The sequence below is a fragment of the Levilactobacillus fuyuanensis genome (assembly GCF_003946395.1).
GTDB lineage: Bacteria > Bacillota > Bacilli > Lactobacillales > Lactobacillaceae > Levilactobacillus > Levilactobacillus fuyuanensis.
In genome coordinates this window covers 1-98,396 of the sequence record NZ_RHNZ01000010.1, presented here as the reverse complement: position 1 = coordinate 98,396, position 98,396 = coordinate 1, and the positions used below count along the sequence as shown (strand labels likewise).

Sequence of the window (98,396 nt, the reverse complement as noted above, 5' to 3'; positions counted from 1 at the left end):
ACTCAAAAAAATTGCCTAATCTCAATGGATTAGACAACTTTATAAATAGAATTACCAACAACAGTTGACATAGAACCAAAATTTACAATTCTTGTAGGGTCGACAGTTCGCTGTTGACCCTATTTATGTTGAATTTATATGCATGCAACAGGATAACGAACAATCCAGTATACCAACGACCCCAGATGTTGGTCACGCCTTGGCACGGGCTAAATCCACCCCACCCGGTAAGGCGCTGCCAAAACACTATTTACTCCCTGCCAAACGCGTGGGGCAAACATTGGGGGAAAGTTTGGTATACTGGAACAAACTTGAAACGAAAGAGGGACCCTTTCCCGTGACCCGACTCAAACAAAGTGGCATCGATTTTTCCGTAGGCACGCTGAACTTTCTGGCAAACATCGGTATCATCCTACCCTACGTCCTCATCCTGGCCAAGTGGCAACAGACCCAGAGTGAGACCTATCTGATCGCCCTCGTAGCCTTCTACATCTCCCGGGCGGCCAGTATCTTCTACACCAAGCGCCTGAACCTGCGCGCGAGCACCTACCTGATTCTCAGCCTGACCCTTGGCGCGGCCGGCAGCCTGATCTTCGCCATCACCGCCCATCTCGGCTGGTTGATTATCGGTAGCTTATTGTGGGGCTACAGCGCCGCCACCATCTGGCCGTATTTTCTAACCGTCAAGCTCCACCTGACCCACACCGCTGACTTTAAAATGAAACACCTCTACTGGTTGATTTTTGCTATTCTAGCCCTGATCGTTGGTGCCGATGTGCTGGCTAAATTCAACTACACACTGACCTTTGTCCTGCTGGGTCTGCTTTACCTGATAGCGTTACCCGGCGGCCTCCTGTTAAATAACTTCACCAGCGACTTCTATCAAGAATCGCCGCACCACGTTCACGGTCTCTCGCAGACTTGGCGCTGGGTGCTCTCCGTGATCTTCTTCGGCGTCATCGCCGTCCTGACCACGCTACGTAAGGCATCCGTCAACATTTCCAGCTGGCTGATTCTGACCATCATCGGCATCGCACTGGTGATTCTAATCATCGAGCTGATTGCCGACTGGCACGTCCTGCCGAGCTACAAGATGCGGCTCCTCAACCGGGGCTTTCTCGTCAGTATGGTCCTGCTGTTCAACAGTTTCTTCGCTTATTTCTACCTGGGAAAGGCCGGGATGTACGCCGTCTTTGCCGTGTACCTGCTGGGATTCGAAACGGGCTTCACCCTCTTCAACCTGCTCGGCCACCACGATGCTCGCCGCGCCCGCCACGACAGCCTGATCAGCCTGATGGTCGGCCAAATTCTCCTGTTGATTCCATGGGTCGGCAGCTACCTGCTGGGCCTGCTGCTGATCACCCTCTACGTGGGCTACGACAACCCCACGCTCAACGAAACGCTCTACGGCCTCGACAGCATCGACACCGACAGCGCCATCATCCACAAGTACCGTTTCTCCACGTACGGCGGTCTACTCTGCCAATTGGCCATGTTTGGCCTGCTCGTGGCTATCAGTACCGTAGCCGGGCTATCGATCCTCGACTTCTTTAAACCGAGCGACACCGGCAATTTTGCCCTGTATTTCTACGGTCTGAGTTGGCCGCTCGTCATCGTTTCCCTCATCATCTCCGTGGGTAGTCTGCGGTCAAAATCACCCGTCACAGTGGAAACCCAGTCTGAATAAGGCTGGGCTTTTTTACTGGCCACTATTGCCCCCCCTATTACTACTAATGTAAAAATATCGGATTCTGTCTCACAATTTTGCTAAATCCCCAAGACTTTCGTTTTAGCTGCTCATGGATGAACTCTCAAAACTGTGATGATCGCTCATCAGTCTACTAAAAAAGTCAGGCCCCTCATCATAACGAGAAACCTGACGATTGTCTTCTATTTCGCTGATCATGCTAAATTAGTTGGGTGTCGTTTCGACCCATTTTTTCAGAATAAAGATGTTCAGGACGGCTTCAATCGCGGCCACCACCAGGACACCCAGAATGTTAATCAGGAAGTGGGTGGTCCCACCGCCGTCGATCAGCTGGCCAAAGTTATTGAATTCATAGAACAGGAAGCCAATGACCCGTACGACCAGGTAGATCACGATGATGTAGAGAACCACGTTGATCAACCGCCGACTCGCATTTGGCAGGAAGTTATTGGTCGCACTGATGACCAGGTGAACCAACGAAATAGTCGTCCATCCCAGGATCACCAGCGACAAGCCCATAATCAACATCCCCACACAGATCTTAGCAGCCTCCATCGTGGTGTAACTGGGGCCACTCATAATCCGCAACATACCTGTCAGATAGGTGTTATCCACGGCCTCCGTGATCAGGTAGATAATCAGTTGGATAATCCCAAAGTAGATGAACATCACGAACGATGAGAACAGGTTCGTCAGATAAAGCTTGGTGTCGCCCAGCGGCAAAAGCCGGTATGTATCCCGCGTGTAGACTCGTTCGATCCGGACGGACAACAGGACAAAGGCGATGGCGAAGGCCACCATGGACCAGGCCAGAGCCACGCCGAAGGTTTCCCCCGGTTGGATTCCCTGCCGCACAAAGCTCCATAGTAGGGTGGCGGCCACCACAGCAATGTCTGCCACGAGTAGCCAGTTAATCAGGCGGAAACGGTCGCGGCTCATCACCTTCAATAATGCTGTAAATTTAGTCACGGTCGGCACCTCCTTCTGTTTCTGTATACAAGCTCTCGTAGTAGTCCTCGATGCTCAGGCCAAACTCCTCACGGATTGCGTCGCTTTCCTTGTGGGCGTAGACGGTCTGGTCCTTCACGATAACGACCTCGTCTAAAATCGGTGCGATCTCGGAAACGTAGTGGTCGCTGATGACCATCGTGGCATCGGCCGGTTTCCATTTCAAAATACTACTGATGATCCGCTTACGACTCATACTATCGATGCCGCTGAACGGTTCGTCCAACAGATACAGGTTGACCTGCCGGGCGAGGGTCAAGGCGATGATCACCTTTTCCTTCATCCCCTTGGACAGGGCGGCCAGCTTCAGGCTGGTATCGATCTGAAGGAAAGTTACCATCTCTTCAAAACGGGCGCCGTCGAAGTCCGGGTAGACCGTGCGGTAGAAGTCCGCCACGCGATCCACCCGCGTGCTAGCCGCAAAGCCTCGGAGCTGTTCGGTGAAGCTAACGTGGCTCTTGTGATGGGCGGTGGACGTGTCACCACAAACGGCGATGGTTCCGGAGCCCTTGGCACTCCCCGTGATCAACCGCATCAGCGTCGTCTTACCGGCGCCATTTTCACCCAGTAGACCGATGATCTTACCGGTTTCAAGGGTCAGGTCAACGTCGTGTAGAATCGTCTTAAAATTGTGCTTGTAACCGACTTGATTGATTGCTAAAACATTAGTCATCCTGTTGCCCCCTTTGTGCAATGTATTGTTTCAGACTCGCAATGATTTCTTCATCCGATAAATTCAAAGCGTGTAACTGCTCATAGGCCCGTTCCAATTGCTCCATGATTAAGTGCTCCTTTAACTGTGTAATGCGTGGCGTCTCCGTCGTGACGAAGTTGCCTTTCCCCCGCTGGGACGTGATAATCCCCTCCGTGATCATTTCCCCGAGTGCGCGCTGAACGGTGTTGACGTTGACCGTCAAGTCCACTGCTAGTTGGCGAACGGCTGGCAATTTCTCCCCTGGCGCCAGCTGACCGGTCATCATTTCGTGGTACAGGTGATTCTTGATTTGATAGTAAATGGGGACCTTATCGTCAAATTTCACGTTCGGTCGCCTCCCTAGTGTTATATTTTACTAGTACACTGTAACATTAAAACTAGAACTTGGCAAGTCTTGGTGGCGGCAAGTGGCTGGCTGTGATCGTGAGGCTACCCGCTAAACACCACCAAAGCACGGTTAGTCCACCATTCCCCGTCAAAAAAAGTCGTCAGAATCCGGTGGGGATTTCTGACGACACAACACGTTATTCTTGAATTAAGGTAATCTGGCGACCGTCGATCTGTAACAGACCGTCCGCCACTAACTGCTTGAGTTGCCGGCTCAAGGTTTCCGGCGTGATACCTAAGAAGCTGGCGAGTTCTTTCTTCTTTTCCGGTAACGTGAATTGGGTGGCCCGCTGTTCCTGACCGACTTGCTGGAGATACGCCAACACGCGGTTCTTGGCCTTTAGATTACCGGTGAGCGCACTGACGGACTCCAATGCCGTCAGCCGGTCCCCCAGAATATTCAGGAGATTGAAGGCCACGGTCGGCACCCGGTGAAGTAACGCCTGGAAGTCCGCGCGGCCAATCGAACAGATCTTAGTATCCGCAACGGCTTCAGCGTAGTTGAAATGTGGACGTTGGGTAAACAGCGCGGCTTCGCTGTCAATTGCCCCGTCGCGTAGCATATAAAGGACCTTTTCCTTACCGTTCTCGTTAAGCTGGTAGACCTTAACGCGGCCTTCATCAATAATCAGCATGCGGTCTAACGGCTGGGTCGGATCGTAGAGGACACTCCCCCGCTTGAAGACCTGTTGGTGAACGGAGATCTTGGCGAGCTCGGCAATGTCGGCATCGGCCAGCCCCTTGAAGATGGGCGCGTTCTGAACGCATTTAAACGGATCATGAGTCATCTTTTTCTCCTTTCTTGACAATTATCAATTTTTTTATTTTGCCTTTTATTATACACTAGACTCATCACTTCGAGGAGGTCATTACATCATGAAAATCTATCAAGCAAACATCGTGCCACTTAACGAACAGGCCATTGGCACGGCGGCTCACGGGTCAGCGCTCTTCACCATCAACGGTGATCAGTTGACTATCAATATTGAAATGTTCGATACGCCCGCCAATCTCCAACACTGGGAACATTTCCACGGCTTCCCAGATGGCAAGGACGCCGCCATCGCCACGAGTGCCCAGGACGTCAACCACGATGGTTTCGTTGACCTCCCCGAGACTGGCGCCGTTTCTGGGACGACCATGGTGCCCTTCGATGCGGCACCCCACGAGATGAACATTCCCAACGATAACTACCCCGTTTCGGACGCGAATGGCTACTTCGCCTACACGAAGGTCGTGCCGTTAGCCGCCCTCGATGCCCAATTCAAGGCAACCTTTGACGATAGCGAGTTGGCCCTGGACAAGCGGGTCATCTACATTCACGGCGTAACCGACGACGTTGCCCTGCCAGATACGGTGGCTGGTGCGGTCGGCCACTACTCCACCCACGTGACCTTACCAATCGCTGTAGGAAAGATTGTCGCCCTGTAATGCAGCATAAATATTGGCGCATGCTTGCCGTCATCTTCTACCTAATCGTATTGTTGCTAGTCGTCTTTCATCAAGATATGTTGGCCATGTACGGCATGGCAGTGGGGATGTTATTAGAAGCCATTATGGCTCTGCTATCCAAGGCCTAAGTCTCACTTCAAAAGACCGATACCTTGCTTAGCTTACTATAGGAATACACAAACGGGACTACCTGCGGGCGGCCCCGTTTTTTCAGGTTCATTCGACAAAAAACGGCGTCGCCCGCAGACAACACCGTTATGGTCAAAAATCAATTTTATTTGTTCTCACGGAGCAACCGTGCTTGCCACCGAACGACGGCCAACAAGGTGATTGCAATCAACAGGAACAAGCCAAAGACGCTGGCTAAGAACACCTGTGATTCACCAGTTTGTGGCAACCGTCCCGCAACGAGATCAGCTGTACCGGAGTGAACGACACTTGCAACGGCCCCAGCCGGTTTATTGGCTGCGCTATGGCCGCTGGTGACACTGGTCGTGGGATTGTGACCGCTGGGGATATCTTCATTGACTGTATCTCCGTCGCCACCATTGGTAACTGCTGGCTGCTTGCCAGGACTATTTGGATCCACAGCATCACCATTACCGCCACTGTCCGTGCCAGTGCTGGTGTTCCCACCAGATCCATTGTCATGGGGATTGTTATTCACAATCGTAATCCCCATGCTGGTACTACCCATGTTCCCACTGTCTGTAGACTCGGCAAACGCCGTGGTTCCAAAACCAAGACCTAGTGCTACCGCAACCACTGCCACAAGTCGCCTAATGATCTTCTTCATGACCGCCGCCTCCCTTCGAGACTGCCTCTGTTACTTCTCTTCCTCTTCTTCATCCTTACGTCGCTTACGCCGAATCAGGTAAATAATCAACAGAATCAGGAGTACCAAGATTAACATTGCTAATGCACCGAGTCCGACTAGTAACCAGATATTAGGGCCCTGATTATCTACTGAATTCTTGTTATACTTGTTGGCTTGGGCCTTAGTAATTGTAAAGTCACGATCGAATACCCACTCATGATCCGTATTCTTCACAACCATGTGGAGATGGTAATGCCCTGCTTCCAGCGCCGTCTTCCCGTAAAGCATTGGGTAAGCGTACGTTGTGTTAGGCGCCATCTGAACATTTTCTTGTTTAGCCTTTTGCACAACCTTACCACCGTCACGATTGGTAATTGTTGTAGTCGTCTTGAGGTTAGGAATCATCACTGCAGTTGTATTACGAACATCTGCAATAACCCCTCGGTGATAGTTACTTAACCCCGCGCCAACCTTACCCAAACTCATTGATGGGTTGGGAACTTTACCCAACGTATACTTCATCCCAATAACATAGGAGTATTGACTCTTCATATTGCCTGCACCCTTAACGGTACCGGTAACCTTGCTGTCGGTCCGTTGGAAATACCAACCACCGAGAATTACGCCATTAAAGTTAGTCTTGGGAATCTTAACGTTAGCCGTAACTGTCTTGGAACTCTTAGCAGGAACAGTGATTGTGCTCTTCCCTTGGATCTTTGTAATGTCACTCATTTTATAGCGTAATGAGGGATCAAAAGTCTTGGTCGATGTCACATAGTTGATTGTACCAGCTGAACTGGTCCAAGCTGTATGAATTGCCGTCTTAACAGTGATATCCTCATTTGTAACGTTATAAACCTTAACCTGAAGCTTTTCCGTCTGATTAGAATTCATTCTCAAATCGAAGAAAGAATTCTGTTTATTGATTTGATTACTTGGTAACTTTGCGGAAACACTGTAACCAACATTATTCGAAGCTGCTTTTACGTTATCCCCTAATGAAAATAACCCGCCACAAATAAGTCCCACTACTGCCAGCAAAATTAACCGAATCCGCTTAAGTCCTAACATCCCTACACCTCTGCCTTACCCTAGTTAATGCAACGCCTATAATATCCTTATAATACTACATTCATAAGCAAAAAGGTGTTCATTCGCACAGAATGGACACCTTTCATCGCATTTTGATAATTAAGCACCTGGGGTGTCGCTCAAGGTCCAGTTTAATTTACCAGTGTAAGTACCAGTTGCTACGTTGGTAGGAACGCTCAAAGTAACTTTAGAAGGATCCAATTGCATAGTAGTCACACCAGCACCGTTACCGGTCTTAGCAGAGTAAATAGTACCTGGCGTACCATCGAGTGCCAACGCACCTGTATCGGCCTTGTCAATCGTTGAACCGTCTGCAACAGCCGAGTTCCTAACATCAGCTCCGACACCGTTTAAATCAAGCGTAGCGCCTTTAAGGTCACCAACTTTGGAATCAGTTAATGGTGAACTGTTCACTTGAACCGTCCAACCAGCGTTATTACCACGCGTATCAGAAACTTCAGAAATCAGGTTTTTGTTAGTAGCAAAGGCTTCATTAGATACTGTCACAACGTTAGTAGAACCATCGGCGTTCTTGCTGCCATCGTTGATAGTTTGAGTTGTACCGTCAGTTTGTGCCTTCAGTGGTGTTGCAGCTGAACCGAAGTCAATGCTGTTAGATACATACAGGAAAGTTAAATCCCCTGATACGGTAGCACCACCGTTACCACCAGGATTGCTTGGATCAACTGGCGTACCAGGATTGTCTGGGTCAACTGGCTTAGTGTTGGGATCTGGCTTGTCGAAGTGGACGGTACTCGTCGTTACACCTGAACCTGTAGTTGCCGCGTTGGCCGTAACTGGTGCAATGGCCCCCAATAATAATGCACTTGCTAATAAAATACTGCTTACTGTCTTCTTCATAATTAAGCACCCCTCATTTTGTGTTTAAATCCCTCAAAGTCCCAACAACAGATATATTTAATAATTTCCGATGCCCCTTAACCACTAGTCACCGCAAAGACTGGCTTCACTTAGTTAATGGGGAATCATTTCGTAACCGCCTCCTAGTCGGTAGTTACGCTTTACTAAATATGTAACAAGTTCATTATAGCGTGGGAAGGTCTGCCTGTAAATAGTTTTTTTGATAAAAAGTGAAACTTTTTTAAAAAAAATGCAATTTTGCTATAAAAACCGTTATATCAGGGCATGTAACCGCTAACTAGTTAGTTAGGGAAACTTATTTTACCGCTAATTTGTCAGCATTTTGACAGATGTGGCTAAAAATTAGTCAGGTGATAAGGCATGTCGCCCCATCGTCATTGACCTGGCTAATATTTTAGCAAAAATCCACAAAAAAACGGCCCTATCACTGGGACCGTTATCAGTTAATCTTGTGATTTTAAAAGCTCGTCAACTAGCCGTTGCGTCACGGTAGACCGGCCCTTCTGCTGATCCTGAACGCGTAGATAATACTGGTGGAGGGCTGATAACGTCACCGCCTCCGTCGCCGCGGGTAAGGCATACAGTCGATGATAAGCGGTTGTAACCGTTATCAGGTCGTCACCCCCGTGAACGAGTTGCCGTAATTGCCGCGGGGTCACGTGATTCTTCCGCGCTGGTACCCACCCGGTCGCCGGCTGCTGGGCGAGACGTTGCTGGAAAGCCTGCGTCAGCGTAGCCGGCCAAGTCGCCGGCAAAGCATGTCCGGCCGTCAGTTGTGCCCTGAGCGTTGCCAACTGGGGATAGACTGCATCCGGTACCTGCCGCCCCTCCCACGTCTGTTGCAGGCGAGCCAACCGTTCCTGTCGCTGCGCCGTGGTCAAGTCAAACCCCACCGCTGCGTTGAAGACATCATCATCCCAATCGCGTTGACGTTGCGCCGCCAGCCGGCGCGTAATCCGGTTCAGGTCCGCCACCAAATACCGGGGAACAATCTGTAGCCGGGCGGCCTTGATCTGACCGGTCCGGGCAAATTCCGTGGCCATCACACCCAACTGATAGGAATTGACCAGTTTGCGCAGCGCGACTGGCATCTTAATTGCTGCCAGTTCCTGCTTGAAAACAGCCAAGGTCAGGTGTTGCGTCAGAAGTCCCGCGACCGCCGTCAAATACTGACGATAATCTGCGGAATCTCGCAGTTGACGTTCCGCCGTGGACTGCGCGGTGTTGGCCGCCTCCCACGCCGCCTGTTCTTCCTTAGCCGCGAGGTCCTGTTCCTGTCGTCGCTTAGCTTGAACCTGTACAGCCACAGCCGTCGCGGCATCTCGATCCGCCGTTTGAAGCTGATCGTACTCCGTCAAATACGGTGCTAACTGCTCGTCTGGCAGCGTCTGCGACCGGTGGCGTAAGTAACCTGTAACCGTGGATTTCGTCCCGTTATGGACCCACCGTTGCCGTCTACGGTGCTGCTGTGGCAGATTAGGCAGGGCGTCTTTGGTCCACAGAATCTCCGGTACCACTGGATAGTGGTCCGTGAGTGCATCGTACTGAGCCACCGCGTGGAAGTTATCCTCGGTGGTAATGGCCATCAGATATTGCATTTCATCACTCATAAACTTCTTCACGCACTCCGAGCCAACCAGAATTTCATGGTCGGTCGCCCGCAACACCACGTGGTATTCGTAGCGGACCGGCTTGTGGCACAGCGCACAGTGGTGCCAGTCGGTGCGATTCTCGCTGGGATTGATGGCGTAAGGTAACCGCGCCAAGAGTTTCCACGCCAGGCTCCCGGTTACCAGCCAGTCCACCCGCTGTTCGGTGATGACCTCGCGCGCCGACCGCGTCAAAAAGTCACTAGTATCCTTGACTGTTGGATGCTCGCGTAATAACGGCAGAACGCGGGTCAGTTCTGGTAAGGCCAACGCGGGCTGGGTCAATTGGAGGAACCGGTTCTGCGCCGGTGTAAGGAGCGTGGTTGCCATGAAAAACATTTCCCTTCTACGTTAAAAGTCGTTCCATAATCATAGCATATTTCGTTGAAATGGGGAACGTACGTTTTGAAAATAAAGTATTTTTACCACCTGGGACTATACTTTTATCAAAAAGATAGTCTCAGGTGGTAAATTTTGTCGCCAAAAAAGGATGAGCACCAGCCCACCCTTTACTAAAATTCAAGACAAACTGTTCTATTAGATGTGGACCATCATCACGGCTCCACCAATCAGAATTGCCAGACCAATCGCCTTAGGCACCAATTGCTTCAGGTTAGCTTCCTTCAGGACGATCACGCCGAGCAGGGTGGCAACCACCACGTTCAGTTGGGTCAAAACAAAACCGTTGACCAGCCCATTTAAACTCAACGACATCAGGTAAGTCCCCGCCGCCACGGCGAAGATGAACCCCGAGGTGATGTTGCGCAGGCCCCAGGGATCTTGCCCCGGAATCCGTTTGCGACCGATAACGTAGATCGTCAAGGCGCCGGCCATCATCCCCAGTGTCTGTGGAAGGAAACCGTTGAGCCCCTTGGCTACCGTGTAGTGCGGAAACCCAGAATACCCCCAATAACCGACACAGGTGACCACCAGCATGGCGTAGGCGCCAAGGTCCTTGCGTGACACGTGAATCACACCGTTACTGATCATGACCCCTGCCAGAATAATCAGGAGGGCAATCACGCCCAGCACGCTGTCGTGCCAACCGACCCATTCGCCGAAGACCCAGCCACCAATCAGGGAGTTCCCGATGATCTGAAGCGCCGTAGAAAATGGCACCGCATTATTGACGCCCAGTGCGCCGTAACCCCAGTACTGACCGCCTTGCCCGATACTCCAGCAGATTCCGGAAACAAAGTACAGCAGGAAGTCCGTGAGGCTATAATCGTAGTGAAAAATGAGCTGTAAAACAATGGCGCTGATCACGCCCCCCACGCTGGTTCCCAACAGTTGTTCCGTCCAATTGCCGCCGGTTTTACCCTGCATCCAAATGGGGAGAATCCCCCAAAATAACGCGGGCATCAGACCAATGACGATGTTCATCCCGATCACCTGATTTCTAACTTCAATAAGGTTAATCGTACGCCATTTATGAAAGCGCTGTCAATGATGATTCGATAAGTTTTCTCGTGAATCTTCATTTTGACTCATCAACTAGTCGAAACTCCGGATAACCTTTAGGCTCAGTAGTCATGGCGCTTGCTTTGATTCTTTACAGCCTACTCTCACCAATATCTTCCATTAAAAAAACTTACATTATTAAACAACGCATCACCTATCCCATCAATAGCTGATGCGTTGTTTCGAATTATTGTATCTATCTGCTACTTCACTGGATTGACAATATCCCAGTGCTCGGCGATTAGATTGTCTTCTACTCTGAAGAGATCGTAGTAGGTCTTGTCAATGCCCTCCGCATGGCCCTCGGAGATTGCTAGCGCGAAGTTACCATCGGCGATAACGTGATCGATTGCCGTGTAGATAGATTCTTTGCCGACCGACTTCAACATCTGGACCCCCTTCTTGACGGTTTCCAATCCATCGGGAATCCCAACGTGATGCTGGATATAGTCCGCACTCATGTATGCATCAGCGTGTTCGAGATGGGGACCATTCATGAGCGTGGCATTAATCGTGTCCGTAACCAATTGCCGAGTCTCCTCAGCCTTAAAGTTGGCATCAATCATCACGGGACCATCTAATTGTGTGTGACCTGAGGGCGTTGGTGTTTCCAAGTAAGGTGTTGCAGTATGCAGCTGTTTTTGCACCGTATCACCCGCGAATTGAAAAACGTCAAAGGTCACACTCTGGACACCGTCCGTCGTGGTCAGCGTATGCAATGCTAACCAGTCACCGTCCAGCAAGGTCCGAACGACTTTGACCTGCGTGTTAGCCTTTTGGAGTTCCTGCAATGCTAAATCGATTTTTTTCATAAGGGGTCCCTTCTTGGCATTAGCCTGCGCGAGTATCTGAGCAATCATGTCGGCAAGGGTCGTCTGACCCAATTGTTGTTTTACTTTTTCAGTCAGTTCTTGGTAGTAGTCCCCAAGAACAGATTGGATATTGCCACCGACGATACAGTTTAAATTCGTATTAATATCAACATTCAGTAGCTGATGATCGTCAACTGCCTGATAAATTGCGAGTAGCGAAATATCCTCCGGTGCCTTCAATAAAGTGATCTTGGAAACACCACGCTGCGTGCTTACCAATCCAGCTTGTTTGAGGTCACCCACCAGCTGGCGGATCAAAACGGGATTCGTATTCACGCTCTGAGCGATTTGCGTACTACTTAGATTTTCCTTTTCTCTAATAGAGAGCAATGCCAAGGTGTGAATGGCATCACTCATTCGGGTATTGAGCCGCAAAACGAGGCCCCCTTCGTGTATTCATTGTTATTACATGATTAACTATATCTCGTCTGACGTGTAATGTCAATAAATACATCTCTGATTTTAAAAAAAGCGGAGGCTCTATCTGAAATAATATATTAAATTTTATAAAAGCCCCCGATTCATCTAGTTCTCACCCAACCAAGCCTTCAGCGCCACCCCAGTCCGAGAATCCGCATGCGTAATGGCTTCCCGTGGTGTACCGCTGTACTGGATATGCCCGCCGTAACGCCCGGCGTCTGGACCCACGTCAATCAGCCAATCTGCCTGACTGATCACTGCCAGGTTGTGCTCAATGATAATCAGGGAGTTGCCCGCCGCGACCAAGTCGTTGAATAACTTCATCAGGCGCGCCGTATCCTTCAGGTGCAAGCCGGCCGTGGGTTCGTCTAACAGGTAGACGGTTCCTTGCTTGCCCAATTCAACGGCTAGTTTCAACCGTTGGAGCTCACCACCCGACAACGTCGTCAGGGGTTGGGCCAACGTCAAATAACCCAGACCGACGCGGTCCAAGTTCCCCAACTGACGCGCCAGCTTCGGTGTGTCCTGGAAGAAGTCCGCAGCCGCCGTCACCGACATCTGAAGTACTTCGGCAATCGTCTTGTCTTGGTAGTGATACTGCAGGGCTTCCTCGCTATAACGTTTGCCATGGCAGAGCTCACAGGTCTGAACGACCGGGTCCATGAACGCCATGTTGGTGATGGTAACGCCCTTCCCCTTACACCGGGGGCAGGCGCCCTTGCCGTTATAGCTGAACATACTGGTGCCGACGCGGCCGTTCGCCTGGCTAAAGAGCTTTCGAATCTCGTCCAGAATTCCCAGGTAGGTGGCCGGCGTCGAGCGAATGTTGATACCGACCGGCGTCTGGGCCAAATCGATATAGTCTTCCTTTAATTGCCGTTTGAGTGCCGTGACCAATGATGATTTCCCGGAACCCGCAACGCCGGAGATGACCGTCATCACGCCTAATGGCACGTCCACGCTCACGTCCTGCAAATTGTTCTCGTTGACGTGTCGCAGTGCCAGCACGTGTTCGACCGGTCGTTCGGGGCCCCATTCGTGCGGCCGCCGCAACCAGTTGCCCGTCAGTGTATCCGAGTCCAGCAATTCCTGATAGGTCCCGGTAAACGTGACCGTTCCGCCGCCTTGACCGGCCTGTGGACCCATTTCGACCACGTAATCGGCAAACGAGATCATCGCCGGATTGTGTTCGACGACTAGCACGGTGTTGCCCTTCTCCTTTAATTTCGTCAGTGCCTGCTTGATCAGCTGAATGTCGTGCGGATGTAGGCCCACACTGGGTTCATCCAGAATGTAGACCATGTCGACCAGCGCACTCGTCAAGTACTTGGCAATCTTGATACGTTGCGCTTCCCCGCCGGACAGCGTGCTAGTGCCCCGATCGAGCGTCAAATATCCTAGACCAATATCGACCAGCGACTGAATCTTGGTGGTCAACTCCCGCACCACGTCGGTCGCCAGCGGTGCGGTAATCGCCCGCAAAAAGGCCAATACGTGGCGCAAATCCATCGCGGATACCTCGGCAATATTCTGGCCGTTGATATGGTTCGTCAAGACTTCCGGCTTCAACCGCGTGCCGTGACAGACGGGGCACGGCTTACGCGTGACGATGGCCGCAATGGCATCGCGATGGTGTTCAGCTTCCTTTTTGCCGATAACCGACCGCCGAATTCGCGGCACGACCCCCTCGTACAGCGCCGTGCGGGGAAAGCCTTCGCCCGGATGCTTCAACGTCTGTTGCGGTGCGTGCATCAATAACTCGTATTCTTCGGCCGTGTAATCCTTGATGGGCTTGTCATCATCAAACAGCCCACTCGTCGCATAACGCCGCCAGCGCCAGGTGTCTGGTCCGAAGCTGACGAAGGTAATCGCCCCTTGATTGAGCGACTTCTCCGGGTCGATCAGCTTGCTTTCATCGATGTCGTCGACGTAACCGAGCCCCTGACAGGCCGGACACATCCCCTGCGGTAGGTTAAAGGAAAAGCTGTCGGAATACCCGATGAACGGCTTGCCGATTCGCGAGAATAGCAACCGCAACAACGAGTAGATCCCGGTATAGGTCGCCAACGTAGACCGTGCATTCTTGCCCAGTCGCTGCTGGGCAATGACGATGGCCACCGGCAGATGATCGATGTGCCCCACGTGTGGCTGTCCGTACTTTGGTAAATACTGTTGGGTGAAGCTGGGAAAAGTCTCGTTAAGTTCCCGTCGCGATGCCGCCGCAATCGTGTCGAATACTAGGGAAGACTTGCCGGACCCCGATAGCCCGACAAACACCGTTGTCTGATACTTGGGCACCCGGAGACTCACGTGGTGCAGATTGTTTTGGGTGGCGTCTTGAATATCGATATAGCCTTGTTTAAATGTTGGTTGCATACCCGAACTCCTTTCGTCTTATGCCGTTTCCTTTTGGTCGTTAGTGCCTGTTCCCTGTAAGTACTATCCGTTCTATAATGAAATACCTAAATTTTGATGCGTCCAAATTCATAAAAATTTGCTTATCAGCACAACATCATTTAGATACGTAGCATTCGCAAAAGCCTGTTAAATTATGTTTCAAGAAATCACTAATGCTATGATAAAATTAAACAGCTATTGGCGTTGCATCCAAAACCTAAAGTGGGGGTGGAGATAATGAATAATAAACCGGTGTTTGATGGGGATCAGTTCGGTTGTGTTGCGTTAATTGTTTTAATCCCACTATGTTACTTCTTAATTAAGTTGTGGCTTAGTTTCTTCGCGTATCTGTAAGAGTGTTGGCCAGGGCTAACGCTTTTATATTTTAATCTCTCACCTGCGCCACGCTTTAGACAACAGCCGCCATGAATCCAAGAAACATCCCCACTTACGACCCTACCCAACTACCTTACCACACTCTAAAATTGCACCAAAGTTCAGCGACTCGCAAGCAAATTTGCCCAAACTCTGGCGCAAAACGCTTATACTCAAACTTGTGATTATAACTACCAAGGAGGAATTTTAATGTCCTTATTTAAGAAACATCCACTCGATTTACCCGCCGCTGTGATTGCCGGCGGCGCTGCTGGCATTGTGTCCGGTCTGGTCAAGCTTGGCTGGGAAAACGTCCTGCCACCTCGGACTGAGGAACGCGACGCGACGAATCCCCCACAGACGTTGTTGGAACAATTCGGCATACCGGCCAAAGTGACCCACACCACCTACACGTACTCCGGCCACAAGTTGCCGTGGGTCAGCTACGTGATTCACTTCGGATTCTCGACAACCTTCGCCGTGCTCTACCAAATCGTCGGTGAAAAGTTACCGCTCATCAAGAAGGATGCCGGCACCTGGTTTGGTCTGACCATTTGGATTGCCTTTCACGTCGGCCTGATGCCAGCGATGGGTACCGTTCCCGCCGCCAAGGACCAACCAACGGAAGAACACGTCTCGGAAGCCCTCGGCCATATTGCGTGGATGGTCACCAACGACCTTGTCGGCGCGGAGGTCTACCGGCGGCTGGTGGCTGAGAAGCATAACTAGCAACTATTGAAACGCCAGACTTACTGAGCTTATTTTACTGACAATCCTCTGGTTAGCTCCAGAAATCAGCAACACTGATTTCCCCATATACTTATTACTAATGTAAAAATCGGGAAATTTGTCTCATTATTTTTGAAATCAATTTAAAAGTCCACCCATCACTTAGCGGAAAACGTTGCTAGTGGTGGATGGACTCGATTGTAAGGATGACTTACTAACTGAATGGGACACTTAAAATTTTGAAACGTATACTTGGGCAATGCTGACCCAATTGGATTGATGACTCATCCATACTAAACTATCTGCCTTTGATTGAAAATTTGTGGCCTGCGAAACGCGTTCCATAACTCAAATATCAGCCTGGTATAGATTGTTCATGGTTACTCTGTCCTAGTTCGTCAAATTGACTCTCACCAAGATGTTCGGAAATATGCGGCCTCCGAAACGTGTTCCACAAACCAGACTCCTGCGCTTAGAAAGCTAAGTGACTCCTGTCCGGCATAGCCGTTAACGGGTACTCTGGCTTAGAGCTCCAAACTTTCTCTCGCCAGAACACTTGGGAAACTTGCAGCCTCCGAAACGAGTTACGCAAGCCAGATTCTTCCGCTTAGCAAAATAAGGAACTCCTGTCCGGCATAGCCGAACAGAAGCTCCTTATTTCCCTAATGCTCAGAATCTAAACGGCTTGCTTCACTCTCTTTTACTAAAAAAGACAGCACGACCCAGGCCACCTAGCCTGAAATCGTACTGCCTATTCGTTTGCATTAAAATTAGTCACTCGTCCGGCCGCCGTGTGTCCGGCCGCGATTTGAGTTGCGACGCTTATCATGTAAGCTGTCAAAGCCTACGAAACCTGCAGCGACAGCGCGGTCGTTTGCTTGGTGTAAGACCTTGATGAAGTGTTCAGCTTCGTCCTTACCGAAGAAGCCTAACCAGCGGTGGAACCGTTCGTCAGTGGCTTGGGCCAAGTTCCGTTGAACCCGGCTCCCAGCCGCCGTTAACGTGATGTATTTTACCCGACGGTCGTTAGGATCTACTTTTTGCATGACGTAGTTTTCCTTAAGTAATACGTTGACCTGGCGAGCGATAGCGCTCTTGGAAACGCCCTCTAATTTGGCAAGTTCAACCAACGTTTGTCCATTCTTACTCCGGGCAACGTTTTCCATCACCATGAAGGCTTCAAAGGTCAGATTGTACTTTTGCGTCGGAATTGAAACGAAATCCCCGATATACTTGAAGATGTGCATGTATAGATCGTCAAACTCTTTCTTCAATTCTGCTTCCGTTACGTTGTCATTCGTCGTCTCTGTCATTATAAATCCATTACTCCTTCTAGTTTCAGCGCCGGGCGCTGCCTATTAACGTCCTAATTTGCGTACAGCCCACGGGTGTTAATTTTAGTCGAAAATCACGACCGCGTCACCGGTCAATATGAAAAAAGTGGATAACCCTACTTATATTTCACTATCAAACCATCTTATCCAATAAAATTATTTTTAGAGGTTCCCAAAAACGAACACACGTTCTATAATAGAACTAATCATTTAATCAAGGACGTGATGACCATGCTCAGCCAGGCGCACCAACAAATTAAGCAACTACTCCAAACTGCTTACCAAAGAAATCAAATTACTACAATCAATGTTCATGACATTACCTATACGGGAACCGTCGACTTCATTTCACCGGCGACCGTCTACTTGGGATTGGCTGCTGGCCATTCCCGTGAGATTCCCCTAACTCAGATCAGTCAGGTCAAACTGCACCAATTTCAATCTTGGTGGTATCTCTATGATTCTACCGCACAGTAACTCCCTCTAGTATCGCCTCTCTTGGTCAAAAAATAAACCTTTTTTCAACAAATTGTTGGGATTTTATTTACAATTTGTGGAAAACGCTGTCTTTTCCGCTTTTAACCAACTTTTCTGCGATTTTTAAGAACCCAAATTACGGCAAAATTTACCGCATAACCCCCTTGATTATACCGCGCAATCGCCATTTAATTGTGCACCACTTTAATCTGACTGGCCACATTTTTAATTTTGCATAGTTTGATTCGTTGATAGGGTTCAAGCGACGCATCACAAAAATATCACCCTAAAATATAAAGTCCCCCTATACCATTAGCAGTCGCCGATGGTATAGGGGGATTATTTTCGTTATTCTAGTTGCGGACAATCGTCACAGTCTGGTCCGTTAGCACCGTCATCGTCGGGTACAATTGGCAAAATGATACGCTATTCCACGCGAACACTGCCATGGACCGTATCAATTTTAACCGTGGCCACCGGCGTCTCACCAACTGCACCAATCTTATGGTGACTGTCGTCCAACGTCAGTTGCGCCACGCGGGGAACCCGCACCGTACCGTCATCGTTGCGCACGTCAAAGCTATAAGCCTCATTAGCAACTTCAACCTCGGCACTAGCATTGCCGGCAATTTCCAGATTGCTGGTTAGGTCGCTGACCTGCACGCTGACCCGTCCGTTACCGGAACTCAGTCGCCCACCGCCGGCTAGATTCTGAACGCGAATGGCCCCATTACGACTCTTACTGGCTAACTGTCCAGTGAAGCCGTTAACCTTAATCGCCCCATTGCGAGAGTTCAACACAGCATCCCCCGTATGGTTTGCTAAACGAATTGCGCCGTTCGTCGACTCAATCTTCCCAGTCCCCTGAGCATCGTCCACCGTGACCGACCCATTCGTGCTGACCACGCGGTAGTTGAGTGCTGTCAGCTGGTTGAGGCGGACCGAGCCGTTGGTTGACTGCACCTCAAAATTCATGGTTTGGTTGTTAAATGCCCGCACAGAACCATTGGTCGCGCGAATATCGAAGTCGGCGTTCGACCGCAGATCACTGACCTCCAGGCTCCCATTGCCAGCGTGAACCCGGACGTTCCCCTTCAGCACACTGGGAATAAAGATCTCTGTCCGCACGTGCAGTGGCCATAGCCGGGGCCGGTCGCCCTGACGCAATTCCAACTGGGAGCCGTACTGCTTACTACGCAGGTAGAAACGTTCGCTGTCTCGGCTCATGTATTCATTGACCACGATTTCGGAAGCGCTGGCCTGACCAATCTTGACCGCAGCATCGGGATAGTCAATGACAACATCCGTCACATCGGTTACCGCGAAGGATTGCGTGTTGACGAGCCTGAGTGACCCCACGTAAGCCCGTTGTGGCCGTTCACCATTGATTTTAACATCGTCGCCATCCACGTCGATAAAGCCGTTACCCACTGAAACGTGATCGCCGTCGACCTGGACCAATTTGCCCAAATCAACCTTGTCCCCGCCATCAACAACCACGTGATCACCCCAGGTGACCTGATCGTCAGTGATGTGGAGCTTGCCAATCTGCACCCGGGAGTGACTAGGCTCACCTGTATCTGCGTTGGCCTGCGCGTCTGCATCGCCCGACGTCGCATCAGCTTGCTGAAAATCATCCGTCTGATTATCCGCTTGCGCGGTATTCTCAGCTGCGACTTCCTTGAGCAGCGTGTCGATATCCCCAAGTTGGCTCATGGCCTCGTCAATGGCCTTGGTTGCCGTCACGCCTTGATTGATTTTATCGGTCACGGCTTCGGTCAGGTCACCGACCAGTTCCTCTTTTAATTCCGTTAATGCGCGAGATGGCTGGTATTGGCTAAAAAGTTGGTCCAACCGCGTGCGAATCTCCATTGTAATATCGTCCATGCTTAGTCCTCCTCGGTAATCTGACCCGTAATCAATTCATCAATAATCGGCTTGGCAAACTGCCAGGCGGTCTTCTTCTCTGCCAGCATCTCTTGGCCGGTCGCCGTGACGTGGTAGTATTTTCGTCGTGAGCCCTGCGTCTCATCGCCCCAGTAATCGGTCAACGCGCCATTCTTCTCTAATCGGCGGAACACCGTATAGAGTGTGGCCTCGTTCAACTCGTAATGGCCCTGACTGAGCTCCCGCACCCGCTTAGCTACCTGATACCCGTAGCTATCACCCTGCTGTAGAATATTCAAAACAATGGTATCCGTATGGCCCCGGATTAAATCTTTGGAGATCACCTCAGCCATGTTGCCACTTCCCTTCGTCTTTTCTTGATTAGGTCTAATGTATCACACACTACTATGTGTGTCAAAGTAATTTATCTGAAATAGTACTGTGGCGCTATTTTTGCACGGCGGCCATCCTCAGGAACACGACATGTGGGCTTATGGGAATTATCTTTCCCCAATAATCCCTGCAACACAAAAAGGACCGGGATTTTCATCCCAGCCCGTATGTAACAAAACGTTTTACTACTTCAACTCTAGAAAGGCCCCTGGTAAGAGTCCCGCTACCGTCGTTTCGGCTAACGCACCCTTCTGGTTAGTCAAGTAGATGACCGCATCCTGGTCAAAGAACTCACTGATCACCTGCCGGCACGAGCCACATGGCGCAATGGCACCCTCGGTATTGCCAGTAACCAATAGCGCGGTGAACCGCTTCTCTCCGGCTGCAATCCCTGAGAAGATGGCCGTCCGTTCGGCACAATTCGTTGCACCGTACGCCGCATTTTCAATATTGCAACCACCGTAAACCTTGCCGCTGGCACCAACCGCTGCAGCCCCTACGTGGAATTTCGAATATGGAGCGTAAGAACGGTCTAACATGTCGGTAGCAACTTGCAATAATTCTTCTAGCTCTGCCATGATATTTCCTCCTTAGCGTGTGTCTATTAATGCCTCTTAATTGTTGCATAGTTTCATAGAAAGCGCTACCATTTGAACGAAATTTCTAGGGAATTATTTAACTTTTGACTAAACGGGCAACAGATGGGGTGACTCATGGTAAACTGGAAACATCAAACTTACTTAGGGAGCCGTCTGTTAAATGAAAATATTGCGTAATATCTTAAGCTGGGTCGTGCCCATCGTGGTCGCCGTAGCGTTGGTCCTGCTCGTGCGGACCTATGGTGTCGAAGTGGTCAAGGTCTCCGGCGGTTCCATGGAACCCAACCTGGCCGATACGGAACGAATGATTGTGGTCAAGCCACTCAGCGTCAAACGCCTGAGCGTCATCGTTTTTGATGCCTACGGGGAAGATCCCAATGCCGCCAAGAACACGAACTACGTCAAACGGGTCATCGGGATGCCGGGTGACAAGGTCGCCAGCAAGAACGGCTACATCTACGTAAACAATCGGAAAATCAACCAGTCCTTCATCAGCAAGTCTGAGCGAACGACTGGAACTGGTAACTGGACGTTAAGCAGCCTGGCCAAGGAACACAACTGGGCCTACAAGGGCAACGCGGTGCCTAAGGGCCACTACTTCGTGTTGGGTGACCACCGAAGCATCTCCGAAGACGGCCGGGCCTGGGGATACGTCGACGCCGATAAAATCATGGGTGTCGTAAAGGTACCCTTCTGGCAAGGAACTAAGGAACATCGGGTGAATGTGAATGGGATGGCGAGTTAGTTACCTCCTGTAAGCTGTAAAGTCTATAATTAATATGCGGTGCCACCAAGAAAAATTGGTAGCACCTTTTTTCGTTCACAAATACTACCATAGCAGCATTACAAAAGCTTTTTTAGCAAAACTCATGTAACCGTTTTCTTGTTTTTGATTGCAATTTTAATTTTTATGGATTATTATGGGAACGTTCCCACGGAAACGTTCCCATAATAATTAAGAGGTGTTTATCGTGACAAAAGCTAACTGGTGGCAACACGGTGTCGGCTATCAAATCTATCCCAAAAGTTTCTTCGATTCGAATGGTGATGGCATTGGTGACTTAGCCGGTATTAAAGAAAAAATTGACTACTTAGATTCCCTGAACATTGACTTTGTCTGGCTCTGTCCTATCTACAAATCTCCCGGAATCGACAATGGCTATGACATAGCCGACTACCGCGATGTTGATCCGCAGTACGGCTCGATGGCTGACTTGGATATCCTCATTCGAGAATTACATAATCACAATATCAAAATCGTCATGGACATGGTTCTTAACCATTCTTCCGATCAAAACCAATGGTTCTTAGATGCTAAACGTGACATTAACAGTAAGTATCATGACTATTATATTTGGAAAAAAGGGAAAGATGGTGGCACCCCCAACAACTGGACCTCACTCTTCGGCGGCTCAGCCTGGCAATACAACGAAGCTACTGATGAGTACTACTATCACCTGTATGCCAAACAGCAACCTGATTTGAACTGGGAAAACCCACAATTACGCCACGAGATGCATGATATCATCAAGTTTTGGATTAAAAAGGGGATTGATGGCTTCCGTCTAGATGCCATCACCCACCTCAAAAAGCTCCAAACCTTTGAAGATGTCGATAACCCCGATCAAGCCTCACGAAATATCCCCGGTATTGAGGTTTTCCTGCGCGAGCTTAAGAACATTTACGATGACTATGGCGTCATGACTGTCGGTGAGGTCGGCGCCGTCCCACCAGAATCAGCCATTAAGTGGGTCGACCCCGATACGGGCTATATGGACCTTCTCTTCCAGTTCGACCACGTTAACTTTGGTGATGAACATAAGTTTGACTTCGCCACGAAATCCATCCCCACCGTTAAAGAAAAACTAACTGCCTGGCAAAACGCTGCGGCTGGCCAAGGCAATCTAGGCCTATTCATTGAGAATCATGATTTACCCCGTGCCGTTTCCTACTTTGGTAGCGAGGAAAAAGCTTACCGCAACCGCTCGGCCAAGGCTGTAGGTCTCATGTACTTTATGATGAAAGGCACTCCCTTTATCTATCAAGGACAAGAGCTGGGAATGATCAACGACCACATTGAGAGCATCAACGATGTTACCGACATCGACAGCCTACGGCACTACCGAGAAAGAATCCAAGCCGGATACAATACGCAAATGGCACTGCATGAAGTTGCCTTCAAAGGCAGGGACAATGCCAGAACGCCAATGCAATGGTCGGCCAAACCACTAGCTGGTTTCTCTCAGAATACTTCCTGGATCAAGGTCGCCGATTCTTCCAAAACAATTAACGTCGCTGAAGAAGAATTAGATTCGCAGTCGGTTCTCAATTTTTATCGTCAATTAATTCACTTGAAGAAAACAGATGAAACACTACAAGATGGCCAGTATACACTCGATTCCACCACAGCTAAGAACGTCATTGCTTACCGGCGTTTTGATACCCACGCAACTTGGGTAGTCGTTGCCAACCTATCAAATAAAGTTGAGACTTATCAACTTCCACAAGACTTAGCCAATCATACCTACCAAGCTGTCTTAGGTAATAATGGCTGTAACATCCAGCAACAGGATCAATTAGAACTAGCCGCCTGGGGCGCTATCCTGTTAAAATTTGAGAAATAGGAGTGAACAAAATGGAAAAAAGTAGTCTTCCTAAACTTCCCGTCAGCAAAATTTGGCTGATCAACTTTGGCTTCTTAGGGGTTCAAATGGCCTTCTCCTTGCAAAGTTCCAACATGAGCCGTATCTTCCAAACACTGGGTGCGAACCCCAACAATCTAGGTTTCTTCTTCCTGGTACCCCCTCTAGCTGGATTAATCATCCAACCACTGATCGGGAAATTCTCTGACAGAACCTGGGTTCCACACCTTGGCCGGCGGATTCCTTATTTAATCGCCGGAATTCTCGTTGCGTTTACCGTGCTATTATTACTCCCCAATGCAGGCAGCTTTGGCTTCACCTTCATTCAAGCTCTCTGGTTTGGAGCATTAGCCATTACCTTCTTGGATCTTTCCAACAACGTCTCCATGCAACCCTACAAAATGATGATTGCCGACATGGTCGAAGAAGACCAACGGGGTTTAGCTTACTCCATCCAAGGGTTCTTCTCTAACTCTGGTTCAATCTTGGCCAGTGTCATTCCATTTATCTTAACTGCGTTAGGTATCGCCAACGTTGCACCTAAAGGAGAGGTTCCAGCCTCCGTTAAGATTGCCTTCTATATTGGCGCAACCGTTCTGATTCTCTCCTCACTAGTCACCATTCTTCGTGTTCGTGAATATGCTCCCGAAGAGTACAATGCCTACCACCACATTACCAAGGAAGACCTCAAGGAACACAAGAGTTTCTTCACGCTTCTAAAAGAAGCACCTAAGATTTTCTGGGTCGTCTGCGTCATTCAATTCTTCTCTTGGTTCGGTTTCCAATATCTGTGGACCTATGCCAACGGTGCACTTGCCCAAAACATTTGGCACACCAGCAACGCCGCTTCCAGTGGATTTCAAGCTGCCGGTAACTGGTATGGTATCATGTCCGCCGTTCAAGCCATTTCCGCAGTTATTTGGTCCTTAGTTCTGACGCGAGTTACCAATAAATCCAGCAAGCGGGTCTACTCCACTAGCCTGGTTGCCGGTGCAATTGGTTTAATTTTAATCGCAACTATTCATAATAAGTACGCCCTTGTGTTATCATTTATCTTAATTGGAATAGCCTGGGCTTCAATGCATACGTTCCCATTCACGTTAGTTTCTAACTCAATTGATGGTAGCAACATGGGAGCTTATCTGGGACTCTTTAACGGGAGTATCTGTGTTCCCCAAATTGCCGCGTCATTGTTGAGTTTTGCCTTATTCCCACTCGTGGGGTCCTCATTCACCGCAATGATTATTGTTGCTGGGATTGGAATGGCAATCGGAGCGGCAACCGTCTTCTTTGTCAACTCAGACTATTTTGGTAAATAACGTTTGAAGGGACGCCGTTGCCATGACTGCAACTATCAAAGATATCGCCGCAAAAGCCGGTGTATCAACTTCTACCGTATCACGTGCATTGAATGATGACCCCCACATTCTGCAAGAAACTAAAACACGAATTATGCAGGTCGCTCATGACTTAGATTACAAAACCAACTTCAATGCCAAGACCTTAGCCACCGGCGGATCACGTTCCGTGGGAATTATTTTTCCATCCAAAGAACGGTACCAAACCAACCCATTCTATCTGGAAATTATTTCAGGGATCGGGTCCGAATTGAACCGTCGTGGCTTTGTCTCTACGGTAGCCCTTGCCGACTCCACGGATCAGATTATGGAGATTGTTGGCACCATGGCACATCAGGCCCACATTACCAAATACATTTTTCTTTATTTCGAACAGGATGATGCCATCCGCGATTACCTCGATCAACATCACCTAGACTATGTCATTATCGGGAACGACCCGCAAACAAACCGAGTCTTCATCGATAATGACAATCAACTTTTTGGTGAACTAGCTGGTGAAAAGCTATTGACAATGTCAGCAGCTAAACATGTGTTGTTCTTAGAAACCCAACGTAATCTTAAGTTTGAGGAAGAACGTTTGGCCGGACTTAAATCGGTGCTGACCAGTCCTCGAAAAGTGACTGCACTCTCAGTAGACCTCAAGGAGCCTCGTCAGGCATTGACTGACATCCAAAAGAGCCTTGCCGGTGTAGATGGTATTGTTGCCTCACAAGATGAGATAGGCGAATTCGCCTATCAAGCCTTTCTGCACGAGGAGCAGCCGCTCTCAATCGTAACCTTCAACAATCTGTTGCACGGCTTTCCCGATCGTAAGAATATTTATTCGTTCGATCTGAAGCCACGCAAGATCGGTGAGATTGCAGCGCAAAAGGTTTTCGAACTAGAGAATTTTTCCAAGCGGCAATTGTTCTTAATTAAATAGACTGGATTGAATTAAGGAGCTACTAGTCTTGCCATTTGGGCAGATTAGTAGCTCTTATTTATTTGGTCAAAAACTAGCTTAGCCGGAAGCCCACCCTTTGGCTGCAGGCGGTCCCCACAGCGGCAGAATCTCTGGCAGCCGTAGACGACAATTTTTAGACCAAAAGAAAAGCGAGCCCACAGCTCGCTTTTCTCAACTAATTCATTTTAAAATCTTAGCTAAACATCCGCTTAGTTGCCTTCAACAAGGTCTTCGGATCCTTGTCATAGCGTGGTGTATCAACCAAGTTATCCATTGGCACACCAGCGAAGTGGAAGGCCGCAATTTCACCGGAACGGGTAGCACTCTGTTCCGTGAAGATCATCTGGTAAGGTTGTTCGACAAATTCACCAGTGAAGGCTAAGTTCGTGGAATGTGCCGGAATGACTTCAGGCCGGTCGCTCTTAGCCCGGTTGTTGAACAAAGCTGAGGCGTATGGCATGTAGACTGGAATGTTGTTGATGATGCTATCCAGAATTTCGGCTTCATGATTCTTGATGTTGTTGGGACCAGGATCAACCTTGGACAATTGCCCAATCAATTCCTGAGCCATTTCCTTACCGGTCATCTTGATGTATTGCTTGTGGACAAATTCACCTTGACGCCGTGGGTACAGGAAGTAGCCCCAGATAACGGATTCGTTTGGCTTCTGGGTCGTAAAGTGCGGTTGATGGTGAACCACGATCGACATGTTAACGTCCTTTTGACCGAGTGGTGTGATCGGCGTCGTCGACAGGAAGGAGTTCAGTGCGTTCCCAGGAACTTGCGTGGTGATCCGGGTAATTTCGTTCAACAACAGGTGGTTCTTCGTGGTCAACGTGAAGCTGACCCACTCGGAGTTCTTCCGGTCGTCGAAGAATTTATCTGGGGTCCCCAAGTTGTAGAAGCGGTTCGTGGCCTTCTTCCACAGTGCGGCACTGATTCCGTATTCCATGTTTTCACGAGCCGGCGTGTTGTAGTCCCCCATCGTTGCGGAGTCGGTGATCGACCCGTTGGTGAAGATGACTGCGGTATCGTCGTCAATCGTAACCAGTTCTTCGGAGTCGTCTTCCACGTTCTTCACGTGCAAGCCAGTGACCGTGATCTCATCTTGCATCGCACTGTCGGCGAATTCCCAGTCAGTGACGATCCGGTTGGAAATGAAGGTGACACCCTCATCCTTTAAGTAATTGATCAGAGGAAGCATCATACTTTCAAATTGGTTGTAACGGGTCCGGTTGACCCCAACCAAATGTTCAATTTGCGTAAATTCGTAGATCATTTGGTGCATGTAACGCCGGAGTTCTTGAACGGAGCTCTGAATCCGGAATGCGAACGTGGTTTCCCACATGAACCAGAAGTTCGTCTGGAACATGTGTGGATCATCCTTGAAGAATTCAGCAATGGTCATGTTATCCAGCTTCGTTTCTTCTTCGTCCGGCATCAAAACTAATTTCGATAACAGCACGCGGTCCTTGTTGTTCAGACCCAGCTTGCCACCATCGATAATGCCCTTGCCGCCTTCCATCAAACGTGCGATATCGTACGTTCTGTGGTGTGCGTCAAAGTCGCGGGTATCTTCGGCCGCGGTCATGCCCTCTTCGGTCGCCGATGGAATCCGGTCCAGTAAGTCCATTAAATCAACGTACGTCCGGTAATTCAACATCCGACCACCACGAGCAACGTACCCCGTATGGTTGTCTAACGGGTGTTCCTTGTTCCAATATTCATCACTGAAATCGGTCGTTTCGCCACCATCGTTAGCCCCATGCATATCAGCGCCATAAAAAGTAATATTCTCACCACGCCAATGGCCTTCTTGAATCAGGTAAACCGCTGCGGCCATATTAGATAAACCGGCACCGATCATTACTGCTTTTGTCTTAATCATCAAAAACACCTCCGTAGATTCTTTGAGCCCTTTACGCCTTCATTATGCTTGCTTTGTCATGTATTGTAAAGCGTTTACATGAACTAATTAGCAACTTCTAAGAAACGCAAGGAAACCTTAATCTACCGGCCATTGTAACAGGGCGTGTTGTAATTGTAATTATGTGGATGACAATATCAAAAGTTAAAACCTGTAGTGAATCTTACATCGGTAATCGTGGTAGAAAGTGACTTGTTTTCAGTAAATATTCTCACTCTCTGCTGGTTATGCTGTCTCAGCATAACACGTAGGTGGCGGACGACCTAGAACTATCGTTTTAATGTGGCAATGGTCATGATGCAAAACTGGTTAATAGTATATTTATCATCCCCGAATCGCCGGTGCACTCCCCCGCAGATAGGCCAGTGGTGTCATCCCGGTATAGCGTTTGAACATCCGGTTAAAGTAGGTCACGTTGTTAAAGCCGACATGAAAGGCCACGTCGGTCACGGATTCCGGCCGATGGCGGAGGTACTGCTGCGCCATCTGCACACGATAACGATTGATGAATTCAAAGATGGTCTCACTGGTCTCCTCTTTGAAACGCCGTGACAAATAGGTCGGCGCCGCTCCGGCCGCAGCGGCCACATTGGCCAAGCTCAGGTCTTCTTGATAGTGGCGATAAATGAACTGTAGCGCCTGATTGACCTTGCTGCTGTAGTGGTTGTCCCGCCGGGCGGCCACGATTTCACAATATTGGGTCGCCATCTCCGTGGTCAACTGTTGGTAATTCTTCAATGACGGCAACTGTTCGATGACTATAGCGTAATGACTCGACACGCGATCCAGCGTGACCGGACTGACATTGCCACGTTCGGCGGCCAGCCGGCACATCGTATTAAAGACATACAGAATGTTTTTAGCCGAGCGAAGACGCCGATTGGGCACCCGGGAGAAAAATATTTCAATATCACGTACCGACACGGCCGCCGTAATCGCCGTTGGGAGTTGTTCGGCGTCCCCCTGCGTGATCAGTCGCATCAGCCAATTCTGATTCGCATAGCGTTCAGCGATTGCCGCATCATCATCGCTATCCGTCGCTGCCAAATCCACCGTCAATGGCGGGACCTTGATATGATCGTCGTGAACCGTGGCCGTCCACTGCGCACCGGCTAGACTGGCAACCAGGACCTGGGCCAGGCTACGACTTTCCGATTCACAAGGACCGGCAATCAGATAACCGGTGAGGGCGGCCGCCTCAAAAATGCCCACGGCCAAGAAGTCGCCCTGCGTCGTAATCGCCCTTTCGACCTGTGTCGGCTGGGTCGGCAATGTCCGAAAAACCGGTAATGGCGCATCATCTCCGCTCAGCGAGACTGTCATTAACTGCGCATCGCACACCCGCATGCTGACCCCACTGATGCGGGCCAGATTGACACTTAATTGACTGATTTCGGTAAAGGCCACTATAATCACTGCTCCCCTCAAAAATTAAAATAATTTCGATTGAAGTTAAGATAGTTTTCAAAACCACAATATTGTTCAAGCATACACTCTGATTATAGTTTATTCTTCTTGTAAGCGATTGCAAGAATGATCGAAAATAAATTTAGGAGTGATTTGAATGTTATACCCTTTGATGACTGAAACCCGTTCCGTCCTGAGCTTAAATGGTATCTGGTCCTTTAAGATGCAAGCCGATGGTGAGCACCACGACCCAGTTGCCCCTCTACAAACAACCGACGTTATGGCCGTACCCGCTTCCTTCAACGACCAGACGGCGAACCCAGAACTCCGTCAACACAGCGGTTACTTCTGGTACGAACGTGACTTTACCGTCCCCGCCGCGTTAACGGACCAACGGCTGAGCCTGCGCTTTGGTTCAGCGACTCACGAAGCCTGGGTCTTCGTCAACGGTATCGCCGTCGGTCATCACAAGGGCGGCTTCACACCCTTTGAATTGCCGATCAACGACGCTGTTCAGGCTGGCGCCAACCGCTTGACCGTCAAGATCAGTAACCTACTGGACCACTCAACTCTGCCCGTCGGCAACTACACGGAAACCAAGGACGCCAACGGCAACACCGTGTCGCACGTCGATGAAAACTTTGACTTCTTCAACTATGCCGGCCTTCACCGCAACGTAAACCTGCTGGCAACGCCGTGGAACCGAGTGGAAGACATCACGGTAACGCCACACATCGACCTGGATACGACCAGTGCCGACATCGATATCGCCGTGAAGACCACTGCGGCCGCTACGGTTAAGGTGACGCTTCTGGACGAAGAAGGCACAATCGTTGCTACAGCCAACGGCGCCGACAACACGCTTCATCTGGACAACATTCACCTCTGGCAACCATTGAACGCTTACCTCTACCAAGCCCGCGTCGAAATTCTGGATGGCGACACCGTGGTCGACAGTTACACGGAACCATTTGGCCTACGGACCATCGAGATTAAGTCCGGGAAGTTTCTAATCAACGGCGAGCCCTTCTACTTCAAAGGTTTTGGGAAGCATGAAGATTCCTATGTCAACGGCCGTGGGATGAACGAAGCCGTCAACGTGCTCGACCTGAACCTCTTGAAGAAGATTGGAGCCAACTCGTTCCGGACCTCCCACTACCCCTACTCCGAAGAAATGATGCGGCTCTGTGACCGCGAAGGGATCGTGGTCATCGACGAAGTCCCAGCAGTTGGCCTGATGCCTGATTTCAACTTCGACATTTCCAGCGCGTTCAAGAATACCGAAAATCCCTTCTGGTCCACGGTTAAAACGCAAGCTGCCCACGAACAGGCGCTGAAAGAAATGATTGGTCGGGATAAGAACCACGCGTCCGTTGTCATCTGGTCCATTGCTAACGAACCGGCAACCTTCCTGCCTGGCGCTCACGACTACTTCGAACCGTTATTCAAGCTGGCGCGTAGCCTGGACACCCAGAATCGGCCATGCACCTACATTAACATCATGATGTCCACGCCGGACCGCGACAACTGTTCCGACCTCGCGGACCTGTTGACGCTGAATCGTTACTACGGCTGGTACCTGCAAACGGGAGACCTCAAGGCCGCAGCGGCTGCCGAAGAAGCCGAACTGCGCACTTGGCAGGAAAAGTGGCCGGATAAGCCGATCATGTTCACGGAATTTGGAGCCGACACTGTAGCCGGCGTGCACAGTTCCTACAACGAGCCGTTCTCCGAAGAGTATCAGGTCAACTACTACGACATGAACGCGAAGATCTTCGACAAGATCGACAACTTCGTCGGTGAACAACTCTGGAATTTTGCCGACTTCCAGACCAAGTTCGGTATCAATCGGGTCCAAGGAAATAAGAAGGGCATCTTCACCCGTTCTCGCGAACCTAAGGCAGCCGCTATTTGGCTGAGTCATCGTTGGAACAGTATTCCTAACTTTAACTACAAGAAATAGTTCACGGGAAAAGGAGGTCTATTCATGGAAAAATCGCTTGAAAATGCAGTTAAGCAAGACACGCAACTTCTGACGGACAAACCGTTCGGTGGCCGAGATAAATTTGGTTATATGTTCGGGGACTTAGGGAACACGCTCACCTTTTCAACTGTAACCACGTTCTTGATGATTTTCTACACCAATGCTCTCGGTATTTCCGCAGCCATTGTTGGGATTCTATTCTTAGTTGCCCGAATCATTGACGCTTTCGCCGACTTAGGCGTTGGCCGACTAGTCGACAACAGTGATCTCAAGGCAGATGGCCGTTTCCATCCCTGGATTCGACACATGAAGTATCCCTTATTCTTCGTTTCGATTCTGCTGTTTCTGCCATGGGTCAGCAACCTTTCAATGGGAATCAAGATCGTTTACATCTTCATCACCTACATTGCCTGGGGTATTTTGTATTCTACCGTCAATATCCCTTATGGCTCCATGGCATCTGCAATTTCAAGCAATCCAACTGATAAAACCTCGCTTTCTACTTTCCGAAGCATCGGATCAGCCATTGGAACCATTGTTGTCAGCTACTTTGTTCCGGTATTCATGTACGCTAAGGGGTCACAACAAATTTCACCTATGCGGCTCTTCATCATCGTCACCATCTGTGCCGCTGGTGGGGTCATCGCCTACACCTTGCTGGGACATTTTACGACAGAGCGTGTTCGAACCGAAAAGTCCGAAAACATTCCGCTGAAGGTTGTCGGTAAGAAATTGCTAGCAGACCGTGCTCTAATTATCTTGGTCACTATCGATATCTTAGTCTGCGTGGGACTATTCTCCTATATGGCTATGGTTTCTTACCTCTTCAACGACTACTTCAAGGATAAAGGTGCCATGGCTATTGCGATGGTTTCTATGTCACTAGCAACTTTCGTTCTCGCACCGTTTGCCAACAAGCTGTACAAACGGTTTGGGCGCAAGGAAATCACTGAAAGTTTTCTGGCTTTTGGTGCCCTAATGTTTGCACTATTATGGGTTCTGCACACCCATAGCGTCATGACTTATCTGATTATTTCCTTTGTCGCCGCACTGGGGATGGGGATGTTCAATTTGATGGTCTGGGCGTTCATCACCGATGTCATCGACAACGAACAGGTTGAGACCGGGATGCGTGAAGACGGGGTTGTTTATGGCGTGAATTCCTTCGCCAGAAAGGTTGCCCAAGCCTTAGCTGGTGGGGTAGCCGGACTCCTGTTATCCTTTATCGGTTACAAGACGTCGACTAGCGGCGGTGCCCTACAAACGGAAGCTGTTAATAATAGCATTTACCAATTAGCCGTTGGGATTCCGGCAGTTTGCTTTGGGCTTGGCGCGTTGATCATGTTCCTGTGGTATCCTCTGAACAAAAAACGGGTCGATGAAAATGCTAAGGTTTTAGCAGAACTAAACGCAAAGTAGCGCGACTTAATTTCAAAACATGATTAATTTCAAAGCGGATGACCATTACTGGCCATCCGTTTTTTTCTATGCACCTATTTATTTCGTAAATACTACGTGGGCAATACCGTAGGCCACACCTTATTATCTAACCATTCACTGTCGGCTCACTGCTCCGCATGTAAGCCACCGGTGTCATCCCCACGTAACGCTTAAACACGCGATTGAAATACGTCACGTCGTTAAATCCCACACCAAACGCTACGTCCATCATCGACTTCGGTTGATAGCGCAAGTAGACGCGCGACATCCGGATGCGGTAACGGTTAATGAACTCAAAAATAGTTTCCCCAGTCTCCTGTTTAAATCGCCGCGACAAGTACCCGGGCGAGGATTCGGCAATCTGCGCAATTCCGGTGAGATTCAGCGGTTCTCGATAATGACGGTAGATAAACTGAAGGGCGCGGTTGACCTTCACACTATATTGATTGTTTCGCCGTGCAGCAACGACATCACAGTATTGGGTAGCCATTTCCAGAACCAACTGTTCCTCACTCTTCAACGAGAAGAGTTGCTCGATAGCCTGCGAATAGTGGCTGGAAATGCGGTCCAAGACCACCGGACTAATATTGCCCCGCTCGGCTGCAATCCGAAAAGCCGTGTTCGCGACAAACAGGATATTCTTGGTGGACCGCAGTCGTCGATTAGGAATCCGCGATAGGAAGCGTTCCTTTTCGCCCAAGATTCCTGTCAAAGCATGCTTCACACCATCTCGATCGCCCCGCGTAATGGCATCCATGATTTGATTCTGATATCTATAGGCTTTAACAATCTGGGCATCATTGTCGCTATCACGCTTGGCCAGATCAACGTCAAGATTGGCAACCTTCACGTGATCCTCAATCAACGCCAAGGGCTGATCACTCGCACCAATCGCAGAGATGATGACGCGTGCGAGGCTCCAACTATGCGTGGTAACGGGCCCCGCCACCAGATAGCCAGCGACCGCCGATGCATTAAAGATACCGGCCACCAAAAAGTCTCCTTGACCCGTAATTGCCCGGATACACTCACCGCTATCGGCCGGTAGCTTATTAAATTCGGGAAGGTCACCATCATCTCCCGCGATAAATACCGTGTTTAAGTCCGTATCACACCGCCGAACCGTCACCCCACTGATTCGGGAGAGCGCGACAACCAACTCTTGTTCCTGCTCACTTTTCACCGCAAAGACCTCCACAATTGTCCAAATCTTTTGTAATTTTCGCAAAATATCAATATTGTCTGTCTTTCGTCAAAATAGTCCAAGACGCTACTCACTTCTTATATTATCTTAGTTGTAAGCGATTGCAATAGAGCAATCAAACAAAATTGGAGTGATTCATCGTGTTATACCCATTAAACACTGAAACGAGAACCGTCTTAAGCCTTAACGGTATTTGGCAATTTCAAATGCAGGTACCTGACGAACCTAGAGATCCTAAACAGCCATTGACTGACCCGGACAATATTGCTGTCCCAGCTTCCTTCAACGATCAAACGACTAATTTAAAACTGCGGCACCATGACGGCTATGTCTGGTACGAACGCCAGTTGACCATTCCCCATGTTCTCAGCGAACAACGGCTCAGCCTGCGATTTGGTTCCGCCACCCACGAAGCTTGGGTCTACGTGAACGGTATCGCCGTTGGCCATCATAAGGGTGGCTTTACCCCCTTCGAGCTACCAATCAACGACGCCGCCCACGTTGGTGAAAACCGAATCACCGTGAAAATCAGTAACCTACTAGACGATACAACCTTACCCGTTGGTAACTACTCTGAAACGACTGACGACGCCGGCCACCGTATTCCTCATGTAGACGAAAACTTTGATTTCTTCAACTATGCCGGCCTTAACCGCAACGTTGACCTGCTGGCAACGCCGTGGAATCGATTGGAAGACATCACGATTACACCACAGATTGACCTCAAAGCTAACACCGCGGATGTCACTGTACACAGTGAGACTACCCAGGCTAGTGGCCGCATTCAAGTCATCCTACGCGATGCCAGCGATACGGTTGTCGCCACCGGTACCGGCCGAGACAGTGCCATTCATCTCGACCAGATTCACCTCTGGCAACCCCTGAACGCCTACCTGTATCACGCCCAAGTTACACTTTTAGCCGAAGATGGCAGCGTCCTCGATAGCTATACCGAACCCTTTGGTTTGCGAACCGTCGCCGTCAAGGCTGGACAGTTTCTCATCAACGACCGTCCTTTCTACTTCAAGGGCTTCGGTAAACACGAAGACACTTACATCAACGGTCGTGGCCTCAACGAAGCGGCTAACGTACTCGATCTAAACCTACTGAAGCACATGGGTGCCAACTCATTTCGGACCTCGCACTACCCTTACTCCGAAGAAATGATGCGCCTCTGCGACCGTGAGGGCATCGTCGTTATCGACGAAGTTCCCGCCGTTGGCTTGATGCCGGGCTTCGACTTCAACGTTTCCAGCAAGGCCAACAGCCCTAAAAACAATCCCTACTGGCATCAAGTTAAGACACAGGCCGCGCACCAACAAGCGATTCAGGAAATGATCGGTCGCGATAAGAACCACGCCAGCGTCGTTATCTGGTCACTGGCCAACGAACCAGCAACCCACATTGAAGGGGCCCACGACTACTTCGCGCCACTCTTCAAATTGGCCAAACAGCTCGATCCCCAACAGCGCCCCTGCACCTACATCAATATCATGATGGCCACGCCGAAACGCGACACCTGTTCCGACCTCGCTGATATTCTCTGCCTGAACCGCTACTACGGTTGGTATATTCAGACGGGTGACCTTGATGCTGCGGCTGTTGCTGAGACCCAAGAATTACAGGCATGGCAAGCCAAATATCCCACCAAACCGATCATGTTCACCGAATTCGGTGCTGACACGCTACCCGGGTTACACAGCGCCTACAACGAGCCCTTCTCTGAAGAGTATCAGGTCAACTACTACGCCATGAACGCGAAGGTCTTTGACGGTATCACGAACTTCGTCGGTGAGCAGCTGTGGAACTTCGCCGACTTTCAGACCAAGGTCGGTATTGGTCGGGTTCAAGGTAATCGCAAGGGGATCTTCAACCGGGCCCGCGAACCTAAAGCGGCTGCAACCTGGCTAGCCCACCGTTGGCAAGCAATTCCTAATTTCAACTATAAAAACTAATAAAGGAGCAATTCACATGGAAGGTACAGTGAAGAATTTGAATAATCAGAATACAACTGTTGTTACGAAACAACCATTCGGGATTCAAGATAAGATTGGCTACATGTTCGGTGATATCGGGAACATGTTGACCTTTACCACCGTCACGACGTTTCTTATGATTTTTTACACCAACGTTCTCGGTGTCTCCGCCGCTGTCGTCGGGATTCTCTTCCTGATTGCGCGCTTCATCGATGCTTTCGCTGACCTCGGCGTGGGTCGGCTGGTCGACAACAGTGACTTGAAACACGATGGCCGGTTCCATCCCTGGATTCGTAAGATGAAGTACCCGCTGCTTCTGCTCTCCATGTTGCTCTTTTTACCCTGGGTCAGTCACCTTTCCATGACGACGAAGATTGTCTACATCTTCATTACCTACATTGCCTGGGGGATTCTGTACTCGACCGTCAACATTCCCTACGGTTCGATGGCTTCTTCCATGTCCAGCAACCCCGCCGATAAGACGTCTCTGTCGACTTTCCGGAGCATCGGTTCAGCTATCGGGACGGTTCTGGTCAGCTACTTCGTGCCCATGTTCATGTATGCCAAAGGGTCACAACAAATTTCTTCAACACGATTATTTACAGTCGTTAGTCTCTGTGCAATTGGGGGGTTCCTGGCCTACTCCATTCTGGGTCATTTCACCCACGAACGGGTGCGGACCCACAAGAGTGAAAACGTGCCATTAAGTACTCTGTTCAAAAAACTATTGACCGATCGGGCATTGATTGTCCTCGTAATCGTCGATATTTTGATTTGTATTGCCCTCTACAGCTACACGTCAATGGCATCATACTTATTTAATGACTACTTCAAAAACAAAGGAGCCATGGCTCTGGCAATGCTGACCATTTCCGTTGCCGTCTTCCTGTTGGCGCCATTCACCAAACACCTTTACCAACGGTTCGGCCGGAAAGAAGCCACCGCAAGTTTCCTGATCTTAGGCTTCATCTTCTTTACCCTACTCTTTATCATTCACACGCACAGCGTCGTGGTCTACCTAATTTTCGCCTTCATTGGTTCAATGGGAATTGGGATGTTTAACCTGATGGTCTGGGCCTTCATCACCGACGTCATTGATAACGAACAGGTTGAAAATGGCATTCGTGAAGACGGTGTGGTCTACGGGGTTAACTCCTTCTCCAGAAAGGTTGCGCAAGCCCTAGCCGGTGGGGTCTCTGGTCTCCTGTTGTCCTTTATTGGCTACAAGGCGTCCACGACCGGTGGTGCCGTTCAGACCGAAGCCGTTGCCAACCACATTTATCAACTGTCGGTTGGCTTACCAGCCGTCTGCATGGGTGTTGGCGCCCTGATCTTGATTCTCTGGTACCCACTGAACAAGAAGAAAGTTACCGCCAACGCTGAATACTTAAAACAGCTCAATCAAGACTAAATTGTAAGCGGTTAATATTGTCTGAATGTGCAAATCGTTTAATTTACTTGCATCATGTCTATTCAACTAGTATTAGCTGATACGCAGACGTTATACTGTTTGGGTAAACAGTTGTCTTAGCTGGAGGCCAGGGGTAGAACCGGCCGTGACGATAGCGTTAGAACGAGTGCTTGCTTCTTCCCGTGCTTACGCCATGGGACGAACTTGGAACCTCGTGCTTCTCCGCGAGGTTTCAAGTCGAGGTAAAAGACCGCTTCTCAGGCTTTTACCGACCGGTCCCCACAGCAGGTGGAACCCCTGGCAGCCGCAAGCGACACACAACAATTGACGTTTAAACCGCAAAAAAAACGGATGGCCCGTAAGCCATCCGTTTTTTAAATATACTGGAGTATTTAACTAATCGGCTGCCATGAATTTGCCGGCAGTCAGTTGAGATGCTAAGACCCAGCCCTTGGTCTTGCCGCTGGTCACGTAGTCGTACTTCACGTTCTTCTTAGCTTTCTTGATGGTAATTGTCTTGGTAGCGTAGAAGGTCTTGCTGTTTGGCAATACGCCCTTCTTGGTTAACGTTACCTTAGCTTGGTCAGCGGCGAATTTGCCGGCGTAGAGTGCAGGTTGGTTGGCCTTGAAGTGGAACGCGCTCTTCTTGATGCTCTTGGCGCTAACCAACGTGTAGGTCTTCCCTGCAATCTTGTCGGCGGCTTTCTTGGCGTCGGCGTTGCCGTCAGCAGCCATGAACTTGCCGGCCGTTAACTTAGAAAGTGCGACCCAGCCCTCAACCTTGCCGTTGGATGACTTGATGTAGGCGTAGGTGACTTTCTTAGCCTTAGTTGTCTTGGTAGCCTTGACTTTAACGACAATCTTCTTGGTTGCGTAGTAGGTCATGCCGCCCGCTAAAGTCCCTTTCTTGGTCATGCCGACCTTGGCTTGATCAGCTGCAAACGCTGCGCTATACAGCGCTGGCTTGCCACTCTTAACGTGGAACGCTGCTTTCTTGATAGCTTTTGCACTGACTAACGTGTGAGTCACTTTTTTGGCTGCTGGTTTAGCGGCCGCAAAAGCAGTAACCTCACCGGTTGCGGGAGCAATAGCACCAATCCCCAATGGTAATACCATAGCCGCAGCTGCTGCGATCATTGCAACTTTTTTCATCATAACAATTACCCCCCAGTAAATTTTCGAATTCATCCCTGAACTCAATTGGTATCATAACACGGTCCTTTTTTTCGGGCAGAAATCATCTCCCAATTTCGCTAAAAAATCGCTAAAAATCCCGGTCCTCCGGTAAATTAATGGAACTAACATTACGGGGCGTTAGCGGTGTTCCCAGCGAAAAGTCGCGAACGGCAAATCAGTAGCGTTCACGACTTTTTGACGGGTAATGGACCTCACCCCAGATGATCGCCCTACTCTTATAACTACCATTGATTTCGTAAAAAACTGCGTTGCCCTCAGCTTCAATTAGCTTGGGACAACGCAGTTTACATTTTATTCTGAAGATATAAGACACAGGTAACCGGCAAACTAGCAGTTCAACCGTTACTGATTAGCCTGCGCAATTGCCTTAGCAATCAACGAAGTGTAGTGCCGGTTCCCGTAATTATTCGGGTGAACGTGGTCACTGACAAACCACTTAGGCTGGTTCTTAGCCGTCGTGTACCAGTCAATCACGTGGACATTGTGGTACTTATCCGCAGTCTTGGCAATTCGATTGTTCACGGAATTCTGCCATTCACGCGTTGGCACGTGGGCCGTGACCCAGAAGATCTGGTGATCTGGTCCGATAGCGTGGACAATGTCATCGGCCTGTTCCGGCGTCACGTAGCCGTTAGTTCCGATATTGATCAAGACATTCTTCGCCAGCTGACCTTGTTGGGCCATACCCACGATAACATCGTGCATGTCGGCCGCTTGCCGGCCAACCTTACCATTAACGATGGCACCTGGGAAGACGTCTTGCAAATCACCGGAATCATCCAGCAAGACGGAATCTCCGATTGCGGTTAACGGCGTTTGCTTACTATTTAAGACTTCATCTGGCGTTAAGTAGTAGTACTTCGCCAACTTTTGATTAGCCTTTGACAGCTTGGAGAAAGCTACCGCCGTGTCGTGCTTTTTCTTGGATGAAGCCGCCGCCAAGGCTTTCTGCTTTTTCACGGCCGCCGCATTCTTTTTCTTTGCCGCAGCCTGCCGAGCAGTGATGGTCTGTTGCAGCGCCGTTGGCTTGGCCGCCGCGGGCTGCTGTACGAAACCAACTGCCGTCAATCCAAAGAGTAAGGCCGCGACCACACCTAATGTATTGGCCAGACGATGTGCCTTGGGTTGCTGGAAGTACCGCACAACGTCCCCCGTCAACTGCCCATAGTGGTAATGCCGCATCGGATTTTCAATCCACCGATAGCTGAGCTCGGTGACCAGTAAGATCAGCGCCACCTCAATCAACGCATGAAATAGCGGATGATTCCCGATATTGACCTTAGATTCGTAGAAAATCATCACGGGAAATTGGTAAAGATAGATCCCGTAGCTCCGTTTACCCACATAGCTAAACAACCGGTTCGTCAGGATACGGTTCATATCGCTCCCGGGATGAGCCACCGTGCCAACCAGAATACCGGACAACACCGTGAACCAGAACATCCCGCCGCGATACGTGCTGGCCGCCTGCCCGTTCATGGTAAAGAATAGGTAGATCAGCGCCAGTAACGAGAGTCCGCCGACAACGTCCAAAGTCAGTCGCTGTTGCCTACCGACATCCGCATTCAGCTTGTGTGCCGGCCAAACAAAGGCCATCCCCGCACCAATTAGAATCGCAAACATCCGCGTGTCGGTTCCGTAGTAGACCCGGTTGGGGTTATTAGGACTGTACAGCACAGCCATTGCAATCGCCGAAACCACGGCGACCGCCATGAGAATGCCCAGCCGTTGGGACTTCTTGTGCACAAACAGCAAGAGTCCCAGCACCACCAGCGGCCAGATCAGGTAAAACTGACCTTCAATCGACAACGACCACAGATGGGTAAACGGCGATTCCCCGCTGAATCGATCAAAATACGATTGGCCGTGATTGATTTCAAACCAGTTATACCCGTAGATCAGATTGGTCATGACCGTTCCCCGGATATTGACCAACAGACTCCGCTGGAACAGCGTAATGTAGGCCGTTGTTCCAAGAATCATAGTCACCAGCGCCGGGTACAGTCGTTTTAACCGTCGTCCGTAAAAGCCAATAATATCAATGTGATTCTGCGTATCGAACTCCTGAATCAATAAGTATGTAATTAAATAACCTGAAACGACGAAGAAAATCGGCACCCCTAAGTACCCACCCTGCAAGGTAGATGGCGCCAAATGGTAAATAATAACCCCCAAAACGGCCAACGTCCGGATACCATCGAAACCGGTGATATACCGCCGTTTGCCCGACTGACGCGCGCGCATCCCCATTCGCGTCAGTTCCGTGTTAAAATGATTCATCGCAATTGCTCCTTCTCTTTAACGCTGCCATTACTCCCCCACGTTAAACGCGTGTCGTGCGCCTCTGGTTCAAAGCGTCCTCACAGCGCCTTACCGGACAGTGAAAATGAATCGTGACGCTGTGGGCGGACGTCCAGAGCCAAAGAGCGGTCTCTGGACTTGCTTGAAGCCTCTGCGAACCGAGTCTTCAAGACACCAATTCTCTAAATGGTAAAACCCACCATTAAGAGAATTCTCACGGCTGGATTCATTTTCACCGTCCTCACGGCTAACACACGTTCAACCCAACACACACCCATTTTAACTGGCGGTTGCCACACCCACACAGACAAGCCAAGATTCTGGCACACAGACTTAACTTGCGGTCGACTGGACTCTCGGCTGCTTTTAGATAGTTCACGTAACAATGACTACCTATCCTATTAATATTAATTTTTTAAATTTATTTATCGTGCTAATACTCCGGCACACGGGGGATTTGTTAACCCCCTGACGATTACATCAATTCTATAATGTTTGGCCCCCAGACACAACGTTTTTTAATGAAATTTCACATTTGTAAAATTTGCAATCCAACCGTCACGCATTAATGGCGATAAACCGCAAGATATCGCGGTTTTAGCCAATCGGTTTGTTCGCTAACTTTCCCTTTTAAATGCGATAAAATGGAAAAAATTTTGTTAATCGACAGAACAGTCCTTAAATCTAATGAGTTTTTTCGAATAATTTCATTTCATTTTAAAACCAATTCCCCAAATTAGCAGAATTCAGTACCAAATGACAGTCGCTATTACTACGCGATTACGGGCTAAATTCGTGTGAGCCGTAAGGGCGGTGAAAATGGGCTCAGCCGTGGGACACCTCTTGGCGGCCGAACCTTGGTGCTTAGAGATGTAGTGGTTTTAAGACGTGGTTCTCAGCGGCTTAAAGCCAAGTCTAAAGACCGCCCTTGGGCTTTAGACGACTGCCACCGCAGCGTAGTTTACTCTCATCACGTAGCGAGGAAAATGGGAAGCAAATTCTATAGCGATTACGGGCTAAATCTACCTAAGCCGTGAGGGTGGTGCAAATAAGCTCAGCCGTGGGAATGTTCTTAGCGGCGGTTTAAGCCGCTTAGAACATTGGTGTCTTTGAAACTCGGTTCTCAGAGGTTCAAAGGCAAGTCCGGAGACCGCTCTTTGGCTCCGGGCACCCGCCCACAGCGTCCCGGTTTATTTGCACCACCCGGCAAGGCGACCGAAAGGCAAATTTTCCCCGTAAGGTCGCGTTGTTAAGCGCTATCATGGTATACTGGAAGGAAGTTACATATTCCAAAGGAGGACCTTGCCATGTCTCAAGTTAACCCTTTTACCGCAGACGCCGTTCGTCAGTATCCGAAAGTTGAGTTGCACTGCCACCTCGATGGATCGATCTCACTACCCGCGCTACGGAAGATGGCAGCCATTACCGGTGCCGAGTTGCCAGCCAGCGACGCTGCACTCCGGACATTGGTATCGGCACCCATTGATACCGTCAGTTTGATTGATTACTTGAAACGATTCCAGGTTGTGACCGATCTGATGCAAACGCCGGAACAGCTCCGGATTGCTGGTTACGATATGGTTCAGACTGCCTCCGAAGACGGTCTGATTTACTTAGAAACGCGGTTCGCCCCCGCCATTTTCACCGAAAAGGGTCTCTCCATTCGCGAAGCTATCGCCGCGACACTGGAGGGCCTGCACGCCGGTTCTGCCGACTTTGGGATTCCAGTCAACGCCATCGTCTGTGCGATGCGTGACCGTCCCTTAGACGAATGCATCGACGTCTTCCAAACCGCTGCCGACTTCAAGAACGAGGGGGTCGTTGGCCTGGACTTCGCTGGGGACGAGTACAATCATCCAACGATCGACCTGGTTGATGCCATCCGCGCGGGTCAGGCAACCGGCCTGCCATTTACGATCCATGCCGGTGAGGCCGGGCCCGTCGATAACGTTGTGGTTGCGCTGACCCTGGGTGCTAAACGGATTGGCCACGGCGTTCACATGAGTGGCTTCCCGGCCGCAATCGCACAAACTAAAGAAGCCGGGGCCACCATTGAAATTTGCCCAACAAGTAACATCCAGACCAAGGCTGTCGACAGTTGGAGCGACTTCCCGTTATCGGAATTTCTCAGTGCCGGCCTGAAGGTCACGGTCAACACCGATGACCGGACCGTCTCTAACGTCACTTTAACCGATGAATTCGTCACGCTTCGCAAGCAGTTTGGTCTGAACTGGTCTCTGCTGGAACGCCTGACACTTAACGCCATCGACGCCGCTTTTATCGATGACGATCAAAAAGAACAATTACGCGAAAGGGTCTTGGCTGCCCGCACCTCAACCACGGCCTAGCTCCCATCACCGCCACGACTTCACGGTCGTGGTCGCCACTCTAAGTTAATGTAATTTTTAGCAAAGGAAGTGTTTTGCCATGTCCCAAACCTATCCGTATCAAGACGCCTTCAATCGCACGCTCCAGCAGCGGGCCATGGCGCAGGCCACTGAAGACGAGTACAACGCGACCCTGACGGACTTTTTCAAATACCTAGAAAATTTCAATCCCACCTATCAGCGAGACCACCGCGTCAATCAACTCCAGACGCCCGATGTGGAGCAGTATCTGGCCATGTTGGTCGACGCCCGCAAGATTCAGAATCAGACCTACAACAAGGTCTTGTCGCACCTCAACGTCTACTTTAAATTTCTCTTCTCACACAGTTGGACGCCCTACCTGCCGACTCTGGATCTGAAGAGTAAACCCAAGCAAGCCGCCCAACCGCTGAACTACCGCTGGGTCGATGACCTCAACAGCCTGCTGGCCGACCCGCGCCTCCACGTGTATACCCGGCTAACACTCCTACTCGTAGCTCACGGCTACCCGGTTCAGGCCTTTCTTCAACCCAATTTCACAGCTAATTTGAAGACACAGAGCTGGTCAGCACCGGCCCAGCAATTTTTAAATGAACTCCAGGCTTTTCTGGCCCCCCTGCAGCAACGGTTCCAGTCCAATGATTGGTTCCTAAAGCAACGGGCCGCGGCCGATCCCCACTTAACGTTGCCCGGCCTGCATAAATATTTGAAGCCGGATGAAACTGTCGTGGGCTTTGCCCTGAGCCCCACCGTGCTGTACCAAGGTTACTTAGTTAACTATCTGCGGCGGCACCCCCAGCTTTCCGACCGTGACGCCATTTCTGCCCTCCATTTAGAACCGGATTCCATCGACTATTATCGTCGATTGGCCCAGCGCGCAGACTAAATGCGTGCCACCGTTCATTGAACCCCCTATACTAAATAGTAAACGAACAAACTGGGGGAATAGGCGATGAAAAGAAACTGGTGGTTCTTGGGGGGCTGTCTGGCATTGATTGCGCTATTAGGCGGCGGGTTCGCCTGGAGTCAATCGCGGCCGAACACTATTAGTCATCCGGCTCGTCACAATCGGATTCAAAGTCAGGACGCAGAATCTACGGCTGTTAAGCCCGTCAAGGCCAAACCCTGGATCAAGTTAAAGCAGCCGCTCAAGCTGCCCATTTTGATGTATCACAGTATTTCCAGTGGGAATCAGTTGCGCGTGCCCAAGGCCCAGTTCGCCAGTGAGATGGCCTACCTTAAGCAGCATCACTACCGGACACTGACCACGGCCGAGGCGATTCATGCGCTCTCGACCAATAGCATTCCGCAGAAGAAGGTCGTCTGGATCACACTGGACGATGCCTACAAAGATAATCTGACTAATGGCCTGCCGGCGCTGAAAAAATACAACCTACACGCGACCATCAACGTCATCACGGGCTTCACGCATAAGGGCAATCACCTGACACTAGCCGAGATGAAACGAATGAAGGCGACCGGCCACGTGGACTTTGCCAGCCACACCGTCCAGCACTTGAATCTCGATGAACTGACGGCGGCTCAGCAGAAGCAGGAGTTGGTTAAGTCTAAGCAGTGGTTAGACACCCATCTTGATCAGGAAACGCGGATGCTGTGTTACCCGGCTGGCCGCGCCAATGCCACGACACGGCGGTTGGCTAAACAGAGTGGCTACACGCTGGCGCTGACCACGCAGGAGGGCGTGGCCACTCTGAAGCAGGGGCGCTACAATTTGTCACGGCTGCGGGTCGTTCCCGGCATGAGCACTGCCACCTTTGCCAGCCTCGTCGATGTCACCAACCAGTAGTCAGATAGGAGTTGTATTTTCGCCTGCGGCTGCCAGCGCTCCCGATCATTTGGAACTTACCAAAACTGACAAAACACTGCACGCATAAGAATAAATCCATCACAGAACAGGTCCCAAAGTAGATCTATTCAGTGATGGATTTTTCTGAAAATGTAAGCGGTTCCTATTGTGTCGCTCCAGTGTTCGGCGTACAATAAAAGTAATTAGAAATTGGGCAGAATCGAGGAGGTCTTTAAAATGGGAAGCGTCGCAACTCTTGTTACTTGGTCATTCATGGTGGTTTTAATTGGTGCCGAAATTGTGCGGGGCATTTTCATGTTTAAGCATTAATGACCCCTATTCGGAAATAAATGTGTTGGGTGGACCGGCTGATTTGGCTGGTCTTTTTTTGCGTATAACACTATCTCAAAAAGCACCCCCACCAAACTAGATTGGCGAAGGCACTTCTTCGATAACACTAATTATTAATTGGTAACCCGCCGCGCTAGTCCCTACGTCTTGGACCTGGCCACCTTATCCTCTTGCTGTTTAAGCCGACCGATTACGTGACCTAACCAAAGCAGTAACAACGTCAGCCAACCCACCAGGGTGATACTGACCAGACTACTGGCAACCGCCGCGGAGACTGACCACCAGTTGGTTGCAATCAAGGCGCCCGTTGCCGCTAGACTTCCCAGTAATCCCGGTAACCGCCCCCGTCGCCACCGCTGTTCCCATACGGGCAGGTCACTGAGCTGCTCCTCAAATTTTTGGAGATAGGCCAAGCCGACCAAGTTAGCCAGCACCGCGACAATTAAGATGCCACCACCTAGCCGACTTGGCAAAAAGAAGACTAAGAGCACCACGAATAAACTATTCAAGATGAGCATCGCCTGACGGATTGGTCGTAACCTCACCGCAACCTCCGACTTCCGCAAATAATCCAGCATCCCCGTATCTTCCTTGATCAGGCTGTCCAATGTCAGCCCGTACAGATTGCTCAGCGTCACCAGACTGTCGATATCCGGATAGCTCTTCCCCGTTTCCCAACTTGAAATGGTCTGTCGCGAGACGACCACCTGCTGGGCCACGGCCTGTTGGGTCAGCTCGTGATCCGCCCGTGCCTGCTTTAATTTTTCCCCGAGTGTCATCGTGTTTCCTCCCTGCATCTATCTGACCTAACCCTAGCAAATGCCTGCCACTTTGTCACGCTAAGTTTGCTTGCACTGCTGATTTGGCGGGCTTTTACTAGGACCATCTTTCCTCAAGTCATCCGTACATGTTACCCAGCTGAGAATCACTAATTCCGTTCATCTTGAGTAGGTCCATCCCTATTGCCATCATAACTATCTGGACAAATCCCATCACACCAGCCACAAAAGCGCTACCATTATTTCTACTGATTACGGTGTTCCCCTTTAGTCACATCGCTAAATAGGGTAAACTAGAGAAAGTAGTTATTTTTTACATAATTGGATTTTCGCTGACATTATTTGGAAAGGGTTTTTATATGTTACTAGTCGCTTTCTTCTGTACCCTATCCGCCTTCATCATGGCAATCATGGGAATCGTTCAACGTCCCCAACACTTGCAAATGCTGGCGGGTATCTACATCGTTTACTACGTCATTGCCATTGGCGTGGTCTTCGTCATTTTACCCAGCAAGGCGCTCTTTAGCCTGATCATCATGAACGTCATCAGTGGGGTGCTGTACCTGCCATTCCTGGCGCTCAGCAGTCCCAACGTGGCGGTCGAGACCGGCAGTGGTGACAAACGCCCCCACGTTCGTAGCCAAAATAAAGGCTTAAACGTGGCAGCCGGCCTACTGGCATTGCTCTTTGTCGTCAGCCTCTTTGGGGCCGCTCAGACCAAGTTCGGTGTGAAGCCAGTCTACAACTCCTTAAAGATCAAGACGATGAAGACCGCGCCCCTGCTGGACAAGGACGCGACGCCAATCGCCATCGCACCCAAGACCGTCCGCAACAAGATGAACAAGGCCATGAGTGCCGTGCCTAATACGTCTTACTACAAGCTAGGCGCCCTGCAAACGCAGGTCGTTAAGGGCAAGACCGTCTACATCGCCCCCGTTGAATTCGACGGCTTCTGGCGGTGGCAACGGGCCAAGAAGTCACCCGGTTACTTCATGATCGACGCCACCAACGTGAACGCCGAGCCCCACTTCATTAAGCAATCCATGAAGTACACGCCGAGTGCTTACCTCTTCGAAGACGCACAACGGGTCATCTACAACCGTTTCCCTGGCTGGGTTCAGGAAGGGCAACCGCAACTCGAAATCAAGGATAGCGGCGAACCCTACTTCATCCAGACCGTCTACAAGGCCCGTGGTGTTTCCAGCCGGATCAACTATAAGAGTCTGCACGTCGTCGTCTTGAACGCCAAGACCGGTGACACCAAGCTCTACTCAGCTGCCGGCGCACCGAAATTTATCAACGAATCCATCGCGTCCTCCACGGCTGCGGAAATGAACGAAATCTTCGGCTGGTACGGCAACGGTTACTTCAACGCCCACTTTAACAAGACCGGCGTGAAGGACCCGAACAGTAACGGGACCGAAGATGGCGTTACGCCCGTCGTGGACAAGCACGGCGACATCTCCTACTTCAACGATTTCACCTCACCTAAGACCAGTGCGGATTCAACCATGGGTTACTCCATGATTAACGCGCGGACTGGGACACTGACCTACTACACCGGGAAAAACATCGGGGTCATGGACAGTGACGGGGCCAAGAAGATCGCCGAAAAGGAATACGTCGCCCAGAAGTGGTCCGCTACGATGCCGATCATGTACAACATCGACGGCACACCTACTTGGGTCGTTTCACTGCTAGACTCCACCGGGGCCTTCCGGAGTTACGCCTACATCAAGGCGGCCGATCAAAGTGTGAAAGCTTACGCTACAACGGCGACCCAAGCGCTCGACCAATACCGGGTACAACTCGCCACGGTCGGGTCAACGGCTAGCTCAACCACGAACTCCAAGACCATCAAGCTCAAGGGCACGGTGGAACGGGTCGTCGTCATTCCAAATGGCGATAACCAAAACGTGCTGTTCGCGGTCAAAGGTAACGATACCCTCTGGACGGTCGGTACCGCCGACTATCCTAAGGCCGTATTGATGAAGGCCGGCGACCAAGTCAAACTGACGGGTCGAGTCAACGAGTCCGCTAAGACCGGGACCGTTGAGTCTTACGTGAACCAGTCGTTTAAGTAACCTTGCTAGTGGTTTTGGATGCCACAACGCATTCATCTCAATAGCTTTCAAAAAGCAGGTGCTTCTCCTTATTAGGAGGGGCACCTGCTTTTGCGTCTCACTGTATTATAAAGTAACGATTACCTTTTTGCACCGCGACGGTCGATAAATATGTCATGCACAATCGCGGCAAAGCCCATCACAATCCCACAGCATAGTACGCTTGCCACCCACCAAGCCCAGTACAGCCAACCGGTTAGGGGCGTTGACACTGACACAAATAAGAGCAGCGTACTCCAACCAATGACCCCCAGCACCACACCCGCGTAGACACCATATTCCCCCGTCCACATTCTTTTAGGGTGCCTGATGGCATAAGCAACCACTACTACTGACATTATCAGTAGTACCACGGTAATTAAGAGCTTAATCTCCAATGATTTCCGTAAATTCAGTCCAAAGACTATGGGTAAAAAGAGGCTGAGAAAAATGAGAAAGTAATTTTTTATTAAAAACTAAGCAGAAAACCTGCGATTTTAATCGCAGGATGAATGCCAAAATTTAATAATCTTTTCCAAAACATACGTTCCCCTAAAAGAGACTAAACATGGTATACTTAACCCAACTTACAGGGGAGGTATCCGTTGGTTAAATTAGGGCGAACAATCAAGATGAGACTCTATCCGGACACAGATCAGGCAGAACAATTTCTAGCGATGAGCAAGGAATACCAACGATTAGCTAACATTGTTAGTCAATGGATCTTTGACCATGAGTTTCAGTTAAGCTGGTTAAAAATCAATCATCATCTGTACAAAATATTTAGACAGGGATCAGAACTCAATAGTCAAATGATTCAATCTGTTTTTCGGACGGTTGTGGCTCGCTATAAAACCGTTCGAGAACAAATGAAACAACATCCTTACCGCTGCAAGAACGAAGAAAACAAATGGGTTCAAATTCCTAGAGACTTGACCTGGTTAGTGAAGCCCATTCAATTTCGGCGACCACAAGCAGACTTGGTTCGTCAGAGTAACTATTCTTTTGTAGACAGAATGCGACAGATTTCTATGACTACTCTCGGTAAGCGGACTAAGCTAGGCTTTACCAAAAAGGGATTCGAGAAATACTTTACTGACGATTGGAAACTAGGTACCGCTAAGTTGGTCCGTAACCGGGACAAGTGGTTTCTGCATATTGGCATCACGAAAGAAGTTAGGAATTTCGATGCTAACGATAATCCTCAAATTGTAGGTATTGACCGCGGGTTACGCTTCCTAGCAACTGCCTTTGATAGTAAGGGGAAGACGCTATTCTTTAACGGTCAAAAGATCTTACGTAGGCGGAAAAAATTCCTAGAAATCCGGCGACAACTACAAAGTAAGGGCACCAGGTCTGCCAATAAGAAGCTGAAACAGCTGGCTCAACGAGAGAACCGCTGGATGACCGATGTGAATCATCGGCTAGCTAAGACACTCGTTACGGCATATGGTTCGCATACGCTCTTCATTCTGGAAGACTTAACCAATGTGACATTCAACACCGATGACCTGCCTAAGTCTTTACGAAGCAGTCATCGTTCCTGGTCTTTCTTCCAGCTAGAATCTTTCCTAACGTATAAAGCTCAGGCTATTCAAAGTGCTGTTGTGAAAGTCAGTCCGGCTTTTACCTCACAGCGCTGTCCCAAGTGTGGCTTAATAGAGAAAACTAATCGGCATCACGATGCGCATGAATATTGGTGTCAACAATGTCAGTATCGTTGTAACGATGACCGGTTAGGGGCCATGAATATTAAGATGCTTGGACAAGATTGGTTGAATGGTGTTAAGCACCCAAAAATTAAGAAGCTAACAACCGCTGGGTAAACCTGGCAGTTAAACGGGTAGCCGTCAATTACCCGATGATGTTGCCATTACGAGTAGGAGTGTCAAATAGACATGTTGGACTACTGTGTCGTAAGACGCGTGAGCGACAAGCCTCTGAATTCATTCAGGGGCAATTGACTGATAGGACCATGACTTGTATTGACCACCTTTAACGTGAAAGATTCATCTGTATTTAAGCATTTCTCTCTAAAATTATACGCTTCTTGAGTGGAATTATTTAGTTGCTTTTACGACCTCACGTACAACATTGATAATCTTGCAAGCATTGCCACCATTAAAATGCGAGGCTCCGCACCCGATCAGATAATAAGCTTCCAAATAGTTTTTAATGTCATTCGTTCCATGCATTAACAGTCCATCTCCACCCTTATAGAATTAACAATGTATTCTACAAGGAGGAGTTCCATGCGTAAAACAAAAGTATTCATCGCCGGCCTATTTGCCATATTGGGCTTAACCGTTGGCATTACTGCCATCGCTACGCCTACCCAGATGGCCACCGCTAGCGCCAAAACCACGAAGACGGCGAAGACCCCGTCTTGGAAACAGCCTTCTGAAAAGAAAGCCTATCCTAATCTGAAGAAGCACAAGAAGGCCTTCATCAAGGTGTCCATCGCCAAGCAGCGTGTGTACATCATGGCCAGCAAGAAGAAAGTGCTCTACACCATGATCTGCTCGACCGGGAAGAAATCATCCCCGACCCCTACCGGAACGTTCCACATTCAAAACCGCGGCACGCACTTCTATAACGCCAGTTCCAAGGAAGGCGCCAACTATTGGACGTCCTTCAAATACTGGGGAACCTACCTCTTCCACTCCGTTCCGGTCAACGCCCACGGCAAGTACGTTGTCAGCGAAGCCAAGAAGTTAGGCAAACGGGCCAGTCACGGTTGTGTGCGGTTACGGGTTGCCGACGCCCACTGGATTTACAGCCACGTGCCTTACAACATGAAAGTTGTTATTCACTAATCTAATTGCCAAAAGAACCGGTAGCACTCGTTAATTGGGTGCTACCGGTTTTTAATACCGCTTGCCAACTCCTCAATCGCCTAACCCTTCGCAATTTCCCTAAAATTCAGTTATGCTAAAGAGAAACTCACCTCGCATACGATATAGAGCTGACACCTAAGGAGCAAAAATCATGTTTCGACAAATGCAATGTTTTATCGCGGTCGTCAAGAATCACAGCTACACCAAAGCAGCGGAAGAATGTCACATGTCACAATCATCGCTGTCCCAACGTATCAAGGAGCTTTCGGAACATCTCGGTGTAACCTTAGTTCAGCGCAAAGGCCGCAGCTTTGAATTAACCCCCGCTGGCGAATACTTCTATCAACACAGCCAGGTGGTCTTGGAACAAGTTACCAAGTTGGTTGACGAAACCCAGGCAATCGCCCAGCAGACTCAGGAAACCTACACCCTCCACTTGGGGTATTTAAGAAAATTCGGATCACGAGAATTCTTACAAGCCGTTTCGCAATTCTCTCACGCCTATCCCCAGGTTCGCGTTCAAATCCACAGCGATTCCTATCACGAACTTTTTTCTCTGATTCGGGCCGACAAGATCGACCTGAACTTCTCCGATCACCGTTACGAATTCTCACCGGACTTCGAAAATGAATTCTTGACCTCTGCCGATTACATGGTGGTCCTCGCCGACAAAGTAGCGGCGACTAAAACCATCAGCATCGACACCACTGACCTCGTCGATCTCCCCTGCATTCTCATCGTTGGGGCCGATGAATATGCGTCTGAACAACGCTACTATCGCGATGTCCTGGGAATTCAAAGTCCCTTTCAGATTGCCGCCAGCTTTGGCGAGGCTCAAATGTTAGCCTCTGCCGGTCAAGGCTACGTCGTCGTCAATAGCCGCACCGCTAGCCAAATTGATCCCACGATTAACCGCGTCCTAAAGCTCGTTGACCACGGCCGCGATCTCACGCAGCATTACTACGCTTACTGGAAAAAGAACAATTCCGGCTTCTACGTCGAAACGTTCGCCCAGATCTTAAAGGACCAATTTACCGAGGAATAATCGCCACTAGCCACACGAGATTAACCTGATTTCACCCGTGAAGGGCCCACCAAATGCGGGTCTTTTTTTATCCATCGGTTTTTCCGATGATTCCCATCGTAAAGCCATATTGGTTGGCGCTACAATTCCGGTTATGATAAGAAACGTCAAGAATGGACTACCATATTTCCCCAGATGCTACGAAAGAAAGGAGCGGGATTCTATTGGACACTAACCAACTCGCACTGATCGACTGTTACCAACAACTGGTTACTGCATTAACAACCCAAGACATTTGCCAACTGGACCGTCTACTGGCGACTACCGCAGAACTCCACCTCATCAACGGCCGTACCTACACCAAATACGACTGGATCGATGCCATTCAAAACGAGACACTCCGTTACCAAGCATGCTCTACTCCCGATGCGCCACAGCTCACGATGCCCCGAGGGACTTTGCAAGTTCAGGTCAAGTGGCAGATTCAGGGAAACGCTGCACGGACGGACCAACAGCGGCTCACGTTCGTGCAAGATTGCAACAGTTGGCGTTTACTCGACCAATGTCCACCAGTCATCCCAGCTATCGAAAAATCCGATTAATTAACTGACGCCGCGCCATTCAAGCATCCCGTTACCTTGACCGCAATTAACCATTTAGGAAGTGATCTCGTGCTACTCTTACTCTTTCCTGTCGCCATGGGCGCAGGCTTAGCGATGCAAACCGCTGTCAATTCAAAATTGAGAAGCTTTACTTTTTCATCCTACCTTTCATCCGGCTTTTCTTTCCTGATGGCCTGGCTATTCCTATTATTACTCAGTCTCTTTACCCACCAATCGCTAATGATCAGTAGCACCGTCTTCACCCACAATCCGGGTTGGCTTTGGCTCGGCGGTCTCTTTGGGGCAATCGCGCTGACTGGCAACGTCGTCTTGTTTCAAAAGATCGGCAGCCTTCAGACGACCGTGCTCCCCATCATGGGACAAATCGTGATGAGCGTCATCATTGATCAATTTGGCCTGTTCAAATCTCCGAGCAGCCCACTCACCCTGGCCAAGATTCTAGGATTAGGTCTCATCATAGCTGGTGTCGTGCTGTCCCTGGGCATTTTGGATGCGCAGGACGCCATCCGCAAAGATGGTAAGGATGCGCAACTGCCCATCGCCCACGACTCCCTCATTTTGTATCAAGTATTTGCGATTGTCGCCGGCATGTTAATGGCCATTCAGACCGCGGTCAACGGCTATCTTGGCACGGTTCTCCGTTCACCGATTCATGCCGCCTTCGTTTCCTTTTCCATCGGGGTTCTCTGCCTGCTGATCGTTAACCTAGCCGTTTCTACAAAATTCACCAATCTCCGGCTGGCCGTCAAACAGGGCCGCCACTACTGGTGGATCTGGATTGGCGGCATCATCGGCGCGCTGTACGTGCTCTGCAGCTCCTGGCTCGTTCCTCTGATTGGCACGGGTCAAGTGGTTGTTCTGGCACTCTTTGGTCAATTGTTCTTTAGCGCCCTAGTCGAAAACTTTGGCCTGTTTGCCTCTCCCAAAACCCAAATCACCCGCTCCAAAATCATCGGTCTCTGCGTTCTATTTCTCGGTGTCTTAGTCGTTAAATTCATCTCATTCTAGGAGGATATTTATTATGAAAAAAGTTTTAATTTTAGGTGCTTCCGGTTCCATCGCTACGCTGGTCGAAGAAAACCTCATTGAAGATTCCCAGGTTCAAATGACCCTGTTGGTGCGCCACCCCGAACGTCTCACAGCTGCCATCAGAAACGACAGCCGGGTGACAGTGGTCGTCGCCGACGTCATTAAGGATACCGCGACGCTGACCCAAGCCATGCGTGGTCAGGACCTCGTTTACGCTAACCTTTACGGCGCTAATTTGAAACAACAAGGTCAAGCCGTGGTTCAAGCCATGCAGGCCGCCAAAGTCAATCGCCTGATCTGGATCTCCGCGAACGGCATCTACGGCGAGGTTCCCGGGAAATACGGGAAGTGGAACCAACAAATGCTCGGTAGTACCCTGGACGCCTACGCCGCTGGTGCCAAGGTTGTGGAGAGTAGCTCACTCGCTTACACCATTATTCGGCCGGCCTGGTTCTCCGACAAAGAGACCATCAACTATGAGTTAACTCAGAAGGGCCAAACCTTTAAGGGCACTGAAGTCTCCAGAAAGAGTGTCGCCGCCTACATCGGTACCCTCATTCTCGATGACAGCCAAGCCATCAAGCAATCCATCGGTATCAGCGAACCGCACACTGAGGGCGCCAAGCCAAGTTTTTACTAATCGAAAGGAAGTCTGACTATGAAAATCATGGTGATTGGTGCGTATGGTCATCTCGGCCGTCTGATTATGGCGGAGGCTCAGGCCCGCGGACATGACGTCGTGGGCGTTGCGCACCAACAACACGCCGGGGCAACGCGGCCTAACGTGATCATCAAGGATATGCTGAAACTGACGCCGCAAGATATTGCCGATGTTGACGCCATTGTCGACGCTGTTGGTGCCTGGACCCCCGCCACCGAAGCCATCCACTACACGGGGCCTCTACACATGATTGCCCTGATCAAGGGGACGGCCATTCATTATCTGAAGGTCGGTGGCGCCAATACGCTGTATATCAACGCCGCCCATACCCACACGCTGCAAGAACTCCCCCTGTATTATCCTGACTACATGCAGGATCTCGGTTCCGCTCACGCCGAGGGATTAAAGGTTCTCCGTGGCACCGATGATGTGAACTGGACTTACGTCACGCCCACTTACAACTTCGACCCCGACGGCAAACGTACGGGCAGCTACCGGGTCGCGGGTGAAGAATTCAAGCCCGCTCGCTCCCAAAATCCCAATGACGGCAAGCAAGACTATATTTCCTACGCCGATTTCGCCAAGGGCGTAATCGACATCATTGAGAATAAGCAATACAGCCATCAGAGAATCACCTTGTTCAGCGGGAACAATCCCCAACCAACACAACGTTACTAAGCGTGACTTATGCTATGGATCAAAAAAGCGGTGTCGCTCCTATCTGGGGGTGACACCGCTTTTCGCATCTCATCTAGTTAACGTTGATAATCCGTTTCATCAGCCGTCAATGGCCCGACCAGTTCATGCGGCAGGTACGGAGCTTCCAAGTAGGCCACGTCATCCGCGCTCAGGTGAACGTCCAACGCCTTGACCGCACCGGTTAAATGCGATGACTTGGTGGCACCGATGATGGGTGCCGTCACCGTTGGCTTCTGCAACAACCAGGCCAGCGCAATCTGAACCCGTTCGACGCCGTACTTCTTGGCCATCTCACCGACCCGCTGAATAATTGGCAGATCCAGTTGCTTACTGTCATCATACTTGGACCGCGCCACTTTATCGGTCGCATAGCGCTTGGTCTCACCAGACCAGTCCCGCGTCAGCCGCCCGGATGCCAGTGGACTATACGGCGTCACCGCAATCCCCTGGTCCGCACACAGCGGCAGCATTTCCCGTTCCTCCTCACGATAGAGCAGGTTCAGATGATTCTGCATCGACACGAACTTGGTCCAGCCGTGCTGTTCCGCGACCGCTTGGGCCTTTTCAAATTGCCAGGCAAACATCGCCGAGGCCCCAATGTAGCGGACCTTCCCGGACTTGACCACGTCGTTTAAGGCTTCCATGGTCTCTTCGATCGGCGTGTTGTAGTCCCACCGGTGAATCACGTACAGGTCCACGTAGTCCGTCTGCAGACGCTTCAGGCTCTGGTCGATCTGTGAAAAGATGGCCTTGCGCGAGAGTCCGGCCACGTTAGGTGCCTTTTCCGGCGTGAAGAAGACCTTGGTTGCCAGGACGATTTCATCCCGGTTCGCCAACTTCTTCAGTGCCCGACCCACGAAGCGCTCGCTGTCACCGTGCGAATAAATATTCGCGGTGTCGAAGAAGTTGATGCCTAGGTCGAGCGCTTGCTTGATGACCTGTTCACTCTTTTCCTCGTCAACGGCCCACGGAAACATCCCCGTTGACGCATTGCCAAAGCCCATCGTGCCCAGACACAGGCGCGACACATCTAATCCCGTATTGCCAAACTTGCCGTATTCCATGTTGCCACTTCTTTCTAAAACTCTACTTATCCTAAGAGGCACATCCAGGTCTAACCCTGGCGATCGACCAGCGTTAACCCACCCTGATTGACCAAGGTGTCCGGACTCAGCACCGTTGTCTGGGCCGTCTGGATCAACGACTGACTCGCGAGCTGATAGTGCCTGTTAGCCGCCGTCTGCTGGTAGCGTTGATAGGCCAGTTTATCCTGATAGACCTCAAAGACCACCCATTTTTGCGGATCATCGACGACTCGCCCAATGGTGATGACCAGCCGTCCGGCCTGAGTGGTCGTTGCTGCCGAACCACTCGCCGTAACCAGTTCCTGATACGCGGTTGCCTGGCCCGGCTCGAGGGTCACTTCCGTCAGCTGGACGAAGCGCGGCTCACCGCTCACCATCAGGGGCCGTGCCTGTTCTCTGAGCACGATTGGCGTGAGATTCACCACAGCCTGTTGGGTCACGGCATCCTTCGCCACCGCCCGAAACGCCTTGAATTGCGGCGAATTGGCGTGCTGGTCGTAGCTGGCGGCATCGCGATAGACCTCGATGACGCGATTCTCCAGTCCAGCCGGTGCCACGTGTAGGGCGTACATAGCCAGCGTTCCGGGCTCGTTTTGCATCGACGTCACCAGATTGTGTTTCCCGGCTGCGACAAAATTAGCCCGCTGTTCGGCAGTGATGGTCAACTTGAATAATCGAAATAACGGCGTTGCTTGATTTGCCATTCGTCTCACTTTCCTTTACGTGCCAAACAATTATCTAATTCCGAGGCAACGGCGGTAACGTTTCAATGATCCGTGCTGGAACACCGGCGACGACCATATTATCTGGGACGTCCTTCGTAACCACGGCCCCTGCACCAACCACAACGTTATTGCCGATGTGCACGCCGCCGATGATGGTCACGTTACCCCCGATCCATACGTCGTTGCCGATCATAATGGGCGCGGTGGTGGTAATTAGGTACCGACTGCCATCCGGCCGCACGCCGAACCGGTGCGTGGCGTCCAGCGCGTGACTGCCACAGTACAGCTTCACGTCCGGTGCAATGATCACGCGGTCACCCAGGATGATTTGATTGGAATCCTGGAACGTACAGTTGCCGTTGATAAAGACATCATCGCCGACCTGGATATGCACGCCATAGACCGCGCTGAAGTACCCGTTGATGGTCAAACGCTGGCCCGTGCGACCAAAGAAATCCTGAATGGCCGCTTGCCGAGCGGCACCCTGACCCCCGTTGATGACCGTGAGCAGTTGCTTTCCGCGAGTGATAAGCTGCTGGAGCTCAGGATCACGGTAATCGTAATCCTGGCCCGCCAATAATTTTTCGTGTTCCGTCTTCATTATAAAGTTGCCCCCTTTTGACCTGTCGTTTCGTCCAATCTACGCCATCAGCGTCTGCCAATTGTCGTGGAGAATGCCTTGTCGCTGCTGGTCCGTGATGGCCATCGCGGAGACGGCTTCTTCAATGACCGCTGTCGGCCCGACCGGTGGAATTCCGAATGGCGAGTCGGTCCCGAAGAGCACGTGGTCACTGCCGAAGAAGTCGACAGCGAGCTCCAATGCCTTGGGATTGCCTAGAATCGCCGTATCCACGTAGAACTTCTGGAAATCGGCATAGTCTGCCGGCCCTTGAATGTACTTGATGCGCTGGCTAAAGTACGGCACCATGGCCCCCGCGTGATGCACGATGACCTTGAGTCCCGGATACTTCCGGAAGTACTTCGCCGCCACAATTCCGTACATCGCCTGCGTCAACTCGTATTCCCAGCTAAACGTCAGGTTGTTATCCGGTTTGTGCGTATCGAAGACGGGATGGAGCCAAATTGGGGCACCGATCGCCGCTAATTTGGCAAAGATCGGTTCATAAACGGGCGCCGTGATCGGTTGACCCAGCGCCTGCGTGAAGAGTTGCACGCCGACCAAGACATCGCTACCGGCGACCTGCTCATCGATCAGTTTGAGTGCCGCCGGAACGTTATTCATCGGCAACATCGCCACCCCAGCTGGGAAGATATCCCGATTGGCCCGGACCGTTGCCGCTAACTCGTCGTTGCCCGACCGGCAGAGTGCCGCGGCCTGCTCGGGGTTGACAAAGTCCTCGGGATTCAGGTTGACCGCCGAGAGAATCTGTTGATGGTCGGCGGGTAAGGACGCGCGGTGCTTAGCCACATCCGTCAATAAATCGTTCTTCATATACGGAAAGTTATCCAGAATGTTGGGCTGGACCGCGTTCATTTGCGCGAGAAACTCAGGCGGTAAAATGTGGGCGAAAACGTCAATGACTGTCATAGACGTCTCCCTTAGACCCAGCTGGGTTGGTCGCCGTCAGTCCCGGGCTTGTCCAAGCCCACACTGGCATTCTGGTAAGTATTCGGCTGTGTGATGACCTTGAAGGCGAAGTCCGCGACACTCTTTCGGGAGACCTCGGTCCCTTTGAAGTCTTCACCCAACTGCGTTTCTTCGTAGTCGACTTCGTCCTTGTTCGTCAGCCAAGCCGGGCGAATCTCGGTGTAAGTCACGCCGGAGTCGACCACCAATTCGGCCGTCTTGCGGAACCCCGGCAGAAAGGCCCCAATCGCCTGTTCGTTCCACTCGCCGAATTTGCCGGGAACTTCATGATGGGCGCCCAATGAACTGATGTAGATTAACCGGTGCTTCCCGGTCTGTGCCATGGCGGCGAGGACACTCTGCATTTGGTCGGCCAAGTCCGTACCACCCAGGTTGGAGTAAACTACGTCCGCATCAGCCATACTCTTGGCCACCAATACCGTGTCCTTGATGTCGCCGTCGACGAGGGTTACCCGGTCGTTTGTCGCGTATTGATTCAACCGCGAGGCATCGCGCAAGAATAGCGTCAGAGTCGCCGTCGTTTCGTTGAGTAAGCGTTCCGTTACCAGTTGTGCCATGGCGCCATGTGCGCCGACAATCATTACTTTTGTCATCTAGTTATCCTCCAATTCGATTTACATCTTCATCATGTAGTCGCGGGCTGGCCTAAGCCATTGGGGCTTCCCAGGAACCCTTCGTGTTCACGTTTGCGGCCGTTGCTAATTCTTCTAGTCTGTTGATATCGCTATCGCTGAGTTTCAGGGCTAACGCCTTCGTTTCGCTTGGCATGTACTTGGCCTTTGTGACCCCCACGATTGGGGTGACACCCTTAGCCAGTGCATAGGCCGTGGCAACTTCGGCAGCGGAAGCGTCTTGCTTAGCGCCAATCGCCTTCAAGCCATCGTTTAGGGCCGTCACTTGTGGTAAGACCTCGTTATAGACGCTCGCGCGCATACTTCCGGCAGGCAAAGGATTGTCGACGTTGTACCGACCGGTCAAGAGGCCCTGTTCCAGGACCATGTAGCCAAAGAACGTGATGTCATGTTGCTTGCAGTAGTCAATGATGCCGGCTTCTTCTGAGGACCGGTACAGGAGACTGAAGTGATTTTGCACGGCTGAAATTTGAATACCGGCTTCACCCAAGATTTCATTGGCCCGCTTGATCTGGGCGAGGTTGTGGTTGGAGACCCCCACGCGTTTGATCTTGCCGCTTTGGACCAGCGGAATCAGTTGTGGCGTCCACTTTTCAACGTCGGCGGGGTTGTGGATCCAGTAGATATCGATAGTGTCGGTGTGCAACCGTTTCAGACTGCCTTCGAGCATGTCAGCGACTTCGTGGTCACTGTCGCCCGCGGCCATCTGGGGCGTGAACTTCGTGGACAATTGGTAGCTGTCCCGCGGATAGTCCTGCAGGAGCTCACCCAACTTCGATTCGGATTCACCGGAACCGTAAGCGTAAGCCGTGTCCCATAAGTTGAATCCAGCAGCCATCGCCGCCGTAACGACTGGCTTCAGATCGTCGGCCGTCAAATAATTCCCAAAGACTTGGCCTTCGGGCGTATCGCCCCAGGCCCAGGTTCCCAATGCAATTTTTGCTGGTATAGTTGTCATTATTTTTTCTCCTTTTGCTGGATAAACTGACAGTGACTTGATGCCCTCTTAATAGGGATAATCCTGTGTTTATCATACGAGTAATCGGTTACAATGTAAAACACCTAATCATTATGTCTTGCTATTCAAAAGTGACATGCTTACGACCCGAATCCCCAGTTTTCGCCATTGCCAGCGGTTAAGTAACCCGTGGCGAGTGGGGAGGCTTGACGTATCGCCGTTCTAAAATCATACTTACCCTACATACCTAAAAACTTTGGGGGAATTCACTGTGAATCATACACGCAAATCCTGGTGGGGCGCACCACGAACCATCACGAATACCATCGAAAACCGGAAGATTTCCTGGCTGGAACTCTTCTCCGACTTAGTCTATGTCGTCATCATCCATAGCTTCGTGGAGAACCTGTCCGAACACTTTACCCTTTTTGGCTTTGTGACCTTCTGGGTGCTCTTCCTGTTCTTCTTCAACACCTGGACCAACATGGTGCTGTACTTCGACCTGCACGGCAAGGCGAACCTGCGAAATACCTGCTTTGCCCTCCTACAGATCGTTGCCGTCGCCATCACGGCGACCTATACGACCGACGCCTTCGCCGGTCACTATACCGGCTTCATCCTCGCTTACTCGTTCAACCAACTGATCTACATGTACCTCTACTTCAAGACCATGGTTGCCGATCCGCTGCACGCGACGACTACGCGGCCCTTCTTGATTGCCTACATCGTGGGGGAAATCATCTTCATCGGCAGCATCTGGGCACCGAGCCTACTGTGGCAACAGGGATTGATTGTCCTCAGCCTGTTGATTTTCATTAGTACCGTCATGGCCGAGAACCACAACTTCGACGTTGAGTTTAAGCGCCGGGGGATTCCCTTTGAACTCAACTCCGCCATTCTGGAACGCTACGGCCTCTTTACCATGATTGTCTTGGGCGAATCGCTGGCCGGCATCATCGAACACATGACGGCGGAACACACGGAGCTCGCCGATTACACCCACTTCACCGCTGCTCTGGTCTGCATCATCGGGACCTGGATGATCTATTACACGCTGATGGACGAGCGGGAAGTAACCGCCAGCCATTATTGGCCCATCTCGCTGTTCCGCGGGATTCATCGCTTTCTGATTGCCTGTCTGACCCTGCAATCCTTCTTCATCTCGCAGACCTACGAGACCGGCAAACCCATTTACTACACGGGCCTCATCATCGTCACGGCACTGGTATTACTGGCCCTGTTGGCACTGACGCGGCCGCAACTCTACAACGTGCACCCACTGTCATCCCCTAAGCTCTGGGCCACCAGTGGGACGATCGTTCTGATGTTGCTCACACTGCTAATGCCCGTCTTTGTGGGATTGGCCCTGACTGACGTTGCCCTACTTACGTTGGGAATCTGGAGCTGGACGACGCAAGTCTAGCTAACCATCAGCCACTTAAATCGGTCGAATCTCGACCGTCGCGGATTGCGGGCCCACCTGGAGCATCGGTAGCAGGTATCCACTGCCCGCATATTTCTGCCGATAGGCTGCGTCAATCTGCTCAGTTACGGCGCTATTGGCCAAGACTGCGGCGAAGCTGACTTGAAAATTACAACCGGCTAGGTGAATACGCCCGCGTTGCTGCCGAACCGCCGCTTGGTACCACGAGGAACGTTGCCCATTCCAGGCGCGCGCGTACAGGTGCTCGCCCACAACGACCGACCAGATCCAGGTCGGCGTGCCACAGGTTCGACCATCATCGTACAACGGGGACACCTGCAGATCATCCGCAACCGCAAAACTCTGTAGCCGTTGCGGCGTCCATTGTTCCATCATCACGCTACCTCCTTTCCTTGTCACCTTATACATCCATCCTATGGCTTGACTTCCGGCATGTCGAATGCTTAGATTAGATTGAATGCTATACAAATTAGTTATAGGAGCTGAGTGCCATGGAATTACGCGTTCTCCGTTACTTCTTGATGATTGTTCAAGAAAAGACTATCAGTAAGGCCTCGGCCCGTTTGCACGTGTCGCAGCCAACCGTCTCTCGCCAGTTAAAGGAACTCGAGGAAGAGCTGGGGACGACCCTCTTTACGCGCGGCAATCGGACCATTCAGCTGACCCCGGATGGCGAATATTTTGCCAACCAGGCCCGCCAGATTCTCTCCCTGACCGATAAGACCCTGACGAACATTCATCAGGAAACGGACATCAGCGGTGCCGTCTACGTGGGAAGTGCGGAGGCCCGTAGCGTATTGACGGTTGCGCAGGCCATCGGCCACCTCAATCAGCAGCATCCTCACGTTCAGATTCACCTCGTCAGTACCGATGCCAGCGACATTCACAGCCAATTGACCTCCGGTGTTTTCGACTTCGGCGTGGTCATGGAACCCACGGATAAGAGCGACTATGACTTCTTGCGGCTCCCCGGCGAAAGTCGCTGGGGGCTGCTCGTCCAAAACAGTTCGCCCCTAGCCCAACAACCTACCGTGAGTCTGGACGACGTGGCGCAGACGCGGCTGATTCTTCCCCAACAGGGGGGCAGCGCGCGAATTCACGCCGTCTTCGGCCTCACCCAAGAGGACCTGAACGTCGCGGCCACCTACAACCTGCTGTATAACGCATCTTTGCTGGTATCTGCTGGCGTGGGGAATGCACTGGGACTGGATGGCATCGTCAACACCAACCAGTCCGACCTGACCTTTGTCCCACTGGCACCCCGGACATCTTCCGGATCGAGCCTGGTCTGGCTAAAGGGCCAACGCCTGTCCACGGCGGCACAAGCGTTGTTGACTCAGGTTCGCGCAGAACTGACGCCGACTGAAAATTAAGACTGATTATGACCTTAGGAGCTGGCACTTGTCGGCTCCTTTTTATATCCTAATCAGTCGGCGCGCCCTTCACCCGACGCAACACTCTCGCCGGCGTACCCACGACCACCACGTTCGCGGGAACATCCTTGGTCACCACGGCTCCGGCGCCCACAATGGCGTTCTCACCAACAGTTACCCCGGGAAGCACCGTTGCCCCGGCGCCGATCCAGGCATTCTGTTCAATGTGAATGGCTTTGGCCTAAACGTCACGGCGATGGGCCGGATCCTCGAGATGGTTGACCGTGACCAGCGTGGCACGCGGCCCAATCAGTGCGCCCTCGCCCAAGTAGATACCGCCCAGGTCCACGAACATGACATCCTGATTCACGTAGACGTTCTCGCCGATAAAGATGTGCGGCCCAAAGTCGCTGTGTACCGGTGCATTGATCTCCGCAGATTCCGGCACGCTGTATCCCACGACCTGACTGAGCGTGGCGCGCCGCTGAGCCGGCGTCTGGTCCCTTTGGTTAAACTGTTTCAAGAGTTCCTGCGTGCGTTGCACCGTTTCGTCGATCTCCCGGAAATCTTCACCGGAAAAGTCGAGTGGTAAGCCCTGTAGCGCCCGCTGAAAGATAATTGGTTCTGTCATTTGAATGGCTCCTTTGCTTATTTCTGGATGATGCCTAGTATAGTGATCAGTCCTAGCCATATCAAATACCTATTTCAAATGATGCAATATAGTTGTCAGGCATAGATGGCTTCTTTCCGAAAATGCCCTATACTTATTACTAATGTCAAAATGCCGAATTCAGTCTCACATTTCTCCCGAACTTTATCTTTTCTTAACCAAAAAATGACGGTTCCTCGTATCTTGAGGAACCGTCATTTATCGGTTAATTTATTTTGATTTTAATACCAGCTAGGCTTGTCACCGTCAGTTCCAGACTGATTCAACCCAACACTAGTCACCAACTGGATGCCAGCCGTTAGGATCCGACAACCGGTCGAGAAAGGCCATATCCTTGTCGTTGATCTCAAAGTCCAGCTCCGTGTTGGCCTGAACGTGAACCATGGAACGGCCCTTAGGCAGTGGCGCCACGCCCTTTTGAACGATGTAGCGCAGGGCTAACTGTGGAATCGACACGCCGTAATTACCAGCGACCCGTTCCAATTCGGGACTGTCGATTAACCCACCGGTAGCTAGTGGGGAGTACGCCTGAACCGTGATGTCATTGGCTTCCGCCGTCTTCACGATGGACGCCTGCGTGTGACCCACGTAGTATTGAATCTGGTCAACAGCGGGCTTAACGGTTAAGCCATCCCAAGTTAACAGGTTTTCCAGGTCGTGAGAGTTGAAGTTGGAGACCCCAACCGACTTAGCCTGACCGCTGGCATAGATATCCTGCATGGCGCGCCAAACGTCGCGGTTTTCGGCATCGTGGTTAGACCCCATTTGTGCCCATGGCCATGGTGCGTGGATGATGTAAGAATCCACGTAGTCGAGATCCAAGGCAGCTAAACTGCTCTTGAAGTCGGCCATTGCCGCGTCGTAGGACTTGGATTCAGCGGGCAACTTGGTCTGTACGAAGATATCTTCGCGGGCCACATCACTGTCCCGCAAGGCTTCGCCGACACTCTGCTCGTTGTTGTAGGCCTTGGCGGTATCGATGAAACGGTACCCAGCCTTTAAGGCATTGCTGACGGCATCGTAAGTTTCCTTACCGGGCCGCGTTTGCCAGGTGCCAAACCCAACCTTGGGCATCTTGAGACCGTTATTCAACGTAAAAGTATCCGTAATTGTTGGCATAGCTAATCCTCCATTTTCTAACTGATGAGTTTATTTTAGTCCCTTAGGCCCACTCGAAGGCAAGTCATTTGTTTCTTGATTTTTACTATCTTTTAATCAACGAAAACAGGCCCCCAGAAATCGATCGACGACTTCTGGAAGCCCTTTTAAGTATCTGATGTTCAGTTATACCGGTTAATAAGCTTGCCCATAAATAATCCAGTAGGCCCATTCGAAGGGCGTCAACCCCAGGAATGCCAGCCAAATGAATAGACCAATTAGAAAGACAATGCCATAAAGTGTCAATAAAATTCGCTGACGCATTGGGAGCTGTCGCCAGCCAACACGGTAGGTATGAATGCCATACGTCAGGACGCCAATGAGTCCAACAAGCCCCCAAACCAATAATCCCATTAAGACCAAAGCATCCGGATGAGATGGGTCGTTTTCCGCCATCAAAACATATCCGTTAATCATAACCACCAACGGTCCCCCGATGGTCAAACAAGCGACGACTCCGGCAATCCACGGTCGAATCTTTGAAAATGTCTGCATATGTACTCCCCCTTAGTGACAGCATGCGCGTTTTAATTTTGACAGTCAACTACGATAGGCATTCACTGAACGGGAACACAAAAAAAGGCTGGGATTTCTCCCAACCTTAGCTTACGCATTCTAAAGATGCTTACTTTTCCCAGCCACAGAGCTTGTAGTGGTGGCTCTTTGCCCATTTCAGCGTCACGTGCTTGAGCTTGCCCGCGTGACTGAGCCCCCGACAATTCTTGGCATAATGGTACTTCCTACCATGGTTCGGCGCAATCCAAACCTTAGAGGCCTTGGCTTCGGCCGTCGTCGTGTGAATGACCATAGGTTCTGCAACCCCGGTCAGCGTAAAGGTAGCGGCAATCAATAGGGCCGCTTTCCGTAGTGTCTTCATGAGTCTCCTCCAAAATAATTGCAAAATACGTTTCTCTTAATTAATTATATAGGGGGGTATATTAAAAATACAATCACCTTTTACGGCTTACCGCTGATAGATCAGGTCTTGTGGCCGCACCGCATGATACAGGGCAAACGCCCCGTCCAGGTTGACCACATCAAAGCCGTGCTGACGCAAAAGTCGTTCGGCAATGTAACTCCGTTGCCCACTGAAACAGCTGACCACATACGGTTGTGCCGGATTCAACTCAGTCAGCCGCTGCCGTAACTGATTCAACGGGATATTACGGGCCTGTGGAAACTCACCATCCGCCAGTTCATCGACATCCCGGACATCCAGCACCTGTCGACCAGCCGCCAACGCCGCCGGCAACTGGTGCCACTGAATCGTCTTGCTTAGCCCCTCCGCCACGTTCATCGCAACATAGCCCAGCATGTTGACGGGGTCCTTGGCTGACCCAAACGGTGGCGCATAGGTCAGCTCCAGCTCCGGTAAGTCGTCGATCGTCAGATCCCCCTTGATGGCCGTGGCCAACACATCGATTCGCTTGTCCACGCCCCGTTCTCCGACGCCTTGCGCGCCATAGATTTCCCCAGAATCAGGATTGAAGACTAATTTTAAGGTGAGCGGTGTGCTCCCGGGAAAGTACCCCGCGTGACTGCCGCCGCGCACGTGAACTACCCGATACGTGAGGCCAGCCTGTTGCGCCTGATACTCACTAAGGCCGGTCGCCGCGGCCGTCAACTTAAACGCCCGCACGATGGCGGTGCCCAGGCTGCCCCGGTTGGGGTGGGGCAACCCGGCAATGTTATCCGCCACCTGACGACCCTGCCGATTGGCCGGCGATGCTAGGGGAATCAGCGTTGGGTCATTGGTCACCTGTTGCTGGACCACGATGGCATCCCCGACCGCATAGATATCCGGCACGCTAGTCTGATATTGCTTGTCGACAACGATACCACCGTGAAAGCCTAAGCGTAAACCAGCAGCCTTAGCGAGTTGACTGGCTGGCCGCACGCCGACCGCTATAATCGTAAGGTCCGTGGTGAGCCGCGTTCCATCCGCCAAAATCGCCACTTTGCCAGCATCTTCGAATGACGCGACCGCCTGACCAGTGATGACCCGTACGCCGTTACGTGCTAGCTCAGCTTCAACAAACGCCGCCATTTCGGTATCCAGTGGGGGCAACACGTGCGGTGCCTGTTCAACGACCGTCACCTTGAGGCCGCTCAACACTAGATTCTCGGCGACTTCTAGCCCAATGAAGCCACCACCAACGACTAACACATGCTGCGTGGATTCGGCCTGGATCCCGGTCATAATTTGATCAAGATCGGGGATACTCCGCAAGGCATAGATGTTCTTAGCATCCGCGATACCCGGCAGATCTGGCATGATTGGCCGCGCACCCGGCGCCAGGATCAACCGGTCATAGGACTCGTGGGTGAGCTGGCCTGCGTACCGGACGACGACCTCGTGGCTATCGGGCAGAATCCGGGTAACCTCGTGATTCGGCCGTACGTCCAGATTGAAGCGCTGCTGTAACTTCTCCGGCGTTTGAACCACCAAGTCAGCGTGCTCACTGATTTCACCGGACAGGTAAAACGGTAGCCCACAGTTGGCAAACGACACGTAGGGCCCTTTGTCAAAAACGATAATCTCAGCGTCTTCGTCCAACCGGCGTAACCGGGTCGCGGCCGACATCCCGCCGGCCACACCACCAATAATGACGACTTTCATCCACAAAACTTCCTTCCGTTTCCAATTGATACCCCAACCGGTATCTCTGCGCCAAGTATACCGGACCCAGTTAGATTTTCAAGCGTTTTTGAAAACGTTTCCCGTTGCGTCTACATTGGTTTCCGCCTACAATTGGATTAATGTCTGGATTGTATAGTGTCGCCTGCGGTTGCCATGACACACCGTACTTTTCTGAATTCAATTGAACTGCCACGTTGCCAGAAATGGAAACTACCCATGGCGGTACCATTGCTTGGTAAACGATGCCTCAGCCGGAGAAGGCCAGGGATGTCGGCGCCATGACTACGTGCTGTAAGCGCGGGCTTCCAGCACGGGACGACCTGGGAAACTCGCTGAACTTTGGCGAGGTTTCCAGGCGAGCCGGAAGCCCGCCCTTCGGCTGCAGGCGTTCCCCACAGCAGGCGGAATCCCTGGCAGCCGCAGGCGATAACAACTATTACCAACAAAAAAGCAAAAGACAAGGAGAATCCAAGTATGGCTTACATAGAAGTTCGTAACGAAACGCGTCAATTTACCCAAGGCGACCAAGTCACCACCGCCAACCGCGACATCTCCTTTAGTGTCGAGCAAGGCGAAGTCGTCACCATTCTGGGGCCCAGTGGCGCGGGGAAATCCACGCTGCTCAATATCCTCGGAGGCATGGACAGCCCCACCAGCGGCCAAGTCCTGATTGATGGCCAAGACATCGCGCAGTTGACCGCTAAGCAACTCACAACCTACCGGCGTCAGGACGTCGGCTTCGTTTTTCAATTCTACAACCTCGTACCCAACCTGACTGCCAGAGAAAACGTCGAACTGGCCTCGCAAATTACCGCGGATGCTCACGACGTCAGCGAGACGCTGGGACTAGTTGGTCTGACCGACCGGGCCGCCAATTTTCCCGCGCAACTCTCCGGGGGTGAACAGCAACGGGTCGCTATTGCCCGCGCCATCGCTAAGAACCCCAAGCTCCTGCTGTGTGACGAACCAACCGGTGCCTTGGATTACCAGACTGGGAAACAGGTGCTCCAAGTCATTCAGGACGGTGCCCGGCGGACCAATATGACCGTCATCATCGTCACCCACAATAGCGCCATTGCCAAGATGGGTGATCAGGTCATCCACATCAACGACGCTCAGGTCCAGTCCGCTCAACGCAACCCGCATCCCACACCGGTTGCCGAGATTGAATGGTAGGTGCCGCCATGACAAAAAGTTATGTCAAAGCCATGTTCCGAGAAATTGGCCGTTCCAAGGCCCGTTTTCTCTCAATCATGTTAATTATTTTTCTCGGCGTTGCCTTCTACACCGGCATTCGGGCAACCGGGCCGGACATGCTTCAAGCTGCCGATGACTACTACGCCACTCAGAAATTAGCGACGAATAGCGTCCAATCCACGGCTGGCCTCACCAGACAAGACCTGGCCGTTTTACATCAACACCGCAGTCAGATTGCCTATCAGGCCGTGAAGTACCTGGACATCAATCAGCTCAATAACAATCAAACCGTCCGGGTGGCCGAGGTACCCGCCAAGCAACGCGTCAACCGGCTAACGGTGGTCAGTGGCCACCTCCCGCGCAAGGCCAACGAGATCGTCCTGGACCAGCAGGCGCGGACCCTCCAGCCCCATTTGAAATTAGGATCGACCTACACGATTGCCACCACTGCCAAATTGAACACCTCCTTTAACCGGCGGACGTTTACGGTCGTCGGCTTCGTTAACTCTCCCCGCTACATCGAGAAGACGACCCGCGGCGTTACAACCGTCAGCAAGGGCACATTGGACTATTTCGCCCTGGTCAAGCCGGGCACGCTGACCCAAAAGGTAGCCAGCCGCATCGACATTCAATTCAAGAACCTCGCGACCGTTGCCCCCTACTCCGCAACGTACAAGCACCGGCAACGAGCCAATACGGCCAAACTAAAATCCTGGCTCAAGCCCCAAGCGGCGAAACGCCAAGCCCAGCTTCAGCGGCAGGCTCGCGCGCAGTTAGCGCCACAGATCCAGCAGGTGACGCAACTGGCCCAACAGCTCCCAGCCAACTCGCCAATCCTGCACAAAGCCCAGACCCAGATCAAGCAGGCCCAGGCAAAGATTGCCACGATTGGCCAGCCCACCTATCTCTATACCGGTCGGGCCGCCAATCCCGGCTACAGCGAATACCACGAGAATACGCAACGGGTCGTGGCGCTGTCCACGGTCTTCCCGCTCTTCTTCATTGCCATCGCCGCGCTGATCTGTTTAACGACCATGACACGGATGGTTACCGAACTGCGGATTCAGATGGGAACGCTCAAAGCCCTCGGTTACAGCAATCTCGCCATTGGCAGTGAGTTCATGCTCTATGGTGGACTGGCCAGTCTGCTAGGCACGCTCCTAGGCGTGGGTTTTGGGGTCAATTTCTTCCCCCGGTTCATCGCCCAGGCCTATGGCAGTATGTATAACCTCCCCGCCATCAACGTCCAGTACCTGTGGCCGGACATCCTGATTGCACTGGTCATCGCGCTGGCCTGCACCATGGGCAGTGCCGCTATTGTTCTGCGTGTCGACCTCCACAGTACCCCCGCAACGTTGATGCAACCCAAGGCCCCTAAGGCTGGCAAGACGTTGTGGTTGGAACATTGGCGTGGCTTCTGGCGGCGTCTGAGCTTCAATCACAAGGTCACGCTGCGGAATCTCTTTCGCTATAAACAACGCCTACTCATGACGGTTCTGGGCATCGCTGGCTGCATGGCGATGATGATTACCGGCTTCGGCTTAAAGGATTCCATCGGCGATATCAGTGTCAAACAGTTCAATCAGCTCTGGCACTACGACGCCATCGTCGTGCGCAACGGCACGCAGACGGCTCAGCAGCGTCGCGCCCTACACCAACAATCCTTATACAAGAACGACCTGGTTCTCAAGCAATCACAAGTGACCGTGGAACGCGCGGACGTAGCCAACCAAACGGCAACGTTGAGTGTGCCCCAGCGGCCACAGCAACTGAAAAAGTTCGTCGTCCTGCGGAATCGCCAGAGCCACCATGCGTACACGCTCAACAGCCAGGGCGCCATCATCGATGAAAAGCTGGCCAAGCTTTACGGCGTCAAGGTCGGTGACCAACTGCCGGTCAAGCTGGGCAATCACGCCATCAAGCACGTCCGGATTTCAGCCATCGCGGAAAACTACGTCAACCACTTCATTTACCTGTCACCGCAGGCCTATCATCACGTCTTTGGCCAGCACCCCGTCTACAATGGCAATCTGGTCCAGTTCAAGCATCACGGGCAAACGGCCCAGAACCAATTTGCCAGCAATCTCCTGAAGACCAAGGGCATGCTCAACGTCAGTCTGCTGAGTACGGAGAAGAAAAACAACTTCCAGATGCTGGATACGATGGATCTGGTCGTCGTCATCTTCGTGGTCGCCGCTGGAGCATTGGCGCTAGTCGTCCTCTACAACCTGACCAATATCAACGTTTCCGAACGGATTCGCGAGCTCTCAACGATTAAGGTGTTGGGCTTTTACGACGGCGAGGTCACGATGTACATTTTCAGAGAAAATCTCATTCTAACGGTCATGGGCATCTTCTTCGGTTGCTTCATGGGGGATTGGCTTCACAGCTACATCCTCAATACGGCGGAGACCGACAGTCTGATGTTCTCGCCGGGCATTCATCCTGTAAGTTACGTGTACTCGGCCCTTCTGACGCTGGCCTTTAGCTTACTGGTCATGTGGCTGATGCACCGCAAATTGAAACGGATCAACATGCTAGATGCTTTGAAATCAGTGGATTAACTAAGTTTTGCCTCCGGCTGGCAGGGATTCCGCCTGCTGTGGGGACCGGTCCAAGCCAAAGTGCGGTCTTGGACCTCGACTTGAAACCTCGCATAAACCCGCGAGTTTCCAAGCTCGTCCCATGGTGTAAGCACGGGAAGAACCAAGCGCCCGTCCTAACACCATCGTCACGGCTGGCTACACCCTACCCTCCTGCGACCACGCTGGGTTAACCCCCCTGGATTTCCACTCCTATGATAGTTTTTTCATTTCTATCCGCTAGCATCACATCTCACAAAAATTCCAACCACAGAAAAAGTCGTGCTCACCATTCAAAATTGAATGACGACCACGACTCTTTTAAATTAATTTACTTTTTTAAACCGATCTGCTTACTTAGCTTCTTCTTCCTCTTCAGCGTTTTCAGAGTGAATTTCAGCTAATTTGGCAGCGTTGGCGTTAACGCGCTTCTTACTCAATGGGTAGAAGAACAGTAAGACCAAGCCGGCCAGTAACAGACAGAAGGTTGGTACCCCAGTAGCTAAGGTGTAGATGTGGTTAACAACGGAAGCTGATTGTTGGGCACCACCACCAGTAGATGACTTGTAACCGATGAAGGTCAACATGAACCCACCGAAACCACCGGCGATAGCTTGGGCAACCTTACGAGCAAACGAGTTAACACCATAAACCACACCATCTTCACGGACACCCGTCAAGACTTCGTGATTATCGATAACATCGGTGATGAAGGCCCAAACCATCAGGTTGAAGACCCCGGCACCTAAGGAACCGAAGAACAGCATTACCAGGTAGAACCCGGCGCTTTGTGTCCGCATCATCATTAAAGTCCCGTAGATTGCGGCACCGATGAATAAGGCAACGATAGAACATTCCTTACGACCAAACGTCCGCGTCATCCAGTTACTGAATGGGGCTAACAGAATAACAGTCGCAAAGTTGAAGACCAACGCGATACTCAAGGCCTTCGTATCCTTGAAGTAATCGTTGAACAGGTACGTCAACAACGTCCCTGACAAGTTTTGGTTGATAACGATTAAGATATCAACAAGAACCAAGACAACTAAGGCTTTGTTTTCGAACAAGCCCTTAACCAAACGTGCTAATGGTACCTTTTCAGACTTTTCAGTCCGCACACGTTCAGTCGTTAAGGCAGTCGTTAACGTGTAGCAAGCCCAAGCGACAATGGCACAGCCGACAACGACCCAGAAGAACCGGTTCCCAGAAATCTTTTGGGAAGCCCCAACGTAAATGATCAGTGGTAAGACGTAACTGGTCAGCGCACTACCAACGGCAGAACCGATGGCACGGAACGTTGACAATGAGGTCTTATCGTTAGGATCCCCACTAATTGCGGAAGCCATTGAGCCATAAGGGATGTTAACTGAGGAATAGAAGATCCCCCATGATAAGTACGTAATGAAGACGTAAGCCAAACGTGCTGGCATCGCCCAATCCTTGACGATTGGCACGAATGTCAAGATGAAGGCAATCATCAATGGGTACTTCATCCGGTTCATCCAAGGCTGGAACCGGCCACTCTTATGTAACTTACTGTTATCGACGAATCGCCCAACCATGATATCGGCAAAGGCATCGACGAACCGAGCAGTCAAGAACAAGATACCAACTTGAGCCCCAGTTAAACCGAGGACGTTGGTGTAGAAAATCATTAAGAACGAGTTGATAACGTTAAATGAGAAGTTATTCCCAATATCACCAAACATATAACCGATACGGTCTTTTATGTTAAAAGGCGCGGCATCGATGGTAATCGTTTTTTGTGTTTTATCCAATTTTCCTGACACTTCCTAAAAATAGATATAGTCTAAACGTGCGAAATAAGGGCTTAACTGAACGCTGTGGTAATCCTAGCTAGGGTATTTACGGTAACGCTCTCTTGTATAACTAGTATACAAGTTAGGTTCAGCGTACCACGTGTAGAAATCGCTTTCAAGGACAAATTAAAAGAATTATGTGAATTGGTAGCCGATTTGCTACCAATTCGCAGGGCCTCATACACTGCTACATCAACGTTTATCGTTATACGTGTTCTTGTGATAAATTTTAAAATAAAAATGTTTCCGCTTTCACTAAAAACCAAGATCCAACTGGTTTTTCCTTCTGATATACCACCTAAGCGCGAAAATTAGCAATTTAAACAATTCCCAAAACATCATTCCCCCTGCAATCGCCAGAATAGCCACTGGCCGTACTCACTCAGCAGTCAAACCGCCCGTTACCTGGCGACTATGTTAATCTAGGCTTGCTGTAAGTTGCAACCTCTGCAACCAATTGGACAGTAATCTCCTAAGAATCGTGACATGTCACTCGTTTCGTTCACAATTTTTCGGATAAAGTTGACCTCTTTTTCTGAAAACCTTCTATCTCAATCTTATAAATCTCATCATAAAATAGTCCGGACGAATTCAACGCGCACGGTATAAATCAGGCCGTTCGCTTACCCATTAACATATTTGGCTTATCGAACGATAATGTTTTCTCTTCCTATAAGAAATGCTATCAAAAAAAGAACCGAGACAGCTGTCCCGATTCTGTTAAATCATATTAATTGGTTTAGCTCTTAAAACAAACTCGCGACTGGTTGCTTCAACGCCGTCAACAGTTGATCAGTCGTCGACTTGGCCGTAAACACGACGCGCTCAGCAAATAAGGTCGCCGTTTGGTCAGCACGGTACGTGATCTGCTGGGCAGTCCCGGTCTGTGTGTCGGTGACGGTGGCCTGCGCCACGGGATCACCCGCATCGACCGTTCCTGAGCTCAGTTGTGCCGGCGTCAATTTTGTCTCGACCTTCGTCGTGAGACTGGCCGTCTTATCCTGATACCAGACACCAGCCTGTGAAGCCGTTGGCGTGGCGGTCACGGTCGTGGCTAGACCATTGGCTAACGCAATCCGCTGAGAAGTCAGTGGTGTCGTTTCCAAGCTATACTTCTGCTTCAACTGCTTGATCAGCTTATTCATCGCCGAGAACGTCGTGTCCCCACCCAGAATCGTGGCGACCATGCGTTGCCCGTTAACCGTGTAGGTTGCCGTGAAACACAGTTTGGCGTTTTCCGTATACCCGGTCTTCAAACCATCGATGCCGCTTTCCTTCTTGTACTGCGACTTGCCTGGCAGACAACTGTTTTCATTGTAGATCTTGGTGCCATTGATGCTGGCTTCCGTTTGGCTGGCGATTTTGGTGATCTCCGGGTCCGCCTTCAGGAGTTGTTGCGCCACGGTCGTGATGGCTTTAGCGGAGACCAGGTTCTGCTCGCTCTTTCCGGTATCGGGCAACACGAGATCGTAATCCTTGAGATCGGAGTTATCGAGACCGGACGAACTGATGAAGTGGGCTTCTAACCCCCACGTCTCACTTTGCTGATTCATCAGGGCGATGAACTTCGCATTACTGCCGGCGACAATCTCACCCAATTCGGTGGCCGCACTGTTAGATGAGGCAATCATGGCTGCCGCGACCAGTTGCTTGACCGTAAACTTTTCTCCCGCCTTCATCCGCAAAGAGGAGTAGGCATAGCTGTGACTTAACTTCAAAAGGTTATTCGGCATGGTGACCTCTTCATCCCAGCTGAGTTTTCCTTCATTAATAGCTTTGACGGTGAGGTAAACCGTTAGTAATTTAGATAATGAGGCAATCGGATACCGTTTATCAGCATTTTGCTGGTAAAGGACTTGGCCGCTGTTGGCATCCATGACGTAAGCGGCGCGCGCCGGTACCTTACTGACCGTCTTACTTGCCGCTTGGGCCGTTACCGGTGCCAAGATAGTGGCAATCAAGCCGACGATTGCAATGACGCGTAACCAGCGTTTTAAAAGAACCACAGGTAAATAAGCTCCCTTCGTGAACTAAACTTATCTTTCAATTATACAAAGTCTTGGCGGTAACACCACGATTATTGGGAAACTTCCACAAATTTTAATTACTTATTAGTGAATTTGTAATCGAATGGCAACCTTGTTCTTGACACTTTACGTTTACAGATGTAAACTCTAACCATCAAGTAAAACTACAAACGTAAACAAAGGAGTGACTCATCGTGGCAATCACCGAAAATACTGAAATTACCGAAGCCATTACCGACGCCGAGTGGGCGGTCATGCGAATCGTCTGGACGCTGGGTGAGGCCGACAGCCATACCATCATCGACTTGGTCAGCCAGCAACACGACTGGAAGGCCGCAACGATTAAAACCTTGATTGGTCGACTGGTCAAGAAGGGCGCGCTCGCCACCACCAAGAATGGGCGGCAGTTCATTTATACCCCACTCATTCCCGAACAGGCCGCCATGGACACGGCGCTAACCAGTCAGCTCGACCAGATGTGTGCGATGTGTCGTGGTCAAGCCTTCGTCAACGCCATCGACCAAACCGAACTGAGCCAAACAGATATTCAAGAACTGATTACGCATTTGCAAGAAAAGTTAACCACGGCACCGACCACGATTACGTGTGACTGCCTGCCGGAGGGCTATGAGGGGAGCTGTTGATTATGAAAGAAACTGAACGACACTTGGGGATGACCCACATGAATATGAACCACGACATGAAGGGCATGGATCACAGTCAGATGAGTCACGACGACATGGCCGGCATGGCGATGGGTGACGGCTCTGAACACCAGGACATGAGTAACATGGATATGAGTCATATGGATATGGACATGGGCGACGGGCACATAATGCACATGGGCAATCTGAAACGCAAGTTCTGGATTTCCCTGATTCTCACCATTCCCGTAGTCCTGATGTCCCCCATGATGGGCATGACACTACCCTTTCAATGGATTTTCCCAGGGAGTGACTGGATTGTCGCTATTCTCGGCACGATCCTCTTCTTTTATGGCGGTGCCCCCTTCTTCAGCGGCGCCAAGGCTGAGCTTCAAATGAAGCGGCCTGCCATGATGACCCTGATCAGCATGGGGGTCGGCGTGGCCTACATTTACAGCATCTACGCCGTCATTGCCAACAATCTCTTTCACGTGACCCCGACCGTCAACAACTTCTTCTGGGAACTCTCCACGTTGATCGTCATCATGCTATTGGGTCACTGGATTGAAATGAACACGGTCATGAATGCCGGTTCCGCCGTTGAAGCCTTGGGTAAGCTTTTACCACAAGATGCCCACGTCGTCGACGACCAAGGTAACACGACCGACATCCAACTGAGTGACCTGCAAGTTGGCCAAACCGTAGCGATTCGCGCCGGCGAACAAGTGCCAGCCGATGCCTTAATCCTGGATGGGAGTTCGGACGTCAACGAGTCACTCGTGACCGGTGAGTCTAAGGCTGTTCGTAAGACGGTCGGTGACCAAGTCATCGGAGGGTCCGTCAATGGCACGGGAACAATCACGGCCAAGGTGACGGGTACCGGGGATTCCGGTTACCTGGCCCAAGTGATGAAACTCATCAAGGACGCCCAAAATTCTAAATCAAAGTCCGAAAATCTCGCGGACCGCGTGGCCGGTTGGCTCTTCTACGCCGCCCTCTTTGCCGGGATTCTCGCCTTCATCGTCTGGTTGACCGTTGCCGACTTGGCGGTCGCCCTACCAGTCGCCGTTGCCGTCTTCGTTATCGCCTGCCCCCATGCATTGGGCTTGGCTGTACCCCTAGTTGTCTCACGGAGTACCGCTTTGGCTGCGCAAAATGGCCTGTTGATCCGGAACCGGAACGCTATGGAACAAGTCAAGCAAATCAATTTTGCCTTAATGGATAAGACGGGGACGCTGACGATGGGTGAATTCAAGGTCAACCACCTGGTCAGCTTCGATACCCAGCATAGTGAAGACGAGGTTCTCAGTCTGATGGCGAGCCTTGAAAAAGGTTCAAGTCACCCGCTCGCTACCGGGATCTTAACTGCCGCCGCGGGCAAAGACCTGACGTTTACTGCTGCAACTGACACCCGTCAGGAAACCGGGATGGGGCAATTCGGGACCATTGCCGGCACCACTTACGGCGTCGTCTCCGTGAACTACCTCGACCAGCACCAATTAGCTTACGACCACGACCAATTCACCAAGTTTGCTGCTGAAGGTAACTCTATCAGTTACCTGGTTGCCGGCGATACCGTTCTGGGTTTGGTCGCCCAAGGTGATCAAATTAAGCCAGCTGCCGCAACGCTGGTGGCTTCGTTGAAGAAGCAGGGTATCACGCCAGTCATGTTGACCGGTGATAACCAGGAAACGGCTGCCAAGGTTGCCGCTTCCGTTGGGATTGATGATGTCCAAGCACGCCTGTTACCGGAAGATAAGGAACGACTGGTACAACAGTATCAGAAGGATGGCAAGGTTCTCTTCATTGGGGATGGGGTCAACGATGCACCTAGTCTGGCCCGCGCCGACATTGGCATCGCCATCGGTTCTGGGACCGACGTGGCGATTGAATCCGCCGACATCATCCTAGTCTCCAGCGATCCCGCCGATGTCATTCAATTCTTAGACTTAGCTCGCGCAACCCACCGAAAGATGACTGAAAACCTCTGGTGGGGAGCTGGGTACAACCTGATTGCAATTCCACTGGCCGCTGGGGTGTTGGCACCGATTGGCTTCATGCTGAATCCTATGGTGGGGGCGGTTGTGATGTCATTGAGTACAATTATCGTCGCTATCAACGCCATGACCCTCAAGATAAAAACGGTCGCTTAGTGTTTAGGTCGTCGCCTGCGGCTGCCAGAGATTCTGCCGCTGTGGGGACCGCCTGCAGCCAGAAAACGGGCTTCCGGCTCGGTTTGAAACCTCGCAAGAATCATGCGAGTTTCCAAACACGTCCCACGTTGTAAGGCCGGGAAGAACCAATCGCCCGGTCTAACAACGTCGTCACGGCTGGCGCCATCTCTGGCTTCCTCCGGCTAAACTGGTCTTAACACGAAGCGTCCATAAACTTTGCGGCTCATTTTTACCGCTTATAGTCTAGAGATAATCAAAGTTATAACGATTCAGCTAAGTATGCTCATTACTGAAGCAAAAGGTACCACAACCCCTAAACACGAGGGGTTGCGGTACCTTTTCCATTTAAAAGAGGACCACCACTTGGCAGTCCTCTCGGAAGTTAATGTTTAGCGTTTCGGTCGCACAATCTCTAAGAAATCGGCGAGTGGTTGGGGGTCGATCAGTTGGCGGTTACACTGGGCGCTGTCGCGGCAGATGTAATTACCATTTCGTGTGAAGGTCCCCAGACCGGACTTCTTGGTCGTTGAGACGAACAGGGAAACATTGCCGATTGTTTGGCAAATGGCACAGACACCTTTAACGGTCTTGGGCCCCATGTCCCCTTGAATCCCAATGAGTCGGTCTTGATACGGGGCTACCAGATACTTTTTCTGACTACCGCCGTCATTCCAACCGAGGTAGGTAAGTTCGTGTAAATCAACGTCGGCCCACTCCGGTTGCTTTAATTTTTTCACTTTACGGAATAGCTTGCTCAGTTGCTTCTGACTCAGACTTGGGAACGGCACTACGAGCGGCTTAATCGTCGGTAGTAGCTTGGCCGCAGCCTCGCGCGTAATGCGATCGGGCTGTAGTTGTCGTAAAAAGTCCTGAGCAACGGGCTCATCTGCCGGCAAGTGACTCGCGATATTTTCAATCGTGGTATCACGAATGACGCGGCGCATACGCTTGTCGTTGACGGACAGGTAGGCACTGACGAGGGCGTTGACTTGCTGGGTGATATAACTATATTCGTAAGCGGTGATTGTTGGTTCCATAAGTGTTTCTTCCTTTCAGATTTAAACCAGACACTTCTCTGAAAGGTTTTGCAGAAAAGTGTCGCTAACAGCCAGCACTCTTCCGTACAAATAACGATGCCATCATCGTCGATCATCTCCTTGTATTCAGCAATTTAGCTGAATTGTTCATAAGTATACCGAAACCGTTGTGGAAAAGCAAGATTCATTTTCATCTGTTTCCACATCATAAAAGGCCACGCAATATCTCCTGCGTGACCCCACTTTTCTAAATTTCAAAAAACCTTACGATTCAACTTAAAGTTAAGAGTAGTAACTAGCCGAAGGCAGTCAGGACGCAGATGGCTGTGACGACGGCGTTATCCCGGGCGATTGGACCTTCCCGGGATTACACCGTGGGACGTGTTTGGAAACTCACATGAACTTCGCGAGGTTTCAAACCGAGCCGGAAGCCCGCCTTTTGGCTGTAGGCGGTCCCCACAGCAGGCGGAGTCCTGACTGCCGCAGGCGACAACTGGTCCCCTTAACGTTAAGTTACTCGGTTCGGAAGCCGCGAAGGAAGTTGATCATCTTCCGGCCATTTAAGGATAACGCCATGACCGCGAGAATAATCAGCATCCCGCCGAACAAGTCATAGTTGGTCAGCTGAACATTGAGGAAAGCCACGGAGAAGACCGTTGCCGCCAGTGGTTCGAAGGCATCCAGCAAGCTGGCCGTCGTCGGTAGAATGTAGCCCAGGGCGTGGGCAAACATCAAGAACGGAATCACCGTTCCCAGAATGATAATCACCAGAATCAGGGCAACCTCCGTACCCGTCAAGGTCACGTGATCACGCCAAACTGGCCCGAAAACATTTAGACAGATACCGGCGACGAATAATCCCCACCCGGTCACGGATACCGCGCCGAACTTAGGTAGTAAGGGCCGTGGAATCAAGGTGTTCGTCGCCACACCAATGGCGGATAATCCGCCCCAGAACAGGACGACCGGAGAAATGGCCAGGCTGTTCAAATGGCCGTGGGTCACAATCAGTAACGTTCCGAAGAAGGCCATGATCATCCCCAACGCTTCCGGCCGCGTTGGCGTGACGTGCTTAAATAGTAGAAAGTAGATACTGATGATGAACGGTCCTAAAAACTGAATGATGGTCGCAATCGGTGCGTTCCCGAACTTCACGGCCTCAAAATAGCAGAGCTGGACCGGCACCAATCCCAGTAAGCCGTAACTGACTACGCGTAAGGCCGTAGCCCGTTGGCGCCAGATGGCAAATGGCTTGACCCCGGCGAACTGGCCAAAGACGAGTAGAATCAGTCCGGCCGAGATCATTCTGACCTGCGTCAACCACAGGGCTGTGACGTGGGAGTTCAGCATAAACAAACTGCTGGCCGCTACCCCCGAGATACCCCAGAGGATACACGCCACGCTGGCTAAGAGTACGCCGCGTAAATGATGTTGACGGTTCATCGTGGCCACTTCCCGTTAGCAACTGTATTTAAATTAAACATTCCCTAATCCCTCTTATCGCGTAAAATTAATCGTCCACTGCCCATTATAGCAAAGGGCTTCGCGGGACCTCTAAGGAAAGTGCGATTACTCACGCGATTATAATTTGGAATCGCTTCATTCTAACGACACTATTAGAAAACGACCAAAAAGGCCCCCGCCTTCGCGGAAGCCTCGCTGACCCAGCCACAAATAGTTATCAGCATTGACCATGATGGTAGTCGCCCGACATTATCCGTTTTATATTTTTAGCTGAGCACAAACTCCGGAGGACAAGCTTCCCCGCAGCTTTGACGTTTATTGTATGCTATCTCACGGCAGAACCCTCACCAAAGGCCCCGGTTAGCTTGGCGAGGAAATTAAAGCCCACCATCACTGTGCCCAACAATTGTTCGCCAGCTGGATATTTTTATAACCAAGCGGCTTTCATTGCCAGATAAATGTTAGCGTTTACAATTAATCCGTACAAATATTCTTATTTATGCTACAATAATCGAAAAGACCTGGAGGCTATATCCTATGAAAACCGAAAAAGAAAAGTTTATGGCGGGCGAGCCCTACAACATCATGGATCCGGAACTCGCAGCCGAGGAGACCAAGGCGCGGCGGCTCTGTAAGATCATGAATGAACTAGATGATACGGCCGCTGTCGAGAAGGAGCACGTTATTCGGCAGCTCTTCGGTTCCGTCGGCAAGACGCCATGGGTGCAGCCTAACTTCCGCTGTGACTTCGGTTACAACATCCACGTTGGTGACGCTTTCATGTGTAACTACGACTGTGTCATCTTGGATGTCGCTCCCGTAACCATCGGGGATCACTGCATGATGGCCCCCCACGTTCAAATCTACTCCGCCTACCATCCCCTTGATCCAGCCGGTCGTGATGCTTTCGTAGGTCTCGGCAAACCCGTAACGATTGGCGATCACGTCTGGATCGGTGGCGGTTCCGTCATCCTGCCCGGTGTAACATTGGGGAACAACGTCGTGGTCGGGGCCAACTCCACGGTCACGAAATCCTTCGGCGACAACGTTGTCTTAGCCGGCAGTCCTGCCCGCGTTATTCGCGAAAACGTCCCAACTAAAGATTAAATTAGCTCATGTGAAAGGGACTAGCCAATCGGCCAGTCCCTATTTTTTCATCAAAATTATCGTAATAGCCGGGCCACATCGTCGTGATTAGCCTGCGATACACCAATCGGTGGCAATCGCTTAATCACTCGTGCTGGTACGCCACCAACTAAGACATTGGCCGGAACGTCCTTGGTCACGATAGCCCCAGCTGCGACAACTACATTACTCCCGATCGTGACACCGGGCATGATGGCCACCTTGCCGCCAATCCACACGTCATCACCAATGGTTACCGGACTGGCCTGCGCCATGTAGCTTCGGCGATCAGTCGCCCGTAGCGGATGATTGACGGTATAGATATCTACGTTGGGCCCAACCATTACGTTGCGGCCGATAGTCACTGGCGCTATATCTAAGATTGTCAGGTTATAGTTGCTCAGAAAATCCTCACCCACATGAATATTGCGGCCATTATCGCAGTTGAACGTGGCTTGTACCGAGACCCGTTTACCATGACTGCCCAGAATTTCCTTGATCTTGGCGGTCTGAGCTTGCGGATCGGTTGCCGGAATGCTGTTAAATTCCTGACAGAGTTTGGCCGCTCGCACTTTCCGTTCAGCCACCGCCTTATCCATAAAGTGGTAAGGCTCCCCCGTATCCAACTTTTCAATTTCAGATTTTGCCATTAACCTTCACCTCACCATTAGCTTACCACTTAAAGTTAGGTCTAAATCAAAGGCGTCTGGAAAAATTTCCAGACGCCTTTTCATATCCGAACTTATATTGTCGAAACGTGTTCTACAGGGCAACCAGTTCCGCTTAACCCCGATTACCAAATAATCCAAAATCGGGATTTTTCGGTAATCGACGTTAATGCTCACTGGCTAACCGCCCTATGTCTCACTCTTTTAACTATGCAATCCACCCGAGGTAAACCGGAATGTCGATCTTACCTTGAGGCGAAATGGTCCCCTGGTAAGTCTGCCCGTGAAGATCAAACGTCGCGACTAACTTAAACTTCAAGGTCGCCACTGGTGTGATAGCTTTGCTGGATAACAGCTTACCCGTGGCACTCCGCGTAATCTCGCGAACAGCCTTACCGTTCTCATACGCGTAGGTCATAGTCTGGCTGTTCTGCTTCAGCATAACGACCCGTTGAATTTGATTATTCGCCGTGGCAATACCGATCTTGATGTGACCACTCTTATCGAGCGTGGCCACCTTTTTGGTCGCTGTCGCCGTCAAACCATCGCGACCCATCTCGCGCTTCATGTTATCCGGGTAGGTTCCCTTAACAACGGCGCTAGTCGGTAACCAACCAATGGCTTTGCCCGCGGCCGTTTCGAAGTACAAATAATGCTTCTTAGTCGTGGTCGTCAATGACTGCACGGCATAGAGCGTCTTATAGCCATAGTTACTGCCAAAGTGGCTGGCGGCTGTGACGCCCAACGTCTTTGCCGGCATGTTCCAGAAATCATGTGTCGTCGTTGGCGTCCAGTAGGCCGTCTTCTTGATCGACTTCAGCTGACTGATCTGCTGGTGGAAATTCAGTTTACTCAGGGCAACGTAGCCCCCGGTAATCTTCGTCGCCGCAACTGCATTAGATTCTGCGACTTGGCCGTGCTGCAGCTTCGTGGCCGTCACATTGGCCAACCGCACATAGCGTTTGCCACTGACGGTCACCACTTTGTCCACGGTCCAATGCTTCTTCGTGCTCAGGTTGGTCCCCAAAACCTTGCTGTGCGCGTATGCAGCACGGGGATAACTGTAAACCTTGGTTCCCTTAGCCTTAAACGTAAATACCCGATGTTGCGGATACGCTGGTAACGTGACTTTCGTAGCGGCCTGCGCCGTAGTTGTTGCTCCCCATAAAGCCAATCCCAGGCTTCCGGCTAAAGCGAACTTCATCCATTTCATGTGTGGTCCTCCTAGTCTATCCTCAACGCTTACTCTTCTGAATCAAAATCTCTGCTCTTAACTCATTTCTAACCATTTTACTTAAATTTGGCTAATAATCAACCAATTAGAATCAATTTCAACAGAAAATAATTACTAGCCACAACTTTCGGCTGATAAGCTAAAGGTTCTGACCCTTTTCCCACGCCGTCTTGGAGAGCAGTAAGCCTTGCTTAACCAGGTCGTTGAATAAGGCATGGGTCCGCTTGGAAACTTCGCCAGCGGTCTCGGCATTACTCTTGGTCAGGAAAGTCGTGGCATCCTCATTGATGGTTGCATCCGTAGCGGCAACTCGGGCTCGACCGTAAGATTGGCAGCCTTCGCGGAAGGCATTGACGCTCTCTACAAATTCGTGGAAGTGCGGTTCGATCAAAACGGATAAGGTCTTGTTTAACCAGTACACGTTGTCCACGGAAACTTCGGTCGTGGTGTTCTTGTAATCTTCTGGCGTGTCATTGATGTTGGTAAAGAATGGCACGTAAGGTGCGTAGGCGAAGAAGCCCATAGCGATCCATTGAATGGCCGCGTGGTCATCGTCAACGTCATTTCTAATCTGAAGGATTGAGGAGCATTGGTTTCGGTCCATAGCGATTGGCCGGTATTTTCTCTGGTCATCGGCTGAACCGGAAGCAAACGTCCCGAATGGATCGTATGGCGTGCCATTGTAGTGAGAAGATAGGAAGAATTCAACATCTTCAATCGCAATCTTCTTACTTGGTTGACGCGTAAACGGCATGTCTTGGTCGGTTGGTTGTTGATCCGCAACTTCCGGATTGAACAACTTCTGGCCATACCAAGTCCGTGGCGTGTTGTAGTAGGCATCGTCCTCCCCGTGAGTCCCGAAGATCTCCCGGAAGTTAAACGTGCCTGGCGTTGGGTTCAAGTGATACTTGGTGACAAAATCGACGAGGTCGGTCGCCACTAAGAAATTGTCACTATCATCCAAGTTGACCTCTTGCATCAAAGTTTGGTTTGGCGCAATGGCGTAGCTATCTTCAGGCAAGCGCATGGCTGCCCAGTGATGGCCCCCGGCCGTTTCCAAATACCAAATTTCATTCTTATCGTTGAAGGCAATACTGTTGCTTTCGCCGGTCCCGTACTTTTCCAATAAGGCACCCAAGCGTTGGGCACCTTCCTTGGCAGTCTTCACGTACGGCAGAACCAGTGTAATCATGGCCTCTTCGTTGATGCCATCGTTAACTAATGGGTCGTAACCCAGGACGCGCGCATTGGTCGCCGTCGTTTCGGTCGCGCTCATCCCCACGTTAAACTCGTTGATCCCAGCTTCTTCGTATTGGCCGTCACTTTGATCGGCTTGCGGAGTGCCCGTGTAACGGTAAGCGTGGTCGGGCAAGGGAACGTTGACGCCTGTAACAGCCGACGTAAACGTTGCTTGCTTTTGGTCCGTGGCGGGATGCACCACAAACTTGATGGGATTAATTGGCCCATAGCCATCCTCGTTACGCGCTACAATCGTGGAGCCATCCATGCTGGCGGCTTTACCCACTAAAATCTCGGTACAATCGGAACTTTTCTTCACAGTGTTCCGCCTCCTTTGCTTACAAGTATAGGATTATCGGGTGCTAAGGGCTAGGCTTTTCGGGAAATTTCGCGAAATAACTAGTGGCGAGATGTTAGTGCGATGAAATAGTGGCTAGTTAGTGACGGTGTTTCCCGTAAAAACGTAAAAAAGTGCTACCCCGCTCCTAGACGTGGAGGGGGTAGCACTCGTGTTTAAGTTCAGTAACTAAATCTGAATACCTTTACTAACAAACTCATCGTAGACGCGGATTAGAAGTTACGCTGTTCACGCGCTACGGTCTGGTTGTCGATGCGGTGCCGAATGGCCTTCGCAATTTCGGTAACCACCAGAACCACAAATCCAGCGACAATTGGAATCCACCAGCCGTAGAAGAAGTTGACGGATGTGGTGTGGAATACGCTCTGCATGGCTGGCCAGTAAATAATGCCGGCCTGTAAGACTAGCAGAATCGCAACGATCACGAAACTCATCTTGTTGCGGAAGAAGTACTTCGACAATACCGGGTGGTCGTTCTGTAAGTTAAAGAGGTAGAAAACCTTCCCGAAGATGATCACGTTTAGCGTCATGGTACTCCCGATTACGGCGGACAAGCCCTGGTTCGTTAAGAAGTCGTAGGCAAACATCCCGAGTCCAGAAATCAGTAGCGATACGTAGGTCACTTCGAAGACGTCCAGCTTGGACAAAATCCCGCGTGTCACGTCTCGAGGCCCCCGCTTCATAATGCCACTTTCAGCCGGTTCAAAGATGAATGCAAACTGAATGGTCAGGGCTGAAACCATGTTGATCCACAACAATTGCGTCGGGAACAACGGTAATTCCTGATCCATCAGGATACTCAAGACCACGATCAACCCTTCGGCAAAACTCGTTGGTAGAAGAAAACGAATCGTCTTACGAATGTTATCGAAGACGTGACGCCCTTCCCGCACGGCTCGCAGAATCGACGTGAAGTCATCATCGGCCAGCACCATATCGGCGGAGTCCTTGGCGACGTCGGTTCCCCGAATCCCCATGGCCACCCCAATATCGGCTTGCTTCAGAGCGGGCGCATCGTTGACCCCGTCACCGGTCATCGAGACCACGTGACCGCGTTGCTGTTGCGCCTTAACGATCCGTAGCTTGTCGGCTGGCGTGGTCCGAGCAAACACAGTGTATTGGTCAATCTTAGCGGCCAATTCTTCATCGCTCAATTGTGCCAGTTCGGGTCCGGTAATGGCCCGCGCCTTTTCAGACAGGTTAAGTTGTTGCGCGATGGCGGCTGCCGTTTCGGGGTCGTCACCGGTAATCATCTTAACCTTGATGCCGGCGTACCGTAACTGTTTCACGGCATCGGCCACACCAGGACGCGGTGGATCAATGATGCCGGCCATCCCAGCTAAGTGGAAATTCTGCCCAACGGTAACGTCGGCCACATCGGTCACGTCAGCGGCAACCGGTTGGTAGCCCAAAGCCACCACCCGTTTTCCCTGTTGGGTTAACTGGGATAAACGCGTTTGCCAAGCTGCTTGATCGACGGGTTGACCCTGGTCGCTCATCATTTTCATCAACGTTTGTGGGGCCCCTTTGACCAGCAAGACGCGCTGATCCTTGTGGTCCACCAACCGTGCAGAATAACGAATTGCGGAGTCAAAAGGTAACGAATCGATCTCTTGAGGATCGGGTTCCGTTCCTACTAATTTATGGTAAAGCGCCGTCAGCGCACCATCGGTCGGTTCACCTGTCAGGACCCACTGGCCGTCTTCCTCATGGAATTCGGCATCGGAGGTCTGACCGGCAATTTGGACCAACCATTCGAGGTCGGCATCGTGTTGCCACGGCACCGTTTGACCCTCGTCATTTTCAATCTGGCCGGTCACATCATAGCCAATGCCGGATACGGTGTAGGTATCGGCGGCGGTCAACACGTCGGTCACGGTCATTTCATTTTTCGTCAACGTCCCAGTCTTATCGGTGTTCACGATATCGACGGCTCCCAGTGTTTCAACGGCTGGCAGCGTCTTAACGATTACGTTTTGCTTGGTCATCGCCTGCGTTCCCATGGCTAAGACCACGGACGTACTAGCGGGCAACCCTTCTGGCATGGACCCGACGACCATCGTAATCACGGCAATCAGTAGGGTTGGCAAGCTGTATACGTGGGTGATCATCCCCAGAATGAAGAGCAAGGCGGCCACCACTAAGATGGCAATCGACAGGCCCAGGCCCAGACTGTTTAAGTTCTTCATCAACGGTGTCCGTTGCTGCTTAACTTCGGCCACGTTCTGTTGGATATGCCCAATCTCAGTATCCGTTCCAGTCACCGTCACGATGCCTCGGCCGGAGCCATTGGTCACGGCAGTTGAGGCAAACGCTTGGTTTGACCGTTCAGCTAACGGTAAATCCAGCGCCGTTAAAGGATCTTCACCCTTTAAGACGGAGTCCGTTTCACCAGTCAGGGCGGATTCCTGAATCTTCAGGTTGTCGGCATCGATCAGCCGTAAATCGGCCGGAACGGTATCCCCAGCTTCAAGCTGCACGATATCCCCGGTAACCAGCTCACGCGCTGGCAAGGTGATTTTCTGACCATCCCGAATCACGACGGCCTCGTTGACTAAAAGGGCCTTGATACGGTCCAACGCGTTATCCGCGGATTTTTCCTGAAAGTAACCGATAAAGGCGTTCGCGATGATCACCAGTCCGATAACGATTGAGTCGGAGTAGTGGTGCATAAAGAACGTGAGCAAGGCGGCGCCCGCCAGAATATAGATGATACTGTTGTTGAACTGCTTTAAGAATCGCAATAAGTTGGATTGCTTCTTCGCGGTCAGTTCGTTGGGGCCATTGGTCCGGAGGCGTTGTTGCGCCTCGCCGGTACTCAGGCCGTCATCTCTATCCGTGGCATAATCTGCAAGTAAGGACTCAGTCGTTCGCTGCCAGAGTGGCGGCTCCTGGCTGGGTCCGGGGTCAGTGCTTTCTGCTATTTCAGTCGGTGTTACAGTTGCTTCTGGATCTTGTGCCATATATTCAGGTTCATCCTTTCTAAAATGAAAAATTTTAACGGTCAGGAATCGGTAATGCAATATTCCGGTAGTGCAAGACGTCCACCTCCAAATCTAAATTTTTGATTAGTTAATTTTACCAAGTTTTCATGAAAATTGCATCTCATTCAGCCGTTTGCAATGCAAATTTAATATATAGGGTTAAAAAGTTGTAGTGATAATTAAAATAGGCAATGGTTCAGTCGCTTGCTGAATCGCTGCCTATTGCATTCCTGATTCGTGCTCTCGGGTGAACATCGATCCGATTAATCCTTATCAGTAAATCCTTCTAAGTCGGCTTGCGTCTTAACTTCCTTGACAGGTTGATTCTTTGTCGCTTCTAATAACTCATGTGTTGCCCGCTGCCGTTCCGATAGAACAACATCAAAGGGTAGTCCACCGTGAATAATAATCTGACGATAGAACACATTAATTGCGTTAGTCGGCGTCATCCCGAGATCGCTCAAAACTTTTTCGGCCTGATCAGCAACTTCTGCATCAACCAGTGCCTGAACTCGTTTACGTTGATTCTGCTTTGTCGTTTGCATACCATCCCCCCCTATGCCTAAACTTCATACTATGGTCAGCACAATTTAGCTAAAGATTGCTCTCATTTGAGCTTGTGGTGAGTGTTACATTCGTGTGCTAATTACCAAAATCGGTAGCTTTATGCCCTTTGATCAGGCATAAACAGGCTGACACAAAACGCTTTAACCTCAAAGTACCAGAGCACATCCTAAGTAGTGATGGCTCTGGTACTCTTTTAGCTGATCATTTTAAAGTTAGTGGGCTGGTGGCCCAAAACCACAGGGTGTTGTTCAAAGTAAGTCATGATTAATTCAGGTAAATCTACATTTACTTCTCGCGTGATTTTCTTTGCACTAAACATCGGATAATCACCGCCACCGTTGCCACGATACTGATTAACCGCCACACTAAGCATTTGATCAGGCTGGACGGGGGTCCCGTGATAATCCAATTGCACAACCCGCTGGCCAATCGGCTGGTGTAAGTCGAATGTGTAGTCTAGCCCGCTGTAAAAATCATAGTTATAGAGTTGCAACTTGGGTGTCGTAAACGCTGGGTTAACGGTAATTTTTCCCTTAGCATTCAGTAGCCAGAAACTAGCGCATCGCTCCAAGGCCGCCCGGATATCCTGACCCGAAAGCTGTTCGACTACAAGGGTATTGGGATAGCTGTAACTGTTCAGGAGTTGCCGAATCGTGGGTTGCGCGCTTAATCCGCGGACATCGTCGTTGAAGAGACTGGTTGCGGCAATATCAGTACCACCGGCCGTCATTTCCACAGTATTCACGAACTCGAGATACGGGTGTCCATGCCGTCGGGCGGCCATACTATCCGTCACATCTAGACTGTCACCGCTTAGCTTGCCGATTGGGCGGTCTAACCAACGCTGGACGTGACTTTCAGTCTCATCAGCCAGCGTCGCCAGCCAGTCAGCCGGTTGGGCATTAGCCGTCGTCAGCAAGCGAGCATCGTGATCGATGACTTGCTTATGCTTATCCAATACCAGGTCAATCATCCCCACCGCAACGCCCTTTTCACCGGGCTGAGTTGTGGGTACCCCCCGATAGATATCCGCTAACTGCCGGTGTTGATGGCCCGTAATTAGAGCATCAATTCCCGGAACTTCCGTTAAGAGTCGATAGCCTTCATTCTCACCGGTCGCGCGTTCGGTTGGCTTGCCTGTGGTCGGATCGGCCTCAAAACCACCGTGATAGGCGACAACCACAACATCTGCTTGTTTTCGTAACCGGGGAACCCAACGTTTAGCCGTCGTTACAACGGAATCAAACTGTAGTCCCACGATATGGTCGGCCGTTTCCCACACCGGAATGTAACTGGTCGTTAATCCCAGAATCGCTACCCGGACGCCTTGGCGTTCAACAATAGTATACGGTGCGTCAACGATCTTCTGGGCTTCCCCACCCTCAATGTTGGCCCCCAATAAGGGATAGTCTCGGTCGCTCTCACAGGTTCGCAGGTAGTCCAAACCATAGTTAAATTCATGATTACCCAAAACGCCGGCATCGTAATTTAGCGTTGTGGTCAGCTGGCTCAAAAGTTCACTCGGTGCCTCAGAGTGCTTGGCCAAGTAGGTGGTCAGTGGCGAGCCTTGAATCCAATCTCCATTTTCAATCGTAATAACAACTTCATCCGGCGCCGCATTCCGGCGAATCTCCTCGATCACTGTCGCTGCCTTGAGCAGGCCCAGCGGTTGATTGTCCGCTGCGTTCAGGTACTTTGTCGGATAGACGTAGCCGTGAACGTCGCTAGTTGAGAGAATCTTAACTTTCACCACTAAATCAACCTCTTTCGTAGTTGTTCCGACAAGGAGTCAATCAACAGAACCATCAGGACAATCCCCAACAAGATGATGCCGACTCGCGGCCAGTTACGTGTTTGAATGGCGAAGATCATGGGCGTTCCGATTCCGCCGGCACCGACCATCCCCAGAATCGAGGCCGAACGAACCGCGATTTCAAAGCGATAGAGGGTATAGGAAATGAATTCTGGCATAATCGTCGGCAATGTTGCTAGCATGAAGATCTGTGCGCTATTGCCTCCGGCGCTTGTAATGGCCTCATCGGCACCCCGGTCCATGTTCTCAATCGCTTCACTAAATAGCTTACCCAGCATCCCAATCGAATGGATGCTGACTGCTAGAACTCCAGCGTATGATCCCGGACCGACCGCTTTGATAAACATAATGGCGAGGACAATCTCGGGAAAAGTTCGAATCAAGGTCAGGATGACCTTGCCACTTCCCGAACGGACGTGGAGCCACTCCTTACCCCCACGCGCCGCCCAAAAGGCAAAGGGCACACTGATTAGAGAAGAGATAATCGTTCCCAAAAAGGCAATCGCTAACGTCTGTAGAATCAACGACACCAGATCTTCGCCGCTACCATTATAAACGTACGACCAGTCTGGCTGAACCAGGCCATGCACAATTGAACGGGACACGGATGCCGCAGATTCTTGTAGACCGGTGAAATGCAGTCCCGTAATCGCCCAAGTATAGACAACCGCCACGACGGCAATCCACAAGAGCCAGTTCCATCGCCGCCATAGAGTCAACGTGGCGGGTTTTTTTGATATTGTTGTTTGCATGTTAGAGTAGCACCCTCCTCAAATGATTACTGATACCGTCAATGACCATGACCACCACGAGTGTTGCCAAAATAATAACCGCCGTCTGACTATAGTTGAACTCATTTAGTGATCGCTGTAAGAACACCCCAATCCCACCGGCACCTAAGTATCCTAGCACCGTTGAGGCCCGCACATTGATCTCTAAAGTATAGAGAAAATAACTCACGAATTGATTCATGATTTGCGGTAAAACCGCGTACCAAATAATAGTTAGTTTGTTAGCCCCTACGGACTCCAAGGCTTCCAGCGGCCCCATATCAATCGTTTCAATAACTTCATAGAAGAGCTTGGAAACCATCCCAAACGAGAAGATGGCTAGTGTCACAACCCCTGCCGTCGATCCGATCCCAAAGATGGCCACAAAGATGGCCGCTAAGAGCAGGTCAGGTAGCGTCCGAACAAGGTCGAGAATCAAACGAATAATTCCTCTGAGCCAACGGTTGTGGACCAAATTACTGGCCGCCAATACGGCAAAAGGAACAGCGAAGGCAGCCCCAATCGTGGTCCCCAGGATGGCCATCTGAATGGTCTCATATAAGGGATGAAGAATAATGGGAAGATAATCCCAGGCCGGCCGCGACATGCGTACGAGCAGATCCGTAAACTGACCTAGGTTGCCGAAGAACATCCCCACATCGACGCCGGTCATTCGTGACGACGCTACCAACAGAATAAGAATGACGAGTGTCCAGGCAATGGGCTTCACGTGCCAGCGTTGCAACCACGGCCGCCGTGGTACTTGTGTTGTCATCATTTATGCCCCTCCTAGACTGTCTGGTAGACCCGGTTCAGGTCCGCCTCGGTCACGGCCGCAATCGGCTCATCATAGACGACTTCACCGGCGCGTAACCCCACGATCCGGTCGGCATATTCCCGGGCCAACGCCACGGAATGCAGGTTGACGATCACCGTAATGCCATCCTCCTGATTCAACCGCTTGAGGATATCCATGACCGTCTTAGTCGTCAGCGGATCCAACGAGGCAATCGGCTCATCGGCTAAAATGATCTTAGGGTCCTGCATCAGCGTCCGTGCAATCGCGACCCGCTGTTGTTGCCCACCCGACAGTTCATCGGCTCTTGCGTATAACTTTTCCGCTAGACTGACCCGCTGTAAGGCCTGTACGGCTTTCTGCTTGTCCGTCGTGCTAAATAAGCCCAAGATGCTCTTCCAGGTTGGGTAATAGCTGACCCGGCCTGAGAGGACATTCTTAGCCACACTCGACCGTTTTACTAAGTTGAAATTTTGAAAGATCATTCCAATCTTTCGCCGCAGCAAGCGCAGTGAGCGGCCCTTATAGGTCTTGATTGATTCGCCTTCAACTTGAATCTCACCGGACGTAATCTCATGCATCCGATTAATTGTCCGCAGCAGGGTACTCTTGCCTGCGCCAGACAAGCCGACCACCACCAAGAATTCACCCTGTGGAATCTCAAAGTTAATATTTTTCAAACCGACCGTGCCGTTAGCGTAGACTTTGTTGACGTTTTTAAATGAAATAATGGGTGCCTTGTCCATCCGTCTGATTCCCCCTATGTAAAAGAGCAGCGAAGGCGCCGATACTATCGCTCCCCCTGCTACTCTTACCGTCGTTACATCAATTCAGTTTTACTTGTCGAGGGCCTTAGCCTTCTTATCGTACTGACGAATAATGTTAAAGTTGCTGTCTTTTGAATCCGTGTAGCCTTCATGCGAGTAAACGCTGGAAATGATGGCGTGACCCTTCTTGGTCTTCGCAATCTGCTTGAACGCCGTCGCAATCTTCTTTTGCCACTTACCGGTCATATCCCCACGGACCGTAATGGTATCGTTTGGAATCTTCCCTGTGGTGTAGATGGGAACGACCTTGCTCATAATGTCCTTCTCGTCCTTCTTCACCAGGTTCCGTGCGCCTTGGAAGACAAAGGCAGCATCCGTGTTCTTGTTGTAAACGGATAAGACTCCTTGATCATGGCCCTTGACCGTGACCGTTTGAATGCCATCCTTATTGATGTTGACACCTTGGTCCAACATTTCAACTGCTGGATAGATCCAGCCGGCCGTAGACGTCGTGTCTTGGACGGCAATCTTCTTACCCTTCAAGTCCTTAACAGACTTAATGCCGCTATCCTTGCGTACCAGAATTTGGGAACGGTAGTAGTCGACCAGCTTGGTGTTGGCCTTGTCCCCTGGTTCCGTAAGCCCATAACGTTGTGCTTGCAGTAAGACCTTGTCATGGTACTGCTTATGAGCCAATACGTAGGCATCAGGTGGCAGGAAGCCCACATCAACCTTCTTAGACCCCATCGCTTCAACGATAGTGTTGTAGTCGGTCGAAACGCTGACCGTGACTGGAATCCCCAATTGCTTCTTCAGCAACCCTTCCAGTGGCTTGGCCTTGGCTTCAATCGTCCCCGCATTAGATGACGGCACGAATTCCACCGTCAACTTCTTGGGGGCATACCCCTTTGATCCAGACGTGGATGCCGTAGTCTTCCCACAACCTGCCAATGCTGCTGGTAAGACCAGTAATGCAGTGAAAACTAAGAGCCATTTTACCTTCTTACTCAAGTGCATCTAGCTCACTCCTCAGTTATGTAGTAGTCCTCTTTGACCACTCCCAATACTAACAGAAACCCGAACTTTTACAATCGTTTTCTGAAAATATGCCGGATTATAAATATATTAATGACGAAAAAAGCGCCTATTTTCAATAAGTAAATCGTAAAACTCGAACTATATATTTATTTTTCAATAAAACTATCTTGTTAGCGAATCTAATGAGCCGACCAACCAATCGTCAACGGAAACATCCGATCCCATGATTATCGTAGGCAATAAAAAAACGGCTGATTGCACCTTATGCATGCAATCAACCGTGTTATTTTCAGTAAATTTAGCCTTGCGTCCCATTGTGTTCATGGTTCTTAGCCGTATCACTCATCGCATTTAACTTAGCCATGTCACCCGCATCAATTGAAAAGTCCAACTGCGCATTCGCCGTAATATGGGCCTGACTTGTCGCCTTAGGCAGTGGCAACACGCCATTCTCTAAGACAAAACGCAGGGCTAGCTGTGCCGCCGAAACGTGGTACTTATTAGCCATTTCCTTAATCGCCGCATTTTCCAACATATCGCCAGTAGCCAACGGTGAGTAAGCTTCAACCAACATATCGTGGTCCTGCGCAAACTTCGTGATCTTAGGTTCCGTGTAGCCGACATAGTATTGAATCTGGTCGACCATGGGCGCAACCTCAGCATGATTTAAGATGTTCTGCAAATCGTGACTGTTGAAGTTCGAGACCCCAATGGCCTTCGCCTTACCGCTGGCATAAATTTTTTCCATCGCACGCCAGACATCACGATTTCCGGCATCACAATCTTTACCAATTTCACGCCATGGCCACGGTGCATGAATCAAGTAGAGGTCAACGTATCCAACGTCCAAGTTCGACATGGTCGTGTCAAAGGCATCCAACGCACCTTGATAGGTCTTGACTTCAGCTGGCAACTTTGTGGTCACAAAAATCTCTGCTCGTGGAATCCCAGAGTCGCGAATCGCCTTACCAACACTAGATTCGTTAGCGTAAGCCTTTGCCGTATCAATGTGCCGGTACCCAGCCTTCAACGCATTTGCCACCGCGTTATAAGCCGTGTCGCCACCCGGAATCTGCCAAGTGCCAAATCCAACCTGTGGAATCTGCGTACCATTAGTCAAACGAAACGTATCCGTTAAAACTGACATATTTGACCCTCCAATTTATTCAGTAACTAGGATAAGTATACGCTTTCTTTACACATGAAAGGTCAAATTGGCTCGTGGATTTGTTCGGGATTTCATTTAGATTTCAGGAAAATTTCGCTTCCATGAATTTGTAATATTACAAATCACGAGAATTACCCAAAACCCTTGATTTCTTTGTTATTATAAAAATGTCGTAAAACAATTGCTTAACAACCAGACGACAAACTAAAGCTTTTTTGGTAACAATTGTTAAGGTACCCGGAAAATGTCTTAGCAATTGATTGTCCAAATTAAATATTAGCCTCATTGAATCAGACTAAATCCCAGTTCGATTCAATGAGGTTAATTTTTTTACACTTTTTTCCACCAGACTGGCTAACCATGATGTTTTTAGAAGACTGCAAACTGATTTCATCCCTCTGAAATTTTCTGCTAGCTTGACGTTATGGACAAAAACAACAAACGTTGCCTCACCCAACTTATTTCCGCTAACGGGCCATCACTAAACTTAACCATTCAGAGCGCCATGCATACTTATTCATGATAATCTTCCTTGTTACCCGTCAACGTATCCGCTAATTGTTGCAGGACCCGCGCCAATTCGGCACGATCGGTATTGGAATAGCTCGCTAATTTTTCGCGTAATGCTGCCTCCCGAGCGAGCTTGATTTGTATCAGTCCCCGTTGCCCTTGCGATGTTAGCGTCACTTGGCGAACCCGTTGATCCCGACGTTCCGCCTCTGCTAACCAACCTGCCGCCATTAATTTATCGACCTGCCGACTGATGGACGAGTGATTCCGACCAATCTGATCGGCCAATTCGCCAATGCTGATCCCCGGCTGACGCCCAACCCGAACCACAATGGGTAGGGCCGCCGATTCCAATGGCACATCGGCCTGCTGGAGCAGATGGCGATCCTGTTGCGGTTGATTAAAAAAAGTTACGATTTCAAATAGTGCTTCAAAAATTTCATTATCCATACTTGCTATTATACCAGAAAGTTGTTAAGATACGTGCATAATGCACAGATTATTTCAAATTTAAGGAGATTTTTTAACTCATGACATCTAAAATCGGCATCATCATCGGCTCCACTCGCCCCTCTCGAATCAGTCCCGACATCGCAGCCTGGCTCCAGAAGGCCATCGCGCAACCTAATTTAACTGTCGACCTTATCGATCTGGCTGAAATCAACCTGCCTTTCCTGGACGAAGTCGCCCAGCCTTCGACAGGCGTCTACAACGAGGTCCATACACAACGCTGGAGTCAATTGGTTCAGGGTTACGACGGCTTTATCCTGCTCTTCCCCCAATATAATTGGGGCTATCCGGCACCGCTGAAGAACGCTCTCGATTACCTCTATAAGGAATGGGCCGGTAAAGCCGTCAGCATGGTCTCGTACGGTAGTCACGGGGGCTTCCAAGCCGCACTAGGAGTCAACCTCATCATTCGTGGCCTCAAGATGCAACCGTTGAATAACAACTTGCAGATTAGCTTGCACCGCACTGATATGGACGACCAAGGTCACTTCATAGACGTTGATCAGGCACTGGCCCCCTATGCATTTAACACGCAACAATTGGGTGCTGAATTTCAGAATTTACTCGACAAATAGCTTATCATTGGGAGAATTGCCCAACACTCTAAGCCCCCTTAAAAGTCTAACAAGCGCCCCGTTCTGTCATCGGAACGGGGCGCTTGTTTTAATTAGCAATCTGTCGTTTTACCTGCATCATCGTGACAAAGTCATCCGTGAAGATCCCGGCAACGTGCTGCTTCATGAGATCCGCAGCCACGGTTGGATTATCGACCGTCCAGATGCGTTCGGTGATAGGCAGGCCTGATTGAAAATGGCTCAGGTGCAAACCACTCAGATGTTCCTTCGCCACCAGCATTGCTGGCTGGGCCACTGGCTTATCCGTCAGCCAGCAATAACTCTCGTCGGGCGCAATCTTCTGGCAGGTCTTCAAGGTCGGCAAGTGAAAGGATGAGAAGATCACAGGTCGTTGTAGCTTGGTCGTGTGCACCATGCGCATGACAATGGCCTCAATCCCCGGATACTGAATCTTATCGGTCTTCAACTCCAGATTGAGTTGCACATCGCGATCAGTGACCAACGCCAGAAACTCCGCCAGTGACGGAATCGGTTCCTGATTGGCCAACCGAAAATGCCGTAGTTGCGCGTAGGTATAGCTCTCAATCAACCCACTGCCATCCGTGGTTCGATCAATCCGTTCGTCATGCATAATGACTGGCACACGGTCCTTCGTCAGATGTACATCAAACTCTAAGCCTTCAATTCCATGATCCAAAGCATAGCTGAATCCCACCAGTGAATTCTCCGGGAAGCGCGCCGGATATCCCCGGTGGCCAAATACGGTCGTTGTCATTGTCACCAGTCACTCCCTACTTCAGTCTTGTTTACTGTCATTAGGATACCTCTTATTCTACGTGATGTTTGTAAAGAATTGCTGAGGTTTTGGTAAAGACCTGGTAAACACATTGGCGAACATAGTGATTAAGACACGCAATCATCACTCTGAGAAAATACTGGCACTGATTTCTGAAGTTAGATTCCAATCAAATAGTCCTGTTTATGATGGTCCCAGAATCGCAAAAACTATCTTACCATTGCCAATATAATGAATGACTGATACTTATATATCGGTAAAATATTTGTCTCGTTGTTTGTCCGATGTTAATCTATAATGGAACTAGGTTATTAGTAGGTATAATTAACTTACTCAATATAAACCACGACAACACTTTTAAGTGTCTTTGGTTTTTAAACGCAGCCAGGCTTAGTTAAATCATCATTTTATGCATTTATTTCGCACCGCTTTAAATGAATGATATACTATCATTCTCTTGCGTATATTATATGATATTAACTTATGCAACCAGTTTTAATAAACCATATTGTTCATTAACAGGGAAGTCTTTGAAGGAGATGGGGAGACATTATGTTAAACATTGGCGTCATCATTCCGGCTCTTAATCCGGATAATAAGTTGATTGACCTGATCAGCAATATAAATTCCTCATCAATATTAAGCGCTGCCATTAACGAAATCATCATTGTAAATGATGGTAGTGATGCTAAACATCAAGTTATTTTTCAACAATTACGACAACGCTACCCAGAGCTGACTATCTTAAATCATCCACACAATCGTGGCAAAGGGGCGGCGCTGAAGACCGCTTTTACTTACGTTCAAAAGCACCTGCCAAATATCGACGGTGTGGCCACTATGGATTCCGATGGCCAACATACTATTGCGGCTTTACAAAGCTGTCTAGATAGATTTGCCCAAGACCCGCAACAACTCGTCATCGGCGTCCGCCATTTCACAAATGACATTCCATTTCGTAGCCAATTTGGTAATCTACTGACCAGCGGACTGGTTCGTTTATTAACGCGACAAAATATTTCAGATACCCAGACTGGACTGCGGGTCATTCCCATGACTTACACGAAAGCACTGATCAATTTTTCTGGTGATCGCTTCGAGTTTGAATTTGACATGTTACTCCAAGCAAAAAAATATCATGTAAAGATCATCGAGCAGCCTATTCCGACAATTTACTTGGAAGGCAATGCCTCATCCCATTTCCGTGTCATTCGTGATTCAATTGCAATTTATTCTCGATTTTTAAAATTCGCCGCCAGTGGACTAATCTCTTTCCTGATTGATATTAGTTTATTTTATCTTGTCCTTTTTTTCATTGGCAATCACGTCTTAAATAGTATCCTCGTGGCAACTGTCGTTTCACGGGTCCTATCTTCGATTGCGAACTATTCAATTAACCACCACGTTGTTTTCAATCACGCAGGTAACAAAACGCTGGGAGTGTCAAATTTTTTGTGTAAATGGAAGTCCTCTCCCATTAGCTAGCTTCTAATACATGGATTCTAACGTATCT

General features: G+C 50.4%; 85 protein-coding genes. 33 read left to right on the top strand and 52 right to left on the bottom strand.

Annotation, left to right across the window (positions count from 1 at the left end):
• Nucleotides 1-337: 337 nt before the first annotated feature.
• Nucleotides 338-1,687 (top strand): hypothetical protein, encoded by a 1,350-nt coding sequence (locus EKM73_RS07160; RefSeq protein WP_125701285.1) that lies wholly within the window; start codon nucleotides 338-340, stop codon nucleotides 1,685-1,687.
• A 225-nt stretch (nucleotides 1,688-1,912) separates the two neighbouring features.
• On the opposite strand, the gene EKM73_RS07155 is transcribed toward EKM73_RS07160, so the two are convergent.
• The 4 genes from EKM73_RS07155 to EKM73_RS07140 all read right to left on the bottom strand — a co-directional run bounded on the left by EKM73_RS07155 (nucleotide 1,913) and on the right by EKM73_RS07140 (nucleotide 4,606).
• Complete coding sequence (locus EKM73_RS07155; protein ID WP_125701280.1) at nucleotides 1,913-2,677, bottom strand: ABC transporter permease; 765 nt, start codon at nucleotides 2,675-2,677, stop codon at nucleotides 1,913-1,915.
• Nucleotides 2,670-3,389 carry an ATP-binding cassette domain-containing protein gene (locus EKM73_RS07150; protein WP_125701279.1) on the bottom strand — a complete coding sequence of 240 codons (720 nt, stop codon included), beginning with the start codon at nucleotides 3,387-3,389 and terminating at the stop codon, nucleotides 2,670-2,672. Before EKM73_RS07150 ends, EKM73_RS07155 begins: the two co-directional genes overlap by 8 nt.
• Complete coding sequence (locus EKM73_RS07145; RefSeq protein ID WP_125701278.1) at nucleotides 3,382-3,756, bottom strand: GntR family transcriptional regulator; 375 nt, start codon at nucleotides 3,754-3,756, stop codon at nucleotides 3,382-3,384. The genes EKM73_RS07150 and EKM73_RS07145 overlap by 8 nt, the downstream gene beginning before the upstream one ends.
• Nucleotides 3,757-3,955: 199 nt before the next feature.
• The gene (locus tag EKM73_RS07140) at nucleotides 3,956-4,606 is read right to left on the bottom strand and encodes a Crp/Fnr family transcriptional regulator (protein WP_125701277.1); all 651 of its coding nucleotides are present in this window, start codon (nucleotides 4,604-4,606) and stop codon (nucleotides 3,956-3,958) included.
• Nucleotides 4,607-4,694: 88 nt separating this feature from the next.
• On the opposite strand from EKM73_RS07140, the gene EKM73_RS07135 reads away from it, so the two are divergent.
• Nucleotides 4,695-5,249, top strand: a complete 555-nt coding sequence (locus EKM73_RS07135; protein WP_125701276.1) for a hypothetical protein — start codon at nucleotides 4,695-4,697, stop codon at nucleotides 5,247-5,249.
• Entirely contained in the window at nucleotides 5,249-5,398 is a 150-nt protein-coding gene (locus EKM73_RS12765) for a hypothetical protein (protein WP_164508884.1), read from the top strand. The genes EKM73_RS07135 and EKM73_RS12765 overlap by 1 nt, the downstream gene beginning before the upstream one ends.
• Before the next feature lie 146 nt (nucleotides 5,399-5,544).
• Here the strand turns inward: EKM73_RS12765 and EKM73_RS07130 are convergent, their stop codons facing one another.
• The 7 genes from EKM73_RS07130 to EKM73_RS07100 form a co-directional block, all read right to left on the bottom strand.
• A complete protein-coding gene (locus EKM73_RS07130; RefSeq protein WP_125701275.1) occupies nucleotides 5,545-6,066 on the bottom strand; it encodes an LPXTG cell wall anchor domain-containing protein in 522 nt (173 codons plus the stop codon).
• 30 nt (nucleotides 6,067-6,096) lie between these two features.
• Complete coding sequence (locus tag EKM73_RS07125; RefSeq protein ID WP_125701274.1) at nucleotides 6,097-7,158, bottom strand: DUF916 and DUF3324 domain-containing protein; 1,062 nt, start codon at nucleotides 7,156-7,158, stop codon at nucleotides 6,097-6,099.
• Between the two features lie 120 nt (nucleotides 7,159-7,278).
• Nucleotides 7,279-8,040, bottom strand: a complete 762-nt coding sequence (locus tag EKM73_RS07120) for a WxL domain-containing protein (protein WP_125701273.1) — start codon at nucleotides 8,038-8,040, stop codon at nucleotides 7,279-7,281.
• Between the two features lie 464 nt (nucleotides 8,041-8,504).
• Entirely contained in the window at nucleotides 8,505-10,040 is a 1,536-nt protein-coding gene (locus EKM73_RS07115) for a hypothetical protein (RefSeq protein ID WP_125701272.1), read from the bottom strand.
• Between the two features lie 207 nt (nucleotides 10,041-10,247).
• Nucleotides 10,248-11,093 carry a GRP family sugar transporter gene (locus tag EKM73_RS07110; protein ID WP_125701271.1) on the bottom strand — a complete coding sequence of 282 codons (846 nt, stop codon included), beginning with the start codon at nucleotides 11,091-11,093 and terminating at the stop codon, nucleotides 10,248-10,250.
• Nucleotides 11,094-11,374: 281 nt separating this feature from the next.
• Complete coding sequence (locus EKM73_RS07105) at nucleotides 11,375-12,400, bottom strand: Rrf2 family transcriptional regulator (protein ID WP_125701270.1); 1,026 nt, start codon at nucleotides 12,398-12,400, stop codon at nucleotides 11,375-11,377.
• Between the two features lie 168 nt (nucleotides 12,401-12,568).
• Nucleotides 12,569-14,839, bottom strand: coding sequence for an ATP-binding cassette domain-containing protein (locus EKM73_RS07100; protein ID WP_125701269.1), 2,271 nt, complete (start codon nucleotides 14,837-14,839; stop codon nucleotides 12,569-12,571).
• Between the two features lie 606 nt (nucleotides 14,840-15,445).
• Here EKM73_RS07100 and EKM73_RS07095 point away from each other — a divergent pair.
• Nucleotides 15,446-15,964 (top strand): DUF1440 domain-containing protein, encoded by a 519-nt coding sequence (locus EKM73_RS07095; protein WP_125701268.1) that lies wholly within the window; start codon nucleotides 15,446-15,448, stop codon nucleotides 15,962-15,964.
• Between the two features lie 770 nt (nucleotides 15,965-16,734).
• Here the strand turns inward: EKM73_RS07095 and EKM73_RS07090 are convergent.
• Entirely contained in the window at nucleotides 16,735-17,277 is a 543-nt protein-coding gene (locus tag EKM73_RS07090) for a MarR family winged helix-turn-helix transcriptional regulator (RefSeq protein WP_020090473.1), read from the bottom strand.
• A 246-nt stretch (nucleotides 17,278-17,523) separates the two neighbouring features.
• Here EKM73_RS07090 and EKM73_RS07085 point away from each other — a divergent pair, with 246 nt between their 5' ends.
• Nucleotides 17,524-17,775 carry a hypothetical protein gene (locus EKM73_RS07085; RefSeq protein ID WP_225421334.1) on the top strand — a complete coding sequence of 84 codons (252 nt, stop codon included), beginning with the start codon at nucleotides 17,524-17,526 and terminating at the stop codon, nucleotides 17,773-17,775.
• Between the two features lie 426 nt (nucleotides 17,776-18,201).
• Here EKM73_RS07085 and EKM73_RS07080 read toward each other — a convergent pair whose 3' ends face one another.
• The 3 genes from EKM73_RS07080 to EKM73_RS07070 form a co-directional block, all read right to left on the bottom strand.
• The gene (locus EKM73_RS07080; protein ID WP_125701267.1) at nucleotides 18,202-19,662 is read right to left on the bottom strand and encodes a DUF4097 family beta strand repeat-containing protein; all 1,461 of its coding nucleotides are present in this window, start codon (nucleotides 19,660-19,662) and stop codon (nucleotides 18,202-18,204) included.
• Nucleotides 19,663-19,664: 2 nt separating this feature from the next.
• Nucleotides 19,665-20,015: a PadR family transcriptional regulator gene (locus tag EKM73_RS07075; protein WP_125701266.1), complete on the bottom strand. Its 351-nt coding sequence runs from the start codon at nucleotides 20,013-20,015 to the stop codon at nucleotides 19,665-19,667.
• A gap of 225 nt (nucleotides 20,016-20,240) precedes the next feature.
• Nucleotides 20,241-20,633: a cytidine deaminase gene (locus tag EKM73_RS07070; protein WP_125701265.1), complete on the bottom strand. Its 393-nt coding sequence runs from the start codon at nucleotides 20,631-20,633 to the stop codon at nucleotides 20,241-20,243.
• Between the two features lie 181 nt (nucleotides 20,634-20,814).
• On the opposite strand from EKM73_RS07070, the gene lepB reads away from it, so the two are divergent.
• From lepB to EKM73_RS07050, 4 genes are all read left to right on the top strand, one after another.
• The gene (gene lepB, locus EKM73_RS07065) at nucleotides 20,815-21,399 is read left to right on the top strand and encodes a signal peptidase I (protein WP_125701264.1); all 585 of its coding nucleotides are present in this window, start codon (nucleotides 20,815-20,817) and stop codon (nucleotides 21,397-21,399) included.
• Between the two features lie 226 nt (nucleotides 21,400-21,625).
• Nucleotides 21,626-23,278, top strand: a complete 1,653-nt coding sequence (locus tag EKM73_RS07060) for a glycoside hydrolase family 13 protein (protein WP_125701263.1) — start codon at nucleotides 21,626-21,628, stop codon at nucleotides 23,276-23,278.
• An 11-nt stretch (nucleotides 23,279-23,289) separates the two neighbouring features.
• Entirely contained in the window at nucleotides 23,290-24,615 is a 1,326-nt protein-coding gene (locus EKM73_RS07055; RefSeq protein ID WP_125701262.1) for an SLC45 family MFS transporter, read from the top strand.
• A gap of 22 nt (nucleotides 24,616-24,637) precedes the next feature.
• Nucleotides 24,638-25,579 (top strand): LacI family DNA-binding transcriptional regulator, encoded by a 942-nt coding sequence (locus EKM73_RS07050; protein ID WP_125701261.1) that lies wholly within the window; start codon nucleotides 24,638-24,640, stop codon nucleotides 25,577-25,579.
• 214 nt (nucleotides 25,580-25,793) lie between these two features.
• On the opposite strand, the gene EKM73_RS07045 is transcribed toward EKM73_RS07050, so the two are convergent.
• Entirely contained in the window at nucleotides 25,794-27,488 is a 1,695-nt protein-coding gene (locus EKM73_RS07045) for an oleate hydratase (protein WP_125701260.1), read from the bottom strand.
• Nucleotides 27,489-27,851: 363 nt separating this feature from the next.
• The gene (locus EKM73_RS07040) at nucleotides 27,852-28,934 is read right to left on the bottom strand and encodes a helix-turn-helix transcriptional regulator (protein ID WP_125701259.1); all 1,083 of its coding nucleotides are present in this window, start codon (nucleotides 28,932-28,934) and stop codon (nucleotides 27,852-27,854) included.
• A 157-nt stretch (nucleotides 28,935-29,091) separates the two neighbouring features.
• Here EKM73_RS07040 and uidA (EKM73_RS07035) point away from each other — a divergent pair, with 157 nt between their 5' ends.
• On the top strand, nucleotides 29,092-30,897 hold the full coding sequence (gene uidA / locus EKM73_RS07035) for a beta-glucuronidase (RefSeq protein ID WP_125701258.1): 1,806 nt from the start codon (nucleotides 29,092-29,094) through the stop codon (nucleotides 30,895-30,897).
• A gap of 24 nt (nucleotides 30,898-30,921) precedes the next feature.
• Nucleotides 30,922-32,337 carry an MFS transporter gene (locus EKM73_RS07030; protein ID WP_125701257.1) on the top strand — a complete coding sequence of 472 codons (1,416 nt, stop codon included), beginning with the start codon at nucleotides 30,922-30,924 and terminating at the stop codon, nucleotides 32,335-32,337.
• A gap of 127 nt (nucleotides 32,338-32,464) precedes the next feature.
• On the opposite strand, the gene EKM73_RS07025 is transcribed toward EKM73_RS07030, so the two are convergent.
• Nucleotides 32,465-33,541, bottom strand: a complete 1,077-nt coding sequence (locus EKM73_RS07025; protein ID WP_125701256.1) for an AraC family transcriptional regulator — start codon at nucleotides 33,539-33,541, stop codon at nucleotides 32,465-32,467.
• A gap of 161 nt (nucleotides 33,542-33,702) precedes the next feature.
• Here EKM73_RS07025 and uidA (EKM73_RS07020) point away from each other — a divergent pair, with 161 nt between their 5' ends.
• Together uidA (EKM73_RS07020) and EKM73_RS07015 are read left to right on the top strand one after the other, a co-directional pair.
• Nucleotides 33,703-35,517: a beta-glucuronidase gene (gene uidA / locus EKM73_RS07020; protein WP_125701255.1), complete on the top strand. Its 1,815-nt coding sequence runs from the start codon at nucleotides 33,703-33,705 to the stop codon at nucleotides 35,515-35,517.
• Between the two features lie 16 nt (nucleotides 35,518-35,533).
• The gene (locus EKM73_RS07015; protein WP_125701254.1) at nucleotides 35,534-36,949 is read left to right on the top strand and encodes an MFS transporter; all 1,416 of its coding nucleotides are present in this window, start codon (nucleotides 35,534-35,536) and stop codon (nucleotides 36,947-36,949) included.
• A 396-nt stretch (nucleotides 36,950-37,345) separates the two neighbouring features.
• Here the strand turns inward: EKM73_RS07015 and EKM73_RS07010 are convergent, their stop codons facing one another.
• Both EKM73_RS07010 and EKM73_RS07005 read right to left on the bottom strand, forming a co-directional pair.
• Nucleotides 37,346-38,104, bottom strand: a complete 759-nt coding sequence (locus EKM73_RS07010) for a hypothetical protein (RefSeq protein ID WP_125701253.1) — start codon at nucleotides 38,102-38,104, stop codon at nucleotides 37,346-37,348.
• A 384-nt stretch (nucleotides 38,105-38,488) separates the two neighbouring features.
• On the bottom strand, nucleotides 38,489-40,426 hold the full coding sequence (locus EKM73_RS07005; protein WP_125701252.1) for an acyltransferase family protein: 1,938 nt from the start codon (nucleotides 40,424-40,426) through the stop codon (nucleotides 38,489-38,491).
• A gap of 1,328 nt (nucleotides 40,427-41,754) precedes the next feature.
• On the opposite strand from EKM73_RS07005, the gene add reads away from it, so the two are divergent.
• From add to EKM73_RS06990, 3 genes are all read left to right on the top strand, one after another.
• Nucleotides 41,755-42,795: an adenosine deaminase gene (gene add, locus EKM73_RS07000; protein WP_125701251.1), complete on the top strand. Its 1,041-nt coding sequence runs from the start codon at nucleotides 41,755-41,757 to the stop codon at nucleotides 42,793-42,795.
• A 79-nt stretch (nucleotides 42,796-42,874) separates the two neighbouring features.
• Nucleotides 42,875-43,699, top strand: a complete 825-nt coding sequence (locus EKM73_RS06995) for a site-specific integrase (RefSeq protein WP_125701250.1) — start codon at nucleotides 42,875-42,877, stop codon at nucleotides 43,697-43,699.
• Between the two features lie 66 nt (nucleotides 43,700-43,765).
• Entirely contained in the window at nucleotides 43,766-44,620 is an 855-nt protein-coding gene (locus EKM73_RS06990) for a polysaccharide deacetylase family protein (protein ID WP_125701249.1), read from the top strand.
• A 491-nt stretch (nucleotides 44,621-45,111) separates the two neighbouring features.
• On the opposite strand, the gene EKM73_RS12890 is transcribed toward EKM73_RS06990, so the two are convergent.
• Complete coding sequence (locus EKM73_RS12890) at nucleotides 45,112-45,750, bottom strand: helix-turn-helix transcriptional regulator (protein WP_225421332.1); 639 nt, start codon at nucleotides 45,748-45,750, stop codon at nucleotides 45,112-45,114.
• A gap of 359 nt (nucleotides 45,751-46,109) precedes the next feature.
• On the opposite strand from EKM73_RS12890, the gene EKM73_RS06975 reads away from it, so the two are divergent.
• Entirely contained in the window at nucleotides 46,110-47,834 is a 1,725-nt protein-coding gene (locus EKM73_RS06975) for a hypothetical protein (RefSeq protein ID WP_125701248.1), read from the top strand.
• Nucleotides 47,835-47,953: 119 nt separating this feature from the next.
• Here EKM73_RS06975 and EKM73_RS06970 read toward each other — a convergent pair whose 3' ends face one another.
• Nucleotides 47,954-48,166 carry a hypothetical protein gene (locus EKM73_RS06970; protein WP_125701247.1) on the bottom strand — a complete coding sequence of 71 codons (213 nt, stop codon included), beginning with the start codon at nucleotides 48,164-48,166 and terminating at the stop codon, nucleotides 47,954-47,956.
• Between the two features lie 291 nt (nucleotides 48,167-48,457).
• On the opposite strand from EKM73_RS06970, the gene EKM73_RS06965 reads away from it, so the two are divergent.
• From EKM73_RS06965 to EKM73_RS06935, 7 genes are all read left to right on the top strand, one after another.
• Entirely contained in the window at nucleotides 48,458-49,678 is a 1,221-nt protein-coding gene (locus EKM73_RS06965) for an RNA-guided endonuclease InsQ/TnpB family protein (RefSeq protein ID WP_125701246.1), read from the top strand.
• A 426-nt stretch (nucleotides 49,679-50,104) separates the two neighbouring features.
• Entirely contained in the window at nucleotides 50,105-50,668 is a 564-nt protein-coding gene (locus EKM73_RS06960; RefSeq protein ID WP_125701245.1) for a L,D-transpeptidase, read from the top strand.
• Between the two features lie 172 nt (nucleotides 50,669-50,840).
• On the top strand, nucleotides 50,841-51,734 hold the full coding sequence (locus EKM73_RS06955) for a LysR family transcriptional regulator (RefSeq protein ID WP_125701244.1): 894 nt from the start codon (nucleotides 50,841-50,843) through the stop codon (nucleotides 51,732-51,734).
• 203 nt (nucleotides 51,735-51,937) lie between these two features.
• On the top strand, nucleotides 51,938-52,315 hold the full coding sequence (locus EKM73_RS06950; RefSeq protein ID WP_125701243.1) for a nuclear transport factor 2 family protein: 378 nt from the start codon (nucleotides 51,938-51,940) through the stop codon (nucleotides 52,313-52,315).
• Nucleotides 52,316-52,384: 69 nt separating this feature from the next.
• On the top strand, nucleotides 52,385-53,344 hold the full coding sequence (locus EKM73_RS06945; RefSeq protein WP_225421330.1) for a DMT family transporter: 960 nt from the start codon (nucleotides 52,385-52,387) through the stop codon (nucleotides 53,342-53,344).
• Between the two features lie 13 nt (nucleotides 53,345-53,357).
• A complete protein-coding gene (locus EKM73_RS06940) occupies nucleotides 53,358-54,005 on the top strand; it encodes an NAD(P)H-binding protein (protein WP_125701242.1) in 648 nt (215 codons plus the stop codon).
• 18 nt (nucleotides 54,006-54,023) lie between these two features.
• Nucleotides 54,024-54,704: an NAD(P)-dependent oxidoreductase gene (locus EKM73_RS06935; RefSeq protein WP_125701241.1), complete on the top strand. Its 681-nt coding sequence runs from the start codon at nucleotides 54,024-54,026 to the stop codon at nucleotides 54,702-54,704.
• A 77-nt stretch (nucleotides 54,705-54,781) separates the two neighbouring features.
• On the opposite strand, the gene EKM73_RS06930 is transcribed toward EKM73_RS06935, so the two are convergent.
• Genes EKM73_RS06930 through EKM73_RS06905 form a run of 6 tightly spaced genes read right to left on the bottom strand, consistent with a single transcriptional unit; the run spans nucleotide 54,782 to nucleotide 59,734 of the window.
• Nucleotides 54,782-55,789 carry an aldo/keto reductase gene (locus tag EKM73_RS06930; RefSeq protein ID WP_125701240.1) on the bottom strand — a complete coding sequence of 336 codons (1,008 nt, stop codon included), beginning with the start codon at nucleotides 55,787-55,789 and terminating at the stop codon, nucleotides 54,782-54,784.
• 50 nt (nucleotides 55,790-55,839) lie between these two features.
• The gene (locus tag EKM73_RS06925; RefSeq protein ID WP_125701239.1) at nucleotides 55,840-56,514 is read right to left on the bottom strand and encodes an antibiotic biosynthesis monooxygenase; all 675 of its coding nucleotides are present in this window, start codon (nucleotides 56,512-56,514) and stop codon (nucleotides 55,840-55,842) included.
• 34 nt (nucleotides 56,515-56,548) lie between these two features.
• Nucleotides 56,549-57,136 carry a DapH/DapD/GlmU-related protein gene (locus EKM73_RS06920; RefSeq protein ID WP_125701238.1) on the bottom strand — a complete coding sequence of 196 codons (588 nt, stop codon included), beginning with the start codon at nucleotides 57,134-57,136 and terminating at the stop codon, nucleotides 56,549-56,551.
• A 39-nt stretch (nucleotides 57,137-57,175) separates the two neighbouring features.
• Nucleotides 57,176-58,084 carry an amidohydrolase family protein gene (locus EKM73_RS06915; RefSeq protein ID WP_125701237.1) on the bottom strand — a complete coding sequence of 303 codons (909 nt, stop codon included), beginning with the start codon at nucleotides 58,082-58,084 and terminating at the stop codon, nucleotides 57,176-57,178.
• Between the two features lie 11 nt (nucleotides 58,085-58,095).
• Entirely contained in the window at nucleotides 58,096-58,737 is a 642-nt protein-coding gene (locus EKM73_RS06910; protein ID WP_125701236.1) for an NAD(P)H-binding protein, read from the bottom strand.
• Between the two features lie 52 nt (nucleotides 58,738-58,789).
• Entirely contained in the window at nucleotides 58,790-59,734 is a 945-nt protein-coding gene (locus EKM73_RS06905) for an aldo/keto reductase (RefSeq protein ID WP_125701235.1), read from the bottom strand.
• 271 nt (nucleotides 59,735-60,005) lie between these two features.
• Between EKM73_RS06905 and EKM73_RS06900 the strand changes: the two genes are divergently transcribed.
• Nucleotides 60,006-61,157: a low temperature requirement protein A gene (locus EKM73_RS06900; RefSeq protein WP_164508882.1), complete on the top strand. Its 1,152-nt coding sequence runs from the start codon at nucleotides 60,006-60,008 to the stop codon at nucleotides 61,155-61,157.
• A 15-nt stretch (nucleotides 61,158-61,172) separates the two neighbouring features.
• Here EKM73_RS06900 and EKM73_RS06895 read toward each other — a convergent pair whose 3' ends face one another.
• Nucleotides 61,173-61,553 carry a DUF2255 family protein gene (locus EKM73_RS06895; protein WP_125701233.1) on the bottom strand — a complete coding sequence of 127 codons (381 nt, stop codon included), beginning with the start codon at nucleotides 61,551-61,553 and terminating at the stop codon, nucleotides 61,173-61,175.
• A gap of 116 nt (nucleotides 61,554-61,669) precedes the next feature.
• On the opposite strand from EKM73_RS06895, the gene EKM73_RS06890 reads away from it, so the two are divergent.
• Nucleotides 61,670-62,551, top strand: coding sequence for a LysR family transcriptional regulator (locus EKM73_RS06890; protein ID WP_125701232.1), 882 nt, complete (start codon nucleotides 61,670-61,672; stop codon nucleotides 62,549-62,551).
• A 49-nt stretch (nucleotides 62,552-62,600) separates the two neighbouring features.
• Here the strand turns inward: EKM73_RS06890 and EKM73_RS12885 are convergent, their stop codons facing one another.
• The 6 genes from EKM73_RS12885 to EKM73_RS06865 all read right to left on the bottom strand — a co-directional run bounded on the left by EKM73_RS12885 (nucleotide 62,601) and on the right by EKM73_RS06865 (nucleotide 66,999).
• Nucleotides 62,601-62,777, bottom strand: a complete 177-nt coding sequence (locus EKM73_RS12885) for a DapH/DapD/GlmU-related protein (RefSeq protein ID WP_225421336.1) — start codon at nucleotides 62,775-62,777, stop codon at nucleotides 62,601-62,603.
• 15 nt (nucleotides 62,778-62,792) lie between these two features.
• Nucleotides 62,793-63,182 carry an LbetaH domain-containing protein gene (locus tag EKM73_RS06885; protein ID WP_225421328.1) on the bottom strand — a complete coding sequence of 130 codons (390 nt, stop codon included), beginning with the start codon at nucleotides 63,180-63,182 and terminating at the stop codon, nucleotides 62,793-62,795.
• 312 nt (nucleotides 63,183-63,494) lie between these two features.
• Entirely contained in the window at nucleotides 63,495-64,340 is an 846-nt protein-coding gene (locus EKM73_RS06880) for an aldo/keto reductase family protein (RefSeq protein WP_125701231.1), read from the bottom strand.
• 174 nt (nucleotides 64,341-64,514) lie between these two features.
• Nucleotides 64,515-64,874, bottom strand: coding sequence for a hypothetical protein (locus EKM73_RS06875; protein WP_125701230.1), 360 nt, complete (start codon nucleotides 64,872-64,874; stop codon nucleotides 64,515-64,517).
• Between the two features lie 130 nt (nucleotides 64,875-65,004).
• Nucleotides 65,005-65,256 (bottom strand): hypothetical protein, encoded by a 252-nt coding sequence (locus EKM73_RS06870; RefSeq protein ID WP_125701229.1) that lies wholly within the window; start codon nucleotides 65,254-65,256, stop codon nucleotides 65,005-65,007.
• An 87-nt stretch (nucleotides 65,257-65,343) separates the two neighbouring features.
• Complete coding sequence (locus tag EKM73_RS06865; protein ID WP_125701228.1) at nucleotides 65,344-66,999, bottom strand: FAD-dependent oxidoreductase; 1,656 nt, start codon at nucleotides 66,997-66,999, stop codon at nucleotides 65,344-65,346.
• A 495-nt stretch (nucleotides 67,000-67,494) separates the two neighbouring features.
• Here EKM73_RS06865 and EKM73_RS06860 point away from each other — a divergent pair, with 495 nt between their 5' ends.
• Nucleotides 67,495-68,196 carry an ABC transporter ATP-binding protein gene (locus EKM73_RS06860; protein WP_125701227.1) on the top strand — a complete coding sequence of 234 codons (702 nt, stop codon included), beginning with the start codon at nucleotides 67,495-67,497 and terminating at the stop codon, nucleotides 68,194-68,196.
• Between the two features lie 8 nt (nucleotides 68,197-68,204).
• The gene (locus tag EKM73_RS06855; protein ID WP_125701226.1) at nucleotides 68,205-70,781 is read left to right on the top strand and encodes an ABC transporter permease; all 2,577 of its coding nucleotides are present in this window, start codon (nucleotides 68,205-68,207) and stop codon (nucleotides 70,779-70,781) included.
• A gap of 371 nt (nucleotides 70,782-71,152) precedes the next feature.
• Here EKM73_RS06855 and EKM73_RS06850 read toward each other — a convergent pair whose 3' ends face one another.
• Complete coding sequence (locus EKM73_RS06850; RefSeq protein ID WP_125701225.1) at nucleotides 71,153-72,577, bottom strand: MFS transporter; 1,425 nt, start codon at nucleotides 72,575-72,577, stop codon at nucleotides 71,153-71,155.
• Nucleotides 72,578-73,365: 788 nt separating this feature from the next.
• Complete coding sequence (locus EKM73_RS06845; RefSeq protein WP_125701224.1) at nucleotides 73,366-74,625, bottom strand: D-alanyl-D-alanine carboxypeptidase family protein; 1,260 nt, start codon at nucleotides 74,623-74,625, stop codon at nucleotides 73,366-73,368.
• Between the two features lie 215 nt (nucleotides 74,626-74,840).
• Between EKM73_RS06845 and EKM73_RS06840 the strand changes: the two genes are divergently transcribed.
• Together EKM73_RS06840 and EKM73_RS06835 are read left to right on the top strand one after the other, a co-directional pair.
• Nucleotides 74,841-75,290: a CopY/TcrY family copper transport repressor gene (locus EKM73_RS06840; RefSeq protein WP_125701223.1), complete on the top strand. Its 450-nt coding sequence runs from the start codon at nucleotides 74,841-74,843 to the stop codon at nucleotides 75,288-75,290.
• A gap of 137 nt (nucleotides 75,291-75,427) precedes the next feature.
• The gene (locus EKM73_RS06835; protein ID WP_382387415.1) at nucleotides 75,428-77,443 is read left to right on the top strand and encodes a heavy metal translocating P-type ATPase; all 2,016 of its coding nucleotides are present in this window, start codon (nucleotides 75,428-75,430) and stop codon (nucleotides 77,441-77,443) included.
• A gap of 410 nt (nucleotides 77,444-77,853) precedes the next feature.
• Here EKM73_RS06835 and EKM73_RS06825 read toward each other — a convergent pair whose 3' ends face one another.
• Nucleotides 77,854-78,501 carry a FusB/FusC family EF-G-binding protein gene (locus EKM73_RS06825; protein WP_125701222.1) on the bottom strand — a complete coding sequence of 216 codons (648 nt, stop codon included), beginning with the start codon at nucleotides 78,499-78,501 and terminating at the stop codon, nucleotides 77,854-77,856.
• Nucleotides 78,502-79,014: 513 nt separating this feature from the next.
• Nucleotides 79,015-79,944, bottom strand: a complete 930-nt coding sequence (locus EKM73_RS06820) for a DMT family transporter (protein ID WP_125701221.1) — start codon at nucleotides 79,942-79,944, stop codon at nucleotides 79,015-79,017.
• Nucleotides 79,945-80,502: 558 nt separating this feature from the next.
• Between EKM73_RS06820 and EKM73_RS06815 the strand changes: the two genes are divergently transcribed.
• The gene (locus EKM73_RS06815; protein ID WP_125701220.1) at nucleotides 80,503-81,072 is read left to right on the top strand and encodes a sugar O-acetyltransferase; all 570 of its coding nucleotides are present in this window, start codon (nucleotides 80,503-80,505) and stop codon (nucleotides 81,070-81,072) included.
• Between the two features lie 56 nt (nucleotides 81,073-81,128).
• On the opposite strand, the gene EKM73_RS06810 is transcribed toward EKM73_RS06815, so the two are convergent.
• From EKM73_RS06810 to EKM73_RS06755, 12 genes are all read right to left on the bottom strand, one after another.
• Nucleotides 81,129-81,740 carry a sugar O-acetyltransferase gene (locus tag EKM73_RS06810; RefSeq protein WP_125701219.1) on the bottom strand — a complete coding sequence of 204 codons (612 nt, stop codon included), beginning with the start codon at nucleotides 81,738-81,740 and terminating at the stop codon, nucleotides 81,129-81,131.
• Between the two features lie 226 nt (nucleotides 81,741-81,966).
• Nucleotides 81,967-82,971, bottom strand: a complete 1,005-nt coding sequence (locus EKM73_RS06805; protein WP_125701218.1) for a GW dipeptide domain-containing protein — start codon at nucleotides 82,969-82,971, stop codon at nucleotides 81,967-81,969.
• 160 nt (nucleotides 82,972-83,131) lie between these two features.
• The gene (locus EKM73_RS06800) at nucleotides 83,132-84,550 is read right to left on the bottom strand and encodes a C69 family dipeptidase (protein WP_125701217.1); all 1,419 of its coding nucleotides are present in this window, start codon (nucleotides 84,548-84,550) and stop codon (nucleotides 83,132-83,134) included.
• A 251-nt stretch (nucleotides 84,551-84,801) separates the two neighbouring features.
• Nucleotides 84,802-87,552 carry an HAD-IC family P-type ATPase gene (locus EKM73_RS06795; protein ID WP_125701216.1) on the bottom strand — a complete coding sequence of 917 codons (2,751 nt, stop codon included), beginning with the start codon at nucleotides 87,550-87,552 and terminating at the stop codon, nucleotides 84,802-84,804.
• 284 nt (nucleotides 87,553-87,836) lie between these two features.
• The gene (locus EKM73_RS06790) at nucleotides 87,837-88,118 is read right to left on the bottom strand and encodes a type II toxin-antitoxin system RelB/DinJ family antitoxin (protein ID WP_125701215.1); all 282 of its coding nucleotides are present in this window, start codon (nucleotides 88,116-88,118) and stop codon (nucleotides 87,837-87,839) included.
• Between the two features lie 215 nt (nucleotides 88,119-88,333).
• Nucleotides 88,334-89,890 carry a bifunctional metallophosphatase/5'-nucleotidase gene (locus EKM73_RS06785; RefSeq protein WP_164508886.1) on the bottom strand — a complete coding sequence of 519 codons (1,557 nt, stop codon included), beginning with the start codon at nucleotides 89,888-89,890 and terminating at the stop codon, nucleotides 88,334-88,336.
• A 2-nt stretch (nucleotides 89,891-89,892) separates the two neighbouring features.
• Nucleotides 89,893-90,705, bottom strand: coding sequence for a phosphonate ABC transporter, permease protein PhnE (phnE, locus tag EKM73_RS06780; protein ID WP_125701213.1), 813 nt, complete (start codon nucleotides 90,703-90,705; stop codon nucleotides 89,893-89,895).
• A 1-nt stretch (nucleotide 90,706) separates the two neighbouring features.
• Nucleotides 90,707-91,501: a phosphonate ABC transporter, permease protein PhnE gene (gene phnE / locus EKM73_RS06775; protein WP_125701212.1), complete on the bottom strand. Its 795-nt coding sequence runs from the start codon at nucleotides 91,499-91,501 to the stop codon at nucleotides 90,707-90,709.
• Nucleotides 91,502-91,512: 11 nt separating this feature from the next.
• Nucleotides 91,513-92,265, bottom strand: a complete 753-nt coding sequence (gene phnC / locus EKM73_RS06770) for a phosphonate ABC transporter ATP-binding protein (protein WP_125701211.1) — start codon at nucleotides 92,263-92,265, stop codon at nucleotides 91,513-91,515.
• Between the two features lie 90 nt (nucleotides 92,266-92,355).
• Nucleotides 92,356-93,303, bottom strand: a complete 948-nt coding sequence (locus EKM73_RS06765; protein WP_125701210.1) for a phosphate/phosphite/phosphonate ABC transporter substrate-binding protein — start codon at nucleotides 93,301-93,303, stop codon at nucleotides 92,356-92,358.
• A gap of 319 nt (nucleotides 93,304-93,622) precedes the next feature.
• Complete coding sequence (locus EKM73_RS06760) at nucleotides 93,623-94,471, bottom strand: aldo/keto reductase (RefSeq protein ID WP_125701209.1); 849 nt, start codon at nucleotides 94,469-94,471, stop codon at nucleotides 93,623-93,625.
• 534 nt (nucleotides 94,472-95,005) lie between these two features.
• Nucleotides 95,006-95,452 carry a MarR family winged helix-turn-helix transcriptional regulator gene (locus tag EKM73_RS06755; RefSeq protein WP_125701208.1) on the bottom strand — a complete coding sequence of 149 codons (447 nt, stop codon included), beginning with the start codon at nucleotides 95,450-95,452 and terminating at the stop codon, nucleotides 95,006-95,008.
• Between the two features lie 80 nt (nucleotides 95,453-95,532).
• Here EKM73_RS06755 and EKM73_RS06750 point away from each other — a divergent pair, with 80 nt between their 5' ends.
• Entirely contained in the window at nucleotides 95,533-96,087 is a 555-nt protein-coding gene (locus tag EKM73_RS06750; RefSeq protein ID WP_125701207.1) for an NADPH-dependent FMN reductase, read from the top strand.
• 88 nt (nucleotides 96,088-96,175) lie between these two features.
• On the opposite strand, the gene EKM73_RS06745 is transcribed toward EKM73_RS06750, so the two are convergent.
• Nucleotides 96,176-96,868 carry a glycerophosphodiester phosphodiesterase family protein gene (locus EKM73_RS06745; protein ID WP_164508880.1) on the bottom strand — a complete coding sequence of 231 codons (693 nt, stop codon included), beginning with the start codon at nucleotides 96,866-96,868 and terminating at the stop codon, nucleotides 96,176-96,178.
• Between the two features lie 567 nt (nucleotides 96,869-97,435).
• On the opposite strand from EKM73_RS06745, the gene EKM73_RS06740 reads away from it, so the two are divergent.
• Nucleotides 97,436-98,368, top strand: coding sequence for a glycosyltransferase (locus EKM73_RS06740; RefSeq protein WP_125701205.1), 933 nt, complete (start codon nucleotides 97,436-97,438; stop codon nucleotides 98,366-98,368).
• Nucleotides 98,369-98,396: the final 28 nt, after the last annotated feature.

Bases quoted from the DNA above. Each gene is read 5' to 3' on its own strand.
- EKM73_RS07150 (WP_125701279.1), bottom strand. From the start codon at position 3,389: ATGACTAATGTTTTAGCAATCAATCAAGTCGGTTACAAGCACAATTTT.
- EKM73_RS07140 (WP_125701277.1), bottom strand. From the start codon at position 4,606: ATGACTCATGATCCGTTTAAATGCGTTCAGAACGCGCCCATCTTCAAG.
- EKM73_RS07135 (WP_125701276.1), top strand. From the start codon at position 4,695: ATGAAAATCTATCAAGCAAACATCGTGCCACTTAACGAACAGGCCATT.
- EKM73_RS12765 (WP_164508884.1), top strand. From the start codon at position 5,249: ATGCAGCATAAATATTGGCGCATGCTTGCCGTCATCTTCTACCTAATC.
- EKM73_RS07130 (WP_125701275.1), bottom strand. From the start codon at position 6,066: ATGAAGAAGATCATTAGGCGACTTGTGGCAGTGGTTGCGGTAGCACTA.
- EKM73_RS07125 (WP_125701274.1), bottom strand. From the start codon at position 7,158: ATGTTAGGACTTAAGCGGATTCGGTTAATTTTGCTGGCAGTAGTGGGA.
- EKM73_RS07120 (WP_125701273.1), bottom strand. From the start codon at position 8,040: ATGAAGAAGACAGTAAGCAGTATTTTATTAGCAAGTGCATTATTATTG.
- EKM73_RS07115 (WP_125701272.1), bottom strand. From the start codon at position 10,040: ATGGCAACCACGCTCCTTACACCGGCGCAGAACCGGTTCCTCCAATTG.
- EKM73_RS07110 (WP_125701271.1), bottom strand. From the start codon at position 11,093: ATGAACATCGTCATTGGTCTGATGCCCGCGTTATTTTGGGGGATTCTC.
- EKM73_RS07105 (WP_125701270.1), bottom strand. From the start codon at position 12,400: ATGAGTGATGCCATTCACACCTTGGCATTGCTCTCTATTAGAGAAAAG.
- EKM73_RS07100 (WP_125701269.1), bottom strand. From the start codon at position 14,839: ATGCAACCAACATTTAAACAAGGCTATATCGATATTCAAGACGCCACC.
- EKM73_RS07095 (WP_125701268.1), top strand. From the start codon at position 15,446: ATGTCCTTATTTAAGAAACATCCACTCGATTTACCCGCCGCTGTGATT.
- EKM73_RS07090 (WP_020090473.1), bottom strand. From the start codon at position 17,277: ATGACAGAGACGACGAATGACAACGTAACGGAAGCAGAATTGAAGAAA.
- EKM73_RS07085 (WP_225421334.1), top strand. From the start codon at position 17,524: ATGACCATGCTCAGCCAGGCGCACCAACAAATTAAGCAACTACTCCAA.
- EKM73_RS07080 (WP_125701267.1), bottom strand. From the start codon at position 19,662: ATGGACGATATTACAATGGAGATTCGCACGCGGTTGGACCAACTTTTT.
- EKM73_RS07075 (WP_125701266.1), bottom strand. From the start codon at position 20,015: ATGGCTGAGGTGATCTCCAAAGATTTAATCCGGGGCCATACGGATACC.
- EKM73_RS07070 (WP_125701265.1), bottom strand. From the start codon at position 20,633: ATGGCAGAGCTAGAAGAATTATTGCAAGTTGCTACCGACATGTTAGAC.
- lepB (WP_125701264.1), top strand. From the start codon at position 20,815: ATGAAAATATTGCGTAATATCTTAAGCTGGGTCGTGCCCATCGTGGTC.
- EKM73_RS07055 (WP_125701262.1), top strand. From the start codon at position 23,290: ATGGAAAAAAGTAGTCTTCCTAAACTTCCCGTCAGCAAAATTTGGCTG.
- EKM73_RS07050 (WP_125701261.1), top strand. From the start codon at position 24,638: ATGACTGCAACTATCAAAGATATCGCCGCAAAAGCCGGTGTATCAACT.
- EKM73_RS07045 (WP_125701260.1), bottom strand. From the start codon at position 27,488: ATGATTAAGACAAAAGCAGTAATGATCGGTGCCGGTTTATCTAATATG.
- uidA (WP_125701258.1), top strand. From the start codon at position 29,092: ATGTTATACCCTTTGATGACTGAAACCCGTTCCGTCCTGAGCTTAAAT.
- EKM73_RS07030 (WP_125701257.1), top strand. From the start codon at position 30,922: ATGGAAAAATCGCTTGAAAATGCAGTTAAGCAAGACACGCAACTTCTG.
- EKM73_RS07015 (WP_125701254.1), top strand. From the start codon at position 35,534: ATGGAAGGTACAGTGAAGAATTTGAATAATCAGAATACAACTGTTGTT.
- EKM73_RS07010 (WP_125701253.1), bottom strand. From the start codon at position 38,104: ATGATGAAAAAAGTTGCAATGATCGCAGCAGCTGCGGCTATGGTATTA.
- EKM73_RS07005 (WP_125701252.1), bottom strand. From the start codon at position 40,426: ATGAATCATTTTAACACGGAACTGACGCGAATGGGGATGCGCGCGCGT.
- add (WP_125701251.1), top strand. From the start codon at position 41,755: ATGTCTCAAGTTAACCCTTTTACCGCAGACGCCGTTCGTCAGTATCCG.
- EKM73_RS06995 (WP_125701250.1), top strand. From the start codon at position 42,875: ATGTCCCAAACCTATCCGTATCAAGACGCCTTCAATCGCACGCTCCAG.
- EKM73_RS06990 (WP_125701249.1), top strand. From the start codon at position 43,766: ATGAAAAGAAACTGGTGGTTCTTGGGGGGCTGTCTGGCATTGATTGCG.
- EKM73_RS12890 (WP_225421332.1), bottom strand. From the start codon at position 45,750: ATGACACTCGGGGAAAAATTAAAGCAGGCACGGGCGGATCACGAGCTG.
- EKM73_RS06975 (WP_125701248.1), top strand. From the start codon at position 46,110: ATGTTACTAGTCGCTTTCTTCTGTACCCTATCCGCCTTCATCATGGCA.
- EKM73_RS06970 (WP_125701247.1), bottom strand. From the start codon at position 48,166: ATGTGGACGGGGGAATATGGTGTCTACGCGGGTGTGGTGCTGGGGGTC.
- EKM73_RS06960 (WP_125701245.1), top strand. From the start codon at position 50,105: ATGCGTAAAACAAAAGTATTCATCGCCGGCCTATTTGCCATATTGGGC.
- EKM73_RS06955 (WP_125701244.1), top strand. From the start codon at position 50,841: ATGTTTCGACAAATGCAATGTTTTATCGCGGTCGTCAAGAATCACAGC.
- EKM73_RS06940 (WP_125701242.1), top strand. From the start codon at position 53,358: ATGAAAAAAGTTTTAATTTTAGGTGCTTCCGGTTCCATCGCTACGCTG.
- EKM73_RS06935 (WP_125701241.1), top strand. From the start codon at position 54,024: ATGAAAATCATGGTGATTGGTGCGTATGGTCATCTCGGCCGTCTGATT.
- EKM73_RS06930 (WP_125701240.1), bottom strand. From the start codon at position 55,789: ATGGAATACGGCAAGTTTGGCAATACGGGATTAGATGTGTCGCGCCTG.
- EKM73_RS06925 (WP_125701239.1), bottom strand. From the start codon at position 56,514: ATGGCAAATCAAGCAACGCCGTTATTTCGATTATTCAAGTTGACCATC.
- EKM73_RS06920 (WP_125701238.1), bottom strand. From the start codon at position 57,136: ATGAAGACGGAACACGAAAAATTATTGGCGGGCCAGGATTACGATTAC.
- EKM73_RS06915 (WP_125701237.1), bottom strand. From the start codon at position 58,084: ATGACAGTCATTGACGTTTTCGCCCACATTTTACCGCCTGAGTTTCTC.
- EKM73_RS06910 (WP_125701236.1), bottom strand. From the start codon at position 58,737: ATGACAAAAGTAATGATTGTCGGCGCACATGGCGCCATGGCACAACTG.
- EKM73_RS06905 (WP_125701235.1), bottom strand. From the start codon at position 59,734: ATGACAACTATACCAGCAAAAATTGCATTGGGAACCTGGGCCTGGGGC.
- EKM73_RS06895 (WP_125701233.1), bottom strand. From the start codon at position 61,553: ATGATGGAACAATGGACGCCGCAACGGCTACAGAGTTTTGCGGTTGCG.
- EKM73_RS06890 (WP_125701232.1), top strand. From the start codon at position 61,670: ATGGAATTACGCGTTCTCCGTTACTTCTTGATGATTGTTCAAGAAAAG.
- EKM73_RS06885 (WP_225421328.1), bottom strand. From the start codon at position 63,182: ATGACAGAACCAATTATCTTTCAGCGGGCGCTACAGGGCTTACCACTC.
- EKM73_RS06880 (WP_125701231.1), bottom strand. From the start codon at position 64,340: ATGCCAACAATTACGGATACTTTTACGTTGAATAACGGTCTCAAGATG.
- EKM73_RS06875 (WP_125701230.1), bottom strand. From the start codon at position 64,874: ATGCAGACATTTTCAAAGATTCGACCGTGGATTGCCGGAGTCGTCGCT.
- EKM73_RS06870 (WP_125701229.1), bottom strand. From the start codon at position 65,256: ATGAAGACACTACGGAAAGCGGCCCTATTGATTGCCGCTACCTTTACG.
- EKM73_RS06865 (WP_125701228.1), bottom strand. From the start codon at position 66,999: ATGAAAGTCGTCATTATTGGTGGTGTGGCCGGCGGGATGTCGGCCGCG.
- EKM73_RS06860 (WP_125701227.1), top strand. From the start codon at position 67,495: ATGGCTTACATAGAAGTTCGTAACGAAACGCGTCAATTTACCCAAGGC.
- EKM73_RS06855 (WP_125701226.1), top strand. From the start codon at position 68,205: ATGACAAAAAGTTATGTCAAAGCCATGTTCCGAGAAATTGGCCGTTCC.
- EKM73_RS06835 (WP_382387415.1), top strand. From the start codon at position 75,428: ATGAGTAACATGGATATGAGTCATATGGATATGGACATGGGCGACGGG.
- EKM73_RS06825 (WP_125701222.1), bottom strand. From the start codon at position 78,501: ATGGAACCAACAATCACCGCTTACGAATATAGTTATATCACCCAGCAA.
- EKM73_RS06820 (WP_125701221.1), bottom strand. From the start codon at position 79,944: ATGAACCGTCAACATCATTTACGCGGCGTACTCTTAGCCAGCGTGGCG.
- EKM73_RS06815 (WP_125701220.1), top strand. From the start codon at position 80,503: ATGAAAACCGAAAAAGAAAAGTTTATGGCGGGCGAGCCCTACAACATC.
- EKM73_RS06810 (WP_125701219.1), bottom strand. From the start codon at position 81,740: ATGGCAAAATCTGAAATTGAAAAGTTGGATACGGGGGAGCCTTACCAC.
- EKM73_RS06805 (WP_125701218.1), bottom strand. From the start codon at position 82,971: ATGAAATGGATGAAGTTCGCTTTAGCCGGAAGCCTGGGATTGGCTTTA.
- EKM73_RS06795 (WP_125701216.1), bottom strand. From the start codon at position 87,552: ATGGCACAAGATCCAGAAGCAACTGTAACACCGACTGAAATAGCAGAA.
- EKM73_RS06790 (WP_125701215.1), bottom strand. From the start codon at position 88,118: ATGCAAACGACAAAGCAGAATCAACGTAAACGAGTTCAGGCACTGGTT.
- phnE (WP_125701213.1), bottom strand. From the start codon at position 90,705: ATGCAAACAACAATATCAAAAAAACCCGCCACGTTGACTCTATGGCGG.
- phnE (WP_125701212.1), bottom strand. From the start codon at position 91,501: ATGATGACAACACAAGTACCACGGCGGCCGTGGTTGCAACGCTGGCAC.
- phnC (WP_125701211.1), bottom strand. From the start codon at position 92,265: ATGGACAAGGCACCCATTATTTCATTTAAAAACGTCAACAAAGTCTAC.
- EKM73_RS06765 (WP_125701210.1), bottom strand. From the start codon at position 93,303: ATGCACTTGAGTAAGAAGGTAAAATGGCTCTTAGTTTTCACTGCATTA.
- EKM73_RS06760 (WP_125701209.1), bottom strand. From the start codon at position 94,471: ATGTCAGTTTTAACGGATACGTTTCGTTTGACTAATGGTACGCAGATT.
- EKM73_RS06755 (WP_125701208.1), bottom strand. From the start codon at position 95,452: ATGGATAATGAAATTTTTGAAGCACTATTTGAAATCGTAACTTTTTTT.
- EKM73_RS06750 (WP_125701207.1), top strand. From the start codon at position 95,533: ATGACATCTAAAATCGGCATCATCATCGGCTCCACTCGCCCCTCTCGA.
- EKM73_RS06740 (WP_125701205.1), top strand. From the start codon at position 97,436: ATGTTAAACATTGGCGTCATCATTCCGGCTCTTAATCCGGATAATAAG.